This window comes from Kitasatospora viridis, from assembly GCF_007829815.1.
GTDB classification, from domain to species: domain Bacteria; phylum Actinomycetota; class Actinomycetes; order Streptomycetales; family Streptomycetaceae; genus Kitasatospora; species Kitasatospora viridis.
Genome location: NZ_VIWT01000001.1, coordinates 3303942 through 3416422, shown reverse-complemented (window position 1 = coordinate 3416422; position 112481 = coordinate 3303942). Strand labels below are relative to the sequence as shown.

The following is a 112481-nucleotide window of genomic DNA, read 5'->3' as shown; positions in this document are numbered from 1 at the left end:
CCTCTCCTTCACCCGCCGCTACCGGCCCGGCCGCCGCCGCGCCCTGCTCGGCGGCGACTTCTACGACGCGGTGCGCACCGAGGACGGCACCGTGCACGTGGTGATCGGCGACGTCTGCGGCCACGGCCCGGACGAGGCCGCGCTCGGTGTGGCGCTGCGGATAGCGTGGCGCACCCTGGTCTTCGCCGGCCTGACCGGGCAGACCCTGCTCACCACGCTGCAGCACGTGCTGGAGCACGAGCGCCGCAACGAGGAGATCTTCGCGACCCTCTGCATGCTGGTGATCTCGCCGAGCGGGCCGTCCGAGCACCAGCCGCGCCACCAGGCGGTCACCGGCACCCAGGCCGTCACCCGGCGGCCCGCGCCAGGGGTGGGCCAGCAACCGCTGCCCTCCGAGGGCCCGGCCACCGAGTACGCCCAGGTCTACCTGGCCGGCCACCCGGCGCCGCTGCTGCTCTCCGGCTCCGAGTCGCCGACGGTGCTGCCCAGCGACCAGGCCGGCCCGGCCCTCGGCCTGCTGGCCTGCGACGACACCGAGGCCGCCTGGCCGCCCTACCACCTCGAACTGCCGGCCGGCTGGAGCCTGATGCTCTACACCGACGGCTTGATCGAGGGCCGGGTCGGCGCGGGCTCGCGCAGGCTCGGCCAGGACGGGCTGCTCGCCCTGATCGGCGACCACCAGCGGCACGGGCTGACCCGGGGCCGGCTGGTGGACGGCGCACTGGCCGAGGTCGAGGAGCTGAACGGCGGTGCGCTCACCGACGACGTCGCGGTGCTGCTGCTGGAGCGCAACCAGCCGCACCACCTGATGGGCTGACCCACCGCCGGAACGCGGTCCGTCGGCTGACCCGGGGTCAGCCGACGGCGCCTCAGGTGTCCAGGCTCACCAGCGGTTGCCGCCGCCCCGCCGGCCGAGCGAGCGGAGCGCCTGGGTCAGCCGGTCGGTCGGGCCGCGCCAGCCGGTCAGCGCCCGGATCGCCGGGCGGACGTCCACCATGTAGACGATCGCGGCCACGAGCCCGGCCAAGGTGATGAAGCTGCCGGTGATGCTGCCGCCGAGGAGCAGGTCGAGGCCCAGCGCCAGGCCGAGCAGGACCAGCCAGAAGCCCTTGGTCTTCTTCTCCGCCGCCGGGTAGGCGTCCGCCTGCCGGGTGGCCGCATCGAGGAAGGCGAAGGCCTTGAAGAGGATGACCCCGGCTGACAGCCACCAGAACGGGTTCAGCAGGTCGTACGCCAGGATGTACACCGGGTCTCCTCACTCGAACCGCGCCGCTGTCGCCCCAGTTGACTTCCCACAGCGGCCCCTTCCAACCCTGCCGGGCACACGGCCCGCGACCGGCCCCACCGGCCGCCGCGTGACCGCGTCACCAGGCTCAACGTCCGCGACTACTCCTGCGTGCCCGGCTGCTCTGCACCCGGGTTCCGCCGAGAGCGCGGGGCGCGCTTGGCGGTCGGCCGCTCCGGCTCCGGCTCGACCACCTCGGCCTCGGCGAGCTCCGGCTCGACCGGTTCCGCCGCGGCGTCCGACCGCTTCCCGGCGCCCTCGGTGTCCAAGGTGACCACCTCGGCCCGCTCCACGGTCACCGACTCGCCGGTCGCGCCGCCCGGACGGCTCACCGCCGTCCGGCCGCGCTCGGCCAGCTCGTCGTAGACCTCCTTGGCCCGGACGGCCAGCCCGGCAGCCCGGCCCGCCTGCTGGAGCGCGAAGCCCTGCGCCTTCTCCTGCAGCGACTTCAGGTCGGTCGGCAGGGTGCCGACCGAGTCGGCCACCTTGGCCTGCGCCCCGACCAGCCGCTCCTGCGCCTCGTGCAGCCTGGCCACCGCCGCCGCCTGGGCGGCCTTGCGGTCCGCCGCCAGCGCCTCGACCCGGCCCGGCACCTCGCGCAGCTTCTCGTAGGCGAGGTCGCCCACGCCCGCCAGGGCGTAGAGCGGGGTCGGGTCGCTCAGCGTCTTGCGGATCTCGTTCCGGATCTCCTCGGTGCTGGGCATGGCGCCCTCCTCTCGGTGTTGGTGTCGGCCTCGCGGTGCGCGGCCGGGCTCAGCCCGCCGCCCGGTTCTCGGTCACGAAGGCCTCGTACACGGCGAGCAGCGCGTGCTTCTGCTGCTCACTGATCGCCGGGTCGGCGAAGATCGCGGCCCGCAGGTCGGCCCCCTCGGCCGGGCGCTCCTCCAGGATCCCGGCCTGGACGTAGAGCGTCTCGGCCGAGATCCGCAGGGCCTTGGCGATCTGCTGCAGGATCTCCGCGCTCGGCTTGCGCAGTCCCCGCTCGATCTGGCTGAGGTACGGGTTGGAGACGCCCGCGGCCTCGGCCAGCTGGCGCAGCGAGTACTGCGCGGCCCGCCGCTGCTCGCGGATGTAGTCACCCAGCGAGCTGACGTTCAGTGAAGCCATGCCCTCATGCTAACTCCGGCGCTTGCAAAAGCAAGCACGCGCAGGCCGTACCCGCCCGACCGGTGGGCTGATCCCCCGTCAGGGGCGTCGACCGGGGGCGTCCTCGGGCGCGGGGCCGGGGTGGTTGTGCCGCTGGTAGTGGCGGGCGGCGCGGGCGCGGTTGCCGCAGGAGGCCTTGCAGAACTCCTGGCGGCCGTGCTCCTTGAGGAAGTAGCGCACGCAGCGCGGGGCGGTGCAGGCGCGCAGGCGGGGCAGGTCGGGGCCGGCCAGGAAGTCGATCGCCGCCCGGGCGAGCACCGCCACCAGGGCGGTGGCCGTCGCCGCCGGTCCGCCGGCGGGGGCCGCCGCGACCAGTCCGGCGACCGGGGCCCCGTCGGTCGGCCAGTCGAGCCGGGGCACCACGGGTTCGGCGGCCGCGGCCGCGTTCAACCGGGCCACCGCCTGCCCCGCCGGGATCAGCCGGTGCGCGTCCGCCGGGCTGGGCGGGGCCGGGCTCACCGCCCGGGCCAGCAGCGCCCGCAGCGCGGCCCGCACCGCGAGCACCCGGTCCAGGGTCGCCCGGTCGGCGGGCGCGACCTGCGGATCCAGCGGGCCCGGCGGGTCGAGCGCGAACCCCGCCCGGGCCAGCGGCTCGGCCGCGGCGACGAGCCAGTCGGCCAGTCCGGTCGGGTCCGCCAGGTCGTCCGCGACGCCGCCGTTGCCGTCGTGGCGCACCGTGCTCGACAGCAGCAGTGCGAGCGGGCCGGCGTCCACCGGGCTCTTGATCAGTGCCATGCCCGTACTCTACCGTCCTGCCTAACGGAAACTCGAACTTTTACCGTTAGGACAGTCCATGGTTCTGCTTGCCCAGATCAGCGACCTCCACCTGGACGGCACCGCCCGGTCCACCGAGCGCGCCGCCCGGGTGATGGACTACCTGCGCGCCCTGCCGACCCCGGTGGACGCGCTGCTGGTCACCGGGGACATCGCCGACCACGGCGCGCCGGACGAGTACCGCGAGGCGGCGGAGCTGCTGGCCGCGCCGTTCCCCGTGCTCAGCTGCCCGGGCAACCACGACGCGCGCTCGCCGCTGCGCACCGGGCTGCTCGGCGAGCCCGCCGGCGACGGGCCGGTCAACCGGCTGCACCTGGTCGGCGGCGCGGCGGTGCTGATGTGCGACTCCAGCGTCCCCGGCGAGGACGTGGGCCTGCTGGACGACGAGACCCTCGACTGGATCGCCTCGACCCTGGACGGCCTGGCGCCCGGCACCCCCGCGCTGCTCGCCTTCCACCACCCGCCGGTGCGGCTGCACCACCCGCTGCCCGACAGCTACCCCCTCCAGCGGGCGGACCGGCTGGCCGAGCTGCTGGCCCCCCGTCCCCAGGTGGTCGCCCTGCTCGCCGGCCACGCGCACACCGCCGCCGCCAGCACCTTCGCCGGCCGCCCGGTGATCGTCGGCCCCGCCGTCACCTGGACCCTGCGGCTGCCCTGGGAGAGCGACCAGCCCGCCGACCGCGAGCAGCCGCCCGCCCTCGCCTTCCACGTGCTGGACGAGCAGCACCGGCTGACCACCCACTACCGCGTGGTGCTCCCCGCATGACCCGGTCCCAGGCGGTGCTCGGCTACCTGGTGGCCGTCTTCCCCCTGGTGGCCACCCCCGGCGCCAGCTTCACCCTGCTGGTCCAGCGGGTCGGCACGGCCGGGCGGCGGCAGGCGCTCCCGGTGGTGCTGGGCACCGTCTGCGGCCTCTACGTGCACGCGTCCCTGGCGGTGCTGGGCCTGTCCGCGCTGGTGATGCGCTCCAGCACCGCCTTCGCCACCGTGCGCCTGGCCGGCGCGGCCTACCTGGTGGGCCTGGGCGGCTGGTCCTGGTTCCGCGCGGGGCACCCGGGCACCCGGCGGGCGCCCCGGGCCGGGCGGCGGTCCGGCTACCTGCAGGCGCTGCTCGGGAACGTGCTCAACCCGAAGGCCGCCTCGATCTTCCTGACCCTGCTGCCGCAGTTCCTCGATCCGCACCGGGCCCTGCTCCCCCAGGTGCTGCTGCTGGCCACCGCCCAGGCCGTGCTGGTCAGCGCCTGGCTGCTGGCCTGGACGGCCGTGCTGGCCCGGGCCGCCGGCTTCGCCGCCGGGCGGGCGAAGGCGGTGCTCACCCGGGTGGGCGCGGCCGTGCTGATCGCGCTCGGCCTGCGCACCGCGCTCAGCTGACCGCCGGCCACCCGAAGCTGACGGCGGACCAGCCGACGTTGACGGTGAATCAGCCGGTTCCGACGGCGGATCAGCCGACCCGCACCGGCATCAGCACCGAGAAATGCCCCGCCTCCCCCGAGGCCGAGCGGATCGCCAGCGGCCCCAAGCTGCCGGCGGGCTCCAGCGCCAGCTGTCCGGCCGGGCCGGCGTCCAGCGCCTGGAGCAGGTACTCCCGGTTCACCGCGATCCGCAGCTCCTGCTCGGCCTGCTCCCCCGGCTCGCCCGGCTCGCCGTCCACCACGCGCACGGCGCCGCCCGCGCCGACCTCCAGCACGGTGAGCGCCACCTCGCCGGGCCCGGCCTCCGGGTGCTCGGGGGTGTACGGCCGCACCGGTCCGTCCAGCACCGCGCGGCGCAGGTCGGCGGCCGCCACCTCCACCCGGTGGCTGCGCTCCAGCCGGACCAGCCGGCGGTAGTCGGGGAAGTCCAGGTCGAGGCGCTCCCCCGCGACGGTGCGGCCGCCGGCCCGGGCGGCCAGTTCGCCGCCCTCGGCGGTGAGCTCCAGCTCGCCGCCGCCGTCCGCGGCGAGCGCGCCGATCAGGTCGGCCAGGCCGGCCGGCACCAGCACGCTGAACCCGGTCCCGTCGGCGGGGTGCGCGGCCGCCTCGCCGACGGCCAGCCGGTAGCGGTCGGTGGCGACCAGCCGCAGCACCCCGCCGTCCAGGTCGAAGAGGATCCCACCGAGCATCGGGCGCTCGGGGTCGGTCCCGACCGCGAAGCGGACGGCGGCGAGTGCGGCGGCCAGCTCGGCGCGGTCCACGGTGAGCCGGGCGGTTTCGGTGGCGTTCATCGGTTGCTCCCTCTGGTCGATCAGTGCTCTGACGACGGAGAGTTCGCGACGCGCGTCGGCCAGGCCGTCCGCCAGCCGCCGCAGGTGGGTGTCGAGCACCCGGTGGGCGGCCGGATCGCCGGGCGGGGCCGCGAGCACCAGCTTGAGCTGGGCCAGCGGCAGCCCCAGCCGGCGCAGCCGGCAGAGCAGCCGGGCGTCGGCGAGCTGGTCCGGCGCGTACCAGCGGTAGCCGGTGAGCGGGTCCACCCGGGCGGGTCCGAAGACGCCCGCCCCGTCGTAGAACCGCAGCGCGCTGATGCTCAGCCCGCTCTCCCTGGCCAGCTGGCCGATGCTGCGCATCACGTCCGGCGTGGCGTCCGGCGTCGCTTCCCGCGTCGCGTTCTCCATGCCGGGAACACTGGTGCCTCGACCTGGTCGAGGGTCAAGCACGGCGGTGGTCGCCGGTCAGCGCCCGGTAGAGCGGCGCGAGCAGGAGCGGAAGGTCGCGCCCGCCGACTTCCAGGTCCGGTGCGGCCAGCTCCAGGTACGGGAAGGGTTCCGCTTCCGGCGAGGCCGGGGCCGGGGCCTCACCGAGCGTCAACTCCTCGCCCCAGAAGGCGTTCGGATCCTGCGTCATGCGGTCAGCGCCTCCTGGGAGAGGGTCAGCAGCTCGTGCAGCTCGTCGAGGGAGAGCTCGGTCAGCCGGCGCTCGCCGCCCGCCACCACGGCCTCGGCCAGCTCGCGCTTGGCGTCCATCAGCTCGGCGATCCGCTCCTCCACGGTGCCCGCGCAGACGAACCGGCGGACCTGCACGGTGCGGTGCTGCCCGATCCGGTGCGCCCGGTCGGTGGCCTGGTCCTCGGTCGCCGGGTTCCACCAGCGGTCCAGGTGCACCACCTGGCTCGCCGCGGTCAGGTTGAGCCCGGTGCCGCCCGCCTTGAGCGAGAGCAGGAAGACGCCGGGGCCGTCCGCCTGCTGGAACCGGTCCACCAGCTCGGTGCGGCGGCGGGCGCCGAGCCGGCCGTGCAGGTACAGCACCTCGGTGTCCAGCCGCTCGGCCAGGTGCGGCCGCAGCAGCGCACCGAACTCGGCGTACTGGGTGAAGACCAGGGTGCGCTCGCCGGCCGCCAGGGTGTTCTCCAGCAGCTCCTCCAGCCGGGCCACCTTGCCCGAGCGGCCGGCCACCGCCGAACCGTCGTGCAGGAGCTGGGCCGGGTGGTTGCAGACCTGCTTCAGCCGCCCGATCGCACCGAGCACCGCGCCCTTGCGCTCGACCCCCTTGAGCCCGCTGCGCAGCCGGTGCAGCAGGTCGGCGACCACCGCCTGGTAGAGCCCGGCCTGCTCGGTGGTCAGCAGGCACCGGACGGTGCTCTCCTGCTTGGCCGGCAGCTCGGCCAGCACGCCAGGATCGCCCTTGCGCCGGCGCAGCACGAACGGGGCGGTGCGGCGCCGCAGTTCGGCCAGCCGCTCGGCGCTGCGGTGCTGCTCGACCGGCACGGCGTAGCGCTCCCGGAAGGCGGCGGCCGAGCCGAGCAGCCCGGGGTTGGCGAAGTCGAGCACCGCGTGCAGCTCGCTCAGCCGGTTCTCCACGGGCGTGCCGGTGAGCGCGATCCGGTGCCCGGCGCGCAGCGAGCGCAGCGCCCTGGCCTGCCCGGTGGAGCCGTTCTTCACGGTCTGCGCCTCGTCCGCGACGATCCGGCGCCAGCCGATCCGGCGCAGCTGCGGGGCGTCCCGGGTGAGCACGCCGTAGCTGGTGAGCACCAGGTCGGCGCCGGCCACCGCGTCGGCCAGCGCCTCGCCGGCGGGCCGGCCGGGGCCGTGCTGCACGTGCACCCGCAGCATCGGGGCGAACCGGGCGGCCTCCCGCCGCCAGTTGGCGAGCAGCGACATCGGGCAGACCAGCAGCACCGGGCCGGGCCGCCCCTCGGCGTGTTCCTGGGCGAGCAGGGCCAGCGTCTGCACTGTCTTGCCCAGGCCCATGTCGTCGGCGAGCACGGCGCCCAGGCCGAGCCGGCCGAGCGCGTGCAGCCAGGCGACGCCGCGCTCCTGGTACGGGCGCAGGGTGGTGCCGAAGCCGGCGGGCAGCCGCACGGCGGGCTCGTCCGGGCAGGCGGCCGGGTCGAGCAGCGCGCCGAGCACCTCGGTGGCCCGGACCGCACCCACCGGCAGGCCGGCCACCAGGGCGCCCGGGTCCAGGACGGTGCGCAGCAGCCGGGTCACCGGCTGCTCGCCGCCGCCCTCGCGGTCCAGGAAGGCGAGGGCGGCGGCGATCCGCGCGGGATCGGCCTCGATCCACTGGCCGCGGATCCGGACCAGGCCGCGCTTGGCCGCCGCGAGGTCGGCCAGTTCCTCGGCGGTGAGCGGGTCGCCGTCGAGCGCGAGCCGCCAGCGGAAGGCGACCAGCGCGTCGTGGTCCAGCCGCTCCTCGCGGGCCACGGCGCTGGGGGTGGCGGGGCGGATGCCGAGCGCGAGGTCGAGCCGGGGCCGGCGCTGCCACCAGGTGGGCAGCAGCACCCCGAACCCGGCCCGGAGCAGCGCGGGGGCGGCCTCGCGCAGGAAGGCGAGGGCGCCGTCGCGGTCGAGCCGCAGCCCGCCGGGGCGGGCGCCGGCCAGCGCGGGGGCCAGTTCGGGGCGGCAGCGGGCGGCGCGGTGCAGTTCGGCGAGGTACTCGGCGCGCGGGTCGGCCACCACCCGTTCGAACGCGGCCGACGCGGGGCCGCCGGTGAACCAGAGGTCGGCGGCGGGGACCCGGAGCGAGGGTTCGGCGACGGCCTCGACCAGGAAGTCGATCCGCCAGGCCTCGTCGGGCACCTGCGCGTCGGGGTCGAGGGGGTCCGTGCCGAGCGGTTCGACCAGCCGGAAGCAGAGCCGGACGGCGGTGCCGGGTGCGGCGGAGCCGTGCCAGGCGGCGAGCCGGTCCGCGAGCCGGTCGAGCGCGGCGGCCGGTTCGGGCAGGCCTGCCAGCGGCAGTCGGCCGTCGGGGGCGAGCAGCGCGGCGAACCACCGGTCGGTCAGCTGCGCGTCCGGCCGGTCCGACGGCGCGTCACGGAGCGCGCCGGGCAGCCGCGGCGGTCGTTCGGCCAGGGCCGCGCGCACCTCGCAGTCGGTCAGGGCGGCCAGCGCGGCGGTGAGCAGGGCGGTCGGCTCGTGCGGTCCGCGCACGGCGGGCGGGCAGTTGTCCGCGAGGGCGCGCACCTCGTGCCGGTCGACGGGGGCGAGGGCGGGCTGCCAGCGGGCCCGGGCACCGTCGGCCGTCCGGTCCAGGGCGGGCAGCACCCGTCCCCGGCCGGCCAGCCGGAAGGCGAGGTCGTGCACGGCGGTCAGCCAGCGCAGCGAGGCCCCGTACGCGACGTCGACCCGGCCGACTTCCGGCATCTCGGAGCTGGCCAGGGCCCAACGCGGGTCGGCGAGCTCGCCGAGCAGCTGCGCCGCCTCCGCCGCCTCGAACCGCAGGGTCGGCACCCGCCACTCGCGCAGCGCGCCGGCGGCGCCGCGCCCCAGCCCCAGGCCGGGCAGTTCGGGCGAGGGCACCGGCACCGCGCCGGCCGAGGGCAGCGCCAGCGTGGTCCAGCGCTCCGCCGCCCGCCCCGCCAGCCACTCCAGCCCGGGCCCGATCCCGCCCAGCAGGCGGCCCAGCAGCTCGGCCGAGCAAGCGAACGGGTGACCGGGCCCGCCGTTGGAGGGCTGTCCGACGGCCCGGCCGTCCTCGGCCCAGAGCGCGAGGCTGCCGTCCTCGGGCCGCCAGCGGGCGTGCACGGCGAACATCTGCGGGCTGCCACCTCCGGCGAGTCGGGTCCTGTCCGGCGAGCGTATCGCCGGGGTACGCCATTCGAGGGATGTGGTTGAAACTTGAACCAACACGCCCTACAGTGGAGCCATCGAGGAAGTTGAACCCTCAACCAAATCACACAGGAGTTCGCCATGGGCATCTTCAACCGCAAGGCCGCCGGGACCACCGAGACCGTCGAGGCCGCCATCACCGCGCCGGCCACCCCCGACCTCGCCCACCTGTCCGGCGAGTACGCCATCGACACCACGCACAGCCGGATCGGCTTCAGCGTCCGCCACGCGATGGTCACCAACGTCCGCGGCGAGTTCGCCGAGTACCAGGGCAAGCTGCACCTCGACGGCGCGAACCCGGCCGCCTCCACCGCCGAGCTGAGCATCAAGGTCGCCAGCATCGACACCGGCAACGAGCAGCGCGACGGCCACCTGCGCACCGGCGACTTCTTCGAGGTGGAGACCCACCCGGAGATCACCTTCCGCAGCACCTCCGCCGAGCAGCTGGACGGCGAGACCTACCGGATGGCCGGCGACCTGACCATCAAGGGCACCACCCGCCCGGTCGTGCTGGACCTCGACTTCACCGGCAGCGCCACCGACCCGTACGGCATCCAGCGCCTCGGCTTCGAGGGCCGCACCACGGTGGACCGCACCGCCTTCGGCCTGACCTACAACGCCGCCCTGGAGACCGGCGGCGTGCTGATCGGCGAGAAGGTCAAGCTCACCTTCGACATCTCCGCCGTCCGCGCCTGACCAGCCGCTTCCCGCTCCTTCCCGTGGTCCCCGGGCCTGCCCGTACGGCAGGATGGCCGGGGACCAGGGAACGGGGAGGACCTGCGGTGGAACTGCGCCAACTGCGCTACTTCGTCACGGTGGCCGAGGAGTTGCACTTCGGCCGGGCCGCCGATCGGCTGATGATCGGTCAGCCGGCGGTCAGTCAGCAGATCCGCCGCCTGGAGCGCGAGCTGAAGGTCGAGCTCTTCGACCGCAACCCCCGCACCGTCCGCCTCACCCCCGCCGGCCAGTCCTTCCTGCCGGCCGCCCGCGCCGTTCTCACCGCCGAGGACGCCGCCCGCGCGGTCGCCGCCGACCTCGCCGCCGGCCGGCTCGGCGTGCTGCGCCTGGGCACCATCACGGGCCTGGGCGAACGGCTGGACCGGATCCTGGACGCCTTCGAGCACCACGCCCCCGGCCTGCGGGTCGAGCTGGTCTCGCTGCCGGTGCGCGAACGGCTGGCCCGACTGGCCGACGGCCGGCTCGACGCGGCCTTCGTCCGCGGCGCCCCGCTCCCCGGGAACGCGCCCGAGCAGTCCCCCGAACTCACCCACCTGCCGCTCTGGCAGGACGCCCTGGTGGCCGCCGTGCCGGCCCGCCACCCGCTGGCCGCGAGCCCGGCCGTGCACCTCACCGACCTGGCAGAGCTGCCGCTGCGCCTGGTCGAGCGCCGCCACCACCCGGCCCTGGTCGACCTGGTGGTCGACTCCTGCCACGCCGCCGGCTTCCAGCCGATCCCCGGCCCGGCCTCCCAGACCCTGCAGGACACCCTGGCCGCGATCGGCTCCGGCACCCCGATGTGGACCGTGGTCTACGCGGGCAACGCACGGATCATGCGGGTTCCCCGGGTCGCCTTCGTGCCGTTCCACGATCCCGGCCTGGCGCTGCCCACCTCGCTGGCGGTGCGCCGGGGCCCGCGCTCCCCGGGGCTGGAGCTGCTGCTCTCCGCCTGCGACGCCGGGCCGGCCGCCCCCGCCCCCACCCCCACCTCCGGCGATCAGGATTCGTGATCGCTGCCAGCGCGAACCGGGTCTGGGTCGCGACCCGTCCGCTGCGATGGACTGTTCCCCGTCGGCAGGAGGCCCCGGAGTCACCGGGGCCGGCCGCGAGGACCGAGGAGCACCCGATGCCTTCCGTGACCATCCAGCAGGGCCCGCGCAGCGTCGAGCAGAAGCGCGAGCTGATCGCCCGGATCACCGACGCGTTCGTCGACACCCTGCAGGTGCCGGCCGAGTCCGTCCAGGTGTGGATCCAGGAGGTCCCCACCGACAGCTGGGGCGCGGGCGGCAAGCTGCGCGCCGACGCGTAGCGGGTGCGCTCAGGCCGCCAGCAGGCGCAGGTCCCCGGGGGCCGGCCAGCTGCCCGGCGGGACGGTCAACCAGCCTTCGCGGTCGCGCAGTCCGAGGGCCGTGTCGATCAGCAGCCGGACCCCGGGCGGGACCGGTCCGGCCCGGTGCACCAGGCTCACCAGGGTCAGCGGCACCGGGTCGACCAGCGGCCGGGTGACCGCGCCGGGCAGCTCCGGGCCGCCCGTGGTGGTGAGCATCGGGTGCCCGTGCCGGGCCAGGTAGTGCGCGGTCTCGGCCGGCCCGACCGGTGCGGTCAGCGCCGGGGCCGCGGTCAACCCGTGCGCTCCGAGCAGGAGTTCGCCGAAGGCCGTCCACTCGGTGGTGGCCGGGTTGCCGGCGCAGACGTCCACCGGGTGCCCGGCCAGCTCGGCCAGCCGGATCGCCGGACGCCCGGCCAGCGGGTGCGAGTCGGGCAGCAGCAGGGCCACCGGCTCCAGCCGGAGCGGGAGTTGGACCAGTCCGGCGCGCAGTTCGGCCGGCAGGCCGCTGAACCAGCCGAACGAGACGTCCAACCGCCCGGCCAGCAACTCCCGTGCCCCGGCGGCCAGTCCACCGTGGTAGCGGGCCAGCAGCGGGGGCGCGTCCGGGGCTGCGGCGGCCCGGGCGGCGGCCAGGATCCGGTCCGCCGTCAGGTCGTCCCCGGTGACCGCGCTGTTCAGGTCCACCAGCACCGGGTCGGCCGGCGGGGCGAGGATCTCCTGTTGCAGCGCCAGCAGTCGGCGCGCCTGCGGGAGCAGCCGCTCGCCGGCGGCGGTGAGCGTGACGCTGCGGGTGGTGCGGGCGAACAGCTCCCGGCCGAGCAGCCGCTCCAGGGTGCGCACGTCCCGACTGAGCGCCTGCTGGGCCACGTGCAGCCGGGCGGCCGCCTGCCCGAAGTGCAGGGTCTCGGCGGTGGCGACGAATCCGCGCAGCAGCCGGGGGTGCAGGTCGGGGGCGGGCATGCGCGGGAGCGTACAAGGGGCCGGGCGGGATTGACAACGTGGATGCGTCAATGCCCCCGAACAGGTGTTGGACCGGGGGCCGGAACGACCGGAAGGGTGGAGGCATCCCCACCCCCTCCCCGTCTGGAGCACCGTGTCCTCCGTCTACCGCCGCGTCCTCGCCCCGCCCGGTGCGCTCGCCTTCACCCTGTCCGGCCTGCTCGGACGGCTCGGCTACGCGATGCAGGGCGTCAGCGTGCTGACCGCGGTGGTGGCCCGCCGCCACTCCTACGCGCTGGCGGGCACCGTCTCGGCCGCCGGGCTGCTCGGGGTCGCGGTCTGCCTGCCGCTGCTAGGGCGGCTGGTCGACCGGCACGGGCAGTACCGGGTCACCCTGCTCTCGGCGCTCGGCTCGACGCTGCCCCAGCTGACGCTGGTCCTGCTGCTGCACCGTCAGGCGCCGTGCTGGGCACTGGCCCTCGCCGCCTTCGCCGCCGCGAGCTCACCCAACCTGGGCGGCATGGCCCGGGCCCGCTGGAGCCGGCTGCACGCGGCCGACCCGGCCGCGCTGCACGGCGCCAACGCGCTGGAGCAGGCGCTCGACGAGCTCTGCTTCATGGGCGGGCCGGTGCTCGGCATGCTGCTCTGCGCCGCCTGGCCGGAGGCCGGACTGCTCACGGTCTGCGCGCTCACCACCGTCGGCGGGCTCTGCTTCGCCCTGCAGCGGGGCACCGAACCGCCGGTGACCGCGCCGGCGGCGGGCCGGCGCCCGGTCGGCAGGGGCGTGCTGCCGCTGCTGGCGGTCTTCTTCGGCACCGGGATCCTGTTCGGCTCGCTGGAGATCAGCACGCTGGCCTGGGCCGGCGCGCAGGGGCACCGCTCGGCAGCAGGAGTGCTGCTCGGCCTCCAGGCGGCCGGCTCCTGCCTGGCCGGGTTGCTCTACGGCCTGCGGGCGACCGGCGGCCCGACGGCGCGCCGGCTGCTGCTCGGGCTCGCCGCGATGACCGCGCTACTGCTGCTCCCGCTGACGGCGGCTCAGCTCGGCGCGGGGCTCGGCGGCTTCGCGCTCGCCATGCTGCTGGCGGGCACCGGCACCGCGCCCACCATGGTCAGCGGCATGACGCTGCTCCAGCGCCTGCTCCCGGCCTCCGCCCTGAACGCGGGGCTGGCCGCGGCCGTCTCGGCGATCGTCACCGGCAGCTCGGCCGGCTCGGCCCTCGGCGGCCTGCTGATCCAGCACACCGCCCCCGCCACCGGCTTCGCCCTGCCCGCGGCCGCCGCCGCGCTGGCCCTGCTGCTCGCCCGCGCCGCCAGCGCCCGCCTCTCCCCCGCGTAGGACACCGCTCAGGGCTGCGCCCAGGTGTACTCGTACTCCGGCTGTTCGCCGCCGCCCGGGAACTCCGCGGTGCCGCTGCGGGTGCGGCGGCCGCCGGCGCGCTCGTAGAAGGCGACGGCCCGGCGGTTGGCCTGGAGCACCTCCAGATAGAGCGGCTCGCCCGGGTGCTGCTCGGCGGTCCAGCGGCGGGCGGCGGCGAGCAGCGCGCCGCCGGTGCCCGCGCCGGTGAGGCCGGGGCGCACGTGCAGGTTGTCCAGCAGCACCCGGCCGTCCGGCTGCGGGACCAGGTAGCCGAACCCGACCAGCTCCGCGTCCCCGTCCCCTTCCCCGTCCGCGTCTGCGTCCCCGTCCTCGGCGAGCAGCAGCTCCGGCTCGGCCCCGGCCGGGTACTCGACGGCCAGCCGCAGTTCCCAGAGCTCCCGCCGCTCCCCGGCCAGCCCGTCGCCCAGCGCGGCGGCGGGCACGATCCCCGCGTAGGCGGTGCGCCAGCTCGCCGCGTGCAGGTCGGCCACGGCCGCCGCGTCGGCCACCGTGCCCCGTCGAATCGTGATCATCCGACGATCCTGGCACGAAGCACGTCCGCTCACCAGGGCCCGGGAGGTAGGGTCGGCCACCGTGGACAAGCCGAAGGACAAGGACGCCGGCGCCCCCGAGCTCCCCGGCGGGCGGGCCCTGCCCAAGACCGACAAGAGCGAGCAGACCCGCACGCTGATCCTGGAGACGGCCATGCGCCTGTTCCAGGAGCGGGGGTACGAGAAGACCACGATGCGGGCGATCGCGACCGAGGCGGGGATCTCGGTCGGCAACGCCTACTACTACTTCGCCGGCAAGGAGTTCCTGATCCAGGGCTTCTACGACCGGATGACGCACGATCACGCCGCCGACGCCCGGGCCCGGATGGCGCACACCCGGGACTTCGCGGAGCGGCTGCGGATCGCCGTGCTCTCCTGGATCGACACCGCCGCGCCCTACCACGAGTTCTCGGCCCAGTTCTTCCGCACCGCGGCCGACCCGGAGAGCTCGCTCAGCCCGTTCTCCAACGAGTCGCACCCGGCCCGGGCCACCGCCGTGGGGCTGATGCGCGACGTGCTGGCCGGCTCCGAGCTGGCGCCCAAGCTGGACGCCGAGCTGGTCGAGCTGCTGCCGGACGTGCTCTGGCTCTACCTGATGATCGTGGTGCTGTACTGGGTCTTCGACCGCACCCCGGACACCGGGCGGACCCGCGAGTTCGTCCGCCGGTCCACCCCGATGACCGCCCGGGTGATCAACCTCTCCCGGTACAAGGTGTTCCGCCCGATCGTCCGGGACGCCAAGGGCCTGATCCAGGACTTCATCCTGCCGACCATCGGCAAGGCGGCCCCGAAGTCCTGACCAAGCCTCGACGGAGTTCCTGGCCCGGCCTCAGCGAAGTCCTGACCCGGCGTCAGAACACGTCCGGGTTCCAGGCCCGCAGCGGGGTGGCGAGCAGGCGGTCCAGGGCGAAGGCCGCGCCGGGGCGCAGCTCGGCCAGCAGGCCCGCGGCGGCCAGCCGGGAGGCCGTCTCGGCGCCCAGGTAGAGGCTGCCCAGGGCCTGCGCGTCCAGCGCCAGCTCGGGCTCCGCGGTGCTCGGCTCGGCGCTCCCGGTGCCGTCGGCGCCCGCCCGCAGCAGCCAGCGGCCGGCCGCGTACCCCTGCCGGTCGGTCACCTCGACCACCAGCTCGCCGGGGCCGGCGTAGCCGCGGGCGGCGAAGGCGGCCGGCACGTCGAGCACCCGCAGCCACATGAAGTCGCCGTCCTCGTGGACCGAGGCCGCCCGCGGGTCGGTGAGCAGCAGCGGCAGCACGGTGTCCGGCCCGAGGTTCTCCGCCACCAGGGTGTGCACCCAGTCCATCGAGCAGGCGTAGCGCCACAGCGCCGTCTCGGTGGCCAGGTCCAGCGCCAGGAAGTCCTTGACCCGCAGCACGCCGTCCGCCAGCGGGCCGTCCCACTTGTCCTCGACCTGGTAGACCAGCAGCCCGGTGACGGTGCCGCCGGCGTCCCGGTGGACCAGCGCGAACGGCTCCTGCCAGGTCAGCCCGGGCACCTCGATCCGCCCGGTGCGGCTGCGCCAGTACACCTCGTCGCGGGTGATCGCACCGGGCCGCAGGCGCCGCCAGCGCTCGTGCAGCTCGGGCCCGAGCTCGGCCAGCTCGGTCATGCTGATCAGCTCCACGCTGCCGTCGCCGACCGGCAGGTCGGCCCGCAGCCCCCCGGTCCGGTCGAGCTTGACCGTCCAGCCCAGGCTCCGGGTGGCGGGCCCGAAGCCGAACCGCCCGTAGATGCCGTACTCGGCGGCGATCAGGATCGCCACCGCCTCCCCGCGCTCGCGGGCGCCGGCCAGCTCACGGTCCATCATCCGGCTGAGCAGTCCGCGCCGCCGGTGGGTCTGGCTGACCGTCACACCGGTGATCGCCGAGGCCGGCAGCAGCGCGCCGCCGGGCAGGGTCAGCTCGTAGGGCATGCTGCGCAGGGTGCCGACGATCCGCTCGCCCTCGAAGGCGGCCAGCGCGCGGCCGGGGACGTGCCGCAGCCGGCGCAGCTCCTCGGCGTCCGGCAGGCCGGCGCGCAGGAAGCCGCGGCTCACCGCCCGGCCCCAGATCGCGATTTCGTCGTCCGTGATGGGCCGGACCCGGAGGTCGTCCGCAGGGTGGCTGCTCATCGGCCCACGGTAAGCCGCGGCTGATCACCGGGCGACCGAATAATCCGTCACCGCCGCTGGCTGGCGTGTCGGCATGACGACTGTCGAGGACCTGGCCCTCCCGCCCGCACTGGCCGCCGCGCTGGCGGTCCCGCTCCCCCGAGGCGACGACGACTGGGTGGACTTCGAGCCGTTCGCCGAGTTCGACCCGGCCGAGGAGACCCTCGGCCGGCTGCGGCTGTGGACCGGCAACCCCGGGCTGGACGGCGACCTGTTCCGGCTGTTCGGCCAGGACGGGACGGGCGGCCAGGTCGCCTTCTGGCTGGTCCGCCCCGGCCTGCCGGTCGCCGAGCAGCCGGTGGTGTTCCTGGGTTCGGAGGGCGAGACCGCGGTGCCGGCCCGCGACCTGGCCGACTTCCTCTGGCTGCTGGCCGCGGGCTACGGCCCGGTGGAGGCGGTCGGCCACGCCGGCCCGGACTGGACGCCCCGGCCCGCCCCGGAACTGGTCGCCGTCGCCGAGCGGTACGCGCCCGGGCGCCGGCGGCCGGCCGCCGAGCTGCTGGCGCTGGCCGCCGGGGAGTTCCCCGACTTCGACGACGTGGTCATGGAGCTGTGCGGCTGAGGCGCCGTCAGGGCCGGGCGTAGAAGTCCGGGGTGCCCAGCACCCAGAGGCTGGCCTGCTTGATCACGTCGCCGGTGCGCGGGGCCTCGATGATCTGGTCGTCGCCGAGGTAGATGGCCACGTGGTGGATGTCGGCCGCCTTGCCGGTGTGCGACCAGAAGACCAGGTCGCCGGGGCGCAGCTGCTGGTAGTCGACCGGGGTGGACTCGGCGTACTGGTCGGCGGCGAAGTGGGTGAGCGTCTTGCCGCCCTGCCGCCAGGCCTGCATGGTCAGGCCGGAGCAGTCGTAGCCGTCCGGGCCCTCGCCGCCCCAGACGTAGGGCAGCCCCAGGTGCGCGCGGGCGAAGTCGATCGCGGCCCGGGCCCCGTCCTCCTGCGGCGGGGCGGCCGGCGGGTCGGCAGCGGCAGCGGCGGCGGCGGCGGCCTTCGCCGCGGCGGCTTCGGCGGCCGCCTTGGCCGCGGCCTCGGCCTGCTGGGCGGCGATCTGCTCCAGCGCCTGCTGGCGGCGGCGCTCCAGCTCGACGGTGGTGTCGCGGGCGGCGGCGAGTTCGCCGAGCAGCCGCTCGCGGCGCGCGGACAGGTCGGCGACCAGCACGGTGCGGGCGGTCAGCAGGCTCTGCGCCTGCGACCGGGCCCGGGCCACCGCGCCGGCCGCCCGCTCGGCGTCGTCGGCGCTGGTCCGGGCGGCCAGTTGGGCGTCGTCGGCGGCCTTGGCGGTCGCGGTGGCCGCGTCCAGGATCTGCCGGGTGCTGCGGCCGGCCGCGCCGACCGCCTCGGCCTGCTCGCCGGCGGCGCGCGGGCCGCGGGCGCCGAGCAGGTCGTTGAAGGCGGAGAGTTCGGGGCTGGTGCCGCTGCGGTAGGTGGCTGCGGCGAGTGCGGCGGCCTGCTCGGCGGCGTCGGCGCGGGCGGCGGCGGCCCGGGCCGCGCCGGTGGCGGCCGTGTCGGCGTTCGCCCGGGCCCGGGCCAGCCGGGCCTGGGCACCGTCGTAGGCCTCGACCGCCTCCTCGGCGCGCTGCCCGGCCTGGTCCAGTTCGGTCCGGGCGCCGGCCAGCTGGGCCTCGATCGCGGCGGCCGCGGCGGCCCGCCGGTCGGTCTCGGACTCGGCCCGGTCGATCTCGCCGGTGCTGGGGTAGGCCTGGCCGTCGGGCGCCGGCGGGTCGCCGGCGACGGCGGCCGGGGCGACGCCGTGGGCGACACCGGGCCGGGCTGCGGCGGGCGGCAGTGGCGGCCCGACCAGTACGGCGAGGGCCAGCAGCAGCCCGAACGGCCAGCGGCGCGGCCGGGCCTGACGTCGGATCATCCGTTCACCCGTCAATGAAATATCCCATCACGTGACTATCCAGTCACTCCCGGTAATATTCTCAAAGCCGACGGGCGGTCAGGGCCAGGGTCGTACGGCCATGTGAGTGAGATCGTGGGCGAACCACCCTCGTACGGGTGATCAGGAGCTGCGCCGACGGCGGGCCCGGTACGAGCGCGCCCGCCCCGCGTGCACCGTGCGCCGCCGCTGCACGGCCGCGCGCTCGGCCTGCTCGGCGGGCGGGGCCGGGCGGCCGTGCCGGTTCGGATCCAGGTGCGCGCTGGCCCGGGCCGCCATCGCCTCGGCCATCCGGTGGGTCACCGCGTGGTGCGCCGGCACCTTGTCCGGGGCACCCGCGATCAGGTCGAACAGCCAGGTGCGGGCCCGGTCCACCCGGGCGTGCAGCAGCCGCTCCCGGCGCACCGCCCGGGCCCGCCGGCGCGGCCGCCCGGCGTACCGCCAGCGGGCCCACGGGCTGGACGGCCGGGCCAGCCGGATCGCCCCGATCCAGGACAGGCCCGGCACCATGATCCCCAGCAGCCCCGTCCACACCTTGCCCTTGAACAGCGCCACCACCGACATCAGCGCGTTCACCGAGATCACCGCGACCAGGCCCCACCGCCCGCCGCCCGAACCCGGCACCGCCAGCGGCGCGTACCCGGTGAGCAGCAGCGCGGTGAACAGGATGCCGAGGATCACCGCGTCCACCGACTTGCGCCCCTGCTCGCTCCAGTACACGTCCTCCAGGTGCAGGATCAGCGCGAACTCGTCCAGCACCAGGCCGCAGCCGATCCCGAACAGCAGCCCGAACCAGTCGAGCCACGGCCGCCCGCCGTTGGTCGCGAAGACCCCGATCCCGGACACCAGCAGGCAGCCCACCCCGAAGACCATGTGGTGGATGTGCAGGCCACCGGGCGTCACGTTGCCCGGCCACCAGCGCACCCGGGCCCGGATCATCCGGACGCTGAACCGGATGAACAGGAAGGAGCTGATGAAGCCGACCAGCAGCAGGAAGAGCGGCTGCTTGTGCGCCGCCACGATGTGCGTGCGGTAACCCTCCACCAGGCCGGCCAGCTGCATCAGTGGTACTTCCTCGCACGTGCGGTCAACAGCGTCCTGCCCCACTCAACGGACGGTCAGAAGCCGCGGGTGCGTTTCGCCGCGCGGCGGGGTCCGCGCAGGGTCAGGTACGGCACCAGGCTGGACCCGCCGAGCGCCTCGCCGGGCACCTTCATGAAGAGCCGCGCCACCTCGCCGCCGAGGTTCACCCCGATGGCCAGCGCCATCGCGATCGCGGCCGCCCGGCTGATCGAGACCAGCCCGGCCGAGGAGTGGCCCTGGGCGAACCCGAGCATGCCGAGGTAGAGCGCCGAACCGGGCATCAGCGGGCCGAGCGCGGCGGTCACGTAGGGCAGCGAGGAGGCGTACCGGTAACGGGCCATCAGCTGGCCGAACAGGCCGACCACCCCGGCCGCGATCCCGGTGGCGACGATCGGCGAGACCGAGGCGGTGTAGTGCAGCACCCCGTAGACCGACCAGCCGATCCCGCTGTTCAGGGTGACCAGCGCCAGGGTGCGCCGCTGGCTCTGCAGCAGCATCGCGAAGGTCAGGGTCAGCAGCATCGCGGCTACCAGCTGCACCGGCGGGTCGCTGCGGCCGATCAGGCTCTCGTCCGGCCGCAGCTGGGCGTCGAAGCTGACCCCGGCGTAGAGGATCAGCATCACCCCGATCACGATGCCCGCGACCAGGTAGACCACCTCCAGCAGCCGGGCCGCGGCGGTGATGTAGAAGCCGGTCAGGCCGTCCTGCACGGCCGCCACCAGGGCCCGCCCGGGCAGCAGCGCGAACAGCCCGCCGGTGATCACCACCGAGCCGCGCAGGCCCAGGTGGTTGAGCGAGAGCAGGATGCCGGAAAGCGCGGCCGGCATCGCGGCCAGCACGAACTGGTAGAACTCCGGCAGCCCCCGGCTGGCCACCGCGGAGGCCAGCCGGTCGCCGATGATCGCCGCGACGAAGGCGTTCAGGAAGACCAGCCAGGCCTTGGCGTCCACCTGCCCGCCGACCAGGAAGGTGGCGGCGCCGGCCAGCAGGCCGGCGGTCAGCGAGAGCAGCCAGCGCGGGTAGGGGTGCCGGTTGCGGCGGATCACCGCGAGCCGGCGGTAGGCGTCGTTGACCGAGAGGTGCTCGGCGGTGATGTCGGCGACCAGCCGGTAGACGGCGGCGAGCCGGGTGTAGTCGGAGGTGCGGCGGCGCACCACCCGGGCCGAGGTGACCGGGGCCTCGACCAGCGAGGGCTGGTAGGAGATGGAGATCAGCGTGAAGGTCACCTGCGGCTCGCAGCGGTCCAGCTCGTAGGCGTGGGTGACGCCGAGCATCGCCGCCTCGACGTCCTCCGCACTCTCCCCGCTGGCCAGCAGCAGTTCGCCGATCCGCAGCGACAGGTCGAGCACCCGGGGCACGTTGCGGGCGCTGGCCTCCGGCTTGGCCTCGTGCGGCACCCGCTCGGGCACCGGGCGCTCGGACATCGGGGTGCGCAGCAGGGTGCGCATCTGGTCGGGCCAGGGCGCGGCGCCGGGGGTGCCGCGGCGCAGCAGCGGGACGGCGCCGCTCGGCGGGTTGTAGCCGACGGCCCGCCAGACCTCCGGCGAGAGGGTGTCCTCGGAGCCGCCGCCGAAGGCCTCGAAGGCCTCGAACTCCGCGGTGTCGGCCAGCGAGGCGCCGGGCTCCTCCGCCGGCTCGGGCTCTGACTCGGACTCCGGCTCCGGCTCGGGCTCGGCGGGGGCGTGCTGAGCGGGCGTCAGCAGGCCCTCGGTCTCCTGCGGCAGCGGGGCCAGCGGGATCAGCTGCACCTGGTCGGCGGGCGGTGCGGAGTTGGCCAGCAGCCCCTCGGTGGGCGGGGCGTCGGCCGGCCGCACCCGCCGCCCGTCGCCGTCCGCCCGCTCGCTCCCACCCCGTCGGCCACGCTTGGGCACTGCCGCTGCTCCTCACTGCTGGTGATCTTCGGCTCCACCTTGCCGCACGCCAGGTCGTGACGCATATGGACAAGTCGGCCGCCACCGGCTACCGAGCGCACCCGGATGGACCAAGTGCCGCGTCAGGCAACCTTCGCCCCGTCGCGACGCCCAGCACGCACTCTCGCCGCACCGGCCGAAAGCCCAAGTACGTCCAGTACGAGGACTTCCGGCCGGCACGCCGAGAGCACGCACCGGACGCCGCTCCTTGACGGGCGAAGGTTGCCTGACGCGGCACTAGCAGACGATACGACCAGCAGCCCGCGGAAGCGATGGCGCATCACCAGGTCAGAGCCCGTAGCGCTCGACCACCTCCTGGTGCCGCGCGGTGTCGGCGCCGGCCGCCCCGGCCAGCGCGACCCAGCTGAGCGGGTGCTCCCAACCGGCCGTCAGCTCGGCGAGCAGCGCGTCCGCCTCGGCCGCGGAGGCGGTCGGCGGCACCCCAACCGCCGCGTAGACCCCGGCCAGCCCGGGCCGGCCGGTGGCCGGGTCGGTGACCAGGTACTGCTCCCCGCTGTACGCCCAGACGCCGAACTCGCGCTCGCGCAGCGCGGACCGCAGCTCCTCCCAGGCCGGCTGCCCCGGCCAGGCGCCGTCCACGAACCAGGTGGTGTAGCCGGCCGGGTCGAGCAGGGTGAGCAGCTCGAAGGTCGGCCGCCAGCGCTCCCGCTCCGCGGCCGGGGCGTCCTCCCCGGGCTCCGGCTCCAGCGGCGCCGGCGAGAAGACCACCAGGTCGCGGTGGTTGAGCTGGATGTCCTCGCCGAGCACCGGCAGGATCCGGGCGGTCGCCGGCCCGGTGCGCAGCGCCGGCAGGTCGCTGTGCGCACCGTTGCCGCGCCGGGCCCGCACGGTGACGTACTGCCACTGCTCGTCGACCGGGCCGTCCGGCTCGTCGAACTCGATGCCCAACCGGGCGCCGACCTCGCGCACCACGGCCCAGTCCCGGTTCGCGGTGGCCGCGGTGATCAGGTGCCAGAGGTCGGACGGCTGGACGGTGCGGTGCTGCTGCTCCGGCGGGGTGCCCTCGGCGGGCAGCGCGTGGGCCAGCAGCTGCTGCCAGTGCCGCTGGGCCCGGTCGTGCTCGCCCAGCTCGGTGGCCGCGGCGGCGGCCAGCCGGCGCGGGTTGATCCGCTCCGGGGCCAGCGCGAGCAGCGCCTCGACCTGCTCCAGCGCCTCCGGCCAGCGGCCCTGCGCCACCGCCCAGCGGGCCCGCAGCCAGTGCGCGGTCTCCGGGGCGGACGGCGCGATCCGGTCGGTCAGCCGGCGCAGCCCCTCGCCGTCCCGGGCCTCGACCAGCACCGAGCCGAGCATGCCGACCAGGTCCTGGTGGCCCGGGTCCTGGTCGAGCCGCTGCCAGAGCAGTTCGGCCGAGCGCTGCTCGTGGCCCAGCGTGGCGAGCAGCCCGGCCCGGGAGAGCAGCAGGTCGGTGGCGGCGGCCGGGGCGAGCTCGGCGGCCCGGGCCCAGGCCGCGCAGAGCAGCTCCAGGTCCTGCTCGGGGTCGCCCGGCTCCGTCCGCGCGGCCAGCAGCTCCAGCAGCTCGCCCGGTCCGGTCGGCAGGTCGGCGACCGGCAGCGCGAGCGCGGCGGTCCGCAGCCCGGCGAGCTGCTCGCCGACCCGGTCGGTGCGGCGCAGCAGCGCCAGCTTGCGCTCGCCGGTCGCCACCAGGGCCAGCGCCACCTCGCGGGCGCCGCGCCGCACGGCCAGCCGACCGGCCGTCAGGGCCAGGTCCAGGCAGGGGCGGTGCGAGCCGGCGGTGTCCAGGTAGGAGACCCAGCGGGCCAGCCGGACGCCGAGCGCGGCGTCGTTCTCGAACCGGTCGGCGGCGGCCAGCAGCTCGACGGCGTCGGCCCACCGGTGCCGGACGTCGGCGAAGGCGTCGGCCTGCTCGGCCGGCGGCAGCTGCTCCAGCGCCTCGTCGAACCGGCCCAGGGTGGCCAGCAGCCGGGCCCGGATCACCCCGAGCTTGCGCCGGTCGTCCTCGTCCAGGGCGTGGCCGGCCCCGGTGAAGGCGGCCTCGGCGGCGGCCAGCGAGTCCAGCGCCTGCTGCGGCCGGCCGAGCCGGTGCAGGGCCGAGGCCCGGGCGTGGCCGAAGGCCAGCGAGACGCTCTGACCAGCCGCCAGGATCCGGGCCTGGGAGCGGTCCAGGTGGGCCAGCGCGGCCTCGGCCCGGTCGTCGTCCTCCAGGGTGTCGGCGTACTCCCGGGAGAGGCAGTCGAAGCAGGCCCGGGCCGGCTCGACCCGCTCCAGCGCCTCCTCCAGCACCGCGAGCCGCTCCGGCACGTAGCCGGGGCCGTCGATGTTGGCGTGGCAGATGGTGAAGTCCTGCACGGCGCAGACCGACTGCGGGCAGTCCGCGGTCTCCTCGCGGTGCGCGAACTCCAGCAGCGAGACCGCCTCGGTCATCGCCTGCTCGCCCTGGTGACGCTTGTTCAGCAGGTTCTGCAGCCGCCAGTGCCGCAGGAAGACCTCCACCCAGGGCAGGCCGAGCGCCCGGGCGGCGGCCAGCGCCTCCGGGAACATCGCGTCCAGCTGCTCGTTGCGGCCGTCCACGGCGTGGCCGGCGATCTCCACCAGGGCGGTGGCCAGCCGGTGCTGGCCGTCCTCCACCAGCCGGCCGTGGGTGTCGTAGACCCAGTCCCAGATGTCGTTGCCGCTCATCGTTCCTCGTTCTCGCCGCGCGTCCCGTCCGGCCCGTTGGATTCACCGAGCCCGAGCAGTCTGTCGAGGTCCACCGACAGGCCGTCGGCCGGGTCGACCGGCACGGCCGGCGCGGTCAGCGCCGCCACGGCGGTGCCGATGCCGGCCAGCGCGGCGCCCAGGTCGCCGGCGGCCGGGCCGTCGGAGGCCGCCGCGGCCATGATCACCTTGACCGAGCGGAGCAGCCCCGCGGCGGTGGCGGCGCCGGTGTGGCCCTCCCGGTAGGCGCGCAGCAGGTCGTGCACGGCCGGCGAGTCGGTGTTCAGGTAGAGCCGGGCCTTCACCGTGCCGTCGGTGCGGGCGGTGAAGGCGCGGGCCAGCCGGAGCGCGGCGGACGGGATCCGGGCGTCCGCCTGGTCGTCCTCGATCCGGGCCTTCAACTCGGCCTCCCGGTCCGGCACCAGGACCAGCGGCAGGCCGACCGGTTCGAACCGGGCCGGCACCAGCCGCTCGCCCGGCTCGGCCAGCGCGGCCGCCAGCCAGCCGGCCTGGTCGGCCGGCAGCGGCTGCTCCGGCTCGCGGAACAGCTCCTTGTTGCCGCTCTCGCTGCCCAGTTCGACGATCCGGCAGTCCCGCAGCTGGGCGTAGCGGCGCAGGAACGGCAGCACCGCGTACCGGTCACCGCGGGCGATCGGCACCCGCATCGCCCGGTAGAGCATCTCCTCGAAGCCGCCGCCGGAGCCGAGCGCCACGTGCACCGCGCCGGAGCCGGCCGCGCGCAGCGCACCCGCCGTCAGGTCGCCCTGCGAGGTGGGGACCGGCACGTCGTCGGCGAGCAGGGTGAAGAGCCGGTCGTCGCACAGGGCCGCGCCGAGCAGCTCCTGGCCGTGCCGGGCCAGGATCCGGCGCCAGGCGGCCGGGTGCAGCCGGGCGGTCTCGTAGAGGCCGTTCACCACGGCCTCGGTCAGGGCCTGCCGCAGCGCCCGGTAGTGCTCGTCGCGCTGCAGGTCCTCGCGGCTGGCGGTGGGGGTGAGCAGGTTGGACTCGATCACCCCGCCGATGAACCCGGCCCAGCTGGGCAGCAGGTCGCGGGCGTCCTCGGCGAGCAGCATGCCGCGCAGGTAGACCGCCAGGTCGCGGTTGTCGGTGCTGCCGTAGCTGCCGCCGTCCTGCACCCAGAGCAGGCCGACCGCGTCGGTGGAGCCGTCCGCCGCCGGCTCCAGCGGAAAGGCCGTCAGCGGTTCGAACCGGCGCCCGAAGGCGGCGGCGAAGGCCATCCGGGCGGCGTGCGGGTCGCCGGCGGGCCGGTCGCGCCAGGGCACCGGGACGCCGTTGACCGGCTGCTCGTCCGCGCCCACGTGGACCGGGACCGGCAGCAGCACGCAGTACCGGCCGAGCACCTCGCGCAGCGCCTGCTCGTCGGCCAGCTGCCGGTGCTCCGGCTTGAGCAGCAGCTCGACCAGGGTGCCCGGCCGCGGGCGGGCCGGCGCCGGGTCGACGGTGTACTGCTGGCCGCCCCGGCTGCGGTAGCGGTGGCCGAGCCCCGGCTCGCGGTGCGAGGTGGTGGTGACGGTGACCTCCTCGGCCACCGAGAAGGCGGAGAGGAAGCCGAGGCCGAAGGCGCCGATCAGCTCCTGACTGCCCGTCACCTCGCGCAGCATCCTGGTGTAGCCGGTGCCGACGGTGGCCAGGTAGGCGTGGATCTCGGGTTCGGTCAGGCCGGCACCGGTGTCCTCGATGGCGATGCTGCCCCGGGCCGGGTCGGCGGTGACCCGGATCAGCTCCGGGCGCCCGGTGCTGCCGTCCGGGTCCTCCAGCCGGCGCCGGGTGTGCGAGTCGTGCGCGTTCTGGACCAGTTCGCGCAGGGCCACCAGCGGGGTGGAGTAGAGGTGGGTGGCGAGGACGCTCACGAGGCCGCCCAGGTCGACCTCGGTGGTGCGCAGGTTCTCCTGACCTTCAGACATGAGGCCCCAGTCTGCCAGTCTGACAAACGCCCGACCACCGCTTATGGCCCCGCGTGGCGCGTCGCGGGGCGGCACCGGACGACCTGCGGCAAACCTGACATGACGGATTTCCCTGGAATATGACCCCATTGAGGGAATCGGACCGGATTCCCTGGCCAGCGCCCTCGGCCGGGGGTGAAGCTGAGTGCGCGACGTCAGACCAGCGGCGCGACCGGGGCGGCCACCCCGAGAGCGCCAACTCGCAGCATTACCAGTACTCCTAGGGAGACCATCGTGTCCCGTACCCGTGCCCTCACCGCCGTCACCGCGCTCGGCGCCTTCCTCCTCCTCGGCATCGGCACCGCCTCGGCCGACAACGGCGCCAGCGCCGGAAACGGCTCCAACAGCAGCGTGGTGAGCAACTGGGGCTCCGGCAACATCGTCGGCAGCGTCGAGGGCAACGCCAACGGCTCGCAGCAGGTGGCCACCGGCTCCGGCGGCAGCAACCAGAACAACTCCGCCCTGGTGGCGGGCAACTCGGGCAACGTGGGTTCGCTGCAGGGCAACCTGGACTTCCTGCACGCGGTGCACTACGCGCCGCCGCAGGGCTGAGTCAGCGCACTCCCCGGGGCGGGTCCGGCACTGCCGGGCCCGCCCCGGGCCCGTTCCCCGGTTCCGCCGGCCCCAGCACGGTGGCGGCCAGCAGCTCCAGTCCGGGTGCCGGGCGGTCGCGCCAAGCGGGCTGCCGGACACCGTCGTTGACCACCGCGAACATCGCGTGCACCCGGATCCGGGCCTCCGCCTTGTCGTACTCCGGGCGACGCCGGCGCAGCAGGTCCACCCAGAGCCGCAGGAAGTCCCGGCGGAAGTCCACCGCCCGGCTGCGGTCCGGCTCGGCCAGCCGCTCGGTCTCGCTGACCATCGCGCCCAGGTAGTGGTGGTGCCGGCGGGCGAAGTCCAGGTAGGCGGCCAGGCCGCGCTCCAGGGAGGCGTCCGGTCCGGACAGGGTGCCGGCCACCTCGTGCCACAGCCGCTCCCGGCAGCGCACCAGGGCGGCGGCCAGCAGGTCGACCTTGGCCGGGAAGTGCTTGTAGAGGCTGGGCCCGGCGATCCCGACCGCCGCGCCGATCCGGTCGGTGCTCACGTTGTCGAAGCCGTGCTCGTCGAACAGCCGCACCGCCGCCGCCAGCAGCTCCTCCCGCCGGCCGACCGGCTCGCCCGCCCCGCCGCCCCGCCGCAGCGGCGCCGGCCCGCCGACCGAAGGCCAGCCGACCGGCGGACCGTCGACCGGAGCCCGCAGGAGGCCTTCCAGCAGCGCGGTCAGCAGCTGCTCGAACCTGCGGCGGGGCGGCGCGAAGGTGTGGTACGAGAGGCTGCCGGCCGCCGAGAGCGCCGCGGCGACCAGCAACTCGGCCTGGCTCCTGCTCAGTTCCGGGCGGGCGGCGGTCAGCTGGCGGCTCGCGGCGCGCACGGTGGCGCGCAACTGGCGGCGCAGCTCGGCGCGCTGGGCCGGGGGCAGCAGCCGGGCGTCGCGCTGCCAGAGCGTGCCGAGCGCCCGGTGCTCCAGCGCGACCCCGGCCAGTGCCACCGCGAGCCCGCGCGGACCGGCGTCCGCGCGGGCGCCCGCCGCGGCGACCGCCCCGTCGAGTGCGGCCAGCCCGCCGCGCACGGCCTGCCGCAGCAGTTCCGGCTTGCCCCGGTAGTGCCGGTAGAGGGCGGGCGCGGTGATGCCCACCGCGGCGGCCACCTCGGCCATCGCCACCTGGTGGTAGCCGCGCCGGTGGAACTGCTCGGCCGCGGCCAGCAGGATCTGGCCCCGGCGCCCGCGCGGCCGGCGCGCCGCCGCCACCTCGCCGGCCATCGCCGTACCTCCTCGCCCGGAGCGGTCCCTTCGCTGGCTAGCAATGATTCACATAATGCCCGCGCAGGTCTACTGCCGCCGCACCCGCCGACGTCCGGATCCGGAGCTCGGCAACCCGGCGCCGACTCTGGACAGCAAAAGCTACCGGGGATTAACTTGAGCGCGATCACGTCTTCCGTGCGAAGGGAGCGCCGTCGTGCGCCGCACTGTGTACAACGAGGACCACGAGGCGTTCCGGGCCACGATCCGGGACTTCATCGCCAACGAGGTCGTCCCGGTCTACGAGGAGTGGGAGGCCGACGGCCACCCGCCGCGCGACTTCTACAACAAGCTCGGCGAGCTGGGCGTCTTCGGCATCGAGGTGCCGGAGGAGTTCGGCGGCGCCGGCGAGACCGGCTTCAAGTACCAGGCCGTGATCATGGAGGAGACCGCCCGGGCCGGCGTCAGCTTCGGCTCCTCGGGCGTGCACACCGGCCTGGTGCTGCCCTACCTGCTGGAGTACGCCAACGAGGAGCAGAAGCAGCGCTGGCTGCCCGGCTTCGTCTCCGGCGAGCTGATGACCGCGATCGCCATGACCGAGCCGGGCACCGGCTCCGACCTGGCCGGCATCACCACCACCGCCAAGCTCTCCGAGGACGGCACGCACTACGTGCTGAACGGCGCCAAGACCTTCATCACCGGCGGCGTGCTCGCCGACCTGGTGCTGGTGGTGGCCCGGACCAGCCCGTACGACGCGAACAACCGCCGGGCCGGCCTGTCCATCCTCTGCGTGGACACCAAGTCCGCGGGCTACACCGTGGGCCGCAAGCTGCAGAAGATCGGCCTGCGCACCTCGGACACCGCCGAACTCTCCTTCGTGGACGTCAAGGTGCCGGTCGCCGACCTGCTCGGCGAGGAGGGCAAGGCGTTCAGCTACCTGACCCACAACCTGGTGCAGGAGCGCCTGGCGATCGCGGTCAGCGCCTACGCGGTGGCCGCCGCCGCGGTCAACTTCGCGGTGAAGTACGTCAAGGAGCGCAAGGTCTTCGGCCAGCCGGTGGCCGAGTTCCAGAACACCAAGTTCGTGCTGGCCGACTGCAAGGCCCAGGTCACCGCGATGCAGGCCTTCGTGGACCAGGCCCTGGAGCTCTACCAGAGCGGCGAGCTGACGGTGCCGGACGCCGCCGAGGCGAAGCTCTTCACCACCGAGGCGGCCTCCGTCGTGGTGGACAAGTGCCTCCAGCTGCACGGCGGTTACGGCTACATCCTGGAGTACCCGATCGCCCGCCTGTACGCCGACAACCGGGTCTTCCGGATCTACGGCGGAACCAGCGAGGTCATGAAGACCATCATCGCCAAGTCGATCGGCCTGTAAGGCGGTTCGGGGCGGGGGCGCGAGCCCCCGCCCGCTTCGGTTCCCGGGTGTCCCTCCCAGACGAGGATGTGCCATGGACGCTGAATCCGGTTCGCTCGCCGCCGTCACCCGGATCCGGGCCGCGCTCAGCGCACCCGGCACCCCGTTCACCGCGGCCGACGCCCCGCACGGTCCCCGCTACACCGCCGGACCCGCCGTGCTGCGGGACTTCCTGGAGCTCACCGCGGGGCACGGCGACCGCCCGTTCCTGGCACTCGACGGCCGGTGGCTGAGCTACCGCGAGCTGCACGCGGCCGCCGCCGCGCTGGCCCACCGCCTCCTCGGCCACTACGGGCTGCGGCCGGGCGACCGGGTGGCGATCGCGATGCGCAACCTGCCGCAGTGGCAGATCGCCTTCTGGGCAACCCAGTTGGCCGGACTGGTCGCGGTCCCGCTGAACGGCTGGTGGCAGCCGGCCGAGCTGGCCGAGGCGCTGGACGACTGCGCGCCCGCCCTCGTGGTCGCGGACGCCGAGCGGGCCGAGCGGGTCGCGCCCTGGCTGGCCGCCCGCCCCGATCGCCCCTGGCTGCTGACGGTCGGCGCCGACCGCCCGGCCGGACCGGGCGAGCGCCGCGAGCGGTTCGAGGACCTGCCCGAGCCCGCGCCGGACCAGCGGGCCCCCGAGGTGGCGATCGCCCCGCAGGACGACGCCACCATCCTGTACACCTCCGGCACCACCGGGCGGCCCAAGGGCGTGGTCGCCACCCAGGCCGCCTGGTGCGCGGCCACCGTCGCGCCGCGCTTCTTCTCCGCCACGGCCGCGCTCTGCGCCGGGCGCGACCCGTTCACGCTGCCGCCCCAGGTGACCCTGCTGACCTTCCCGTTCTTCCACGTGGCCGCCTTCACCACGCTCTTCCCGCTGATGGCCAACGGCGGCACGGCGGTGCTGATGCACAAGTGGGACCCGCAGCGAGCCCTGGAGCTGATCGCCGAACACGGCGTCACCGTGTTCAGCGGGGTGCCCGCCACCGCGCTCGGGCTGCTGGACGCGGCCGACCAGCGGGGCCTGGAACTGCCCAGCCTGAACGTGCTGAACACCGGCGGCGCGGCCGCTCCCCCCGAGCTGGCCCGGCGGGTCGCGCGCCGGTTCGCCGGCCGGGTCGAGGCCCGCAACGGCTACGGCCTGACCGAGACCTGCGGCGGGGTGATCGCCAACGTCGGCCCGCGCTACCTGGAGCACCCGGAGAGCATCGGCCTGCCCTCCCCCGCGCTGGCGGTGCGGATCGCCGGGCCGGACGGCGGGGCGCTGCCCGAGGGCGCGGTCGGCGAGCTGTGGCTGCGCGGCCAGGCGGTCTTCCGCGGCTACTGGAACCAACCGGAGGCGACCGCCGCCGCGTTCAGCGGCGACTGGTTCCGCACCGGCGACCTGGCCCGGGTGCAGGACGGCGAGGTCTACGTGGTGGACCGGCTCAAGGACCTGGTGATCCGCGGCGGCGAGAACGTCTACTGCGTCGAGGTGGAGGGCGTGCTGCACGAGCACCCGGCGGTGGCCGAGGCCGCCGTGCTGGGCGTGCCGCACCCGGTGCTGGGCGAGGAGGTGGCCGCCGTGGTCCGGCTGCGCCCGGGCGCCGCGGCCACGGCGGAGGAGCTGCGCACGCACGTGGCCGGGCGGCTGGCCGCCTTCAAGGTGCCGGCCCGGCTACTGCTGACGGAGCGCGAGCTGCCGCGCAACACGGTGGGCAAGCTGCTCAAGGGGGAGCTGCGGGCGGGCTTCGGGGGGAGTTAGACCGTCAGTTGGCGGGGGCGGCGTTGCGCCAGGCGTCCAGGCCGGCCTGCGAGGCGGCCCGGGCCTGGGCCAGCGCGCGGGCCGCCCGCTCGGTGGGCGCGGTCTCCAGCTGCTGGAGCCAGCCCCGGCCGGCCGTGGCCAGCGCCACGCCGATCAGCACGGTGCCGAGCATCCCGGCCACCGCTCCCGCGCCGCCGAGCACCAGGCCCGCACTGATCATCTTCCGGTTGGGCTGGAAGCCCGCGAACACCCGCTGATTGATCGTCATGTGACCAACCATCGGACGCGCGGTGCGGGGCCGCACCCCGAGCGGGTCCGACCGTGGTCGACCCTCCGCTGGCGTCAATCCGTTCGTGGTATAGACCACACTGTCCGACAATCGGTGCACCGTAGCCCGTCACCGCCTCTTTGACCACCGTTTCCCGGGCGGTGTATACGATCCGGCTCCCGGTTAGGCATACTGGCGATATCGGGCGGCCCGTCCGACTCTGCAAACGGCGAGAAAACCGAAGGGACCGGTGGTCAGGGATGTTCCGCAACGGTCTGGAGCCCTGGCACCTCCTGGTGGTGCTGGCTGTCCTCATCCTGCTGTTCGGCTCGAAGAAGCTGCCGGAGATGGCGCGCGGGCTCGGCAAGTCCATGCGCATCCTCAAGGCCGAGACCAAGGCCATGCGCGAGGACGGCGGGTCGGACGAGGGCACCGCCAACTCGACCCCCGCCGACCAGCCCCGGGCCGCCGTCGCCCCGGCCAACATGACCAAGGCCGAGGACGCGACCAAGACCAACACCACCGCCTGAGGCACCGCGCTCCGCAGCCCCTGATCCGCCGTCGTCCGACGACCGGTCAGGGGCTTCGCCACGCCCGGGCGCGTGGTCGGCCGGGGTGACCTTCCGCACAGCGGCCGCCGGGCCGGCGAACCCGGCCCGGGCATTCGGCCGAGCGATCGAGTGGCTGCCCGATTTGTGGTGGTATCTCCTGGGCTGATGGCCAGCCAACCGCCCAGCAGCTCACCCCCGCCCGACCGGCCCGTCGGGCCCGAGGCCGTCGAGCTCGCCGAACTGCGCGGCCGGGTCGCCGCCCTGGAGCGCCACGAGCAGCCGCCCCGGCGCCGCCTGCTCGCGCTGCTCTCCGCCGTGCTGATCACCCTGGCCGCCGTGCTGACCCCGGTGTCGGTGGTCGCCGTCTGGGCCAGGTCGCAGCTGACCGACACCGACCGCTACCTGGCCACCGTCGCCCCGCTGGCCCGCGACCCGGCCGTCCAGTCCGCCGTCACCAACGCGGTCACCGACCAGCTGGTGCAGTACCTGCCGGTCGACTCGCTGCTCAACCAGCTGCCCGTCGCCGACCACCCGCTGATCGGCCCGCTGCTGAACGCGCTGGGCGGCACGCTGACCGACGGGATCGCCGGCTTCGTGCGCGGCCAGGTGGCCGGCGTGGTCTCCAGCGACGCCTTCGCCGGGCTGTGGCTCCAGGCCAACCGGGCCGCGCACGACACCCTGGACAAGGCGCTGACCGGGGAGGGCGGCGGCGCGGTGCGGGTCACCGGGAACACCGTGACGCTCGACCTGGCCCCGCTGGTCGACCAGGTGAAGGCCCAGCTGGTGAGCAACGGGCTGGGCCTGGCGGCGAAGATCCCGACCGTGCACACCCAGTACGTGCTGATCACCTCCGACCAGATCGGCAAGGTGCGCACGCTGCTCCGGCTGCTCCAACTGGCCGGCTTCTGGCTGCCGGTGGTGACCGTGCTGCTGGCCGCCGGCGGGGTGCTGGCGGCCGGCCGGCGGCGCCGGGCGCTGGTGACCACCGCGCTGGCGATGGCCGCCGGCGCGGGCGCGCTCGGGATCGGGCTGGACCTGTTCCGGCCGATCTACCTGGACCGGCTGCCGGCCGGCGTGGACCAGGCGGCGGCGGGCGCGGTCTACGACGCGCTGGCGCGCTACCTGCACGCCGGGGTGCGACTGCTGCTGGTGCTCGGGGCGCTGGTCGCGCTGGGCGCCTGGCTGAGCGGGTACGGGCGCCGGGCCCGCTCGGTGCGGGCGCTGTGGCGGGCCGGGATCGCGGCGGTGCGCCGGACCGCCGAGCGGCTGGGGCTGCGGCTCGGGCCGGTCGGGCGGTTCGTCCACCGGGCGAAGGCGTGGCTCTGCTGGGGGGCGGTGCTGGGCGCCGTGGTGGTGCTGCTGACCTGGAGCTATCCGACCGGGGTGGTGCTGATCTGGCTGGCAGTGGCGCTGGTCGCGGTGCTCGCGGTGGTGGAGTTCCTGGACGAACCGGGTGGGCGCGGCGCCCACCCGCGACGCGGCGGCGGCGCCTCCCCCCTCAGCCCGCCGCGGTGATCGACACGTACAGGTGGTCGTCCAGCACCTTCGCCAGGCTGACCCCGCCGCGCCCCAGCGCGGCCGGCAGCTCGGCCTCCGGCACCCCGGACTCGGCCAGCACCGCGCGGGCCCAGGCGCGGCCGCAGCGCAGGTGGCGGGCGAAGGCGGCGGCGTCCCGGTCGCCGTGCAGGTGCTTGGCGATCGCCGCGTCCCAGGGCATCACGGCGGCCGGGCGCAGCGCGTAGAGGGCCTTGGCGGCGGCGGTCGGGCCGAGGGTGCGGGTGGGGCCGGCCGGCAGCGCCTGGAGCGCGCCGTAGGCCCGGGCCAGCGCGTCGATCTGCTGGTCGGTCAGCTGGGAGAGCGGCTGGTCCGGGAGCGCCGCGCCGTGCCCGGCCCACCAGTCGGCCAGCCCGTCCGCCAGCAGGTCCGGCTCGCCCGGGCGCGGGTAACGGATGCGGCAGCCCCAGGAGTTGAGCCAGCGGTGCAGCCCGGTGCGGTGCTCGGCCAGGCCGAGGTCGGCGGCCGGCGCCGTCTCGGCCACCCAGCGCTGCCACCCCTCGTCCACCGGGTAGCCCGCGAAGACCGTTGCCGCCGCCCGCAGTTCGGCCAGGCTCGGGCCGGCCGGCAGGGCGCCGACCGTGGCGGCCAGCTTCTTCGGCACCGCCATCCGCCAGGCGTCCTCGATGATCTCGGCGAGTTCCTGGTCCGACACCGCCGCCAGGCGCAGCCGCAGCCAGTTGTAGCGCTCGTCGGACGGCACCGGCGGCAGGAACTTCTCCGGCTCGGCCGCCAGCAGCGCGGCCCGCTCCTCGCGCGGGAAGGCGAAGCCGAGCAGCGTCTCGTCCGGTGACAGCGCCAGGTAGACGATCCGGCCGACCCGGAACTTCACCCGGTCCCGCACCAGGTGCTCCTCGGTGCGCGGCAGTCGCAGCGCCACCGACCTGACCTGCTCGACGGTGCCCATGCCGTCCCCTCCCGCTCGGCCGTACCGCGCACAGACTGGCACTGCCGCGACGGGTGGTGCAACTGGCGCGCCGTCAGTTGCCGTTGTCCCCGCCGTCGCCGCCGTTGTCCCCGCCGCCGGCGCCGCCGCCCGGTGCGTCGGTGCCGCCGCCGGCCGTGCTCAACTGGCCGATGACCGTGCCGAGCTGGCGCTGCCAGGCACCCGTGGTCGGCCCGTCCACCGTGTGCTTCTTGGCCAGGTCGCGGACCTGGCGCTGGGCCGCCTTCAGCGCCTGCACCGCCTGGTCGGGCCGCTGGGCGGCGAGGGCGGCCTCGGCCGCGTCCAGGGTCTTCACCAGCGGGGCCTGACGGTCCTTCGGCATCGTCGTGCCCTGCACGTCGGCGCGCAGCGCGGCGACCTCGGCCGCCGGGGTCCCCGGGGTCGGGCGCGCCGAGTTCGCCGCGGACGGCGCCGTCGTGGCTCCGCCGGGCGTGCCCGCGCCGGTCGGCGCCGTGGTGGCCGCCCCGGCCGGTGCCGCGGCGGGCGGGTTCGAGGAGGCCTTCGAGGAGCCGGAGTCGGCCAGCACCAGCACGCCGACCACCGCCGCCACCGCGATGCCCGCACCGCCCAGCAGCAGCGCCATGGTGCGCCTGGAGCGGGCCGGCGCCGGGCGGTCCGCCGACTCCTCCGGCAGCGCGGCCAGCAGCGAGGTCGGCGCCGGCCCTCCCCCGAAGCCGCCCGCACCGCCACCGAAGCCGTTCGCTCTGCCACCGAACCCGTCCGGTGCGCCGCCGAAGCCGTCCGGCACAGCGGTCGGCGGCAGCACCGCGGTCCGGTCGCCGTCCGAAGCGGACATCGCCAGCAGCTCCGAGGTGCGGTTCACCGCCCCGCTCACCGGCACCGCCGCGAGCAGCTCGGCCCGCGCGGCGGCGGCCGAGGCCGGCCGGTCGGCCGGGCGCTTGGCCAGCAGCCGGGCCACCACGTGGTCCAGCGCGGGCGGCACCTCCGGCCGGAGCAGGCTGACCGGCGGCGCCTCCTCGGTGACCTGCTTGAAGGCGATCGCCACCGGCGTGTCCGCGGTGAACGGCGGCTCCCCGGTGAGCATCTCGGTGAGCACGCAGCCCAGCGCATAGAGGTCGGCCCGCCCGTCCACCTCGGCCGCGGTGGCCTGCTCCGGCGAGAGGTAGGCGGCGGTGCCGAGCACCGTGGCGGTCTGGGTGAGCTGCTGCCCGCCGGCCGCGTTGGCCCGGGCGATGCCGAAGTCCACCACCTTCACGCCGCCGTCGTCGGTGATCATCACGTTGCCGGGCTTGATGTCGCGGTGCACCAGGCCGGCCGCGTGCGCCACCTCCAACGCCTCGCAGACCGCCGCCGCGATGCCGACCGCGCGCTCGATCGGCATCGGCCCGGCCTCGGCCACCAGCGAGCTCAGCGCCCGGCCCCGGACCAGCTCCATCACGATGTACGGGGAGCCCTGGTCCATCCCGGAGTCGAAGACCATGGCGATCCGCGGGTGCACCAGCATCGCCGCGTGCTGCGCCTCCCGGCTGAACCGCTCGGCGAACCGCGGGTCCTCGGCGAGGCCGCCGTTGAGGATCTTGACCGCAACGGGGCGGCCGAGCACCCGGTCGACGCCGTGGTAGACGGTCGCCATGCCGCCGGCCCCGATGGTGCCGACCAGTTCATAACGGCCGTTCAGCGCTCGTCCGATCACTGGCCCCGCTCCTCACTCCCTCGCCGCCCCCGAGCCCCGGACCGCCGCGACGGACCGGCCCGTCGACCGTGGGATCGAGCGGGGCACCAGCGAGAGTAGCGGCGCAGTCCTGGGGGACCCAGTCCGCCCTGTGGAACGGTCACAGGGCTGGTACGAAGCGCTGCTAGCGTGCCAGACCCGTCCGTCAGTGATCCAGCACACCGGAGGCACCCGAATGACCCGCGCGGAACCGGTCCTGCAGGCCGAGTCGGTCGACGTGGTGCGGGGCGGCAGGCACCTGCTGCGGGACGTCTCGCTGACCATCGCGCCGGGCGAGCACTGGGCGGTGCTCGGCGCCAACGGCGCCGGCAAGAGCACCCTGCTGGCGATGCTCGGCGCCGTCTCGCACCCCACCCGCGGCGTGGTGCGGGTGCTGGGCCGCCGGCTGGGCCGGGTGGACCTGCGGGAACTGCGCGCCCACCTCGGCCACGTGAACCCCCGTCACCCCCTGAGCTCGCCGCTGACGGTCCGCGAGGTGGTGCTCACCGGCCTGACCAACAGCATCGAGCCCGACCCCTTCCGCAGGCCGACCGCGGAGCAGCGCGAGCACGCCGAGGCGCTGATCGCCACCCTCGGCATGACCCGGCGCGCCGACGCCGCCTGGACCACCCTCTCCCAGGGCGAGCGCGGCCGGACCCTGATCGCCCGCGCGCTGATGCCGCAGCCCCGCCTGCTGCTGCTCGACGAGCCCGCCACCGGGCTCGACCTGACCGCCCGTGAGCAACTGCTCTCCAGCCTGGACGAACTGCGCCGGCTGCACCCCGAACTGGCCAGCGTGCTGGTCACCCACCACCTGGAGGAGCTGCCCGCCTCCACCTCGCACGCGCTGCTGCTGCGCGAGGGCGAGTGCGTCGGCCGGGGACCGGTGGACGGGGTGCTGACCACCGAGCTGATCAGCGCCTGCTTCGACCACCCGGTGCGGATCACCCGGGAGGACGGCCGCTGGGCGGCCCGGGCCGCGCGGCCGGCGCGCTGACCGCGGACACGGGTGTGCCCGAGCGGGACGCCGCGGACATCGGCGCCCCGCTCGGGCCGGGGCGACACCTCGTCGGGTGGGACAGCCGACGAGGTGTCAGAGGGTGTTGGTCACTGGGGAGTGATCAGTGGGCGACGATCACAGAGTGATGGTCTGGCCCGGGTAGATCACGTCCGGGTTGCCGCCGATGACGGAGGTGTTCTTCGCGTACAGGCTGGCCCAGTCGGTGCCGTGCGCGGCGGCGATGCTGCTCAGGGTGTCGCCGGCCTGCACGGTGTAGCTGCCGCCGCCCTGGTTCGCACCGTGGCGGTGGTGCTGCGAGCCGCCCTGCGCCGGGGCGGACTGCTGCTGCGCCGGGGCCTGGGCCGGGGCGGACTGCTGGACCGGGGCCGACTGCTGCTGGACCGGGGCCTGGGTCTGGGTCTGGGTCTGCGCGGCGGAGGAGGTGCTCGCGGAGGAAGCGGAGGACGCCGAGGAGGTGTCCACCGAAGCCGGCGCGCCGCCCGCGGTCAGCCCGGCCTGCACGGAGCAGACCGGCCAGGCACCCGGGCCCTGGTCGGCCAGGACCTTCTCGGCGACCGAGATCTGCTGCGCCTCGGTGGCCTGGTCGGCGCTGGCCGCGTACGCGGTGCCGCCGTAGGCCGCCCAGGTGGACGGGGTGAACTGCAGACCGCCGTAGAAGCCGTTGCCGGTGTTGATCGACCAGTTGCCGGTGCTCTCGCACTGGGCGACCTTCTCCCAGGTGGAGACGGAGGCGGCGGAGGCCGAGTTGGCGGCGACCACACCGATCAGCGGCACGGCGGCGACGGCGCCGAGCAGCACCGCGGTGCGGGCGCGGCGACGGCCGGTGGTCTGGTCGGTGCTGGTGGTCGCGGGCTTGTTGCGGAGGTTCATGGATCGCCTTTCGAGGGGCCCGGGAGAGGCAGCAGGCGGCAAGGGTCGGCCAAGGACCGACACCGTTGCGCAGGTGCCTCGCGGGGGAGGGAAGCGCTCGGCGCACCGTGCGGTGCGCTGCGCGGGTTCCGGCCCACCCACCAGGCGGACAGGGCCGCTGGGGTGGATCCCGGGTGGAGCTCGGTTGCTCCGACACGAACGAAGCTACGAACCCACCGGCCCCGGATCAACCACTTTCGGATCGCCCCAGCTCAGCGCCCGGTTTCCGCGGGTACGGGGCGGCTCGGCGAGCTTATCTACGCGCGTAGCACGGACATTCCGCCCACCCGGTTCGGCACTCCGTGACCCCCGGGTCACCCACCGCCGATGTGAAGCCGGGCACAGGTGGACGCTGCGCAGCCGACCCGACACGGCCCGGCGCCGACCTTTATCCGGCTCTCATCCCCGCCGTGACCGCGCCCACAGCCCCCGGCCGGCCTGGTGACCCGGGCCACAACTCCCGCTCCGCGGCGGGAGTTGCACCCCCATCCCCCTCGTCAGAGCTGGTAGTCGAACCAGATCCGGTGCGTCCCATCCTGCTCCACGGCCAGCCCGCCGCCGCCCGCGATCCCCGACAGCCCGCCCGTGCCGCTGGACGGCACGATGGTGAAGAACTCCGCGAGCCGGTCGCTCCCCGTGGTGCTCGCCGAGTGCACGAAGTTGAAGGCGCCCGCCCGCCCGTTCAACTCCCCTTCGAAGGACTCCATCGCCAGGTACGTCCCGGCTCCGGTCTCCTGGTCGTACGCGGCCGTGAACAGCGTCGCCGACCGTCCCGCGACCTCCCCCTCGAACCGCTTCTCCATCCGGGCCACCCCCACCGGCAGGTTGGTGGCCACCGCCGGCTCGGGCCCCACTCCGGCGGGCGTGAAGGACAGGACGGTGAAGGTGCCGTTGGCTCTCATGCGGCTCACGGTAGCGACGACCGGTGTCAATTCGTGGTCGACCTCGCCCCCGGCGCGTTAACCGATGGGGACCGGACCGCCGGGCCGGAACCGCTCGACGCCGACGATGTGCCGCACCTTGGTCGGCCGCACGATCACCGCGACCCGGCGCTCCCCCGGCATCAGCCACTCGTAGCGCTCGACGCCCAGGTACTTGTGGGCCAGCCGGTCCATCCGCTCCCGCGCCTCCTCGCCCTCGACGAACCGGGCCACCACGCCGCTGATCTGCACCCGGTCGAAGGGGTCGGCGGCGTCGGCGTGCGAGAGGTAGACGCGCGGGTCGCGCCGCAGGTTCTCCTCCTTCACCCGCCCCGCCGAGGTGTTGAACAGCAGCTCCCCCTCGCCCTCCAGGTCCACCCACATGGGGCTGACCTGCGGAGCCCCGTCGGCGAACACGGTGCCGACGTACCAGATGTTCGGGGCTCGCAGCCGGGCGCGGACGACTTCGTCGAAGGTCGCGGTCATGTCGGGACAGTACCAAGCGAGTTGGTGCCGCGGTGGGGGAATCCGGGAATGAATGAAGTAAATGATCTTCATAAGAGAAGGTAATGTATAGGTAAAGATCCTGGAAGGAACGAGGGGAAGGACCGTGCCGCTGCCTGCCGCGCCGCACCTGCCGCTGGCCGCCTGGTGCGTACTGCTGGTGGTGACGACCGCCGTCTACCTGGTCAGCAACCTGCCGTTGATGGCCACCACGTGGCAGCGAATCCGCATCTGCGTCGCCGGGGCACTGATGTGGCTGTCCGACCCGGCCTTCGCGTACAAGTACCGGTCGAGCATGGCCGAGATGCTGCCGGCCACGGTGATCTTCACGCTCGGGTTCACCCTCGCCCTGCTCGCCTGCCGCCGGTCCATGCGCCTGGCCGCCCACTACGAGGCGAAGACCGGCCGGAGGCCCGACAAGGACACCATCCCCCGGGGCCCCCTCTACTGGGCCACCGCCATCATCGTGCTGGGCGCGCTGCTCGGCGTCTGGTTCATGCCGGAGCTCACGCCCCGCCACCACCACTGAGCGGTCGTCCGGCGAGCTGATCGGTGGGGACCTTCAGCTCGCACCGGACCGTCCTTCTCCCCGCCCGCCGCTCCTGGAAAAGCCTCAGGGCCGCCGGACCCTGTGGTCCGACGGCCCTGTCCGGCCTGCTCATCCGATCAGGCCGCCTTGTTGAAGGTGGCCTTGGCCCAGAGGAACGAGACCAGGCCGATCCCGACGCACCAGGCGAGGGCGATCACCCCGTTGTTGCCGATCGGGGTGCCCAGCAGCAGGCCGCGGACGGTCTGCATGACCGGGGTGAAGGGCTGGTACTCGGCGAACCAGCGGAGCACGGTGGGCATCGAGGAGGTGGGGACGAAGCCGCTGCCGAGGAAGGGGAGCAGGATCAGCGGCATCGGCGCGTTGCTGGCGGCCTCGGGGGTCGGGGACTTCAGGCCGAGGGCGACGGCCAGCCAGGTGATCGCGACGGCGAGCAGGGTGAGCAGTCCGGCGGCGCCCAGCCAGTCGAGGAGGGAGGCGTGCGGGCGGAAGCCGATCGCCAGGGCGATGCCGATCACCACGGCCATGCCGAGCACCTGCTGGACGACGCTGCCGACCACGTGCCCGGTGAGCACCGAGGCCCGGGATATCCGCATGGTGCGGAAGCGGGCGATGATGCCCTCGGTCATGTCGGTGGCGACCATCACGGCGGTGCCGGTCGCGGCCATCGCGGCCGACATCAGCAGGATGCCGGGCAGCACGTAGTTGACGTAGGTGCCGCGCCCGCCGCCGAGGCCGGCGCCGAGCGTGCCGCCGAAGACGTAGACGAAGAGCAGCAGCATGATGACGGGCGTGATGACCAGCTGCACGGTCATCGACGGGTAGCGCAGGATGCGCTTCAACTGACGCCGGATCATGGTGTTCGAGTCGCGCACGGCGAGGGCGAGGGTGCTCATCAGTTGCTCTCCGTCTTCTGCGTCTGCTGGGTCTTCTGGGTCTTCTGCTGGCCGGTGAGGGTGAGGAACACGTCGTCGAGGTCGGGGGTGTGGACGCTCATGTGCTGCACGTCGATGGAGCGCGAGTCGAGCAGGTTGAGCAGTTCGCGGACCGCGCGCACCCCGCCGTCGCCGGGCACCTGGAGGGTGAGCGCCTCCGGGTCGGCGGTGCCGGTGCCGATCAGCTCGCGGGCGGCGTCGAGCGACTGCGGCTCGGCGAAGGTGAGTTGGACGTGGCCGCCGGGGATGCGCCGCTTGAGCTCCTCGGCGGTGCCCTCGGCGATCAGCCGACCGCCGTCCAACACCGCTATCCGGTCGGCGAGTTGGTCGGCCTCCTCCAGGTACTGGGTGGTGAGGAAGATGGTGACCCCGCCCGCGACCAGCTCCCGCACGATCTCCCACATGCCCCGGCGGCTGCGCGGGTCGAGGCCGGTGGTGGGCTCGTCCAGGAAGATCAGCCGGGGGTCGCCGACCAGCGTCATGGCCAGGTCGAGCCGGCGCTGCATGCCGCCGGAGTAGGTGCTGGCCGGCTTGCCCGCCGCCTCCACCAGGTCGAAGCGTTCGAGCAGTTCGGCGGCCTTGCGCTTGCCGTCCCGGCGGGAGAGGTGCTTCAGGTCGCCCATCAGCAGCAGGTTCTCCTCGCCGGTGAGGAGCTTGTCCACGGCCGAGTACTGGCCGGTGACGCCGATCGCCCCGCGCACGTCGTCCGGCCGGCGGGCCAGGTCGTGGCCGGCCACCCGAGCGGTGCCGCCGTCGGGCCGGATCAGGGTGGAGAGGATCTGCACGGTGGTGGTCTTGCCGGCGCCGTTCGGACCGAGCAGGGAGAAGATCGTGCCTTCCGCGACGGCGAGGTCCAGGCCGTCGAGCACGACCTTGTCGCCGTAGGACTTGCGGAGCCCGTCCACCGCGATGGCCAGGTTCGTCATGGTTGCTGCTCCTCAGGAGTGGGCTGACTGCGGATCAGAGGCTGCGAATCAGGGGCTGCGAATCGGAGGCTGGGGATCAGAGGCTGCGGGCGGTGATGTCGCCGCAGGAGGTGGTGGCGCTGATGCGGAGCGCGGTGCTGCCGTCGTTCTTCAGCGAGTTGGCGACCGCGCCGAAGGTGGTGCGGGCGTCCAAGGCGGCGGAGACGCCGGTCGCGACCCCGACGGTGATGTCGCCCTTCTGGGTGCGGGCCACCAGCGAGCCAGCGGCGGCCTCGGCGACCCGGATGTCGCCGCACGAGGTGCTGATCTCGGCGGCGCCGCCCAGTCGTCCGACCTCGACGTCGCCGCCGACCGCGGTCAGCCGCAGGCCGGCCGCCTCCTCGACGCTGGTCTCCCGGTAGGCACCCTCGAAGACCACCTCGCCGAGGCGGCCGACGGTGCGCAGCTCGACCGCGGCGCACTTGCCCTCGATCCGCGAGCCGGCCGGCAGGTGCACGGTGACCTCGACCGAACCGCCGCCCAGCAGCGGGTTCTTGGGGGTGGCGGTGCGGATCCGCAGCAGACCGTCGGTGCAGTCCACCTGGGTCTGCTCGGCGGTCTTCACGTCGCGGCCCTTGCCGGCCTCGGCCGGGCGGACCTCGACGACGGTGTCGGTGCGCTCGGTGGCGATCAGCTGCACGCGGCCGGCGGCGATCTCGATGACGGCGGTGACCGGGGCGGGGGTGGCGAAGGTGCTCATCAGGGGCTCCTGTTCGTTGCGGCGGGCCCTTGTCGGCCCGCCGTTTCTGATGAGTGAAACGCTACGTTGCTTTCCATCTTTTGACAACGAGCTTGTTGCGCTGAATCCCTATCAGTGCAGGTAGATGACGGAATTTCATTGCAGTAGACCTGAAAGTAATGCAACGCTCGCGACGACCTTCATTGCAATGGACTGGAAGTGAACGCTATCCGCCGCACCGTCCGTGGCGGCGGGCGCGGCCGTCGGCGAGATGCTCACCGCCCTGGCCCGGGGCATGCGGAGAACCGGCCGGGTCGAGTAGGCGGTCGACAGGGCGACCCGCGCCTACGAGCCGGCCGGGGACGGAGGATCGGGCGCTCAGCGCCCAGCGGTGCTCGACGAAACGCGGACGGGCGCGCAGGCTCCAAGCCCGCGCGCCCGTCCGATCAGCTCAGCTCAGCTCACGTCAGCCGGCCTCAACTCGCCTCAGCCGAAGAGGCGGGCGAACTCCTGGTGGAACTCGGGGAAGGTCTTGCTCACGCAGTTCGGGTCGTCCAGCGTGATGCCCGGCGAGCGCAGGCCGAGGACCGAGAACGACATGGCGATCCGGTGGTCGCGGTGGCAGGCGATCTCGGCGGGGTGGAGCGGGCCGGGGGTGATGGTGATCCAGTCCGGGCCGTCGGTGACCGTCGCGCCGAGGGCGCGCAGGTTGGTCGCCATCGCGGCGATCCGGTCCGACTCCTTGAGCCGGGCGTGGCCGATGCCGGTGATGGTGATCGGCGCGTCGGCGAGCGGGGCGATCGCGGCCAGCGTCATGAAGGTGTCCGAGATGTCCCCCATGTCGACCTCGAACCCACCGCGCAGCTCACCGGTGCCGGTCACGGTGGTGGCGTCGGGGCCGATCTCCACCTCGGCACCGGTCAGCCGCAGCACCTCGGCGAACCGCAGGTCGCCCTGCAGGCTGTCCCGGCCCAGCCCGGGCACGGTCACCGAGCGCCCGGCCACGGCGGCGCCGGCGAAGACGTAGGAGGCGGTCGAGGCGTCCGGCTCGATCCGCAGGTCGCGGGCCCGGTAGCCGCCGGCGGCCACCTGAATCCGGCCGTCGGGGCCGACCGCAGGCTCGCCGCCGAAGTGACGCATCATCGCCAGCGTCATGTCGACGTACGGCTTGGAGACCAGGCCGGGCGCACGGACCGTCAGCGGACGGTGCATCAGCGGGGCGGAGAGCAGGATCCCGGTCAGGTACTGGCTGCTGGTGCCGGACTCCAGCACCAGCTCGCCGCCGCGCAGCCCCGTGCTGCGCACCCGCAGCGGCAGGCCGCCGCCCTCGCCCGGCAGCACCTGGGCGCCGAGCGCCTCCACCGCCCCGACCAGCGGGCCGAGCGGACGGACCCGCAGCTGCTCGGAGCCGTCGAAGTTGAACTCACCCGAACCGGCCGCGGCGAAGACCGGCAGGAACCGGCCGGCCGTCCCGGCATCGGCGCACCACACGCTCGCCCGCCCGCGCGGCCCCCCGCCGAGCCCATCGACCAGCCAGTCGCCGTCCGCCGTCTCGGTGATCACCACACCCAACTCGCGCAGCCCGTCCCGGAACGCCAGGGTGTCGTCACTGACCAGCGGCGCCCCGAGCAGCGTCTCGCCCTGCGCCGCGGCAGCCAGCAGCAGCGCCCGGTTGGTGATGCTCTTCGATCCGGGTATCCGGGCACGGGCAACGGTGGCGCTCGAACTCATGACAGGCTCCTTGCCGGCGCGCTGCGCCGCGTGCGGTGTCCGGGATCCCACCACGCTAGCCGCTGCGCCGCCCGCGCCGGATGAATATTCGGATCTTGGACAGCCCGTGCGACAGGCAGTCAGCGCACCCTCCCACCAACGAGCGACGGCGCCCACCCCGTTGACAGGGGTGGGCGCCGTCGTGACCCGTCGGCCGTGGCGGGCCTCAGTGGGCGAGGGCGGACTGCACCAGCTTGATGACGACCAGGATCATCGCGATGAACAGGTACCCGCGCAGGGCCCCCATGCCGATCTTGCGACCCGTCGACATCACCGGCATCGTCAGCGTCTCCAGCGGCGGCATCCGCCAAGTGTCCCGGCCGGTACGGTCGATCGGGTCCTCCTTGGTCGCGGTGCGCTTGCGGGTGAAGGCGAAGCCCGCCGCCAGCACACCCACCACACCGCAGCCGGCCATGATGTCCAGGATCGCGCCCGAGGAGATGTCCGGGAACAGCACCGACGCGGTCAAGATGATCGACAGCGTCACCAGCACACCCACCACCGCGGACGTGAACGCGTTCGTCTTCGGCCCGTTCGTCCACGGCCCCAGCACCTGACGGTCGTTGCACAGCAACAGCAGGAACACCGACGCCGACGGCAGCAACACCCCCGCCAACACCTGCACCCCCTGCGTCAACAGACCCAGCGTGTGGTCCGAGGCCACCAGCACGATCCCCGCCGCCGCGCACACCAGACCCGCGTACACCGCGTAGAACCCCTTCGCCCCACCGATCCCCCGGTGCAGCGAGTGCTTGATCCCGAACACGTCACCGATCGCATAAGCCGTCGACAGCGACACCGCGAACGCACCGATGATCGAGGCGTCCAGCAGCGCGATCGCGAACAGCACACCCACCAGCTTGCCCGCGTGCGCCTCCAACCCCCTGGCCACCCCGGCCGCGTCCGAGAACTGCCCGAACCCGTCCGTGCCCGCGAACGCCGCCGCCGTGAACCCCATCATCGCCGCCGCACCCACGACCACGATCACGATGCCGATCCACAGATCGACCTTCTCGTACTTCATGAACCGCGGCGTGATCCGCTTGTCGATCACGTAGCTCTGCTGGAAGAACAGCTGCCACGGCGCCACCGTCGTACCCACGATCGAGATGATCAGCAGCATCACCGTCGCCAACTGCCCCGTACCGCCCGGCATGTTCGGCACCACGAAGTCGTGGCCCATCTGCGAGGTCCTCGGGTGCACCATGAAGTAGATCGGGACCAGCAGCAGCGACCCCGCGCACAGCGCCACCGCGATCCGCTCGAACCGCCGGAACGAACCCGTGAACGCCGACGCGATGATGATCGCCGCCGCCAGCACCACCGACGCCACCTTCGGCAGCCCCAGGTACCCCGCCGCCAGCGTCACCCCGATGAACTCCGTCACCAGCGTCAACGCGTTCAACAGGAACAGGTCGATCACACTGAACGCGCCCCAGAACCTCCCGAACCGCTCCAGGATCAGCCGGGCGTGCCCCACCCCGGTCACCGCACCCAGGCGCAGCACCATCTCCTGGTTCACGTACAGCACCGGAACCAGCAGCAGCAGCGTCCACAGCAGGCTCGTGCCGTAGTTCTGCCCCGCCTGACCGTACGTCGAGAACGCACCCGCATCGTTGTCCCCGACCATCACGATCAGGCCCGGCCCCACAATGGCCAGCAACGTCTTCAACTTCGCCGACAACCCCTTGCGCGGAGCGTCGTCGTCCAAACGAATGGTGCCCAGAGCACCCTTGATGTCACCGATGTGCGCGTCGTCCAGGACGGCGGCGTGCGGCGTCGGGTTCGTGGTGGTGATGGTGTCGGTCATGGTGAACCTCCCTCAGCCCCCTCTGCGTCAGGGGGAGTTCGGGGGCACGCAGCAGCAATCCGCCCTGCGAGGGCCGTCCGGGCAGCACGAACTGACGTCGTGTCGGACGAAGGCGCAGAGAAGGTGGTTACCGCGTGCCGTAGGAGTACGAGGACAGGCGGGGGTAGGGGCAACTGTGGCCCGGACTACTGCAATCCATGTCTCTCGCCTCCTCCCGGCCGGTGCGCGCGATGGCGCATGACAGCACGGCAAGGAGCGGACCAACCCGCCACGGGCAGGCAGGTACACCCCAACTCGTCAGAGCTTTGGCACTCCACGGCGTGATCCAGCGCAACGGCCGGAAGCCACTTGGGATCAACCCTTAGGTCGGGAAGATCTGTCCTGATCCGGAGCGTCTCTCGACGGTTGGGATCAGTGGCCTGTGTCCGTGAAGACGCCTCACCGAACGAGGTGCCTTCGATTCTCCGGTTCGCGGCGAACGCGCCGTAAACCTCGTCAAGCGTAGCGTCCCCCGTCACCCCTCCTTGACGTATTTACCAAACCTTGACCTGTGACACGGAACGCATCGCGGGTGGGGGAGCCCGGACGGCGGCCGATGAGCTTCCTGCTCGGGCCCGCCGGTGGAATGCTGGCCGCCATGATCCTCCTCGACGGCCGCCCGGTGGCTGCCGACCAGCTGGCCGTGCTCGCCCTCACCCCGTACGGCCACTTCACCACCATGCACACCGAGGACGGTCGCACCGTCCGCGGACTCGTCCACCACCTCGAACGGCTGCGCCGCGACTGCGCCGAACTCTTCGACGCCGAGCTGGACCTCGAACTGGTGCGCCGTCAGCTGCGCACGGCGCTCGCGCAGGCGCCCGCGCCGACCATCGTGCGGATCACCGTCTTCGACCCCGGCTTCGACCTGGGCCACCCGGCCGCCGCCACCGACCCGCACCTGCTGATCAGCACCCGGCCCGCCGGCGGCACCGAGCCGCCGCCCCTGCGGGTGCGCTCGACGCCGTACCGCCGCGAGGACTCCCGGATCAAGCACGTCGGCCTCTACGGCGCGCTGCGACTGCGCCGCGCCGCCCAGCGCGAGGGCTGGGACGACGCCCTCTTCGCCACCCCCGACGGCCTGGTCTGCGAGGGCGCCACCTGGAACATCGGCTTTGTCCGCGGCGAGCAACTCGTCAAGCCCTGCGCCGACGTACTGGACGGCGTGACCATGCGGCTGCTCTGCGAACTGCACCCCGACCACGAGACCGTGCCCGTCCCCCTGGACCGGCTGACCGAACGCTTCGACGCGGCGTTCGCCACCAACACAGCGATCGGCGTACGGCCGATCACGGCCATCGACGGACACGCCTTCCCGGCCGCCCACCCGGTGCTGGACCGGCTCCGGGAGGCGTACTGGGCCACTGCGGGGGAAGCGATCTGACGCATCACCAGTTGCGCCCTCCCGCTCTCGCCTGCGCCAACCGTTCGCGACACCAACTGCTTTCGGTGGATGGTGGCTCTCTCGCAAGGCGTTCGGGTACGAGCTCGGGCTCCCGTTGTAGGTTTGGGACTGTCATCAGCGCGGCCCGCCGGGCTTCCCACCAGGGACATGCCCCCACCCGCACGAGTCACTTCGTGCTGCCTGGGAGCATTCCTTGCTGTTCCGCGACTCCGCGTCCGCGGTCGCCGCCGAGAACCTGGCCGGATCACTGTTCATTCGCCTCATCGATCAGTTCGTCCACAAGCACGGCCACAAGCCCAGCCCGTCCGAGGTGCGTTCCTGGGAGCGGAGCATTCCGGCCCTGACCAACGCTCTCCTGGACGCCGGGCTGGGCATGGTGGAGGTGCTCCTTGAGTACTCGCTTCCGCTCAACAGCAAGCGAGCCGATGTGATACTCGCCGGCGTCCACCCGAGCACGGGCGAACCGTCGTACGTGGTGGTCGAGCTCAAGCAGTGGAGCAACGCAGTCCCCGAGGACGGCGAGCCCCTGCTCTGCCGGGTCGACGCGTACACCCAGCCGGTACTGAATCCCATCGAACAGGTCCGCGGCTACTGCGACTACCTCATCTCCTTCAACGGCGCACTCGCCGCCCATCCCGAGCGACTCTCCGGAGTGGCCTTCCTCCACAACGCGACGGAGTTCGGCGTCCAAGGCCTCTACGAGGTGGAGCAGGACGAGCGCGGTCGGCTCTTCACCGCCGCCCGCCGGGGGGAGTTCATCCAGTACCTCCGCTCGAAGCTGAAGCCGGTCCCTGGTGCCGAGGCGGCGGACCAGTTGCTCGCGGGCAAGGTGGCACCGTCCAAGCAGCTGATGGCGGTCGCCGCCGAAGAGGTGCGCGAGCGCGAGCAGTTCGTCCTGCTGGACGAGCAGCGGGTCGCCTACGAGCTGGTGCTGCGCGCGGTCCGTCAGGCGCAGCAGTCCGACCACAAGGAGGTCGTCGTCATCACTGGCGGCCCGGGTACCGGGAAGAGCGTCATCGCGCTGTCCCTCCTCGGTGATCTGTACCGACGTGGCGTCACGGCTCTCCACGCGACCGGATCCAGCTCGTTCACGACCACCATGCGTCGGGTCGCCGGGGCACGGAAGCGGCAGGTGCAGGAGCTTTTCAAGTACTTCAACAGCTTCATGACCGCCGAGCGCAACGGTCTGGACGTACTGATCTGTGACGAGGCACACCGGATCCGGGAGACATCGGCGAACCGCTACACCCGGGCCGCCCAGCGCACCGGGAAACCGCAGATCGAGGAACTGATCGACGCCGCCCGGGTACCGGTGTTCCTGCTGGACGAGCACCAGGTCGTCCGGCCGGGCGAGATGGGCGGTCACGTCCGCTGGAGTGGTGTAACGCTGGCCACTCGGTGATCCAGTTTCAGGCTATGCGGTGAGTGCGGTCGTGCTGGCTTCTTCGGTGCTTTCTCCCTCGATCGGGTGGAGGTGGCAGCGGCCGAGGATTTCGGAGCCGATGTAGCGTCGCTGTTCGGCCCATTCGTCGCTCTGCTCGGCCAGGACCGCGCCGATCAGGCGGACGATCGAGCCGCGGTCGGGGAAGATCCCGACGACGTCGGTGCGGCGCCGGATTTCCTTGTTCAGCCGCTCCTGCGGATTGTTCGACCAGATCGACTTCCAGACCGTTCGCGGGAACGCGGCGAAGGCCAGCAGGTCCTCGCGAGCATGCTCCAAGTGCTCTGCGGCCTTGGGGAATCGCTCGTCCAAGGCCGCGATCACGGTGGCCATCTGCTGGCGCACGGCCTTCGCGTCGGGCTGTTCGAAGACAGTCCGCAGCAGGGTCGCCACCCACGGCTGGGCGGACTTCGGGACCTGCGAGAGCAGGTTTCGCGCGTAGTGCGTGCGGCATCTCTGCCACGCCGCCCCGGGCAGGGTCGCGCCGATCGCGTCCACCAGCCCTGCATGCGCGTCGCTCACGACGAGCTGGACCCCGCCCAGGCCGCGGGCGACCAACGACCTCAGGAAGGCCAGCCAGCCGGCGCCGTCCTCGCTCGTGGCCACGTCCAGGCCCAGCACCTCGCGCTGGCCCTCGTTGTTGACACCGACCGCGACCAGGCAGTGGACGTTGACCACGCGGCCGCCCTCGCGAACCTTCTGGGTGAGCGCGTCGACCCACACGAACGTGTAGGGCCCCTGGTCGAGGGGTCGGTTGCGGAACTCGGCGACCCGCTCGTCCAAGTGCTTCGCCATCTCGGACACTTGTGACTTCGACAGCTGGGTGACGCCCATGGACTCGGCGAGCTTCTCAACCCGGCGAGTGCTCACGCCGAGCAGGTAGCACGTGGCGACCACGGAGATCAGGGCCTGCTCGGCCCGGCGCCGACGCTCCAGCAGCCAGCTCGGGAAGTACGAGCCCGACCGCACCCGCGGGATCGCCAGGTCGACGGTCCCGACACGGGTGTCCCAGTCCCGGTTGCGGTACCCGTTGCGGGAGTTGACACGCTCCTCGCTCGGGCGGCCGTATTCGCCGCCGCAGGCCCGGTCCACGTCCGCGGACATCATCGCCTCCGCGAAGGTCTTCACCATCGCCCGCAACAAGTCCGGACTCGCCGAGGCCAGGTTCTCCTCCAGCAGGGCAGCAAAGGGCACACTGTCAGGTGCGGTCATCGTGCAGATCTCCTTCAAGAGCTTGGTCGTTCTCGAAGGATCAGCCGGTGGCCGTTTCACGTTCTCAGGCGACACCCACTACCGGGACGAAACCCCCGGAACGGGTGGAACCCGTACACCACTTCCCTGGACGCAACCAGATGGGCACGGTGGCCCAGATCCGGGCCGCGGCTGCCGTGAAGGGTCTGAACTGCCAAGTGGTCGAGCTGGACAGCCAGTTCCGCTGCGGTGGTAGCGATGCCTACCTGCGCTGGGTGGTGCGCCTACTGGGCTTGGAGTCCGGCGGCCCCCTCCACTGGGAGCCCGACGGCAAGGTCGTCCTGGAGGTGGCCGACACTCCCCGGGAACTGGAGGCGTTCCTCGACGCCCGGCGCGCGGAGGGCTACGGCGCCCGCATGTCGGCCGGCTACTGCTGGAAGTGGACGACGAAGGTGGCCCCGGGCGACCCGCTCCCACTCGACGTGCACATCGAGGACTGGGCCCGGCCCTGGAACGTGTACGGCGACCGCTCGATCGCCGGTGCCCCGCCGGCCGCGCTATGGGCCACCGACCCGGCCGGCTTCGGCCAGGTCGGCTGCGTGTACACCGCCCAAGGCTTCGAGTACGACTGGAGCGGCGTCATCCTCGGACCGGACCTCGTCTGGCGAACCGACCGCTGGATCACCGACCGGACGGCGTCCAAGGACCCTGTCTTCCGCAAGTCCACTACCGACGCCGACATCGATCGTCTGATCCGCAACACCTACAAGGTCCTTCTGACCCGAGGAATGATCGGCACAATCGTGTACTCGACGGATCCGGAGACGCGCGCCAAACTGCAGGAGCTGGTAGCCGCGCAAGCGCGGCCCGGACTGGAAACGGTGTTCCAGGCGCCTGCCCGAACTGTGGGCTGACAGTGAGAGGCGAGCGTCCGGCGGTGATCGACTTGTCGGTGAGGCGCCTGCTCTGCGAGCAGACCGCCTGTCCGCGACGACCAGCGCTCGCCGCCGCCGACGCGTGACGTGAACGACGAAGGCCCTGGTCAGATAGCTGACCAGGGCCTTCGATGTCTGAGCCGCCTATGGGATTCGAACCCATGACCTACGCATTACGAGTGCGTTGCTCTGGCCAACTGAGCTAAGGCGGCACCGCTGCCCGTGAGGATGATCCGCTTGGGGCGGACTCCGAGAAGCAACGCGGGTCAGTCTACACAGGTCTGCGCGGTGATCCGTAACGTGGCGCTCGGGTGAGGGGGGTGGGGCGGGTGTTGGTGGTGGGAGGGGTGGGGCGGGATGGAGGTATCAGGGGAGGTCAGGGTGGGGGTGCGGGACCAGAAGGGGCCATAGGTGGGTAAGGGCGCTGATATACAGGTGGCATGGGTATGCCGATCGAGCGCCGACTGGGCCACCACATCAAGCGGGCCGAGCAGGAGGTGATCGCGGCGAAGCACGCGGCGCTGCGGCCGTTCAAGCTGAGCACCCCGCAGTACACGGTGCTGTTGGCGCTGCAGGAGGAGCCCGGGTTGTCGGGGGCGGTGCTGGCGCGGCGGTGTCTGGTGACGCCGCAGACGATGTCGTCGGTGCTGAGCACCCTGGAGGGGCGCGGGCTGGTGGAGCGCAAGCCGCACCCGATCCACAGCCACATCCTGGAGGCCCGGCTGACCCGGTCGGGCCGGGCGCTGCTGGCCAAGGCGGACGTCGAGGTGACCACGGTGGAGGAGGCGCTCCGCGCCGAGCTGTCCGAGGAGGAGCAGCGGCTGTTGGTGGGGCTGCTCGCGCGCTGCACGGGGGCGCTGGCCGGTTTCCGGGACCCGAAGGCGGCCGGCCGGTAGCGGGAGGAACCCCGGCCCCGGCCCCGCACGGCCGGGTTGATCACCCGTCAGTCGCGCCGGACGGCGGCAGGGGGTTGGTCGCGGTGGGTGGGACCAACCCCCCGGGTGCGGCGGCCAACGCGGCTACCGCTCGGTGATCCGGCTGCCGCGCAGCAGCCAGGACGGCCCCTGGGCGTAGCCCTGCACGGTCTCGAAGAAGCGCTGGAAGTTCCCACCCTCGCAGTGCGCGATGAAGGCGGCCTCGTCCTCGTAGGCCTCGTTCAGGTAGAAGCGGTTGGGCCGCTCGTCGTCCTCGACCAGCTCGAACCGGATGGTGCCCGGCTCGTCGGCGGTGGACCGGCGGCCGTCCTCCAGTACGGCGGCGATGAAGTCCTCCCGCCGGTCGGCCTGGACCTCGAAAGCCACAGCGACCTGGTACATCGTTTCCCTCCCACGTTCGTCACCCGCCCACCGCGGTGATGGGCGAAGTCAACCGTAGCACTGCTCATCTGACGGACCGCCAGATCGCAAGCCCGATACGGCTGCGGAGAGTTGGAAGATGTCTTAGATCCACCGGACCGGCCCTGATCAGGCCTGCGGGGCCGCCCATTCGTCGGCCAGCACGGCCCACACCTCCATGTCCCGCCGCACCCCGCCGTGCGGGAAGGAGGAGCGCTGGACGCCCTCCAGGGTCATCCCGACCCGCTGCGCCACGGCCCGGCTGCGCGCGTTGTCGGTGCCGCAGTACCACTCGGCGCGCGACAGCCCGCGCTCCACCAGCGCGTACTCCAGCAGCACCCGCACCCCGCCGGTGACCAGGCCGCGCCCCTGTGCGGCCGGCTCCAGCCAGCAGCCCAGTTCGCAGTTGCCGAGACTGGTGTCGAAGCCCACGAACATCACTCCGCCCACCAGGGTGCCGTCCAGCCAGATGCCGAACAGCCGCCCGGTGTCGGCCGCCTGCTTGTCGGCGTAGGCCTGGAGTTGTGCGCGGGCCGAGTCGAGGTCGGCGGCTCCGGCGGCCCAGGGCACGAACCGGTCCACGTTCTCCCGGGCGCGGCCGATGTGCGCCAGGTACTCGACAGCGTGGTGCGGCTCCAGCGGGCGCAGTTCGGATCCGGGGGCGGTGAGCGGTACGGCGAACACGGCGGGCACTCCTCAGCGGGAACGAGTCAGCGGGAACGGTCCGAGGGAACAGTCGGAACGGGAGAGGTACATAACAAACGTTTGGTAGGTACCATAACCGCCATGCCCCCAGCCCGTGGAGACCATTCCGCCCGCCGCCGCGACGTCTCGGCCGCCGTCTGGCGGGTGCTGGCCGAGCGCGGCTTCGGCGCGCTCACCCTGCGCGCCGTGGCCGCCGAGATGGGCGCCTCGACCGGCCTGCTCACCCACTACTTCCCGAACAAGCAGGCCCTGCTGCGCACCGCGCTGGAGGTGCTGGACGAGGTGTCCGCGGGCCGCCCGCGCCGCACACCACCGGCCGAGGGCCTGGCCACCGTGCGGACCATGCTGCTCGACGTGCTGCCGCTGGACGCCGACGCCACCGCCCGCAACCGGATCTGGGTCGGCTCCTGGGACGTCGCGCTGGCCGACCCCGAGCTGGCCGCCGAGCACGCCGAGCGCTACCGCGCCTCCCGGGCCCGGCTCGCCGAACACGTCGCGACCGCCCAGCGGCGCGGCGAGCTGCCCGCCGACCGGCCGGCCGCCGACCTCGCGGCGGCGGCCCAGTCGTTCGCGCTCGGCCTGGTGGTGCAGGCGCTCTTCGCGCCCGAGGAGTTCCCGCCGGAGCGTCAGGTCCGGTTGCTGGACGACTGGCTGATCGCCCTCGCGGTCGACCGGGCACCCACTGACGGGTAGCAGCCCGCCGGCAGCCTCACTTCGCGCAACGCAGCCCCGCCGCCGGCAGCTGGTCCTCGACCAGGTAGTGGTTGACCGCCGAGTCCACGCAGTCGTTGTGCCGGCCGTACGCGGTGTGGCCGTCCCCGTCGTAGGTCACCAGGTGCCCCGACTCCAACTGCCCGGCCAGCGCCTGCGCCCAGGCGTACGGGGTGGCCGGGTCCCGGGTGGTGCCCACCACCACGATCGGCGCGGCCCCGGCGGCGCGAACGGTGTGCGGCACGCCGGTCGCACGGATCGGCCAGTAGGCGCAGGACAGCGCCATCCAGGCCATGTCGGTGCCGAAGTGCGGCGAGGCCTGGCGGAACTGCGGCAGCGCCGCGGTCACCTGGTCCGGCGTGCTGAAGGCCGGCGGCAGGTCCAGGCAGTTGACCGCCATGTTGGCGAACATCAGGTTCGGGTAGCTGCCGTCCGCCGAGCGTTCGTAGTACGAATCGGAGAGCCGCAGCAGCGGGCCGCCGTCGCCGTTCTGCGCCGCCGCGAGCGCGGTGCGCAGCTGCGGCCAGAGGAACTCCGCGTACATCGCCTCCAGCACCCCGGTGACCGCCTGGGACTCCGTCAGCTGACGGGTCCCCAGGCCGGGCAGCGGCTGCCGGCCGACCGAGCCGATCAGCGCGTCCAGGTGCTGGCCGGCCTGCTGCTCGGTGCTGCCCAGCGGGCAGTCCGAGCGGGTCTGGCAATCCTTCACGAAGGCGGCCCAGGCGGTCTCGAAGCCGGCCGCCTGGGTGCGGTTGCCGGTCACCGCGTCCATCGACGGGTCCATCGCACCGTCCAGCACCATCCGGCCGACCCGGGACGGGAAGAGGCCGGCGTAGGTCGCGCCGAGCAGGGTGCCGTAGGACTTGCCGACGTAGTTCAGCCGCTGGTCGCCCAGCAGCGCCCGCAGCACGTCCATGTCACGGGCCGCCTCCACCGTGCTGACGTGGCCCAGCACCGGACCCGAGCGGGCCTGGCAGCCGGCCGCGAACTCCCGGTCGGCGGCCACCAGGCGGTCGATCCCGCCCTGGTCGCGCGGGGTGGTGGCCACCGCCGTGTAGGCGTCCATCCGGTCGCCGCTCAGGCAGTTCACCGGGGAACTGCGGCCGACCCCGCGCGGGTCGACGCCCACCAGGTCGTAGGCGGCCCGGACCACCGGCTGGTAGCCGCCGGCCACCGCCTCCACGTACTCCACCGCCGACCCGCCGGGACCGCCCGGGTTGAGCAGCAGCGAACCGAGCCGCTGCTGCCCGCCCGCACCGTCCGCCGGGCGGCGCACCGCACCCAGCGTCAGGTCGCCCGATGCCGGGTGGTCGTAGTCCAGCGGCACCTTGAAGCCGGCGCACTGGAAGCCGTTGTCGCAGGGCTGCCAGGAGAGCGGCTGCCGGTAGTAGCCGGCCAGCGCGGCCGGCACCTCGGTGGGCAGCGGCTGCAGCGGCACCGGGGCGGGCGCGGCGGCCGCACGGCCGTCCGAGGAGGGCAGGCCGTGCCCCGCCGGGGACCCGGCCGGCCGGGCGCCGGAACAGCCGGCCAGCAGCAGACCGGCGGTGGCGAGCGCGGTGACCGTCCTCAACAGCGCGGCGGGCTGCGGCATGCGTGGCATCTCCCTCGGGGTGGTCGGCGTCGAGCGTAGTGGCACCCGGCAGGTCAACCGGCCGGGTGGGCGAGCGTGTCGTCCAGGTACTGGGCGGCCAGCCGGACCAGGCGCAGCCGCTCCCGGTCGGGGCTGAAGTCCTGCACCACGTCGGAGATCCGCGGCACCGCACGGGGCGCCTGGCCGGGGCCGGCGTGCAAGGCGTCGGCCAGACGGTGGGCGGCGGCCAGCCCGTCCGCGTCCGCCTTCGCGGCGGCCAGCAGCAGGCGCGGCGCGGGGCCCGACGGGGCGTCAGCGGCGGCCTGGACCAGCGGCGCGGGGTCGTAGCGGCCGGAGACACCGGCGGCCGCACCGTACAGGTCGGCCCGGGCCAGCCCGGCCACCACCGCGCACGGGGCGGCGTCCGCCACGCCCAGCGCGGCCCAGCCGGCCGGGCCCGGCACCGCGGTGCGGAACGCGGCGGCCACGGCCGAGCGCACCCGGTCGTCGTCGGCCAGCGACTGCGGGGCGGCGGCCGCCAGCTCGCACGGGTGCTCGGTGCCGGTCGGCGCGGCGGGCGCGACCACGACGAACGGGCGGGCGCGGCCCAGCTTGATCGCGGAGGCCAGGCCGTCGAAGACGTCCGGCAGGTCGGCGTCGGCGGTGTGACCGGGGGTGGCCGCCTGCAGCACCAGCACCGGGTAGCGGACCGACGGGTCGTCGGCGTAGTGCGGCGGGAGCCAGACCCGCACGGTGCGGGGGCGGCCGTCGGCGCCGGGCACCGAGCCCTGCAACAGCTCGCCCTCGGCGGGGTGGCCGATGCTGTCGAAGTGCGGGGCCGCCACCGACTGCGGTGACGGCGAGCCCGACGGCGGCACGGGGCGCACCTCGTGCACCGGCTCCCCCACCACCGCCTCGACGGCCGCCCGACCGGCCGTGCCGCTCAGCTGACGTCCGGCCAGCTGACGTCCGGCCAGCAGCGCGGCCACCGCCAGCGCGGTCGCGGTCAGGCCGCAGAGCAGGGCACCCCCCAGCCGGAGCAGCACCGGACGCAGGTCGGACACCAGCTCGTAGACCAGCGCCGCCTGCTCACCGCGCCAACGGCCGAACGCACCCCGGGCCAGCCAGCAGCCCGCCACCAGCACCACGGCGGCCAGCGACAGCAGCAGCGGACGCGACATCGGGCACCACCTCGCGAGGGTTCGCTACCGCGCCGCCCCGGCGCGCTCGCTCCACAGCGTGCGGGACCGCGGCCCCGAACCGGCGCAGCGGACAGCCCCGTCCCCGGTGTTCACTCGAACGAGCGATGCCCGCGACCCGGCCGGCGACGGCGGCCGGCCAACCGTCGGTCAACCCACCCGACCCACCGGACACACCGTCAGCCGACCCGCGCCCAAGCCCACCGGACACGCCGTAAGCCCACCCGCACCCGCAGCCCCGCCCCCACAAGACGCACCGTCAGCCCGCGCGCAGCGCCACCGTCATCGCCTCCACCGCGAGCAGCGGATCGACGTTGCGGTCCAGCGCCTTCCGGCACGCCAGCACCGCCTCGATCCGGCGCAGCGTGGACTCCGGCAGACCGGCCGCCGCGACCCGCTCCAGGGCCGGCCACACGTCCTGGTTGGCCAGGGCGCCGGTGGAGCCCAGCTGGATCGCCAGCACGTCGCGGTAGAAGCCGAGCAGGTCCAGCAGCGCGGTGCCCAGCGTCTCCCGACGGGTCCGGGTGGCCCGGCTCTTCTGCCGCTTCTCCAGCTCCTTCACCGCCCCGGCCATGCCGCGCGGCGCCTTGCTCCCCTCGGCCGCGCCGTACGCCGCCTTCAGGTCGTCGGTCTCCTTGGCGTCCCGGGTCTCGGCCAGCGCCTCCGCGTCCGCCTTCGCCGTGTCCACCAGCCGCTGCGCAGCCGCCAGACAGCCGCCGATGTCCGCCACCTCCAGCGGGATCCGCAGGACCTCGGCCCGCCGGGTGCGGGCCTGCTCGTCCACCGCCAGCCGCCGGGCCCGGTCCACGTCCCCCTGCCCGGCCCGGGCCGCCAGCTCGGCCAGCTGCGGCGCCACCCCGTCCCGGCGCACCAGCAGGTCGGCCACCGCCTCCGGCGCGGGCGTGCGCAGCACCAGGTGCCGGCAGCGCGAGCGGATGGTCGGCAGGGTGTCCTGCACCGAGGGCGCGCAGAGTAGCCACACGGTCCGCGGCGAGGGTTCCTCCACCCCCTTGAGCAGCGCGTTCGCCGCCGCCTCGGTGAGCCGGTGGGCGGCGTCGATCAGGATCACCGACCAGCGGCCGCCGGTCGGGTAGGAGGAGGCCCGCAGCACCAGGTCGCGCATGTCGCCGACACCGATCGACAGCCCGTCGCTGCGGACGAACTTCACATCCGCGTGGCTCTCCGCCATCACGGTGTGGCAGCCGTCGCAGAAGCCGCAGCCGGGCACCCCGCCGTGCTCAAGATCAGGACTGGTGCACTGCAGCGCGGCGGCGAACGCCCGGGCGGCGGTGCTCTGGCCCGCGCCCGGCGGGCCGGTGAAGAGCCAGGCGTGCGTCATCAGCGAGGCGTTCGCCCCGGGCTCGGCCGTGCCGGAGCGCCCGGCCAGCACCGCCGCCCGGGCCGCCGAGGCCGCCGCGGTCAGCTGCTCGACCACCCGATCCTGACCCACCAGGTCGTCCCAGACGGTCACCGCTGCTCCCACGCTCCGCGCCCTGCGGCGCCGCCCGGCCTGCCGGACGCCACTGCCTACCGCCAGCGAGCATACGGGCCGGCCCCGACACCCGGGGCCGGCCCGCACGCCCCACCGCTACGGCTCAGCCACTACCCGCGCTGCTCGCGCTACCTGCGCTACTTGCGCTTCTTGCGCCCGCGACCGCCCTGGTCGTCCCCGTCCGGCTCCTCGGCGTCCCAGCGCGCCCACTCCTCGCGGGAGCCGAGCAGCGAGTCGGTCAGGCTCGGCAGGTCGTCCATCGGCGTCTCCTCGGCCCAGGACGGCCGGCGCGGCCGCTCGGCCCCCGGCTCCTCGGCCGGCTCGGGACGCCACAGCCCCGGCGGCACCCGCTCCTCCACCGGACGCACCGGCGGCAGCTTGGCCGGGGCGGCCGGGCCGACGGCGGGCAGCACCGCGGTGCGCTCCTCGGCCGACTCGGGCCGCGCCTTGCGGGGCTTGGCCGCGGGCAGCGCCACCGTCGGGTCGTCCGCCGTGACCACCGGCAGCACCGCCGTGGCGTCCTCCGGCTCACGGCCCCCACCGGCGGCCGGCTTCGCGACCCCGGGCTTCCCGGAATCCTTCGCCGCCGCCTGCCCCAACGCCTTCTCAGACGCCTTCCCCGCCACCTTCTCAGGCGCCTTCTCCGCGGCCAGCCGGTCGGCCGCGGCCACCGCCGCCTGCCGGTCCCGCTCGGAGATCTCCTCGGTGATCGCCTCCGCGTCGTTGGCCGCCCGGGCCGCCGCCGCGGCGGCCTCCGCCAGCCGGGCCGCCTCGGCCCGCTGCAGCGCCTCCTCGGCGCGCCGGCGCTGCTCCTCGCGCTGCACGTCGCGCTGGCGCTGCAGCTCGGCCTCCCGGGCCGCCTCCGCCTCCCGGCGGCTGCGCTCGGCGGCCTCCGCGGCCAGCCTGGCCTCCTCGGCCTCGCGCTTCTTGGCAGCCTCCGCCGCCAGCCGGGCGGCCTCCGCCTCGGCCGCGAGCCGGGCCTGCTCGGCGCGCTTGCGCTCCTCCTCCGCCTGCTCCCGGGCGGCCTCCTCGCGGGCCAGCCGCTCCTTCTCGGCCTGCTCGGCGCGCAGCTGCTCCAGCAGCTCCTGCCGCTTGCGCTCGGCCTCCTCGGCCTCGGCCTTCTTCCGGGCCTCCTCGGCGGCGCGCCGCTCGGCCTCCTCGCGGGCCAGCCGCTCCTGCTCCCGGCGGGCCTCCTTCTCCTGCTCGGAGAGCGGCAGCTCACGGTCCAGCCGGTGCCGGATCGCGGTGGTGACCAGGGCCGGCGACTTGCTGGCGTCCACCACCAGGTAGCGCGCGGGGTCGGCGGCGGCCAGCGCCAGGAAGCCGGCCCGGACCCGGGCGTGGAACTCCACGGGCTCGTTCTCCAGCCGGTCCAGCGCCTCGGTGAACCGCTCCCGGGCCTGCGCCGGGTCGACGTCCAGCACCACGGTCAGGTCCGGCACCAGCCCGCCGGTGGCCCAGCGGGAGATCCGGGCCACCTCGGTGGCGGCCAGGTCGCGGCCGGCGCCCTGGTAGGCGATCGAGGAGTCCATGTAGCGGTCGGTGATCACCACGGCGCCGCGGGCCAGCGCCGGCCGGATCACGTTCTCCACGTGCTCGGCCCGGTCGGCGGCGTAGATCAGCGCCTCGGCCCGGTGCGACAGGCCGGTGTTGCCGACGTCCAGCACCAGGCCGCGCAGCCGCTGCCCGACGGGGCTGCCGCCGGGCTCCCGGGTCAGCACCACCTCGTGGCCCTTGCTGCGGATCCACTCGGCCAGCGCCTGCGCCTGGGTCGACTTGCCGGCGCCGTCGCCACCCTCCAGGGCGATGAAGAAGCCGCTGCCGCTGGCCCGGTGCTCGGGCACCTCGCGGCCCCGGCCGAGCGCCTCCAGCAGCTCCCGGCCGAACGGCACGGTGCCGCGCTGGTCGTCGGTGCGCAGCAGCACCAGGCCGGCCAGCGCCAGGGTCAGCACCCCGGCGGTGGCCACGGCGATCGCGGCGCCGCCGTGGTCGAAGGTGAAGTCGCCGGGCGCCCGGGTGCCGTAGTCCACCTCGCCGTAGACGGCTGCGAGCAGCGGCATGCCGACCAGCGCGGCGCCGACCACCAGCCGCAGCACGGCGTAGAGGTGCTCGGTCACCTTGGGCAGCCGGGCCTCCTCGACCTCCTGGGCGAGCAGCGCCCGGCCCACCCCGACCACCAGGCCGGCGGCCACCGCGGCCACCGCGGTGAGCAGCAGGATCAGCACGAAGTCGAAGACCAGGCCGGCCAGGATCAGCGCGGCGCCCATGGTCAGCAGGCCGACGGCGAGCAGCCGGCGGCGGGAGAGCGCGGGCAGCGTGACCCGGGTCAGCCGCAGGCCGAGCCAGGGCAGCCCGGTGGCCGCCAGCACCACCAGGCCGTAGCCGATCGGGCCGGCGCCGTGCTCGGCGGCGGTGAAGAAGCCCAGCGCGGCGGTCCCGGCCATCGCGGCGTAGGCGGCGGCGACCGAGAACGTGAAGTAGGGGGCGGAGCCGGTGCGGCCCTTGCCGAGCGCCGGCCCGGGGGTGGCGTCGGTGGGCGCCCGCAGGCCCTGCAGCGGCGAGGCCGGCGCGGCGCCGCCGATGGCGGTCGGCAGGTCCTGCTGGAGGAGCAGCGCGGCGGAGGCGGCGAACAGCAGCGCCGAGCCGACCCCGGCCGAGGTCAGCTGGTGGGCCCGCAGCCAGTCCGAGCCGAGCGCGGCGAACAGGTTGTTGACCAGGGTGAAGGTGATCAGGCCGACCGCGGCCAGCGGCAGGGTGGCCCACCCGGTGCGCATGTCGACGGTGCGCACGGTGGCCAGGTTGACGGCCGACGGGCGCTGCTCGGACGGCGCGTCGTAAGCGTTGGCGGCCGGCAGCAGGCTGGGCACGGTGGCCCCCTTGGCGGCCGACCAGACCCGCTCGGCCGCACCGGTCACGAAGACCGTGCCGAGCAGCGCGTAGGTGGGCGCCGCCTGGTGGGTCCAGACCGACCACCAGGGCGCGATGCCGACCAGCGCCGCGCGCAGGCCGTCCGCGCCGATCAGCGTCCAGCGCCGGTCCAGCGGGCCGGCCAGCAGCCGGTGCAGCGGCCCGAGCAGGGCCACGCCGACCAGGCCTGCGGCCAGCAGCCGGACCGCGAAGACCAGGGTGAGCGCGAAGGCGACCCCCCGGTACCCGCCGCCGAACTGGTCGGCCGTGCCGGACGCGACGACGGTCAGCGCGAGCAGCACCAGGAAGGCCAGGCGGTCGGCGGTGCCGCCGACCAGCTGGGTGGTCCACAACCGTCGGTACGCGGGCAGCCGAAGCAACGCGCGTGCCCGCTCTCCGGGGGTGCCGGCCGGCACCACTTCGGGGAGGGCGGGCACAGTGGGGGTGGGCTGCTCCTCGCTCGTCATACGGTCAGCGTATCGAAAGGGCCCGGGTGTCAAGGGGCGCACGGGCCCGCGGACCGCCGCTATGACCGGGTTGTGACGTGGGGCGGGCGCTCCCGCCCCACGTCACAGCCGCTCGGCCGGGCCGGTCAGGCCTCCCCGCCCGGGGACTGCGGACCGGTCTCGGCGGCCGCCGTCTTCTTGACGGCGGTGGTCTTCTTCGCCGCGGTCGCCTTCTTGGCGGTGGTCGCCTTCTTCGCCGTCGTGGTCTTCTTCGCGGCGGTCTTCTTGGCGGCCGTGGCCTTGGTGGCGGTGGTCTTGGCGGCAGCCGTCTTCTTGGTCGCCGCCTTCTTCGCCGGGGCCTTCTTGGCGGTCTTCTTCACCGGCCCGCGGGCGCGCTTCTCGGCCAGCAGTTCGTAGCCGCGCTCGGGGGTGATGGTGGCCACGTCGTCGTCCTTGCGGAGCGTCGCGTTGGTCTCGCCGTCGGTCACGTACGGGCCGAACCGGCCGTCCTTGACCACCACCGGGCGCTCGCTCACCGGGTCGGTGCCCAGCTCGCGCAGCGGCGGGGCGGCGGCGGCCCGGCCGCGCTGCTTGGGCTGGGCGTAGATCGCCAGCGCCTCGTCGAGGGTGACCGTGAAGAGCTGCTCCTCGGTGGTGAGCGAGCGCGAGTCGGTCCCCTTCTTCAGGTACGGCCCGTAGCGGCCGTTCTGCGCGGTGATCTCCACGCCCTCGGCGTCGGTGCCGACCACCCGGGGCAGCGAGAGCAGCCGCAGCGCCTCGTCCAGGGTGACGGTGTCCGGCGACATCGTCTTGAAGAGCGAGGCGGTGCGCGGCTTCACCGCGTTCTTGCCGGTCTTCGGGGTGCCCTCGGGCAGCACCTCGGTGACGTACGGCCCGTACCGCCCGTCCTTGGCGACCAGCATGTTGCCGCTCTCCGGGTCGTGGCCCAGCTCGAAGTCGCCGCTCGGCTTGGCCAGCAGCTCCTCGGCCAGCTCGACGGTGAGCTCGTCCGGCGGCAGCTCGTCGGGGATGTCGGCGCGCTGGCCGGGCTGGTCCGGCTCGGTCGAGGCCTTCTCGACGTACGGCCCGTACCGGCCGACCCGCAGGGTGATCTCGTCGTTCAGCCGGAACGAGCTGATCTCCCGGGCGTCGATCGCGCCCAGGTCGGTGACCAGTTCCTTCAGGCCGCCCAGGTGGTCGCCGTCGCCGTTGCCGGCCTCGGCGGCGCCGCCGGCGCCGTCGCCCTCACCGAAGTAGAAGCGCTTCAGCCACGGCACCGACTCGGCCTGCCCGGCCGCGATCCGGTCGAGGTCGTCCTCCATCCGCGCGGTGAAGTCGTAGTCGACCAGCCGCCCGAAGTGCTTCTCCAGCAGGTTCACCACCGCGAAGGACAGGAAGGACGGCACCAGGGCCGTGCCCTTCTTGAAGACGTAGCGGCGGTTGATGATGGTGTCGATGATCGACGCGTAGGTGGACGGCCGGCCGATCTCCCGGTCCTCCAGCTCCTTGACCAGCGAGGCCTCGGTGTAGCGGGCCGGCGGCTTGGTGGAGTGGCCCTCGGGGGTCAGCTGGTCGGCGGCCAGCGGGTCGCCCTCGGTCACCTGCGGCAGCCGGCGCTCGCGGTCGTCCAGCTCGGCGTTCGGGTCGTCGGCGCCCTCCACGTAGGCCTTGAGGAAGCCGTGGAAGGTGATGATCTTGCCGGAGGCGGAGAACTCGACGTCCCGCCGGTCGGCCGAGGTGCCGCCGACCTTGACGGTGACCGACTGGCCGACCGCGTCCTTCATCTGGGAGGCGACGGTGCGCATCCAGATCAGCTCGTACAGCTTGAAGTCGTCGCCGCTCAGGGCGGTCTCGGCCGGGGTGCGGAAGCGGTCGCCGGAGGGGCGGATCGCCTCGTGCGCCTCCTGGGCGTTCTTGACCTTGCTGGCGTAGACGCGGGGGGCGTCCGGCAGGTAGTCGGCGCCGTAGAGCTGGGTCACCTGGGCCCGGGCCGCGCCGACGGCGGTCTCGGAGAGCGTGGTGGAGTCGGTTCGCATGTAGGTGATGAAGCCGTTCTCGTACAGCTTCTGGGCCACCTGCATGGTCCGCTTCGCACCGAAGCCCAGCTTGCGGCTGGCCTCCTGCTGCAGCGTGGTGGTGCGGAACGGGGCGTAGGGCGAGCGGCGGTACGGCTTGGACTCGACGCTGCGCACGCTGAACGCGGTCTGCTCCAGGGCGGCGGCCAGCGCGCGGGCGGCGGCCTCGTCCAGGTGCATGGTGTTGGCGGTCTTCAGCCGGCCGTCGGAGCCGAAGTCGCGGCCGCTGGCGATCCGCTTGCCGTCCACGCTGGACAGCCGGGCGCCGAAGGTCTCCGGGTTCGCCGCGTCGGCGGGGGTGCGGCCGGTGCCGAAGACGCCGACCAGGTCCCAGTAGGAGGCCGAGGTGAAGGCGATCCGCTCGCGCTCCCGCTCGACCACCAGGCGGGTGGCCACCGACTGCACCCGGCCGGCCGACAGGCTCGGCATGACCTTCTTCCAGAGCACCGGGGAGACCTCGTAGCCGTAGAGGCGGTCGAGGATCCGGCGGGTCTCCTGGGCATCGACCAGGCGCTTGTTCAGCTCGCGCGGGTTGGCCACGGCCTCCTGGATGGCGGCCTTGGTGATCTCGTGGAAGACCATCCGCTTGACCGGCACCTTGGGCTTGAGCACCTCCTGCAGGTGCCAGGCGATGGCCTCGCCCTCACGGTCCTCATCGGTGGCCAGGAAGAGCTCGTCGGACTCCGCGAGCAGCTGCTTGAGCTTGGTGACCTGGGCCTTCTTCTCCGGGCTCACCACATAGATGGGCGTGAAGTCGTGGTCCACGTCCACGCCGAGCCGGCGGAACTCGCCGGTGTACTTGTCCGGCACCTCGGCCGCCGTCTTCGGCAGGTCGCGGATGTGCCCGACGCTCGCCTCGACGATGTAGCCGGGGCCTAGGTAGCCCTTGATCGTCTTCGCCTTGGCGGGCGACTCGACAATGACGAGTCGCTTCCCGCCCTGCGCGGTCTCGCTGCTCGGGGACACCTTCGCTCTTCTCTCCCGGTCGCTTCCTGTGTGCTGGCCGACGGCTGGCCGACGCCCGGCACACCACCGCCCGGGGACACCGCAATGCGACGACCCCACCAGCGGAGTGTGACCGTACCCTGGTCACCCTTGTCAAACGGACGGATCCCGCTTTTTCACCGGCAAGGCCGACCGACGCCACTCGAACGGTAACCCGATGATGGACTTCCGCGCCGCGCGGTTATGGCAGAGGGGGTGTCCGGAAGCCACCGAACCGGTCGGAACCGGCCGAAAGCCCACCGGTCGGGATCGGGAACCGGCCACCCCCGAGGATCCGACGACGGGTCAGACGACGGCTCGGAGGATGGGTCGGACGACGGGTCAGAAGAGCCGCACCAGCAGACCGAGGCCGACCGCGAGGGCACTCGCGCCGAGCAGCGGCCAGAACGCGTCCTGCGGCAGCGAGTCCCTCCGGTCCCGGTCGGCGAGCACCACCAGGGACGGGTCGCGGGGGTCGTAGCGGACCCGGACCGAGCTGCCGGGGGCCAGCGCCGCCGGACGGCTCAGCGGGGTGCTGCCGCGCGGGCGGGCCAGCAGCACGCCGGCCTCGTGCCGCCCACCGGGGGCGCCGACGGCCGGCAGCGTGGCGTAGGAGAGCAGCGGGGCCGGGTCGGCCGCCTGGCTGCGCACGGTGTCGGGGACCACCAGGGCGGTCACCGGCACGCCGCGCCGCCGCAGCCGGTGGCGAAGGCGCAGCTCGGCCGCGCACCAGAACAACAGTGCGCCTCCGAAGAGCACCAGTACGCCCCCCGCGACCGCCGCCGTCGGCCCGTCCACCCGTCTCCCCGCTTCCCCCGGCCCTGTTGCCCGCAGCGTGGCAACGCCGGGACAACCGGCCGCCGACTCCGGGCGGACACCGGGCAAAGGAAAGGTCACGACTGGGTGAACCGATGTCATAACCCGGCAACAGGCGAAACCCGCGAAGACGGCCGCCGCGTACTACGGGTGACCGGCCGTCAGCGCCGGCCGGACCGACCAACGCCTCACCACGGGGGAACCACCATGCGCACCCACCGCCTCGTCGCCGCCGCCGCCCTGGCCGCCTCGGCCGTCCTCGCCCTCACCGCCTGCGGGCCGGACGAGACGCCCGCCGCGGCCCCGAAGCCGTCGGGTGCCGCGAGCAGCCCGGCGGCCGGCCCCTCCTCCCCCGCCGCCGGGGCGCCGACGGGCGCGGGGACGTCCGCTCCCTCGGCGAAGCCCACCGGGGTGAAGCCCAGCGCCTCCAAGCCCGCCCCGAGCGGCACCCCGGCCTGCGCCGCCAACGCCGCCAAGGTCGGCCGGGTGATCGAGGTCACCTCCGTGCAGGCCACCGGCCTGCAGGCCAAGGAGGCCAAGTTCGTCTGCGGCCCGGACGTGCCGGACGACGGCTACTTCCAGGGCTACGGCAACGCCGCCCCGTTCACCTTCGCGCCCGACGTCAAGACCGTGCTGCTGCACGGGATCACGCCGAGCACCGTCCCGCTGAGCACCTTCACCAAGCACGCCCAGGGCTGCGTCGCGCAGCAGGACGACCCGAACTACGAGTGCTTCGGCAACCACTACGTGATCACCGTCACGGGCAACAACGAGATCACCTCCATCACCTCGCTCTACCACCCGTGACCGCCGCCCGGGCCGCCGCTCCGACAGGGGGCGGCGGCCCACGCCGCTGACGCCGAGTCACTGTGACCGAGCGTCAGACCGGCACGACGAAGCCCTGCTCGACCAGCAGGCGCAGCGACTGCGGCACCCGGTCGCGCAGCTGCACCCGGTCCTCGCCGAGCAGCTGGGCGATCGCGTCCACGATGTCGCCGGCCGCCAGCGCACCGTCACAGACCCCGGCGAAACCGGCCCCCACGGTGTCCACCTTGGTCGCCCGCCGCATCCCCCGGCCCTGGCGCAGCACCACGTGCTCCGGGTCCTCGGCGCCCGGCGCGCCGACCTGCTCCTGCACCACCTCGGGGGCCAGCAGGTAGCGGGCGGCGAGCAGCGCCGCGTCGTCGTTCGACCGCAGGAAGTCCTGGCGGTCGAACCACTGCTCGATGTGCGGGCCGAGCGGCTGCTCCACCGGGTGCGGCCACTCCTCGATCCGCACCGCCGGGCGCTCGCTGCCGGAGTTGCGCAGGGTGATCCAGCCGAAGCCGATGCCCTCCACGCCGCCGGCCTCGAAGGCGTCCAGCCACTCGCCGTAGCGGGCCTCGTAGGCCTCCCGGCCGGCCAGGTGGTCGCCGCCGTCGCGCAGCCACAGTTCGGCGTACTGCGCCACGTCCTGCACCTCGCGCTGCACCACCCAGGCGTCCAGGCCGGTGCCGGCCACCCAGCCGGCCAACCGGTCGTGCCAGTCCTCGCCCTTGACGTGCTGCCAGTTCGCCAGCAGCTGGCAGTAGCCGCCGGGGGCCAGCCGCTCGGCGGCACCGCGCACCAGGCTGCGGCAGAGCTCGTCACCGGCCATCCCGCCGTCCCGGTAGACGAACCGGCTGCCGGGCGAGATGACGAACGGCGGGTTGGAGACGATCAGGTCGAAGCGCTGCTCGCCGACCGGCTCGAAGAGGCTGCCCTCGGCGGTCTCGACCCGGTCGAAGCCGGAGAGCGCCAGGGTCAGCCGGGCGAAGGCCAGCGCCCGGGGGTTCAGGTCGGTCGCGGTCACCCGCTGGGCGTGCCGGGCCGCGTGCAGCGCCTGGACGCCGGATCCGGTGCCCAGGTCCAGCGCACTGCGGACGGGGCGGCGCACCGCCAGGTTGGCCAGCGTGGTGGAGGCACCGCCGACGCCCAGCACCAGCTCGCGCCGGGGCACGCCGGCCGCGCTGCCGCCGGCGCCGATGCCGCCCGCGCCGCCGACCGCGCAGCCCAGGTCGGAGACCACCCAGGCGTCGGCGCTCTCCAGGCCGGCCACCTCGTTGGCGTACGGGCGCACGTCCACGGTGGCCCGCACCTGGTCGCCGTCGGCCACCAGCCAGCCGTCGGCCAGGCACTCGTCGACCGGCAGCGCCGCCGCGGCGGCCGCGCGCGGGGCGGGCTGCTGGAGCAGGAAGAGCCGGATCAGCGTCTCCAGCGGGGTGCCGCCCCGGGTCGCCCGGAGCGCGGGGACCGCCTCGCTGCGGGCCAGCGCCGCGTAGGCGGTCGGGCCGAGCAGGTCGAGGCAGCCGTCGGCGGTGTAGGAGGCGGTCAGCAGCGCCTCCCGCAGTCGGGCGAGGCGGGCGGGTTCGGGGACGGGAAGCGTGGTCACCCGCCCATTCTCCCGCCTACCGCGGCCCGTTCCGTGCACCGGCAGCGGCCGGTCACCGACCGACGGGCCGTCACCGACCGACGGCCCGTCACTGGCCGACGCGCCGTCAGTGCCCGACCGGCGTCACTGGCCGGAGGCGGTACCGCTCGGGCTGCCGGAGGGGGCCGCACCGCCAGAAGCGGCCGGACTGCCGGCCGGACTGCCGGACGGACTGCCGGACGCCGCCGGGGCGGCCGACCCGCTCGCGGCGGGCGACCCGCCGGCCGCCGGCGAAGCCGCCGGAGAACCGCCGGCCGCCGGGGAGCCACCGGCGGCGGGCGAACCACCGTCCGATGGCGCGGCGTTCGGCACCGGGCTGCCCGAGGCCGCGCTGCGGCAGCCGGGCTGCTTGGCGAACGCCTTGCCCAGGTCGCCGGTCTGCACCGTGGTCATCGCGGTGTTGGAGAGCTTGGCCAGCTGCTGCGCCTGGTCGCCGATGCTCTTCAGGCCGTCGGCGAACTTCGCCTGGTCGTCGGTGGGCAGCGCGGTGAGCTTCTGCTGCACGTCCTTGAAGCCCTGGGAGGCCTGGTGCAGCTCGTTCACCGCGTCCTTCTGCACCCCGGCGCCGTTGTCGATCTTGGGGGCGCCGGCCTTGTCCATCACGTCGGCGATCTGCTGGTTGGTGGTGACCAGGGTGCCGAGGTCACCGGCCAGCCGCTTCTGCAGGTCGGCGGGCGCCTCGTCCGGCTTCACCTGGGCGCTGTCGGTGAGCGCGGCCCGGGACTGCGAGATCGGGTCGTGCAGCCCGTCGCAGACCTGCTTGGCCCAGCCGTCCAGCGCGGCTCCGTTGTCGCTGCCGCCGCTGCAGGCCGCCGCGCCGGTGGCGAGCAGCGCCCCGAGCAGCGGCAGTGCGAGCATCCGGCCCGCGCCGCCCGTCCGGGAGGAGCGCCGCGCTCCGTTCCGCCCGCCGTCCACCAGCACTCGCCCGTCCACTGGAGAGCCCTCCGTCAGTCGCCATCGGTCAGTCGCATCAGTCCCGGGTGAACCTACCCGACACCTCCCGACCGACGAGCCCGGCCACCGGAACGGTTCCCGCCGCTCACCGGTGGACGGGCGCGCGGATCAGGCCCGCTCGACCCGGATCGGGTCGCCGGGGCGCACGGTGCGCAGTTGCCCGGGGTCGCCGTCGAGGGCGCCCAGCAGGTTGCAGGGGCTGGCCAGGCGGCACTCGTCGCCCCGGGAGACCGGGGTCGGGCCGTAGGGCAGTGCCAGGCTGTCGCCGTCGGTCCAGAAGGCCACCGTGCCGGGTTCGACCACCTGCTCGGCGTCCGGCTCGCGCGGCACGCTCACCGGGGTGCCGAAGTAGACCTCCTCGCCCCAGGTGCTGGCCGTGGAGCTGATCGGCAGTGCCGCCCAGAGCGCTTCGCTGGTGGGCGTGGACCGCAGGGTCGCGGTGACGTGGCCGGCCGGCCAGAGGATGCGGATCCGCATGGCTGTTCCTTCGCTGAGTCAGGTCGCGCCTGGCTCAGCGAAGCCGGTGGTTCAACAATCTGTCAATCCTGTCTCACGCGGGCGCGCCCGAGCGCGCCGCACCACGCGGCGTCAGGAGATGTCACGAAGCGGGCCGACGGCCTCCGCACCCGGGGGCGGGCGACTCCGCAGCGGCCTGACCGGCCCTCAGACGGAACTGATCGGCCAGCTCATCCGGATCAGGCCGCCGTCCTCGTCACGGCCGACCTCCAGGTCCTCCACCAGGCCGGTGATCACGGCCAGGCCCAGCGCGTCCTCCGCGGGGTCGCCGTCCTCGGCCGCACCGCCCTCGGACGAGGCCGAGTCGCCGGCCGGACCGGCACCGTCACCGACCTCGATGACGAAACGCTTCTCCTGGTCGATCAGCGCCACGCGCACCGCGCCGCCCAGGCCGCCCTGCTGGTGCAGCCCGACGGCACGCGAGCAGGCCTCGCCGACCGCCAGCCTGACCTCGTCCAGCACCGACTCGTCCACACCGGCGCGTCTGGCCACCGCCGCCGCCACCAGCCGTGCCGTCCGCACGTGTTCGGGCAGGGCACTGAATCGCAGTTCGACGGTTGCCATCTCTCCCTCTCGGGTCTCCCGCGCCCGGCAGCGCCGGACATCGGGCCAACCGGCCCGGCCGGGGCCCCGGTCAACGCCTCCGGGGGCCCGCCCGACCACCACCGGACGCTCCTGGGCAGTGATCGGGCCCGGGACGTCCGCTACTGCGGACGCCCGGGCCCTACCAGGTCAGTCAGTCGCTTCGACGGCCTCTTCGACCGAGCCGTGGATCGGGAACACCTTGGTCAGACCGGTGATCCGGAAGATCTTCAGGATGCGCTCCTGGGTGCAGACCAGACGCAGCGAACCCTCGTGCGCCCGCACCCGCTTCAGACCACCCACCAGCACGCCCAGACCGGTCGAGTCCAGGAAGTCCACGCCCTCCATGTCGACGACCAGGTGGTAGCTGCCGTCGTTGACGAGCTCGACCAGCTGCTCGCGAAGCTTAGGGGCGGTGTACACATCGATCTCGCCGCCAACCTCGACGACCGTGCGGTCGCCGACAGTACGGGTCGACAGGGACAGGTCCACGGAACCTCCAGCACCTTGCCTTGCTAGGTCACATTGCGTTCTCTACGGCGAGTCGGACATCGCCGGCGACCGAAGCCACCGAACCCGCCCTGACGGTCTCCACCGTCGGTCTCCACCGCGCGAACGGTCTCCACCGCATGGTCGAGCGACCGGCTCAGGTGCCGCCGGTCCGGCCAACTGGCCGCCACCGCATCATTCAACCACCTGGCAGCATGCCCGCACGATGGCTTGCGACGATTCTCCGTCACTCCAGTGACACACTGGGTCTCCATGCCGCCCAGCCACCGCCCGCCGGAAGCCCTGCTCGACACCCTGGCCGCCGCCCGCGGCCGTGCCGACCGGCTCACCCATACGGAGCACCTCCCCGCGCGCGAAGGGCGCCACGCCCCTTGGCCACCGTCGGTGCGCCCCGAGATCCGCGCCGCCGCCCTGGAGCTGGGCATCCGGCAGCCGTGGACCCACCAGGTCGAGGCGATGAACTGCGCCAAACCCGGCCGAGCTGTGGTGATCGCCACAGGCACCGCCTCGGGCAAGTCGCTCGGCTACCTGGCCCCGGTGCTCAGCGAGTTGCTGGCCGGCACCGAGGCTCCGAACGGGCGCGGCGCCACCGCGCTCTACCTGGCCCCGACCAAGGCGCTCGCCGCCGACCAGCGCCGCCGGGCGGCCGAGCTCGCCCCGCAGCGGGTGCGCGCCGCGCTCTACGACGGGGACACTCCGCCCCAGGAGCGCGAGTGGGTCCGCCAGTACGCCTCGTACGTGCTCACCAATCCGGACATGCTGCACCGCGGCATCCTGCCGGCGCACGCCCGCTGGTCCTCCTTCCTCAAGACGCTGCGCTACGTGGTGGTGGACGAGTGCCACAGCTACCGGGGCGTGTTCGGCTCCCACGTCGCCCAGGTGCTGCGCCGGCTGCGCCGGGTCTGCCGCCGCTACGGGGCCGACCCGGCCTTCCTGCTGGCCTCCGCGACCACGGCCGACCCGGCCGCCACCGCCGAGCGGCTCACCGGCCTGCCCTCGGTCGCGGTCACCGACGACGCCTCCCCGCGCGGTCCGCTGGTCTTCGCGCTCTGGGAGCCGCCGCTCACCGAGCACGTCGGCGAGCAGGGCGCCCCGGTCCGGCGGACCGCCACCGCCGAGACCGCCTACCTGCTGACCGACCTGGTGTCCGCCGGGACCCGGACGGTCGCCTTCGTCCGCTCCCGCCGGGCCGCCGAACTGGTCGCGCTGCAGGCCCAGGACAACCTGGAGCCGCAGTTGGCCGACCGGGTCGCCGCCTACCGGGGCGGTTACCTCCCGGAGGAACGGCGTGCGCTGGAACGCGACCTGCACTCGGGGCGGCTGCTCGGTCTGGCCTCGACCTCGGCCCTCGAACTGGGCGTCGACGTCTCCGGCTTGGACGCGGTCCTGCTGGCCGGCTACCCGGGCACCCGGGCCTCGCTGTGGCAGCAGGCCGGGCGGGCCGGGCGCGAGGCGCAGGGCGCGCTCGCCGTACTGATCGCCCGGGACGACCCGCTGGACACCTACCTGGTGCACCACCCGGAGGCACTCTTCGAGCGGCCGGTCGAGGCCACCGTGCTCGACCCGGACAACCCGCACGTGCTGGCCCCGCACCTGTGCGCCGCGGCGGCCGAACTCCCGCTGACGGCCGAGGACCTCGACCTCTTCGGCCCGAACACCGCCCAGTTGCTCCCGGTGCTCGAACGGCGCGGGCTGCTCCGCCGCCGCTCCGACGGGTCCTGGTACTGGACCCGTCGCGAGCGCGCGGTCGACTCGGTCGACCTGCGCGGCAGCGGCGGCAACCCGGTGCAGATCGTCGAGGAATCCACCGGACGGCTGCTGGGCACGGTGGACGCGGCCGCCTCGCACACCACCGTGCACACCGGCGCCGTCCACCTGCACCAGGGCCGCACCTACCTGGTGCGCGAGCTCGACCTGGAGAACTCGGTCGCACTGGTGTCGGCCGCCAACCCCTCCTACACCACCTCGGCCCGCGACATCACCTCCATCTCCGTCATGTCGACCGAGCGGACCGTCAACTGGGGCGAGGGCACGCTCAACTTCGGCTCGGTCGAGGTGGTGAACCAGGTCGTCGGGTACCTGCGCAAGCGCATCGCCACCGGCGAGGTGCTCGGCGAGAGCAAGCTGGACCTCCCGCCCCGGACACTGCGCACCCGGGCGGTCTGGTGGACCGTCACCGAGGACCAGCTGCTCGACGCACTGGTCCCGTTCGACCAGTTGCCGGGTGCCGCGCACGCCGCCGAGCACGCCTCGATCGGCCTGCTGCCGCTCTTCGCCACCTGCGACCGCTGGGACATCGGCGGTGTCTCGGTGCCGCTGCACCCGGACACCCAGCTGCCCACGGTCTTCGTCTACGACGGTCACCCGGGCGGGGCCGGGTTCGCCGAGCACGGTTTCCACCACGCGGTCCGCTGGCTGACGGCGACCCGGGACGCGATCCGGGCCTGCGAGTGCGAGCGGGGCTGCCCGTCCTGCGTCCAGTCGCCCAAGTGCGGCAACGGGAACGACCCGCTGGACAAGGCCGGCGCGGTCCGCCTGCTCACCACCCTGCTCGCCGGTGCCCCCGAACCGACCGGTCAGGACACCACCGCCGACCGGGCCGAGAACGGCCGACCGGGTAAGGACGCCACCGGCGAGAGCAGACCGGTGGCCGGTCCGGCCGACGGGTAGGCCGGGGGCCGCGGCGGACGCCGTGCGCTCCCTGACGGCCGCCGCAGCCGCATCGGCAGCGGCGGCGGCCACGTCGGGCAGGTCGAGCCCCTCCCCGTCGCCGAGCGCCCAGACCGGTCCGGCCCGCGCCCGGCCGACGGCCGGCCCGATCGGCAGCCGCACGCCCCGCACCGGCACCCGGACCTCCACCACGACGCTGTCCGAGCCGTAGTCCGGGGCGCAGGAGACGAGCGTCGCCCGGTGCTCGGCCGCCAGCGCCGCCGCCCTGGCGCAACCGCCGTCCTGGTCCAGCAGCATCCGGCCGGCGGCGGCCAGTGCGGCGGAGTCGGCGGCCGACTCGGCGCGGTGGCGGGCGGCGAGCACCGCACCGAGCGAGAGGGCGGCCCCGAAGGCCGCGAAGCCCAGCAGGGTCAGCCCGACCAGCCAGACCGTCGCCGAGCCCCGGTCGGGGCCGGCCGAGCGACGGTCCGCGCCGGCCGTGCCGTTTCCGGTCATCCTGGTCACTCCCTTCCGAGTGCCGCTTCGTTGGCGGCCACCGCGACCGCCGACACCTTCATGGACATCCCCGAGGCCAGCCCGCCGAGGCCCGGGCACTGCGCCTCCACCAGCACCCGCACCGTGTCGCCGGACTCGACCACGTCCACCGCCGCCCCGGCCGGGGCCACCGCGAGGGCCCGGCCGACCGGGTCGTGCTCACCCCTCGCCGCCGCCCGGGCCGCCAGCCCGGCGGCGTCGATGCAGCGCAACTGAGCCGCCGCCACCAGCACGCCCCAGACCAGCAGCACCATCAGCACCACCACGGCCGGCAGGGCCACGGCCGTCTCCGCGGTCACGTAGCCGGCATCGGGCCCGGGTCCGGCTCGCGACCGTCCGCCCCTCGACCGGGCGCGTCGAGCGCACATCCGATTCACCGTCAGACCGAGTGCAGGGCCCGGTCCAGCAACTCGGTCAGGGCTCCGGTGACCGAGCCACTGGTGATCACCTTGTAGAGCACGGCCGCGAACGCACAGGCGGCCACGGTGCCGATCGCGTACTCGGCGGTGGACATCCCCGCGTCCGGCGCCATCCCGGCGCGGCGCCGGCGCCTGCGCACCGCTTCCAGGATCCGGCGGCACAGCCCGCCGGCCCGCAGGCGGTGCCACCGCCCGGACGGCAGCTTGAAGGGCCGCACCACCACGCCGTAGCGCGGCAGCAGGAAGGCCGGCACCGGGTCGGCGTAGGGGGGTTCGAGGATCGCGCGCTGCTCGCAGAGGGCGAGGGCGACGCGCCTGACGAGCAGGTCGCAGCTGCCGGACGACGGTCCGCGCGAGGGCCGGTGGGTCAGCATCGGGAAGTAGCTGACCACCGGGGCGGCCGTGTCCACGGTGCGGGTCATGAGGGTGCTCCGTTCGTTGTCGGGCGGTCCCGCCCGGGGACCACCTGTCGAGTGGGGTTGACTGGCTTGAGGTTTCGAATGACAAGCGACCCAGTGAGCCGACGGTCGATCAGATGCGTCCGGCGAAGCCGGTGACCAGGCCCAGCACCACCGGGGCGATGCCGATGAGCACGAAGGCGGGGAGGAAGCAGAGCCCGAGCGGAGCGGTCGCCAGCACCCCCGCCCGGCGCACCCGGGCATGTGCCGCCCGGGCCGCCGAGGCCCGCTGCGAGACGGCGAGTTCGCGCAGCGGCACGGCCGGCGGGGCGCCACTGACCGTCGTCCGGATCAGGCACCGGGCCAGCGGGGCCAGTACCGCGCTGTCCGCCCCGAACCGGTCCCAGCAGGCCGCCGGCGGCGCCCCGAGGGAGAGTTCCGCCGCAGTGGCGGAGAGCCGGCGTTCCATCGGCCCGCCGACGGTCCGCGCGACGGCCTCCGCGGCCCGGGTCGGGGACGCGGTCGAGCCCAGGCACGCGGCCAACAGTTCGGCAGCGAGCGGGAGCTGAGCCGTCAACAGCTCCTCCTCGCGGAGTGCCCGTTGGGCGGTCGGCGAACGGACCACCGGCAGCCACCGCCACAGCGCGGCACCCACCAGCACTCCGATCGCCAGGCCGGCCGCGCCGGGGAGCAGCCAGGCCACGACGACCCCGCCGAGCAACGCGATCCGCGCGGGCCCACTCGGCGCCCGAGCCGACCACCTCCGCCGCCATCTGCTCTGCCCCTGCTCAGCGTTGGGCGGGAGCCCGGGCCCGATCAGCCGAGCCGTCCGCCGGTGCAGCACACGGCGCTCCAGCCACCGGCGCACCGGCACCACCACGGCCGCGACCAGCAGCACGCCCAGGCCCACCGCGTCGGCCACCACGAGCCCCAGCGGCAGCGCGGCGGGTGCCACCGAGTACGGGCCGAGGAAGCCGCTCATGACGGCGTCCCGAGAGCGGCGCCCCGCTTCGGCGCCCAGCCCCGCGCGGCACGGAGTCGGCGCGGCGGCCGGCTCCGAGCCCGCACCATGGTCTGATCGGCCGTCAGCTGCCGACCCTGCGACCGCCCGTCGGCCACCCGGGCGGCACTGCCGGCCCGGATGCCCAGGTCGGCCATCGCCTGCCGGATGATCCGACCGGTCCAGATCAGTCCGGCCGTCTCCAGCAGGGCCCCGCCGACCAGGCAGACCGCTCCGACCGACGTGTGCAGCAGGATCCGCACCGGCGAGGCCCCCAACGCGGAGCCGAGCACCAGCCCGAAGGCCGGGAGCGCGGCGAGCAGCACCGCGGTGGTCCGCGGTCCGGTCAGCTCGCCCCGGATCTCCTCCCGCAGCGCCCGGTCCGCCCGCAGCGCCTCCGCCACTTGATCCAGCGCGAGCGCGAGCCCGGTGCCGCTATCGGTGGTCACCTGCCAGCAGGCCGCGATCGCGTTGGCCCCTTCACCGCCGGGCCGGGTCGCCAACCAGCGCAGCGCCGCGGGCACATCGGCCCCGTACCGGGCCGCGGTCAACCGGGCGGCCGCCTCCGATCCGAGCCGTCGGGGCAGCTCGCCGCCGGCCCCGAGGACCGCCTCCAGCGCCTGCTCCGGCGTCGCGCCGCTGCGCAGCTCCCCCGCCAGCGCCGCGCAGAGCTCGACCACCGCGGCCGACCGGTCCTGCTCCAGCCGCCCGGCCCGCCGGCTGCGCCGCCAGCGGCGCACCGGCACCACCAGCACCACCCCGAACGGCACCGGCACCGGCGAGTGCAACAGCCAACCCGCGAGCAGCCCGCCGGGCACCAGCACCAGTTCGGGCACCAGCCACCCCGGCCGACTCCGCGGCCACGGCCACCACCCCACGAACGGCCCGCCCACCGGCCCACCGCCCACCCCCGCGAGCACGGCCGACCTGCGCCGCCGGCGCAGCGCCCTGCGGTTGAGCCGGAACCAGGCCCCCAGCGCGGCACCGCAGAGCAGGATCGGCACGAGCAACGGGAGCAGGCGCCCGGTCATCAGACGCCCCAGGACGTCGGCACGCCCCGCGCGTTGCACAGCCTCAGCAGTCGGTCCCAGCCCGGCCCGCAGGCGACCGAGTTGTCCGGGCCGAAGATCACGGCGGGCGCGGTGACCGTGAGCCCGGTGGAGCCCCGGTCCAGGGTGTGCACCTCGGCCACCCTGCGCCGGCCGGTCCTCGGGTCGCGGGCCAGGTGGATGACCAGGTCCAGCGCCGACTGGAGCTGGCTGTGCAGGGCGAACCGGCCCAGGCCGGCCATCGAGCCGAGCGCCTCCAGCCGGGCCGGCACGTCGCCCGCCGCGTTGGCGTGCACCGTGCCGCAACCGCCCTCGTGGCCGGTGTTGAGCGCGGCCAGCAGGTCGAGCACCTCGGTGCCGCGGACCTCGCCGACGACCAGGCGGTCGGGCCGCATCCGCAGCGCCTGCCGGACCAGGTCGCGCAGGGTCAGCTCGCCCAGCCCCTCCTGGTTCGGCGGGCGGCCCTGCAGCCGCACGACGTGCGGGTGATCGGGCCGCAGCTCGGCCGAGTCCTCGGCGATGACGATCCGTTCGCTGCGCCCGACCAGACCCAGCATCGCGGCCAGCAGCGTGGTCTTCCCCGAGCCGGTGCCGCCCGAGACGAGGTAGGAGAGCCGGGCCCGGACGATCCCGCGCAGCAGGTCGGCCCCGGTCTGCGGAACGGCCCTGGCCTCCACCAGTTCGGTCAGGGTGAAGGGCTTGGGCCTGGAGATCCGCAGCGAGATGTGGGTGCAACCGGCCGCGATCGGCGGCAGCACCGCGTGCAGCCGGGTGCCGTCGGGCAGTCGGCCGTCCACCCAGGGCCGGGCGTCGTCCAGCCGACGGCCGGCCACCGTGGCGAGCCGGTGCGCGAGGTGCCGCACGGCCTCGGCGTCCGGGAAGCTGACGGAGCGCTCCCGGCTGAGACCGGCACCGCGGTCGACCCAGACCTCGTCCGGTCCGTTGACCAGGACGTCGGTCACCTCCGGCGAGCGGAGCAGGTCCTCCAGCGGACCGGCGCCGACGAGCTCGGAACGGACGGCGCGGACCGCGTCCAGCACCGAGTCGCCGTCCAGCGAAGGACGGGCGGCGCGCACGGCGGCGGCCACCTCCGGGGCGGTCGGCGGGGCGCCCGACTCGGCCAGGCGCAGCCGGACCGCATCCAGCAGGGCGGCGGAGGGTCCCGGCGAGCCGTTCGGAATGGCCGCCACGGGGCGGCGGCGCAACGTGCTCGGGGTGGGCCGGGCGGCGGTGCGGTCGGGCCGGGTGCCCCAGGCGCGGTGCGGGTGGAGCGGCTGGCGCGGGGGCGTCGTGCGGGAGGCGTTCACTGGTTGGTCCCTTCGTCGTCGGTGGGCAGGACTTCGGCGAGGTAGGCGGTGCAGAAGCGGGCCAGCGGGCCGTAGCCGCGCTCGCCGGGCGGACGGCCGCGCTCCGCCTCGGCCGCCAGCCCCAGGTCGTCGGGGAGTTCACCGGCCAGCCGCAGACCGAGGCCGTGGGCGATCTCGGTGCTGCGCAGGCCGATCGGCCGGGGCAGCCGGACCACTGCCCGAAGGTCGGCCAGGCGCATCCCGACGGCCGCTGCGACCCGTCCGGCGGCGGCGGTGGCGCGCAGTTCGGCGGGCACCACGAGCAGACCGGTGTCGGTCTGCTCAAGGGCCTGGGCGGCGGCCGGCTCAAGCAGCCGGGGCAGGTCGAGCACGACCAGGCCGCCGCGTCTGCGGGCCGCCGCGAGCACCCCGCGCATCGCCTCCGGGGCGATCGCTGTGGTGTCTCCGCGGTCCCAGGAGAGCAGGTCGAGGCCGTGCGGGTGCGGCAGCGAGCGGGCGAGTTCGGCCCCGCTGACCCGACCCCGCACGGCGACCAAGTCCGGCCAGCGCAGCCCCTCGGCGCTCTCCGCCCCGAGCAGCACGTCCAGGCCGCCGCCGAGCGGGTCGCCGTCGATCAGCATGGTGCGGTGGCCTGCTCTGGCCGCCGTCACCGCCAAGGCGCAGGCGAGCGTCGAGGCGCCGGCCCCGCCGCGGCCGCCGAGCACGGCGACGGTCAGCGCGGGGGTGGCCACGCCCTCCACCGCGTCGGCGATCCGGTCCAGCAGCCAGGCCTCGGCGTCGGGCAGGAAGACCACTTGCTCGGCACCGAGTTGGACACCGCGGATCCAGATGTCGCAGTCGTCGAGGTCGAGTCCGAGGAGCAGCACACCGGGCCGTCGGGCAAGGCCCGCGCACCGGTCGGCCTGGTCGTCGCCGACCAGCACCAGCGGCGCGCGCTCCCAGAGCCAGCCCGGGGGCGGCACGCCGGCGAAGAGTTGGGGTTCGGTGCCGATCGCGGCACAGAGCCTGAGCAGGTGCTCGGTGAGCGCCTCGTCCTCGGTGAACACCAGCGGCACGAGGCCGCCCGGCTCCCCGGGGCGCGGTCCGTGCGGGTCGATGATGGGCGTCGACATGGCTGCCTCCCAGGAGTGGCAGAGGGATTGACGGTCCGTCGGCGACGTTCGACGCCGCCGGTCTGCTGCCACCGTGCCGCTTGTCGCGGATTCCGTCAGCAAGCCGTCGAATCCTGTGGATAACCCTGGGGATGTGGATATCCGAACTCACTCGGATGGCCCTGCTTCACTCTTCGGAGTGGCCGTCGACTCGGAATTGACGAGCCATCTCGACGATCCCCGAGCGCCGCCAACTCGACTACTCAGAGTGACAAAAAGCGGGACTCGGCCGACCGGCCGATCCCGCTGGGAACGCTGCCCCCAGGACTCCCGAGCACCACCCGGGAACCACCCGTAGGCCCGAAAAATGGCCCCGGACATGCGACGACCCCCGCCGGGGGGGGAGAGCGGGGGTCGTCTATCCACGGCCCGACTCGGGGGGGAGGAGCCGGACCGGGTTAGCACGGTCGCGAACGATCCGTGACTTCCATGGTGTACCCGAGCGGCCAGAAACACAAACCCGGAGGCCCTTGAGTCCACCGAATGGCGGTCTCCTCAGAGGCGCCATCTATCCTCGGTTCCTGTGGACACCACCGAGAACGCCGACATCGCCAACGGTGCCGAGAACTCCGGATCGGACACCGCACCGAATGGCGCCGCGGGCAGCGGCCCGATCGTCCAACCCGCACCCCGTCCCACCGTGCGGGACACGATGCCCGACCGGGCCGTGAGCACCCGGCCGGCCCGGACGGCTGCCTTCTTCGACCTCGACAAGACGATCATCGCCAAGTCGAGCGCCCTCGCCTTCAGCCGGCCCTTCTACCAGGGCGGCCTGATCAACCGTCGGACGGTGCTGAAGAGCGCCTACGCGCAGTTCGTCTTCCTGGTCGGCGGGGCCGACCACGACCAGATGGAGAAGATGCGCGAGTACCTCTCGGCGATGACGCGCGGGTGGAACGTCCAGCAGGTGCGGGAGATCGTCGCCGAGACCCTGCACGGTCTGATCAATCCGCTGATCTACGAGGAGGCCGCCGCGCTGATCGCCCAGCACCACGCGGCCGGCCGCGACGTGGTCATCGTCAGCAGCTCGGGCTCCGAGGTGGTGGAGCCGATCGGGGCACTGCTCGGCGCCGACCACGTGATCGCCACCCGGATGCGGATCTCGGACGGCTGCTACACCGGGGAGATCGAGTACTACGCCTACGCGGAGAACAAGGCCGCCGCGATCCGCGAGCTGGCCGCGCGCGAGGGGTACCAGCTCGCCGACAGCTACGCGTACAGCGACTCGATCACCGACCTGCCGCTCCTGGAAGCCGTCGGCCGTCCCTCGGCGGTGAACCCGGACCGCGGGCTCCGCAAGGAGGCGACGGCCCGCGACTGGCCGATCCTGGTCTTCGACCGGCCCATCGAACTGCACCGCCGGCTCCCCGAGTTCAAGGCGCCGAGCCGGACGGTGCTGGCCGCCGTGGCGATCGGCACGGCCTGCCTCACCGCCGGCCTCGTCTGGCATCTGGCGAAGCGTCGGCGACCGGTCGTCTGACCCGGCCGCCGGCCGCGCCCGCCCAGCACGCGCACACCTCTAACAAAACGGACAAAAGGTAAAGACTTCGCTATTCGAGTTCCGTTTGGCCTGGATCCGAGATACAAAGGACTCACGGCCCGCGAGACCCGGAAGGACCCGAAGAGGTCATACCGACACCGCAGTTCAGGCCACACGGACCGCGTACAACTTTCGAGCACCCACGTGCAGCCGACCCGCGATACGGGCCGCCGCACCAGGCGAACGGGCAGGATCCCCGCCTGATGGGCAACTCCGGTGCACGCATGGTCACCCGAAAAGCTGTACCAGCGGCGACATCAGCAGTCAGGATGTCGCCGCAACCCTTTGTCCGGGCAGTTCCCTTCCCGTCGCGGAGCCCGGACCCCGCACCGAGCTGACCGCGGGAGCCCACCGGACCTGGCTGACACTCCGCCAGGTCCCGTGGAAGCCGACGGAGTTGGCCAGCAGTCCGGCTGCCGAAGTCGGGAGAACCGGGTCAGACCATGCCGCGCTGCATCGCCTCGCACACCGCAGTGCTCTCCCGGACGCCGAGCCCGAGCGCCCGGCCGCAGTGCGAGAGCCAAGTGGTCATGCCCTCCGCGGTGCCGGCGGCGTAGCCGGCCAGCGCCTCCCGGTAGGCCGCGGTGCCGAGCTCGACCAGGCCGACCTCGGCCGGGCAGATGGACTTCGGGTCCAGGCCCTCGGCGATCAGCACGATCCGCTGCGCCGCCCGCGCGACCAGCCCGTTGTGCGAGCCGAAGGGCCGCAGGGTGAGCAGCTCGCCGTGCACCACGGCGGCCGTGACCAGTGCCGGTGCGCCGCCGGGCGCGCCGGCGGTGCGTGCGACGAGCAACTGCGCGAGCTGGTCCAGCCGGGCCGCCACCTCCGCGGGCGCCGGGGCCGGCGGCAAGTCGGCCGGCGCGGCGCCCTCGGCCACCACGGCACCGCCGGTCTCCACCGCCGACAGCTGCAGCGGGAAGAGCTCCTCGGGCCGCTCGCCCTCCTGTCGCGGCCGGCCGGCCGCGGGGTCGCCGTCGCCTACGGCGAGCAGGTGGAGCCGGGCCAGTACCTGGAGCGGTGAGGTCCGCCAGACGCTCAGCAGCTGGCCCGCCTCGGCCGAGATGCGCAGTGCGGCGCCGACGGTCCGGTCCTGGTCACTGGCGCTGAAGTCGCTGCGCCGACGGACCTCCTCCAACGGCCAGTCGGCACCGGCGAGCGCCGCCGAAGCGCGCGCCCCGCGCAGTGCGGCCTCCGAGGTCACCTCGGGCGCGCGGCGGCGCATCACCCGGTGCCCGTAGAGCCGGTCAACGGCCTTGCGGACTTCGGCGACGGTCTCCGACACCCCGGGCAGCTCGGCAAGCGGGGTCAGCGGGTCAGTTCCAGTGCTCACCTACCCGAGGGTAACGACCCCTGGGGCGGACGGGACAGCAACCCCGGCATCACCCGTTCGAGGCAATCCTCGATTCCCCCGCACAAAGGCAGCCAAACCCGGACTACGATGAGCTCCTATCGAAGACGATAACGATTACCAACAAGGTGCCTCGTCGTGCCCGGGGTGATCGCCAGAGCAGAGCCGGGAGTCCAGATGAAGATCGCCTTCGTCGGCAAGGGCGGCAGCGGCAAGACCACGCTGTCCGCACTGTTCATCCGCCATCTGGCCGCGGCCGGCCGACCGGTGATCGCCGTGGACGCCGACATCAACCAACACCTCGGCCCCGCCCTGGGCCTGACGGACGGCCAAGCCGCTGCACTGCCCGCGCTCGGCGCCCACCTGCCGCAGATCAAGGACTACCTGCGCGGCAGCAACCCGCGGATCGCCTCCGAAGAGGTGATGATCAAGACCACCCCGCCCGGCACCGGCTCCCGGTTGCTGCGGATCGTCGAGGAGAACCCGGTCTACGCCACCTGCGCCCGGCCGGTGGCGCTGGACGAAGGGTCGGTCCGACTGCTGGTCACCGGCGCGTTCACCGAGGAGGACCTCGGCGTGGCCTGCTACCACTCCAAGGTCGGCGCGGTGGAGCTGCTGCTCAACCACCTGGTCGACGGCGCCGACGAGTACCTGGTGACCGACATGACCGCCGGCTCCGACTCCTTCGCCTCCGGCCTCTTCACCCGCTTCGACCTCACCTTCCTGGTCGCCGAGCCGACCCGGAAGGGCGTCTCGGTCTACCGCCAGTACAAGGAGTACGCACGGGACTTCGGCGTCGCGCTGCGGGTCATCGGCAACAAGGTGCAGAGCGCGGACGACCTCGCGTTCCTGCGGCGCGAGGTGGGGGACGACCTGCTGACCGCCTTCGGGCAGTCCGACTGGGTGCGCCGGCTGGAACAAGGCGCCGAGCCGGGCCTGGCCGAGCTGGAGCCGGCGAACCGGGCCGTGCTGGAGCAGCTGCGCGCCACGGTGGACGACGCCTTCGCCGGCCGCGACCCCCGGCGCTACGCCGACCAGGCGGTCCACTTCCATCTGCGCAACGCCGAGAGCTGGGGCAACGCCAGGACCGGGATCGACCTGGCGGACCAGGTGGACCCGGAGTTCACGCTTCCCGTCCCGGGCGGCCGGGTCGCCCGGGGTCAAGCCACCGTCGGCGTCTGAGACCGCCCCGGACGACGGCACGAGCCCACCCGAAGGGCCGATGCCCGCACCCACAGCGGTGCGGGCACCGGCCCTTCGGCATACCCAACGGCAGCCTGACGGTGCGCCAGGCGCGCTTCGGCTCTCGCAGCAGGGCGCCCGTTCGGACCCGCGCGCCACCCACCCGAGTGAATGTCGCGGCCAGGACTCCCGCTCTGGATCACGCTATGCGAACCTTCCATTACTGATCGTTTACCAAACCTTGGTGCTCCGGGCCGTGACCCTTCGCACCGTGACCAGGCCCTCGCACCGTGCCCGGCGCTCGGCGTCGAACCTCGTCGGCCTCAGCGCCCCCGGTCCGCCCCGGACCAACCTCCCCTTCGTCCCCCGAACAGACGGGAAGAGCAGTGACCACCCACATCTCCCCCCAGCACCCCGCCCAGCAGGACGGCGTCGGCCCCGACGGCAGCACGGTAGACAGCCACGCGCCGCCGGGCCCGCCGGCCGGGCCCGCCAGACGTTCCGCGTACCGCCTCGGGCGGCCCGGCGTCCAGGACCTGACGGCCTCTCTGGTCGTCTTCCTGATCGCCGTGCCGATCTCCCTCGGCATCGCCCTGGCCGTGGGGGCTCCGCTCACCGCGGGCCTGGTCGCGGCGGCCGCCGGCGGCATCGTGGCCGGGCTGCTCGGCGGAGCGCCGCTGCAGGTGACCGGCCCCTCCGCCGCGCTCACCGTGGTCGTCGCCGGACTCGTGCCGCGCTACGGCTGGCAGGCGACCTGTGCCATCACGGTCGCCGCCGGTCTGCTGCAGTTGCTGCTTGGCACGCTGCGGGTGGCCCGTTCCGCGCTCGCCCTGTCCCCGGCCGTGGTGCACGGGATGCTGGCCGGCGTCGGCCTCACCATCGCACTCGCCCAGCTCCACGTGGTACTGGGTGGCTCGCCGCAGGGCTCGGCGACGGCCAACCTCGCGGCGCTCCCCGGCCAGCTGGCGGCCCCTCAGCCCGGCGCCCTGGCGGTCGGTCTGCTCGCCCTGACGCTGCTCTGCTGCTGGCCGAGGCTCCATCAGTTGCCCGGGCGCGCCGGGCGGGTCGGAGCCCGGCTCGGGCGGGTGCCGGCCGCACTCGTCGCGGTGGCGGCCGGGACGGCGCTCGCGGTGATCGGCGACCTGCGGCTGGCCCGGGTGGACCTGCCCCGGTGGAGCGAGCACAGCCTGGCGGTGCTGCCCCACGGCCCGGTGGCCGGCCTCCTCGCCGCGGTGCTCACCGTCGCCGCGGTGGCCAGTGTGGAGTCGCTGCTCTGCGCGGTCGCGGTCGGCCGGCTCACCGGAACCACCGGCGACCTCGACCGGGAGCTGCGCGGGCAGGGCCTGGCGAACCTGGCCTCCGGTCTGCTGGGCGGCCTGCCGGTGGCCGGCGGGGTGGTCCGCAGCTCGGCCAACATCCAGGTCGGCGCCCGGAGCCGCTGGTCCACCGCGCTGCACGGCGTCTGGCTGTTGCTGGCCGCCGTGGCCCTGACCGGCGGGATGCGCCGGATCCCACTGGCCGCGCTGGCGGCGCTGGTGCTGGTGGTGGGCATCCAGATGGTGAGCCTCGCGCACATCCGCAAGGTGCACCGCCACCGGGAGTTCACCGTCTACGCCGCCACCGTGCTGGGCGTGGTCGTGCTCGGCGTCCCGATCGGGGTGGCGGCCGGTGCGCTGACCGCCGCGGTCCTCGCCTGCTACCGCCTCACCCACGCCCGGGTGGAGGTCGCGGCCCTCGCGGACGGCTCCTACGAGGTGCGCACGCACGGCCCGCTAACCTTCTTCGCGGTCCCCCGGCTGAGCCGGGCACTCGCCTCGGTGCCGTCCCACGCCACGGTGACGGTCCGGCACGACGGCGCCTTCATCGACCACGCCTCCTACGAGGCGCTGCACGCCTGGCGGGACGACCACCTGGCGCACGGCGGGCAGGCCGTCCTGCTGACCGACCCGGCCGGCCACGAGGCGATCGACCCCGACGGCACCCTGCGCGGCGACAACTCCACGAGTCGGCACGGCTTCCAGCCGTGGACCCCCTGGGTGGGCCGCCACAGCATCGACCGCGCGGCGGACGACCCGCACGGCCGACTGCTCGAAGGGGTGCGCGGCTTCCAGACGCACACCGCGGACCTGGTCCGCCCCGAGCTGGCCCGGCTGGCCCGGGAGGGCCAGACCCCCTCCGAACTGTTCCTGACCTGCTCCGACTCCCGGCTGGTCACCAGCATGATCACCAGCAGCGGACCGGGCGACCTGTTCACCGTGCGGAACGTCGGCAACCTGGTCCCGGCCCCGCACGAACCCGGCGCCGCCGACGACTCGGTGGCCGCGGCCGTGCAGTACGCGGTCGAGGTGCTGGAGGTGCGCAGCATCACGATCTGCGGGCACTCGGGCTGCGGAGCGATGAACGCCCTGCTCAACGGGGTGCACGAGCAGCCCGGCCGGCCGACCTCGCTGGCCCGCTGGCTGCGCAACGGCCGCGGATCGCTGGCCCGGCTGGCCCGGGTGCCGGCCGAGTTCGCGGACCGCCCGGTGGTCGACCAGGTGGAGCAGCTCTGCATCACCAACGTGGTGCAGCAGTTGGACCAGTTGTTGGCCAACCCGACCGTCGAGCGCCGGGTGGCGGCGGGCGAGCTGCGGCTGGTCGGGATGTACTTCGACTTCGCGACCGCGCAGACCTACGTGCTCGACCGCGAGACCGGCCGGTTCGACGCGGTGGTCGTGGGGGCGACCCCGGAGGTCGCCAGCGCCGCCTGAAGCCGGTCGGGCCCCGGGCGGGCCGGGGCCCGACCACCCGGTGCGGGCTCTCACGAGCCCGCACCGGTCCCCCAGGAGTTCCGCTCCCGCGGAGTGGGAGCCGCTAGTCCCGTCCTTCGCACATAACGAGTTCGGATGATGTGGTGATGCGACCGGTACCCCGGTGGGGTGCCGGTCGTTGAACCCGGCGTGCCGATATCTCGCTCACGTCGCTCACGGGTCCACCGTCCACGCTTCGCCGTGGAGTTGACGCCCGTGGTGGAGAGGCGTCTGGGCGCTCTGCCCGCCTCCGCCGAGTTTCTGCGCCGGCTGGACGTGGCCGGGATCGTCGATGAGCTGTGCCCGATCCGCGAGGTCGCGCACCTCACGCACGGCCAGGTGATCGAGGTGCTGGTCGCCAACCGGCTGTCCGCCCCGGCACCGCTGGTCCGCGTGGGCGACTGGGCCCGGGAGTGGGCGGTGGAGGAGGTCTTCGGCATCTCGCCGGACCTGCTGGGCGACGACCGGCTCGCCCGCGCCCTGGACGCGATCGCGCCGCATCTGGAGGAGCTGGTCGGCACCGTCGGCACCCAGGCCATCGCCGAGTTCGGCATCGACGTGTCCCGGATCCACTGGGACATGACCTCGATGTCCCTCTTCGGCGCCTACGAGGCCCAGGACGAGGCGTTCCCGCAGGTCAAGTATGGCCACCCCAAGGACCGCAGGGTCGACCTGAAGCAGATCCAGGCTGGCCTCGCGGTCAGCGGCGACGGCGGGATCCCGCTCTTCCACCGCGTCTACGACGGCGGCGCGGGAGAGGTCGCCCAGGTCGTCGGCGCGATGAACGCCCTGCGCATGATGGCCGGCCGCAGGGACTTCCTGCTCGTCGCGGACTCCAAGCTGGTGTCCCACCCCAACGTCACCGCCCTGCTGGACGCGAAGGTCGCCTTCATCGCCCCCGCCCCGGCCGCCAAGGTCCCCGACGAGGTCTACGCCGCCTTGAGCCTCGAAGACACGCAGGTGGTGGACCACGTCCCGCAACGCGACGCCGGCAAGAACGCCCGGGCCCGGGAGACGTATCGCGTGCTGGAGGACACCCACGCCCTGCCCGGGCGACGCAAGAGCGACCCGGTGCACATCCTGCGCAGGATCCTGGTCCACTCCAGCGGCAACGCCCGCGGCCGGCAGAGCGCCCGCGCCAAACGCCTGGCCCGCGCGGCCGAGGACCTCGACAAGCTCCAACGAGGCGCGGGCGGACGCTTCTACGGCACAGCCGAGACGATCGCCGCCCGCATCGGCGTGATCGCCAAGAACCACCGGGTCGACGACTGCCTGCGGACCACCGTCACCACCGACGAGACAGGCCGCCCCGGCCTGGAGTGGCACTTCGACCAACAGGTACTCGACGCCCAGGAGGCCGTCGACGGCTGGTACGCGCTGCTGACCAATCTCACCCCCGAGCAGGCCACCGCCGAACAGGTCCTGTTGCGCTACAAGGGCCAGGCCGTGGTCGAACGCCGCTACCACGACTTCAAGGGCCCCCTCGCGGTCGCCCCCGTCTTCCTGCAGCACAACCGGCGCATCGCCGCCCTGATCACCGTGATCTGCCTGGCCCTGCCGGTCTTCTGCCTGATCGAACGTCAGGTCCGCCAGGCCCTGGGCCCAGAGCAGACCATGCGCGGCCTCTACCCCGACAACCGGGCCGTCCGCCCCACCGGCCGCATGATCTTCTACCACCTCGCCAGCCTCATGATCCGGCCCGGCACCGCGACCAGCCCACCCGTCGTCCTCATCAACCGAGGAGTCCAAGCACACCTGCTCGAACTCCTCGGCATCGACGAAACCCGACCCCGCTGGCTGGAAACCTAAACCCCCATGTGCGAAGTCCGGAGCTAGTTCAGCAATCGGGCGAGGTCGGCCGGGGTCACGTAGCCGGGCCAGCGGCCGTCCGTGAAGAGCTGGATCCCCGCGTCGTGGTAGCACTGGTCGACCAGTTGGGAGCAGATCATGTGGCGGGTGTCGGCCACGTAGCGCTTGAGCAGGCCGCTGCCGGGCAGCCGGAAGCGGTGGGCGGCCAGCGCGAAGTAGTCGAGGAAGCTGTACGGGACTCCGATGCGGCGGCGGGCCGCGTCGACGATCGCCGCACGCTGGTCGTCCGTCAGCTGGAAGTGCCCGGTGGACCAGCGCATCGGCCGGCCCTGGTAGTCGGCGAGTGGTGACTGTTTGGCCCCGCCCGGCTCGGCCTCGATCAGCGCGTCCTCGGTGATCAGGACGAAGGCGTGCTCGTAGTCCGCGAAGCCGTCGCCGTTGAGCCACTGCCCGAGCCGGATGAGCCGGCCCGTGGTGCCGCTCATCCGCACGACGGCGAAGTCGCCGAGCTTCGGAGCCGCTGAGTCGTCGTCAGCGGCGTCGGCGATCTGACTCTCACTGGTAACCGCAGTAGCGGCCGCAGTGGCGCCGGCGGAGTCGGGCCCCGCCGACTGCGCCGGCAGCACCGGCGCCGCCGCGGCCGGCGCACCGGGCGCGGCGGAGTGGGAAGAGGTGGGTTCAGGGTTTTCCGAAGGATCTGACATCGGTTCAACTCCCCGTCGGCGCCGCGCCCAGCAGAAGCGCCCCGCGCGACCGGCCGGCGCCGGTCCCGATCGGGCGGGTATTCGCAGTGGAGTACTCTGGTTACGGTCCGTCAAGCCCTTACGGTCAGAAGGCACCCGGTCGGCCCAACCCGGGCCACCGCACCAGCCGACCGGCCGCGGGCCACCGGCGCACCGACCGGCGCGCGTCCCCGAGCGCTCCGGGGCACCGGTGGGACACGCCCGAGCGGTTCGTACCGCGCACGACAGGTACTGGACGCGAACCGATCGGCCCGGTGGGCGAATCCACCGAGGCAGCGGCGTTCAGAGGGTCACTAATCGATCAAAGGTCTACACCAATTTCCCGGGGGCCCTTGTCAATCGACCTGTTCGCCTGGTGAGCTGTGCGCTGGGACACACGGGACAATCCCTAGGCGGGGACGAATCCCGCAGCACTGGAGCTTCTCTCCGCGGGGGGAAAGCGCCATGAACAGACTCGATGAGGAGTTCGCGTTGAGCAACGAGAGCCTGGCCAATCTGCTCAAGGAGGAGCGTCGCTTCGCTCCGCCCGCAGAGCTCGCGGCTGCCGCCAACGTCACCGAGGCCGCGTACGCCCAGGCGTCCGAGGACCGCCTCGGCTTCTGGGCCGAGCAGGCCCGGCGCCTCACCTGGGCCGTCGAGCCGACCGAGACGCTGGACTGGTCGAAGCCGCCCTTCGCGAAGTGGTTCGCCGACGGCCAGCTCAACGTCGCGTACAACTGCGTCGACCGGCACGTCGAGGCGGGCAACGGCGACCGGGTCGCCATCCACTTCGAGGGCGAGCCCGGTGACGGCCGCTCGATCACCTACGCGCAGCTGAAGGACGAGGTCTCCAAGGCCGCCAACGCCCTGCTGGAGCTCGGCGTCCGCAAGGGCGACCGGGTCGCGGTCTACCTGCCGATGATCCCCGAGGCCGTCGTCGCGATGCTGGCCTGCGCCCGGATCGGCGCCGCGCACTCGGTGGTCTTCGGCGGCTTCTCCGCCGACGCCGTCGCCTCCCGGATCCAGGACGCCGACGCCAAGCTGGTGATCACCGCCGACGGTGGCTACCGCCGCGGCAAGCCCTCCGCGCTCAAGCCCGCCATCGACGAGGCGCTCGCCAAGTGCCCCGACGTGGAGCACGTCCTGGTGGTCCGTCGCACCGGTCAGGAGGTCTCGTTCACCGAGGGCCGCGACGTCTGGTGGCACGAGATCACCGAGCGCCAGTCGGCCGAGCACACCGCCGAGCCGCACGACGCCGAGCACCCGCTCTTCATCCTCTACACCTCCGGCACCACCGGTAAGCCGAAGGGCATCCTGCACACCTCGGGCGGCTACCTGACCCAGGCGAGCTACACCCACCACGCCGTCTTCGACCTCAAGCCGGAGACCGACGTCTACTGGTGCACCGCCGACATCGGTTGGGTGACCGGCCATTCGTACATCGTCTACGGCCCGCTCTCCAACGGCGCCACCCAGGTGATCTACGAGGGCACCCCGGACACCCCGCACCAGGGCCGGTTCTGGGAGATCGTCCAGAAGTACAAGGTCACCATCCTGTACACCGCCCCCACCGCGATCCGCACCTTCATGAAGTGGGGCGACGACATCCCCGCGCAGTTCGACCTCTCCTCGCTGCGGGTGCTGGGCAGCGTCGGCGAGCCGATCAACCCGGAGGCGTGGATCTGGTACCGGGAGCACATCGGCGCCAGCCGGACCCCGATCGTGGACACCTGGTGGCAGACCGAGACCGGCGCGATGATGATCTCCCCGCTGCCGGGCGTCACCGAGACCAAGCCGGGCTCGGCCCAGCGCGCGCTGCCGGGCATCGGCGCCACCGTGGTGGACGACAACGGCGCCGAGGTGCCGAACGGCTCCGGCGGCTACCTGGTGCTGACCGAGCCGTGGCCGTCGATGCTGCGCACCATCTGGGGCGACGACCAGCGCTACCTCGACACCTACTGGTCCCGCTTCGGCCACGGCCACGACGAGAAGGACCCGAACTGGCGCTACTTCGCCGGTGACGGTGCCAAGAAGGACGAGGACGGCGACATCTGGCTGCTCGGCCGGGTGGACGACGTGATGCTGGTCTCCGGCCACAACATCTCGACCACCGAGGTGGAGTCGGCGCTGGTCGGCCACCCCGCGGTGGCCGAGTCGGCGGTGGTCGGCGCGACCGACGCCACCACCGGCCAGGCGATCGTCGCCTTCGTGATCCTGCGCGGCACCGCGACCGACAGCGAGGAGCTGATCGCCGAGCTGCGCAACCACGTCGGCAAGACGCTCGGCCCGATCGCCAAGCCGAAGCAGATCAAGGTGGTCAGCGAGCTGCCGAAGACCCGCTCCGGCAAGATCATGCGCCGGCTGCTCCGCGACATCGCCGAGGGCCGCGAGGTGGGCGACACCACCACGCTGGCCGACTCCTCGGTGATGAACCTGATCCAGTCCCAGCTGCCGGGCGGCACCTCGGAGAGCTGAGCACCACCACGCACTGACGCCTGCTCAACGACCGTTCGGTTGTTGAGCAGGCGTCAGTGCGTTTCCCGAGCGCGCCCTGAGCGGGGTCAGCCGCCGCTGCCCAGGGCGCGCAGGGTCTCATACGCGGTCTGCAGGAAGCCCCGGCGTCGGCCGGGCGGCGCGCTGACCAGGGCGACCAGGCCGGTGCCGGAGCGCGGGTTGAAGCCCGCGAAGGCGAGGAAGCCCCTGGTGCTGCCCTCGTGGAAGACCAGCTCCTGCGCGGGCGGCTCGTCGGCCGACAGGGCGCGCTGCTTCCAGCCGAGGCAGAACCGGGTGCCGGCCAGCTTCCACGGCACCCGCGGTCGGCGGACCTCGCGCAGCGCGGTGCGCAGCGCCTGGTCGGTGCCGGAGAGCAGTCCGGCCGTCCCGCCCAACGGCACGGCGCCGTCGACCGCCACCATGGCCTGCAGGTAGCGGAGCATGTCGTCCGCACTGGAGCGCAGCGCGGACGCGCCCGGCAGGGCCGGCATCCGGAAGGACGGCACCCGGCGTCCGCGCCGGTAGCCGTTGCCCGGGTCCCCGGCCGCCCCGCAGGAGGTGTCCAGCAGGCCGAGCGGCTCGCAGACCCGACGCGCCAGCAGGTCCTCGTACCGGGTCCCGGCGGCGTTGGCCAGGGCCAGGCCGAGCAGTCCGGCGCCGAGGCTGGAGTACCGCACCTGGGTGCCGGGCGTGCCGCGCACCGGTGTGCGGGCCAGCGAGCAGAGCAGGTGCGCCGCGTTGAAGGTGGCGCACGGCCGGGTGAACCACTGCGGCATCACCTCGGGCATCCCGGCCGGCAGCCGGGGCAGCCCGGAGGTGTGGGTGGCCAGGTGGAACAGGGTGATCGGGCGCTCCTTCGGGTAGCCGGGCACCGCCTCCGCGGGCAGGTAGGCGCCGACCGGATCGTCGTACCGCACCTCGCCGCGCGCCACCATGTCGGCCAGCAGCAGCGCGGTGAACGTCTTGGTGATGGAGCCGAGTTCGAACCGGGTGTCGGCCCGCACCGGGCGCTTGGTCGCGGAATCGGTGAACCCCCGGCAGGCGACCGTGCGCTCGTCCCCCTCGATCACCGCGACGGCGACACCGCTGTCCGGCGGCAGCCCCTGGAACAGCGGGCGGAGCCGGCGGTCCGGGGTGAGCGAGTCGGGCCGGCGGAGCGGTCCGACCGCCCTGGGGCCGACGGAACCAGCGGAACCGGTCGGACTGGTGGGCCCGGCGGGACCGGCCGGTGCGGCCTTCGGGCCACCGGGCCGCTGCGTGGCGCGCCGCGCGGGCTGCGCCGCCGGCTGGCCGAGGCGGACGACGGAGGGCCTGCGCCGGGGCACCGGCTGGACGGCGAGCGGACCGGCGCCGGAGGGCACGGTCGGCGGCACCAGCGGGCGGGGTGGGATCAGCGGTCGGGGCGGGATCAGCGACTTCGGCTGAGGGTCGTGCGGCAGCAGCGACGGCGCGAACAGGGCGGCCGGTAACCGGGGCGGCGCGGTGGGCGCGCCTTCGCCTCCGGTGACCGGGTGGGGCTCGGCGGACCGTCCGGGGGGCACCGGGGCGGCAGAGCCGACCGAATCGGCCGGTTCCTCAAGGGACATGGGGTTGCCTCCGAGTGGGGCGGGAACGGGCGGCCACAGCGGGCCGCGTTGAGATGACGATAAGTTCGCCCACCCTCCATCGCATGCGAGCGCCGTACGCCCGCAGCGCCCGAGGCCGGTCCGGCGCCAGAAGTCCACCCAGCGGCGCTACTTGGCGTAGCAACAGGTCCGCCACCAGGTGACGGTGGGCGACAAAAGGCCGCCACGGCGAGCAACGATCAGCAGCGGAAGTCGGGCCGGACCAGGTCGACGCAGACCGAGATCGGGCAGCCAACACCATTGGAGAGAAGCGAAGTTACCCGGTGTCAACACCTCTCGCCGCAGCCCGATGTCCCGTCAACTCGCGTGACCCACACCTCACATGGCACTCCTTGCGGACAGTCACCGATCACCGACCGCGCCCCCTGCCGGCGCGCTCCACCCGGACGGCCGAACACCCCATCAACCCATTTCCGCTCAGCGCTCCCCACCCCCGCTCCTCCAACGGTCGGCGGACGTGAAAGGATACAAATCGGATATTCGACTCATTAGCCTCATTGCTACCGCTCGCCCCGTACCCCAGACCTGGCAGGAGGTCATCCACGTGGACCCGGACACCACCCCCCGCCGCCAGTTCCTCGGCCGGCTCTCCCTCCCCGAGCACCGCTACCTGACCGAGGCACTGCGCACCGAGACGGTCGGTGGTGTGCTGCTGCTCCTCGCCGCCGTGGCGGCGCTCATCTGGGCCAACAGCTGGCCCGGCAGCTACCAGCAGGCACTGCACCACACCATCGGCCCGTCCACCCCGCTCCACCTGGACCTCCCGCTGGAGGCCTGGGCCAAGGACGGCCTGCTGACGATCTTCTTCTTCGTCGCCGGCATCGAGCTCAAGCGCGAGTTCGTGGCCGGCGAGCTGCGCACCCCCAGCGCCGCGCTGCTCCCGGTGGTGGCCGCGGTCTGCGGGGTGGTGCTGCCCGCGGTGCTCTTCGCCCTGGTCAACAGCGGCACCGGCGGCCACCGGGCCGGCTGGGCGATCCCGACCGCCACCGACATCGCCTTCGCCCTCGGGGTGCTCGCCGTGGTGAGCAGTCACCTGCCCTCCGCGCTGCGGGCCTTCCTGCTCACCCTGGCCGTGGTGGACGACCTGATCGCGATCCTGATCATCGCGGTCTTCTACAGCTCCGGGATCACCTACTGGGCGCTGATCGCCTCGGTCGCCGGCCTGGTGCTCTTCTGGTACCTGCACCGGCACGGGGTGCACGGCTGGTACCTGTTCGTCCCGCTCGCCGTGGTGATCTGGGCGCTGATGCACGAGAGCGGGATCCACCCGACGGTCGCGGGCGTCGCGATGGGCCTGACGCTGCGCTGCCACCGGGAGGGCGACGAGGAGCACTCCCCCGGCGAGCACATCGAGCACCTGGTGCGGCCGCTGTCGGCCGGCTTCGCCGTACCGGTCTTCGCGCTGTTCGCCGCGGGCGTGACGGTCTCCGGGCCGGCGGTCCGCGACGTCTTCACCCAGGCGATGCCGCTCGGCATCGTGCTCGGCCTGCTGGTCGGCAAGACGGTGGGCATCTTCGGGGGCACCTGGCTGACCGCCAGGTGGACCCGGGCGGAGCTGAACCCGCAGCTGCGCTGGGCCGACCTGTTCGCCGTCTCGGTGCTCGCGGGGATCGGCTTCACCGTCTCACTGCTGATCAGCGACCTGGCCTTCCCCGGCGATCCGGTGCTCGCCGACCGGGCGAAGGCGGCCGTGCTGGTCGGCTCCCTGCTCTGCGCGGCCGCCGCGACCCTGCTGCTCAAGGTCCGCAACCGGCACTACCGCCGGCTCTGCGAGGAGGAGGACCGGGACAGCGACGGCGACGGGATCCCCGACGTCTACCAGCAGGACCCGACCACGGGCTGACCGGCCTGACGGGTACGAGCGGGTGACACACCGTCCGACCGGAGTGGGCCGAAGTGGTGCTTGACTGGTCGGTAAGGGCATGATTCTGAGCTGTCCGGAATCTCAGCAGAGGAGAAGACCAGATGTCCGCAGGCACCGCAGGCCCGTCCGGCAGCTCGCGTGCGCCCTACGAGGGCGAGCGCTCCGTCGGTCAACTGTTCGCCGCGGCCACCGCTGATCTCTCGTCACTGGTGCACGACGAGATCGCCCTCGCCAAGGCCGAGATCCGAGCCGACGTCATGAGCGGCGCGAAGGGCGCCAGCTCGGGCATCGTCGCCGGTGTGGTGCTGCTGGCCTCCATCCCGATGTTCAGCTTCGCCGCCGCCTACGGTCTGAACGCGGCCTCGCACATCGGCCTGGGCTGGTCCTTCTTCGTCGTGGCCTGGGCCTTCGTGCTGATCGCCGTGGTGCTCGTGGTGCTGATGCTCCGGTTCTTCAAGAAGGTCGAGAAGCCCAAGCGCACCATCGAGGGCGCCCAGGCGACCGCCGAGGTGCTGCGGAACGCCAAGCCGCGTCCGGCCACCGCGCGCGAGCTGGCCGTCCTGGAGGACCGGGCCACCCAGGAGCGCTGAACCGCCCGCCCGCCGACTGTCCGACAACCGGGAGGACGTTCCCGGCCGGGATGTGAAACGCTCTCGCTATGCCACTGGACCAGAAGCCCTCCGCGCCCGTCACCGCAGGTCCGCACGCCGCTGCCGACCTGCCCGGGCCGGTGGTCGAGCAGACGGACCCGGTGGCCGGCCGCGGCGCGTTCAACGTGCGCACCCCCGGGCCGTGGACCCACCGCGACCTGGCGGCCAACGGCGCCCGGTTCCACGTCGCCGAGCAGGGCGAAGGCCCGATGGTGCTGCTGGTGCACGGCTGGCCGCAGTACTGGTGGGCCTGGCGGCACCAGATGGCCGCGCTGGCCGCGGCCGGCTACCGCGCCGTCGCGCTCGACCTGCGCGGGACGGGCGGCAGCGACCGCACCCCGCGCGGCTACGACCCGACCAACCTGGCCCTGGACATCACCGGGGTGATCCGCTCGCTCGGCGAGCACAGCGCCCACCTGGTGGGCCACGACACCGGCGGCTCGCTGGCGTTCGTGGCGGCCGTGATGCGGCCCTCGGTGATCCGCAGCCTGACCGTGGTCTCCGCCGCCCACCCGCGCCACCTGCGCCGGGCGCTGCTGCGCGACCGCCGTCAGATGGCCGCCTACGACCACGTGCTGGGCTTCCAGCGCCCGTGGATACCGGAGCGCCGACTGGTCGCCGAGGACGGCGAGCTGGTCGGCCGCTACCTGGCCGAGTGGACCGGCCCCAACCTGCTGGACGCCGCAGCGGTGGCCAACTACCGGCAGGCGATCCAGATCCCGAGCACCGCGCACTGCTCGATCGAGCCGTACCGCTGGCTGCTCCGCTCGATGGCCCGGCCGGACGGCATCCAGTTCGCCCGCCGGATGAAGAAGCCGGTGACCGCGCCCACCCTGCACGTCCAGGGGGCGGCCGACCCGGTGCTGCTGGCCCGCACCGCGCTGGGCGCCGGCGAGTTCGTCTCGGCGCCGTACCGCTGGCGGCTGCTGCCGGGGGTGGGGCACTTCCCGCACGAGGAGGTCCCCGAGGAGTTCACCGCCGAGCTGCTCGCCTGGATCTCCGAGCACAAGTGACGGCCGCTCAGTTGCCCGTGGCATAGGACGGTTCGCCCGGACGAGGGTGGTTACCCCCGGCGACCCGGGGGCATTCATCGGGTATGACCTGGATGCCCGATCGCGCCGCCGCCGAACGCCGGCGCGCCAAGCACGGCGGCGCCGCGCAGAACGCCGCAGCACCGCTCAGCGGCCTCGACCGGTTCCCCGGCGAGTGGCCGGACGGGCCGGCGGACCGGCCCAGCTCCCCGCACCCGCTGGGGATCCCGCGGATCCTCGGGCGCCGGGCCCGCTGGGTGGGCGCCCGGCTGCGCCGCGAGCCCTGAGGGCCCGCGGCGGCTGACGGCCGGTCAGTTCAGGACCGTCGGCTCCAGCGCGGTGAACCAGAGCGCGGCGAAGGTGGCCACCGTCATGATCGGGACCAGCACCTTGGTCTCCATGTCGTTGCCGCTGCGCTTGATCAGCACGATCTCGTAGCGCTCCTTGTGCGGCCACAGCAGCGGCGCGCCCATCTTGGTCAGGCAGTCGCCCATCAGGTGGGTGAGGGTGCCCAGCGCCACCGCGTAGGGCAGCCAGACCGGGGCGGAGGGCATCCACTTGTCCATCACCACGGTGCCCACCACGGCCAGCCCGATGACGGTCAGCCAGGTGTGGTGCCGGTCCCCCGGCACGTGCAGCCGCAGCGCCTTGATGGCCAGCGCCAGCAGGAAGAACGTCAGGCCGAGGGTGAACCAGCGCCCCAGGTAGTGCACGCCCGCCCAGGTGCCGCCGCCCATCAGCGCGACGAAGAGCAGCGAGTGGGTGGCGTGCCGGTGCCCGCCGGAGATCTTGGCGACGAACCGGCAGAGCAGCTTGGAGAACGGGCCGAGGAAGTTGGCGATGGTGCCGTCGTGGTGGTCCAGGTCGGGCAGCAGCGCGGCGCCCGCCGCCAGCACCGTGCCGAGCAGGACGTCGGCCGGCCGCAAGTGGGTGTGCAGCAGCAGCGGGGGCAGGAACGGCACCGTGGCCGCGTAAACCATCGCCCCGCTGACCGCGTGCGAGTGACCCATCATGGCCGAGTGCTCCTTCGTCCTGGTTGCGTGCGCGCCACCCGGACCTGCCCCTGATGGGCCGAACGGGTGAGCCCGGCAGACGCTACCAGGATGAACTGACGGATCGCCGGATCCCGCGCGCCGAGCGCGGCCCGACGGCGCGTCAGGGAGTCGGCCCCGGTCCGACGGGGCGTCAGGAGGAGGGTTAGCCCGGGCCGCGCGTCAGAGCGCGCAGCCCTCGGTGTCCACCTGGGTGGAGGCGGTGGCGCCCGCGACGGCGTCCGGCTTCACCTCGGCCGCGGTGAGCACGTAGCCGGTGTCCGCGCTGTCCAGCGACTTGGCGAAGACCACCCCGTAGACCTCGCCCTCGGGCGTGAGCAGCGGGCCGCCGCTGTTGCCCTGGCGGACCAGCGAGCGGATCGAGTAGACGTCCCGGACGACCTGGCCGCGGTGGTAGATGTCGGGGCCGTTGGCCTGGATCCGGCCGCGGATCCGGGCCGGCTGGACGTTGAACGAGCCGTTCTCCGGGAAGCCGGCCACGATCGCGCTGTCGTTGCTGTGCGCCTCCCCCGCGAAGGCCAGCGGAGGCGCGTTCAGCTTCGGCACCTCCAGCACCGCGATGTCGCGCTGCCAGTCGTAGCTGACCACGGTGGCGTCGTAGAGCTGGCCGGTGCCGCCGATCTGCACCGTCGGCTCGTCCACCCCGCCGACCACGTGCGCGTTGGTCATCACCCGGTGCGGGGCGAACACGAAGCCGCTGCCCTCCAGCGTCTTGCCGCAGGAGCCGGCCGTGCCGACCACCTTGACCAGGCTCTGCGCGGCCTTCTGCAGCGCCGGGCTGGCGACCAGCGCCGGGTCGGGCGGCTGCACGTCGGTGATCGGCTCGTGCTCGAACGGGTTGAAGACCTGGGGGAAGCCGTTCTGCGAGAGCACCTTGCTGAAGTCGGAGAACCAGTTGGGCGCGTCGGCCGGCAGCGCGTCCTGCACCCCGCCGAGCACCAGTGAGGTGCGCACCTGCTTGGAGACCGTCGGCATCGAGGTGCCGGCCAGCGCCGAGCCGATCAGCCAGGCCACCAGCAGCATCGACAGCACGTTGACCACCGAGCCGCCCAGCGAGTCCAGCGCCTTGGCCTGGCTGCCGCCGATCCGCCCGCGCAGCTTCCAGCCGAGTTGGGTGGTGGCAGCCTGGCCGATCGCGGCGAAGACGATCACCACCACCACGGCCACCACCGAGGCGGTGGTGCCGGGGCTGAGGTGACTGAGCAGCAGCGGCAGCAGTTGCACCGCGATCAGTCCGCCGCCCAGGAAGCCGAGCACGGAGAGGATGCCCACCACGAAGCCCTGCCGGTACCCGGACACGGCGAAGCCGATCGCGGCGGCGAGCAGCAGCAGATCCAGCACGTTCACTGTGCCACCCTCCCATGGACCGGCCGTCGCTCGGCAGCTGGCCCGGTTGCCCGTTCCGTCCGCATTCCCGCCGGCCGTCTACCCGCCGACCGGCAGTTCGATCACCCGCGTGGTGTCCCAGCTCCGCTCCAGGCCGCTGTGGTGCAGCAACCGGTCGATCACCCCGGCGGTGAAACCCCAGACCAGCCGCCCGTCGACGCGGAACGCGGGCCCGGCGAAACCGGACGGGTGGCGGAACCGGCCGCGGTTCGCCGGGTCGGCCAACTCCGCCAGCGGCACCCGGAAGACCGCGCCGGTCTCGCCCGGATCGACCGGCGCGACCGGCGACTCCTCGCGCCACCAGCCGAGCACCGGGGTGACCACGAAGTCGCTGACCGGGATGTAGAGCGCGGGCAGGGTGGCGAAGACCTGCACCCCGGCCGGGTCCAGACCGGTCTCCTCGGCCGCCTCGCGCAGCGCGGCGGCCACCGGGCCGCTGCCCAGCGGGTCGCCGTCCTGCGGATCGAGCGAGCCGCCGGGGAAGGAGACCTGGCCCGGGTGCGAGCGCAGCTCGTCGGAGCGCTGGGTCAGCAGCAGGTCGGGACCGTCCGGCCCCTCGCCGAAGAGCAGCAGCACGGCCGAGCGCCGACCGCCCTCGTCCGGCGGCAGGAACCGGCTCAGCTGCTCCGGCCGCACCGTCTCGGCCGCCCGCCGCACCGGCAGCAGCCAGTCCGGCAGCCCGTCCCGCACGATCGCCGCCGACACACCGACGCTCTCCACTCAGCCCTCCACGGTCGCGGTCGTCGCCGTACCGCTCAACGCGCCGGGCGCCGCCGGTGTGCCCGGGTAGTCGGCGGGCGGGCGCAGGCGCTGGCCCGGCTGACCGCCGAGCTCGTACTTCAGCAGCTTCGCGGCCTTCTCCGGATCGGTCTCGCCCTCGCCGTAGGAGGGGCAGAGCGGGGCGATCGGGCAGGCGCCGCAGGCGGGCTTGCGGGCGTGGCAGATCCGTCGGCCGTGGAAGACCACCCGGTGCGAGAGCATGGTCCACTCGGACTTCGGGAAGATCTCGGCCACCGCCGCCTCGACCGCCACCGGGTCCTCCTCGGCGGTCCAGCCGAACCGGCGGGCCAGCCGGCCGAAGTGGGTGTCCACGGTGATCCCGGGGACGCCGAAGACGTTGCCCAGCACCACGTTGGCGGTCTTGCGGCCGACCCCGGGCAGCGTGACCATCTGCTCCAGGGTGCGGGGCACCTCGCCGCCGAACTCGTCCCGCAGCGCGATCGACAGGCCGATCAGCGACTTCGCCTTGTTCCGGAAGAAGCCGGTCGGCCGGATGATCTCCTCCAGCTCGGCCGGGTTCGCCGCGGCCAGGTCGGCCGGCTCGGGGTACCTGGCGAACAGTGCCGGGGTGGTCTGGTTGACCCTCAGGTCGGTGGTCTGCGCCGACAGCACGGTGGCCACCAGCAGTTGGAACGGGTTCTCGAAGTCCAGCTCCGGGTGCGCGTACGGGTACAGCTCCGCCAGGGCCCGGTTGATCTTCCGGGCCCGCCGCACCATCGCCAGGTGGGACTCCGCCTTGCGCGGCTTCGCCGCCCCCGTCCCCGCGGCCGTCTTCCGGGCCTTGCTCTCTGCCATGCAGGAAGGCTACGCCGCGGACCCGACCGCCCGTGGGCGGTTGATCCACTCCGGCCCGGGTGCGGCCCCGACGGCGTGCGGGTCGGGTCGGGGCCCCGGGGCGGGCCCGGCCGGCGGGATCAGCCGAGCGGGTCCGGGCCGGTGCTGCCCTCGCGGTAGTGGTCGGCGAGGTAGCCCTCCAGGTCCGGGCGCTCGGGGGCGAGCAGGTGGCGGACCCAGGTGTCCCGCTCGTGCCGCAGCGGGGCGAGCTCCCAGACGTGGCCGACCAGCGGGCGGGTGAGCCGGACGAAGTGGGTGGGGCTCAGGTCCGGGCAGCCGAGCGCGGGCTGGCCGGCCGCCGCGCCGGCGAAGCTGAGCGCGCTCCCCCGGGTCCAGCAGTAGGCGCTGACGTAGGCGTCGCTGCCCTCGCCCTGGTGGACCACGACGAAGCCGGCCTTGAGGGAGGTGTCCGGCGCGGGCAGCAGGTCGGGCAGTACGGAGTAGGCCGCCTTCTCCACCGCCGGATCGAGACCGGCGGGATCGGAGCCGATGTGGTAGCGCTTCAGCCGGTAGCCGCCCACCTGGACCGGCCCGGGTGCCCACAGGAGTTTCTCGGTGAATGCCATGGACGGACGGTAGTTCCGGCTGCCGCCCCGCTCAAGAGTGCCGTCCGGCCCTCGGACACGCGGCTACCGATGCGTACGGATGGCCGCGTACCGCCCTCCACTGCGCACCCCCTCCTCATATGATCGGAGCGACATGCGCCATGCTTGGTGACGTATAGCACTGTTTCAGCACGTGACCGCCCGCCTCCACACGGCGGTCGGCCGAGAAGGAGGAAGCACGTGGACGATGTTCTGCGGCGCGCCGCGCTCTTCGCGGCGCTCGACGACGAACAGGCCGGCGAGCTGCGCGCTTCCATGACCGAGGTGACCCTCGCGCGGGGCGAGTCGCTCTTCCACGAGGGCGACCCGGGTGACCGGCTGTACGTGGTCGCCGAGGGGAAGGTGAAGCTGCACCGCGCCTCGCCCGACGGCCGGGAGAACATGCTGGCCGTGCTCGGCCCCAGCGAGATGATCGGTGAGCTGTCGCTCTTCGACCCGGGCCCGCGCACCGCCACCGCCAGCGCGCTCACCGAGGTCAAGCTGCTCGGCCTGGGCCACGGCGACCTGCAGCCCTGGCTGCACGCCCGCCCCGAGGTGTCGATCGCCCTGCTGCGCGCGATCGCCCGCCGGCTGCGCCGCACCAACGACGTGATGAGCGACCTGGTCTTCTCCGACGTGCCGGGCCGGGTGGCCAAGGCGCTGCTGGACCTGTCCCGCCGGTTCGGCGTGCAGTCCGAGGAGGGCATCCACGTCGCCCACGACCTGACCCAGGAGGAGCTGGCCCAGCTGGTCGGCGCCTCCCGCGAGACGGTCAACAAGGCGCTGGCCGACTTCGCCGGCCGCGGCTGGCTGAAGCTGGAGGCCCGCGCCGTGGTGCTGCTGGACGTCGAGCGGCTGTCCCGCCGGTCCCGCTGACCCTGCGTCGGACCCCGCCAGAGGACCACGTGCTCAGGCCCGCCGGAGGGCCTAGATGAGCCCGTGGTCCTCCAGGTACCGCAGCTGGGCCCGGACCGAGAGTTCGGCGGCCGGCCAGAGCGCGCGGTCGACGTCCGCGTAGACCCGGGCCACCACCTCCTCGGCGGTCCGGCAGCCGGCCTCCACGGCCGTCTCCACCTGGGCCAGCCGGGCCGCCCGGTGGGCCAGGTAGTACTCGACGCTGCCCAGCGCGTCCGCCAGCACCGGCCCGTGGCCGGGCAGCACGGTGCGCACCCCGTGCTCGCCGGCCAGGGTGCGCAGCCTGCGCAGTGAGTCCAGGTAGTCGCCGAGCACCCCGTCCGGGTGGGCGACCATGGTGGTGCCCCGGCCGAGCACGGTGTCGCCGGTGAGGATCGCGCCGTCGGCCGGCAGGTGGAAGGTGAGCGAGTCGGAGGTGTGCCCGGGGGTGGCGACCACCCGCAGTTCCAGACCGCCGACCTCGATCACCTGACCGCCCGTCAGGCCCTCCTCGCCGAGCCGGTGGGCCGGGTCGAGGGCGCGCACCTGGGTGCCGGTCAGTTCGGCGAACCGGGCGGCGCCGGCCGCGTGGTCGGCGTGCCCGTGGGTGAGCAGGGTGAGCGCGATCCGGCGGCCCTGCCGCTCGGCCGCGTCGATCACGGCCCGCAGGTGGCCCTCGTCCTGCGGTCCGGGGTCGACCACCACCACCTGGTCCGAGCCCGGCTCGCAGAGCAGCCAGGTGTTGGTGCCGTCCAGCGTCATCGGGGACGGGTTGGGCGCCAGCACGCAGAGCGCGCGGGCGGTGGCGGCCCCGCCGACGGTGTCGGCGGGGTTCCCGGGCAGGCCGCTGCTCACCGGCCGCCCTCGATGGTGCGGACCAGTGGACGGGAGTCGTGGGGGCGGACCAGGCAGCGCGGGGCCGTCTCGGCGACCGGGTCCGCGCTGTCGCAGCCCAACGGGCGGCCGAGCGGGCGGGGGTCGAGGCGGCGGGCGGGGAGGTCGCGCACGCGAGCCACGTCGTTGTGGTTCATCGTTCTGCCCTTCCTTCGTCTGGTCAGTCGGTCAGGAGTCTTCTTCGGGGAAGTGTCCGTCGATGGTCAGCTCGTCATACCCAGACCACCGGATGGTCATACGATCCCCCATCAGCTCGGCCTCTCCCAGCACGGGGGTCAGGGTCCGTGTCCCGGCGGCCGTGAGCGCCTCGGCCGCGCTGCGCACCGGCAGCAGCTCGCGCAGCACCGACACGGTCGGCGGCAGCATGCCGTAGCGGCCCTCCGCGTGGCCGCGGACCGCCTCGGCCGGGGTCAGCCAGGCCACCCGGTCGGCCTCCCCCACCTCCCGTGCGGCCCGCTGCCCGGCCGGCAGCGCGGCGACGAAGAACCAGGTGTCGAAGCGGCCGTCCTCGAAGGCGGGGGTGATCCAGCGGGCCCAGCCGGCCAGCAGGTCGCTGCGCAGCACCAGCCGGTGCTCGTGCAGGAAATCGGCGAAGGAGAGCTCGTGCGCCTCCAGCGCGGCCCGCTCGGCCGTCCAGTCCCGCTCCGGTGCGATGGTCGCGGCGTCCGGGCCGGCCAGCAGCACGCCGGCCTCCTCGAAGGTCTCCCGGACCGCGGCGCAGACCACCGCCCGGGCCGTCGCCGGGTCGACGCCGAGCCGGTCGGCCCACTCCTCGGGGCTCGGCCCGGCCCAGTCGGGCTGCTCGGCCGAGGACACCGCCTCGGCGTCCCGCGGGTCGACCTTGCCGCCCGGGTAGGCGTACATCCCCGCGGCGAACGCCATCGAGCTGCGCCGGCGCAGCAGGTAGGCCTGCGGGCCGTCGGCGCCGTCGCGCAGCAGCACCACGGTGGCCGAGGGCTTGGGCGGCGCGGGGGTCAGCCGTCCGGCGGCCAGGGCCCGGATCCGGGCCGGCCAACCGGGCGGCATCTGGGGCGCGGGCCGGGTGCGGCCGGCGGATTCAGCAGCCATGCCCGGATGCTACGCATCCGGGCACGGTGGTGAGAAGAGGGTTGTGGATCAGGCCTTGACCCGGACCTGGATCTCCACCTCGACGGGAGCGTCCAGCGGCAGCACCGCCACGCCGACCGCGCTGCGGGCGTGCACGCCGGCCTCGCCCAGCACCTGGCCGAGCAGCTCGCTGGCGCCGTTCACCACGGACGGCTGGCCGGTGAAGTCGGGGGCGGAGGCGACGAAGCCGACCACCTTGACCACCTGGTCGATCAGGTCCAGGTCGCCGATCACCGACTTCACGGCGGCCAGCGCGTTGAGCGCGCAGATCTGCGCCAGCGCCTTGGCCTCCTCGGCGGTCACCTCGGCGCCGACCTTGCCGGTCTGCTTCAGCACGCCGCCGACCACCGGCAGCTGGCCGCTGGTCAGCACCTGGTCGCCGTTGCGCACGGCCGGGACGTAGGCGGCGACCGGCTTGGCGACCTCCGGCAGGGTCAGGCCCAGCTCGGCCAGCCGGCTCTCCACCGCGCCCATCAGCTCTTCTCCCGCTTCAGGTAGGCCACCAGCTGCTCGGAGTTCGGCCCGGGTACCACCTGGACGAGCTCCCAGCCGTCCTCGCCCCAGGTGTCGAGGATCTGCTTGGTCGCGTGCACCAGCAGCGGCACCGTCACGTATTCCCACTTGGTCATGGAGCTGACTCTAGACGGTCGGACAGGCGCCGGCGGCGATGTGAGGTAGGACACAAAGCGGTGTACCGACCGGCTCCGTGGCCGGATGCTCCCGGCATCCGGTGCGGCCGCTGGTTACGCTCGCGAGGAGGGATCCCGAGCGGACGGAGAGGCAGCGTGGACTGGGAGGGCGTACGGCTGCATGTGGTGAGCGGCAAGGGCGGCACCGGCAAGACCACGCTGGCCGCCGCACTCGCGCTGGCGCTGGCCGCCGAGGGGCGCCGGACGCTGCTGATCGAGGTGGAGGGGCGGCAGGGCATCGCCGAGCTGTTCGGCATCGCCGCACTGCCCTACGAGGAGCGCCGGGTGGCCGGGGTCACCAGCAGCCAGCTCGGGCTGCCGGGGCCGAAGACCGCCGGCGACCTCTACGCGCTGGCCATCGACACCGAGCAGGCGCTGCTGGAGTACCTGGACATGTTCTACAAGCTCGGCCGGGCCGGGAAGGCGCTGCAGAAGGTCGGCTTCGTGGACTTCGCGACCACCGTCGCGCCCGGGGTCCGGGACGTGCTGCTCACCGGGAAGGCCTGCGAGGCGGCCCGCCGCAAGGGGCCGGACGGGCGGCGGGTGTACGACGCGGTGGTGATGGACGCGCCGCCGACCGGACGGCTCACCAGGTTCCTGAACGTCAACTCCGAGGTCGCCGGACTGGCCCGGTTCGGTCCGATACACAGTCAGGCGCAGGCCGTGATGGGCGTGTTGAAGTCGCCCGAGACGGCGGTGCACCTGGTCACCCTGCTGGAGGAGATGCCGGTGCAGGAGACGGTGGACGGCTTCGCCGAGCTGCGCGAGGCCGGGCTGCCGGTCGGCGGGGTGCTGGTGAACATGGTCCGGCCGCCGGTGCTGGACGCGGCGGCCGTCGACGCGGCGCACGGCGACCACCGCGAGGAGGTGGCCCAGGCGCTGGTCGAGGCCGGTCTGGGCGGGCGCTCGCGGTCCGCCGCGACCCGGCGCTCGGCGGTCGAGCCGCTGCTCGACCCGCTGCTGGACCAGGCCCGCGAGCACGCCGAACGGGTCGCCCTGGAACAGCAGCAGCGGGCCGAACTGGCCGCGCTGGACCTGCCCGGCTACGAGCTCCCGCTGCTCAGCGGGGGCGTCGACCTCGGCGGCCTCTACGAGCTGGCCGGTGAACTCAAGCGACAGGGAGCGGCATGAGCGGCGCGCCGACCGGACTCGACCTGGACCGCCTGATCGACGACCCGCGGACCCGGATCGTGGTCTGCTGCGGTTCCGGCGGAGTCGGCAAGACCACCACCGCCGCGGCGATCGGCCTGCGGGCGGCGGAGCGCGGCCGGCGAACCGTGGTGCTGACCATCGACCCGGCCAAGCGGCTGGCCCAGTCGATGGGCCTGACCGAGCTGGACAACACGCCCCGCCCGGTGAAGGGCGCCCGCATCGGCGAGGGTCCCGGCGAGCTGCACGCCATGATGCTCGACATGAAGCGGACCTTCGACGAGGTCGTGCTGGCGCACGCCGACCCGGAGCGGGCCCGGGCGATCCTGGAGAACCCCTTCTACCAGTCGCTCTCGGCCGGGTTCGCCGGCACCCAGGAGTACATGGCGATGGAGAAGCTGGGCCAGCTGCGGGCCGCCGGCGAGTGGGACCTGATCGTGGTGGACACCCCGCCCTCCCGCTCGGCGCTGGACTTCCTGGACGCCCCCGGGCGGCTCGGCTCGTTCCTGGACGGGAAGATCATCCGGATCCTGATGGCCCCGGCCAAGGTCGGCGGGCGCAGCGCGATGAAGTTCCTCAACGTCGGGATGGGGCTGCTCACCGGCACCCTGGGCAAGATCTTCGGCGCCCAGCTGCTGACCGACCTGCAGACCTTCGTGGCCGCGATGGACTCGATGTTCGGCGGCTTCCGGGAGCGCGCGGAGGGCACCTACCAGCTGCTCAAGGCGGACGGCACGGCCTTCCTGGTGGTCGCCGCGCCGGAGCGGGACGCGCTGCGCGAGGCCGCCTACTTCGTGGACCGGCTGGCCGCGGACCGGATGCCGCTGGCCGGGCTGGTGCTCAACCGGGTGCACGGCACGGGCGCGGCGCAGCTGACCGCGGAGCGGGCGCGGGCCGCGGCACAGGCGCTGGAGGAGAACGGCGCGGACCACGAGCCGCGGCAGGCCCGGGCCGAGGCCCTGGCGGCCGGACTGCTCCGGCTGCACGCCGAGCGGGTCGAGGTGATGGACCGTGAGCGGCGGACCAGGGACCGGTTCGTGTCGGTCTACCCGGACGTGCCGATCATCGAGGTGCCGGCGCTGGCCGGTGACGTGCACGACCTGGACGGGCTGCGGCTGATCGGCCGTCAGCTGGCGCGGGACGCCGACTGATCCGGCCGGTGGGGAGCCGACGGCTCCGCGCCGGTCGCGGCGGGCGGCCCCGCGGGGTCGCCCGGCTCGCCTCGGCGCGGGCTCAGCCGGCCTGGGCGTAGTCCGAGAGGATCACGCCGGTGGCGAGGGACTCCTCGTACTCCGTCCGGGCGGTCTCCAGCAGCCGGCGCCAGGAGATCACCGTCGGGCGGCGGCGCAGCAGCGCGCGGCGTTCCCGCTCGGTCATCCCGCCCCAGACGCCGAACTCCACCCGGTTGTCCAGCGCGTCCGCCAGGCACTCGGTGCGCACCGGACACCCGCTGCACACCGCCTTGGCCCGGTTCTGCGCCGCCCCCTGGACGAACAGTTCGTCCGGATCACTCGTGCGGCAGGCAGCCTGCGCGCTCCAGTCATCAACCCAGCCCATGCCCCGCCGTCCTCTCCCGATTCAATCGAGGCTCCCCCACGGCGGCAACGGCATATTCACCGTTGCCAGTTGAGGACGTTACGGAAGATTGGCGGAGCGCAACAGCCCCTTGGGGTCCAATCTCGAATGACCCGATCGGACTATGGGTGCCGGTCAGGTCACTCGTTGGAGTGATCGCAGGTCGCAGGCCTTGCGGCTGCTCGGGGCATTTCTTTCATCACTCAGCGCGACCACCGCCCGCCAACCGGGGGCATATGACGCCGACAAGGCAACACGGCAATCGCCTCATACACCGTCAAACCGGGCAACCCTCAACACTCACAGGAGTGTTTGCCGCACACGGAGCGGAGCTGACGCAGACTCACCCCAGAGTAGGCGAACAGCTGCCCCTGTGTGCGGGATTCCGCAACGTAGAGTCTGCTGGCATGGCACCACAGCGCTCCCCCGCCGACCGGCGCCCGCGCCCCCGGCGCACCCCGGCCGCGCAGCTGGCCGGGCACGGACTCACCGTCCTGGGACTCAGCGTGCTCTCCGGCGTCCTGGTCGCCGGCCTGGCCCTGCCCCTGGTGGGCGCGCTCGGCCTCGGCGCCAGGAACGGCGTCCAGGGCTTCGACAGCCTCCCGGCCGACTTCACCGCCCCGACGCTCTCCCAGGCGTCCTTCGTCTACGACGCCAAGGGCAACCAGATCGCCAAGATCTACGCCCGCGACCGGACGATACTGACCCGGGACCAGATGTCGCCGCTCACCCGGCAGGCACAGGTGGACATCGAGGACGCCCGGTTCTACCAGCACGGCGCGATCGACCCGAAGGGCGTGCTGCGCGCGCTGGCCAAGAACGCCTCCTCCGGCGCCGACGCCCAGGGCGCCTCCACCCTCACCCAGCAGTACGTCAAGAACGTCTTCGTCGAGCAGGCCGGCGACGACCAGGCGGCCTTCCTGCAGGCGACCAAGAAGACCGTCGGCCGCAAGATCCAGGAACTGAAGTACGCGATCAAGCTGGAGGAGGAGCTGCCCAAGGAGCAGATCCTCACCAACTACCTGAACATCACCTTCTTCGGCCGGCAGGCCTACGGCGTGGAGGCCGCCGCCCAGCGGTACTTCGGCAAGAGCGACAAGGACCTCGCACTTCCCGAGGCCGCGATGCTGGCCGGCCTGGTGCAGAACCCCAGCGCCTACGACCCGGTGGAGCACCCGAAGGCCGCGCAGGCCCGCCGGGACACCGTGATCGACAAGATGCTGGAGTACCACCACATCACCGCCGACCAGGCCGAACAGGCCAAGGCCGCCCCGCTCGCGCTGCAGTACCACGACCCGCAGAACGGCTGCATCACCGCGCAGGCCGGGATGGGCTTCTTCTGCGACTACGTGCGCAAGGTGGTGCTCACCGACCCCGCGTTCGGGGCCTCCGCCGAGCAGCGCAACCGGCTCTGGACCCAGGGCGGGCTGAAGATCTCCACCACCATCGACCCGGACAAGCAGGCCGCGGCCTACAAGGCGGTCACCGACAAGGTCTACCCGACCGACCCGGTCTCGGCCGCGATGACCATGGTCAAGCCCGGCACCGGCGAGATCCTGGCGATGGCCCAGACCCGGCCGTACGGCCTGGACGCGGCCAAGCACCAGACCGTGGTCAACCTCAACGCGGACGCGGCGATGGGCGGCGGCAACGGCTTCCAGCCCGGCTCGACCTTCAAGGCGATCGTCGCCGCCGCCGCGCTGGACGCGGGCAAGGACCTGGGCCAGAGCTACGACGCGCCGGCCAAGATGGCCTACCCCGACATGACCACCTGCGCGGGCGCCTACAAGAACGTCAAGCAGGAGCAGGTCGCCAACGACAACCCGGACGAGCACGGCCCGTTCCTGATGACCGAGGCGATGGCCCGGTCGGTCAACACCTACTTCGTGCAACTGGAGCAGGACATCGGCCTGTGCGCGGTCAAGCAGATGGCCGCCAAGCTCGGCATCCGGACCAAGGCCAGCGGCGACCCGCTGGAGGAGGTACCGGCCATGGCGCTGGGCGGCGAGGAGATGAGCCCGCTCGACATGGCGGGCGTCTACGCCACCTTCGCCGCCCGCGGCGTGCACTGCGACCCGATGGCGATCACCTCGGTGGTGTCGATCGACGGCAAGCAGCTGCCGGTGCCCGGCGCCAACTGCAACCAGGTGCTCCAGCAGGCCACCGCCGACCAGCTGAACACCCTGCTCAAGGGCGTCACCGAGAAGGGCGGCACCGGCGCCGAACTGAGCCTGGACGACGGCCGCCCGATCGCGGGCAAGACCGGCACCACCGACGAGCGGCGGGCCGCCTGGTTCGACGGCTACACCCCCGACCTGGTCGGCGTGGTCTGGCTCGGCGGGCCCGAGGGCGGCGTGAAGATGACCGGCAACATCGTCATCGGCGGCCGCAGCTTCGCCGGCGACGGCGGGGTCTACGGTTCGACCGGGCCCGGGCCGGTCTGGCGGCAGGCGATGAGCCAGGCGCTGGCCGGCACCGCGCAGAGCACCTTCACCCTGGTGCCGCTGCCGAACCAGCCGTCGGGCTCGCCCAGCCCCGACCCGAACAGCCCCGGGGCGGCGCCGAACACCCAACCGTCGCCGAACCCCCCGCCGGGCGGCGGCAAGCCGGGCCGCGGCGGGCGCCGCTGACCCGGGAGACGGGAAGAGTCCGGAGACGGGAAGAGTCCGGGGACGGGAAGAAAAGAAGGAGTGCCCGGTGCCGATCGGCACCGGGCGCTCCTCACGTCAGGTCAGCTGAGCACCCGTCACTTGGCGGCCAGCGCCGCCTTCACGGCGGCGGCCACCCGGCCGCCCTCGGCGACGCCCTCGACCTTGGGGCGGACCAGCTTCATCACGGCGCCCATGCCCTGCGGTCCGGTGGCCCCGCTCTCGGCGACCGCGGCGGCCACCACGGCGGCCAGCTCCTCGTCGCCGAGCTGCTGCGGCAGGTAGCCGGCGAGCACCTGCCCCTCGGCGCGCTCGCGCTCGGCCTGGGCCGGCCGGTCGGCACCGGCGAACGCCTCCGCGGCGTCCCGCCGCTTCTTCGCCTCGGCCCGCACCACCTGCTGAACCTCTTCGTCGGTGAGCTCCCGCTTCTCGTCACCCGCGACCTCGGCCGCCGACACGGCGGACAGGGTCAGTCGCAGGGTGGACGAGCGGAGTTCGTCCCGGGCCTTGATCGCGGCCGTCAGGTCATCCCGCAGCCGCTCCTTGAGCGTCGTCATGGGCCAATCCTCACATCCCCGCGACCGATCCGCCCATGATTAACGCCCGGGGCGGGCGAGTTCCACCGCGGACCGCACCGCGCGAGCCTGTTGCTCGATCTGACGGACCGCCGGGACCCAGACCCCGCCGAGCCGGCGCTGGTACTCGGCGCACCAATGCGCCAGCAGGCCGTCGAGCCGGTCGGCCAGGTCACCGCCCGGCCGGCCGGCGCCGGTCGGGCGCTCCAGCAGCGCGCGGCGCAGCAGGGCGACCACCCGCAGCGGCAGGCAGTGCGACCAGGCCTCCACGCCGGCCAGCCGGGCCCCGGTCATCGGCGGCATCGCCGGCGCCCCCGGCTGCGGCACCCGGGGGTCCCAGTCGTCCGCGATCGGCGCCAGCACCCGCAGCGTCTCCCGGGCGGTACGCAGCCCGGGCCCCGGCTCCGGGCCGAGCCTGGCGGTGGTGGCCGCGTACAGCCGCTCGACCAGCCGGCCCCGCCCGCGCAGCCGGTCGGCGGCGGCGATCAGCCCGGGGGCCGGGTCGGCGAGGGGCCCGGCGTCGGCCGCCCGCTCGCCGGCCCAGAGCGGGACCTCGATGATCACCGTGCTGCCGCCGTACCGGTGCGGGGCGTGCCAGGTGGTGGTGCCGACCGCCCAGGAGGCCGCCGCCGAGCGCTCCACCTCGGCGACCGGCGGCATCAGGTAGGCGCCCGGGCCGGGGCTGGGCCAGTAGAGGGTGTCGTACGGGCCGAGGTCCAGCGGGATCCCCAGCTCGGCCGCCGACTTGCCGAACGCTTCGGCCAGGCCCGGCAGTTCGGCGGTGGACTGGACGAAGGCGCCGCCCAGCTCGATGGTGTGCAGCGAGCACTGGACGAACGGCCGCAGCTCGTCGATGAGTTCGAGCAGCGCCCGGCTCTCCGGCAGCACCGCGCCGACCGAGGGCGCCCACTCGGGCTGCTCGTCCGGGGCCTGGCGGTGGAAGGCGCGGAAGTGGTCCAGCAGCACGCCGGGTTCGCGGGGGCCGACCTCGGCCAGCAGGGCGGCGTCCGGGTCGAGGCAGAGCAGGAAGTGCCAGGTCAGGTCGGGATCGCGGAGCGGGGCGGCGGGCGCCGGGCCGACCACGCCGAGGTCGGCCAGCGCCCGGTGGGCCAGCTCGATCACGGTGGCCCCGCCGGCCGCCTCGTTGGCGTGCGCCCCCGCCACCACCAGGGCGTGCCGCGGGCCGTGGCCGACCGAGAGCAGGTGCAGCGGGCGGCCGGCCCGCGAACGGCCGACGGTGCGCAGCCGGCAGGCCCGCGGGTGACGGCGCACCAGCTCGGCGGCGGAGTCGAGCACCTGGCGGCTGGTCGGGTGCCGGTCCGCCAGCAGCACGGTGCGGCCGGACGCGGTCGACGCGTCGACGGATATCAGCGGGGCCTCCCCGCAGGCGCCACCCAGCACGGACCCCTCCCCCGCGGCGGATCGTCCACTGACGGACCGCCAGTACTCCGGTCTTCCAGTACTCCGGTCTTCCAGTACTCCGGTCTTCCAGTACTCCGGTGCTCCACTACTCCACGGATCGAACGGCTGCGTCAAGGGGCCGGGGATCAGGCGGAGTTGATCACGCAGGCGCCGGCCTAGAAGAAGTGCACGCAGTGCGGCTCGCGCTCCGCGCCCAGCAGCGCGTCCGCCCGCAGCGCCGCGCCCGGCACCAGCTCCCGGATCCGGCCGGCCCGGACCAGGTCGCTCGCCCGGGTGCCGCCCAGGTAGAGCGAGCCCAGGTCGGCGACGTCCAGCGCCAGCTCGGTCGGCTCCCCGGTCGGCTCGCAGACGCCCACGCCGTCCGCCACCACGAGCAGGTAGCGCCCGCGCTCGCCGAGGAACGGGTCGTCCACCTCGACGACCAGCCGCCCGTCGGCCGGGTAGCCGCGGGCCGCCAAGGCCCGGGGCACGTCCAGCAGCCGGACCCAGAGGTAGTCCTGCTCGGCCTCGGTGCGCGCCGCCCGGTAGTCGGCCAGCCGCCAGCGCAGCGGGCTGCGCGGCGGCAGGTCGGCGAAGACCACGGTGCTCACCAGGTCGTGGTCCAGGCAGTAGCGGGCCAGCGCGGCCTGGGCCTCGTCGGTCGCCGCGACCAGCTCCTCGACCGTGAGCGTCCGCAGCGACCGCTGCTGGTCGGTGACCGCGATGGTGTAGCAGGCGTAGCCCTGGAGCCGGCCGGCCGCGTCCCGGTGGAAGGCGATGTGGCGCGGCGCGCGCGAGACCGGGGGCCGGCCAGCACCCTTGGCCCACCAGTGCGCCGGGCGGGAGAGCGCGCCCGGCTGCACCAGCCTGACCCGGTCGTACACCTCGGCGAGCTCCTCCTCGCAGTCCGCGCGGTGCCGCAGCTCGATGCTGCCGCCCGCCTCCACCGGGACCGCGAAGGCGCCCCGGCCCAGGTCCACCGCGACCCGCTGCCGGTAGCTGGCCGGCCCGTAGCCGAACCGCCGGTAGATCACCGCCTCGGTGGCCAGCAGCACCGCCAGGAACTCCCCCGCCCCGCGCAGCTGCTCCAGCTGGTGCCGCATCAGGGCGCTCAGCACCCCCTGCCGCCGGTGCGATGGCAGCACGCCCACCCCGGTGATCCCGGCCGCGGGCGCCGTCGCCCCGCCGGGCAGGGTCAGCTCGAAGCTGTAGGCGCCCGCGGTGCCGATCGGCCGGCCCGCCGCGTCCTCGGCGAGCAGGTGGCGGTCCATCTCGTAGGCGGCCCACCAGGGCGACTCGCCGGGCGACTGCCAGACCGACCC

Annotated in this window: 98 protein-coding genes, 1 tRNA gene, 3 pseudogenes and 1 riboswitch (2 of these 103 cut by a window edge); of the genes and pseudogenes, 36 read left to right on the top strand and 66 right to left on the bottom strand. The window is 73.8% G+C overall.

Features of this window, described 5'->3' with window-relative positions; genetic code table 11:
• Positions 1-817, top strand: the end of a protein-coding gene (locus FHX73_RS15220) for a PP2C family protein-serine/threonine phosphatase (RefSeq protein ID WP_211786203.1). 860 nt of this gene lie to the left of the window's left edge; the window shows 817 of its 1677 coding nt (coding positions 861-1677); its start codon lies beyond the left edge, outside the window; it ends in the stop codon at positions 815-817.
• A gap of 66 nt (positions 818-883) precedes the next feature.
• On the opposite strand, the gene FHX73_RS15215 is transcribed toward FHX73_RS15220, so the two are convergent.
• The 4 genes from FHX73_RS15215 to FHX73_RS15200 form a co-directional block, all read right to left on the bottom strand.
• Entirely contained in the window at positions 884-1240 is a 357-nt protein-coding gene (locus FHX73_RS15215) for a DUF2516 family protein (RefSeq protein ID WP_145908298.1), read from the bottom strand.
• A 146-nt stretch (positions 1241-1386) separates the two neighbouring features.
• Positions 1387-1989, bottom strand: coding sequence for a hypothetical protein (locus FHX73_RS15210; protein WP_145905518.1), 603 nt, complete (start codon positions 1987-1989; stop codon positions 1387-1389).
• A gap of 49 nt (positions 1990-2038) precedes the next feature.
• Entirely contained in the window at positions 2039-2392 is a 354-nt protein-coding gene (locus FHX73_RS15205; RefSeq protein WP_145905517.1) for a helix-turn-helix domain-containing protein, read from the bottom strand.
• A gap of 78 nt (positions 2393-2470) precedes the next feature.
• Entirely contained in the window at positions 2471-3166 is a 696-nt protein-coding gene (locus tag FHX73_RS15200) for an ABATE domain-containing protein (RefSeq protein WP_211786202.1), read from the bottom strand.
• A 58-nt stretch (positions 3167-3224) separates the two neighbouring features.
• Between FHX73_RS15200 and FHX73_RS15195 the strand changes: the two genes are divergently transcribed.
• Both FHX73_RS15195 and FHX73_RS15190 read left to right on the top strand, forming a co-directional pair.
• A complete protein-coding gene (locus tag FHX73_RS15195) occupies positions 3225-3971 on the top strand; it encodes a metallophosphoesterase (protein ID WP_145905516.1) in 747 nt (248 codons plus the stop codon).
• Entirely contained in the window at positions 3968-4576 is a 609-nt protein-coding gene (locus tag FHX73_RS15190) for a LysE family translocator (protein ID WP_145905515.1), read from the top strand. The genes FHX73_RS15195 and FHX73_RS15190 overlap by 4 nt, the downstream gene beginning before the upstream one ends.
• 70 nt (positions 4577-4646) lie before the next feature.
• On the opposite strand, the gene FHX73_RS15185 is transcribed toward FHX73_RS15190, so the two are convergent.
• Genes FHX73_RS15185 through FHX73_RS15175 form a run of 3 tightly spaced genes read right to left on the bottom strand, consistent with a single transcriptional unit; the run spans position 4647 to position 9152 of the window.
• A complete protein-coding gene (locus FHX73_RS15185) occupies positions 4647-5795 on the bottom strand; it encodes a DNA polymerase III subunit beta family protein (RefSeq protein WP_246213543.1) in 1149 nt (382 codons plus the stop codon).
• 34 nt (positions 5796-5829) lie between these two features.
• On the bottom strand, positions 5830-6024 hold the full coding sequence (locus tag FHX73_RS15180) for a hypothetical protein (RefSeq protein WP_145905514.1): 195 nt from the start codon (positions 6022-6024) through the stop codon (positions 5830-5832).
• Entirely contained in the window at positions 6021-9152 is a 3132-nt protein-coding gene (locus tag FHX73_RS15175; protein ID WP_145905513.1) for a DEAD/DEAH box helicase, read from the bottom strand. The genes FHX73_RS15180 and FHX73_RS15175 overlap by 4 nt, the downstream gene beginning before the upstream one ends.
• Positions 9153-9308: 156 nt before the next feature.
• Between FHX73_RS15175 and FHX73_RS15170 the strand changes: the two genes are divergently transcribed.
• The 3 genes from FHX73_RS15170 (at position 9309) to dmpI (ending at position 11253) form a co-directional block, all read left to right on the top strand.
• Positions 9309-9923: a YceI family protein gene (locus tag FHX73_RS15170; RefSeq protein WP_145905512.1), complete on the top strand. Its 615-nt coding sequence runs from the start codon at positions 9309-9311 to the stop codon at positions 9921-9923.
• Positions 9924-10009: 86 nt separating this feature from the next.
• A complete protein-coding gene (locus FHX73_RS15165; protein WP_145905511.1) occupies positions 10010-10954 on the top strand; it encodes a LysR family transcriptional regulator in 945 nt (314 codons plus the stop codon).
• Complete coding sequence (dmpI, locus tag FHX73_RS47195; protein WP_281292681.1) at positions 10951-11253, top strand: 4-oxalocrotonate tautomerase DmpI; 303 nt, start codon at positions 10951-10953, stop codon at positions 11251-11253. Before FHX73_RS15165 ends, dmpI begins: the two co-directional genes overlap by 4 nt.
• A gap of 9 nt (positions 11254-11262) precedes the next feature.
• On the opposite strand, the gene FHX73_RS15155 is transcribed toward dmpI, so the two are convergent.
• Positions 11263-12234: a LysR family transcriptional regulator gene (locus FHX73_RS15155; protein ID WP_145905509.1), complete on the bottom strand. Its 972-nt coding sequence runs from the start codon at positions 12232-12234 to the stop codon at positions 11263-11265.
• A 133-nt stretch (positions 12235-12367) separates the two neighbouring features.
• Between FHX73_RS15155 and FHX73_RS15150 the strand changes: the two genes are divergently transcribed.
• Positions 12368-13549, top strand: coding sequence for an MFS transporter (locus FHX73_RS15150; protein ID WP_170304924.1), 1182 nt, complete (start codon positions 12368-12370; stop codon positions 13547-13549).
• 8 nt (positions 13550-13557) lie between these two features.
• Here the strand turns inward: FHX73_RS15150 and FHX73_RS15145 are convergent, their stop codons facing one another.
• Entirely contained in the window at positions 13558-14103 is a 546-nt protein-coding gene (locus tag FHX73_RS15145; RefSeq protein WP_145905508.1) for a GNAT family N-acetyltransferase, read from the bottom strand.
• 61 nt (positions 14104-14164) lie between these two features.
• On the opposite strand from FHX73_RS15145, the gene FHX73_RS15140 reads away from it, so the two are divergent.
• On the top strand, positions 14165-14920 hold the full coding sequence (locus FHX73_RS15140) for a TetR/AcrR family transcriptional regulator (RefSeq protein WP_145905507.1): 756 nt from the start codon (positions 14165-14167) through the stop codon (positions 14918-14920).
• A 52-nt stretch (positions 14921-14972) separates the two neighbouring features.
• Here FHX73_RS15140 and FHX73_RS15135 read toward each other — a convergent pair whose 3' ends face one another.
• Positions 14973-16226, bottom strand: a complete 1254-nt coding sequence (locus tag FHX73_RS15135) for a GNAT family N-acetyltransferase (RefSeq protein WP_145905506.1) — start codon at positions 16224-16226, stop codon at positions 14973-14975.
• Positions 16227-16299: 73 nt separating this feature from the next.
• On the opposite strand from FHX73_RS15135, the gene FHX73_RS15130 reads away from it, so the two are divergent.
• Positions 16300-16827: an SMI1/KNR4 family protein gene (locus FHX73_RS15130; protein ID WP_145905505.1), complete on the top strand. Its 528-nt coding sequence runs from the start codon at positions 16300-16302 to the stop codon at positions 16825-16827.
• Between the two features lie 7 nt (positions 16828-16834).
• On the opposite strand, the gene FHX73_RS47190 is transcribed toward FHX73_RS15130, so the two are convergent.
• The 5 genes from FHX73_RS47190 to FHX73_RS15105 all read right to left on the bottom strand — a co-directional run bounded on the left by FHX73_RS47190 (position 16835) and on the right by FHX73_RS15105 (position 25739).
• On the bottom strand, positions 16835-18127 hold the full coding sequence (locus FHX73_RS47190; RefSeq protein ID WP_145905504.1) for a C40 family peptidase: 1293 nt from the start codon (positions 18125-18127) through the stop codon (positions 16835-16837).
• A 141-nt stretch (positions 18128-18268) separates the two neighbouring features.
• On the bottom strand, positions 18269-19207 hold the full coding sequence (locus FHX73_RS47185; protein WP_145905503.1) for a hypothetical protein: 939 nt from the start codon (positions 19205-19207) through the stop codon (positions 18269-18271).
• Positions 19208-19263: 56 nt separating this feature from the next.
• The gene (locus tag FHX73_RS15115; protein WP_425461441.1) at positions 19264-21009 is read right to left on the bottom strand and encodes a threonine/serine exporter family protein; all 1746 of its coding nucleotides are present in this window, start codon (positions 21007-21009) and stop codon (positions 19264-19266) included.
• Between the two features lie 417 nt (positions 21010-21426).
• On the bottom strand, positions 21427-23796 hold the full coding sequence (locus FHX73_RS15110) for a tetratricopeptide repeat protein (protein WP_145905502.1): 2370 nt from the start codon (positions 23794-23796) through the stop codon (positions 21427-21429).
• Positions 23793-25739: an ATP-binding protein gene (locus tag FHX73_RS15105; protein ID WP_145905501.1), complete on the bottom strand. Its 1947-nt coding sequence runs from the start codon at positions 25737-25739 to the stop codon at positions 23793-23795. Before FHX73_RS15105 ends, FHX73_RS15110 begins: the two co-directional genes overlap by 4 nt.
• A gap of 273 nt (positions 25740-26012) precedes the next feature.
• Here FHX73_RS15105 and FHX73_RS15100 point away from each other — a divergent pair, with 273 nt between their 5' ends.
• The gene (locus tag FHX73_RS15100; protein ID WP_145905500.1) at positions 26013-26330 is read left to right on the top strand and encodes a hypothetical protein; all 318 of its coding nucleotides are present in this window, start codon (positions 26013-26015) and stop codon (positions 26328-26330) included.
• 1 nt (position 26331) lies between these two features.
• Here the strand turns inward: FHX73_RS15100 and FHX73_RS47180 are convergent, their stop codons facing one another.
• Positions 26332-27579, bottom strand: coding sequence for a TetR/AcrR family transcriptional regulator (locus FHX73_RS47180; protein WP_145905499.1), 1248 nt, complete (start codon positions 27577-27579; stop codon positions 26332-26334).
• Between the two features lie 196 nt (positions 27580-27775).
• Here FHX73_RS47180 and FHX73_RS15090 point away from each other — a divergent pair, with 196 nt between their 5' ends.
• Both FHX73_RS15090 and FHX73_RS15085 read left to right on the top strand, forming a co-directional pair.
• Positions 27776-28933: an acyl-CoA dehydrogenase family protein gene (locus FHX73_RS15090; protein WP_145905498.1), complete on the top strand. Its 1158-nt coding sequence runs from the start codon at positions 27776-27778 to the stop codon at positions 28931-28933.
• A 73-nt stretch (positions 28934-29006) separates the two neighbouring features.
• Positions 29007-30698, top strand: a complete 1692-nt coding sequence (locus FHX73_RS15085; RefSeq protein WP_145905497.1) for a class I adenylate-forming enzyme family protein — start codon at positions 29007-29009, stop codon at positions 30696-30698.
• A gap of 4 nt (positions 30699-30702) precedes the next feature.
• On the opposite strand, the gene FHX73_RS15080 is transcribed toward FHX73_RS15085, so the two are convergent.
• Positions 30703-30966, bottom strand: a complete 264-nt coding sequence (locus FHX73_RS15080) for a hypothetical protein (protein WP_145905496.1) — start codon at positions 30964-30966, stop codon at positions 30703-30705.
• A 260-nt stretch (positions 30967-31226) separates the two neighbouring features.
• On the opposite strand from FHX73_RS15080, the gene tatA reads away from it, so the two are divergent.
• Entirely contained in the window at positions 31227-31496 is a 270-nt protein-coding gene (gene tatA, locus FHX73_RS15075) for a Sec-independent protein translocase subunit TatA (protein ID WP_145905495.1), read from the top strand.
• Positions 31497-31682: 186 nt separating this feature from the next.
• Positions 31683-33032, top strand: coding sequence for a hypothetical protein (locus tag FHX73_RS15070; protein WP_211786201.1), 1350 nt, complete (start codon positions 31683-31685; stop codon positions 33030-33032).
• On the opposite strand, the gene FHX73_RS15065 is transcribed toward FHX73_RS15070, so the two are convergent.
• Positions 33016-33978, bottom strand: a complete 963-nt coding sequence (locus FHX73_RS15065; RefSeq protein WP_145905494.1) for an MmcQ/YjbR family DNA-binding protein — start codon at positions 33976-33978, stop codon at positions 33016-33018. The genes FHX73_RS15070 and FHX73_RS15065 overlap by 17 nt on opposite strands.
• A 73-nt stretch (positions 33979-34051) precedes the next feature.
• Positions 34052-35671 carry a protein kinase domain-containing protein gene (locus FHX73_RS15060; protein WP_145905493.1) on the bottom strand — a complete coding sequence of 540 codons (1620 nt, stop codon included), beginning with the start codon at positions 35669-35671 and terminating at the stop codon, positions 34052-34054.
• 214 nt (positions 35672-35885) lie between these two features.
• Here FHX73_RS15060 and FHX73_RS15055 point away from each other — a divergent pair, with 214 nt between their 5' ends.
• Positions 35886-36686 (top strand): ABC transporter ATP-binding protein, encoded by an 801-nt coding sequence (locus FHX73_RS15055; protein WP_145905492.1) that lies wholly within the window; start codon positions 35886-35888, stop codon positions 36684-36686.
• A 138-nt stretch (positions 36687-36824) separates the two neighbouring features.
• On the opposite strand, the gene FHX73_RS15050 is transcribed toward FHX73_RS15055, so the two are convergent.
• The 3 genes from FHX73_RS15050 to FHX73_RS15040 all read right to left on the bottom strand — a co-directional run bounded on the left by FHX73_RS15050 (position 36825) and on the right by FHX73_RS15040 (position 39025).
• Entirely contained in the window at positions 36825-37580 is a 756-nt protein-coding gene (locus FHX73_RS15050) for a LysM peptidoglycan-binding domain-containing protein (RefSeq protein ID WP_145905491.1), read from the bottom strand.
• 536 nt (positions 37581-38116) lie between these two features.
• Positions 38117-38521: a DUF3224 domain-containing protein gene (locus FHX73_RS15045; RefSeq protein ID WP_145905490.1), complete on the bottom strand. Its 405-nt coding sequence runs from the start codon at positions 38519-38521 to the stop codon at positions 38117-38119.
• Between the two features lie 57 nt (positions 38522-38578).
• Positions 38579-39025: a PPOX class F420-dependent oxidoreductase gene (locus tag FHX73_RS15040; RefSeq protein WP_145905489.1), complete on the bottom strand. Its 447-nt coding sequence runs from the start codon at positions 39023-39025 to the stop codon at positions 38579-38581.
• 124 nt (positions 39026-39149) lie between these two features.
• On the opposite strand from FHX73_RS15040, the gene FHX73_RS15035 reads away from it, so the two are divergent.
• On the top strand, positions 39150-39572 hold the full coding sequence (locus FHX73_RS15035) for a hypothetical protein (protein ID WP_145905488.1): 423 nt from the start codon (positions 39150-39152) through the stop codon (positions 39570-39572).
• 137 nt (positions 39573-39709) lie between these two features.
• Here FHX73_RS15035 and FHX73_RS15030 read toward each other — a convergent pair whose 3' ends face one another.
• The 5 genes from FHX73_RS15030 to FHX73_RS15010 all read right to left on the bottom strand — a co-directional run bounded on the left by FHX73_RS15030 (position 39710) and on the right by FHX73_RS15010 (position 45749).
• The gene (locus FHX73_RS15030) at positions 39710-40486 is read right to left on the bottom strand and encodes an ABC transporter permease (RefSeq protein ID WP_145905487.1); all 777 of its coding nucleotides are present in this window, start codon (positions 40484-40486) and stop codon (positions 39710-39712) included.
• The gene (locus FHX73_RS15025) at positions 40486-41451 is read right to left on the bottom strand and encodes an ATP-binding cassette domain-containing protein (RefSeq protein WP_145905486.1); all 966 of its coding nucleotides are present in this window, start codon (positions 41449-41451) and stop codon (positions 40486-40488) included. Before FHX73_RS15025 ends, FHX73_RS15030 begins: the two co-directional genes overlap by 1 nt.
• 76 nt (positions 41452-41527) lie before the next feature.
• On the bottom strand, positions 41528-42190 hold the full coding sequence (locus FHX73_RS15020) for a DUF4097 family beta strand repeat-containing protein (RefSeq protein WP_145905485.1): 663 nt from the start codon (positions 42188-42190) through the stop codon (positions 41528-41530).
• Between the two features lie 465 nt (positions 42191-42655).
• Positions 42656-43900: a 3-phosphoshikimate 1-carboxyvinyltransferase gene (aroA, locus tag FHX73_RS15015; protein WP_145905484.1), complete on the bottom strand. Its 1245-nt coding sequence runs from the start codon at positions 43898-43900 to the stop codon at positions 42656-42658.
• Positions 43901-44105: 205 nt separating this feature from the next.
• Positions 44106-45749, bottom strand: coding sequence for an NRAMP family divalent metal transporter (locus tag FHX73_RS15010; RefSeq protein ID WP_145905483.1), 1644 nt, complete (start codon positions 45747-45749; stop codon positions 44106-44108).
• A 281-nt stretch (positions 45750-46030) separates the two neighbouring features.
• A riboswitch (M-box (ykoK) riboswitch) is annotated at positions 46031-46206 on the bottom strand.
• Between the two features lie 180 nt (positions 46207-46386).
• Here FHX73_RS15010 and FHX73_RS15005 point away from each other — a divergent pair.
• A complete protein-coding gene (locus tag FHX73_RS15005; protein WP_145905482.1) occupies positions 46387-47172 on the top strand; it encodes an aminotransferase class IV family protein in 786 nt (261 codons plus the stop codon).
• Between the two features lie 214 nt (positions 47173-47386).
• A pseudogene (locus tag FHX73_RS15000) lies at positions 47387-48553 on the top strand (DNA/RNA helicase domain-containing protein); the annotation flags it as partial.
• A 54-nt stretch (positions 48554-48607) separates the two neighbouring features.
• Here the strand turns inward: FHX73_RS15000 and FHX73_RS14995 are convergent.
• Complete coding sequence (locus tag FHX73_RS14995) at positions 48608-49846, bottom strand: IS256 family transposase (RefSeq protein WP_145905480.1); 1239 nt, start codon at positions 49844-49846, stop codon at positions 48608-48610.
• Positions 49847-49983: 137 nt separating this feature from the next.
• Between FHX73_RS14995 and FHX73_RS14990 the strand changes: the two are divergent.
• Positions 49984-50739: pseudogene (locus FHX73_RS14990) on the top strand (DNA/RNA helicase domain-containing protein); the annotation flags it as partial.
• 159 nt (positions 50740-50898) lie between these two features.
• Here the strand turns inward: FHX73_RS14990 and FHX73_RS14985 are convergent.
• Positions 50899-50972: transfer RNA gene (locus tag FHX73_RS14985), tRNA-Thr, on the bottom strand.
• A gap of 228 nt (positions 50973-51200) precedes the next feature.
• Between FHX73_RS14985 and FHX73_RS14980 the strand changes: the two genes are divergently transcribed.
• Positions 51201-51656 carry a MarR family winged helix-turn-helix transcriptional regulator gene (locus tag FHX73_RS14980; RefSeq protein ID WP_211786199.1) on the top strand — a complete coding sequence of 152 codons (456 nt, stop codon included), beginning with the start codon at positions 51201-51203 and terminating at the stop codon, positions 51654-51656.
• A gap of 123 nt (positions 51657-51779) precedes the next feature.
• Here the strand turns inward: FHX73_RS14980 and FHX73_RS14975 are convergent, their stop codons facing one another.
• Entirely contained in the window at positions 51780-52076 is a 297-nt protein-coding gene (locus FHX73_RS14975) for a putative quinol monooxygenase (RefSeq protein ID WP_145905479.1), read from the bottom strand.
• Positions 52077-52223: 147 nt separating this feature from the next.
• The gene (locus FHX73_RS14970) at positions 52224-52778 is read right to left on the bottom strand and encodes a GNAT family N-acetyltransferase (RefSeq protein ID WP_145905478.1); all 555 of its coding nucleotides are present in this window, start codon (positions 52776-52778) and stop codon (positions 52224-52226) included.
• A 102-nt stretch (positions 52779-52880) separates the two neighbouring features.
• On the opposite strand from FHX73_RS14970, the gene FHX73_RS14965 reads away from it, so the two are divergent.
• On the top strand, positions 52881-53492 hold the full coding sequence (locus tag FHX73_RS14965; protein WP_145905477.1) for a TetR/AcrR family transcriptional regulator: 612 nt from the start codon (positions 52881-52883) through the stop codon (positions 53490-53492).
• A 16-nt stretch (positions 53493-53508) separates the two neighbouring features.
• On the opposite strand, the gene FHX73_RS14960 is transcribed toward FHX73_RS14965, so the two are convergent.
• The 6 genes from FHX73_RS14960 to FHX73_RS14935 form a co-directional block, all read right to left on the bottom strand.
• Complete coding sequence (locus FHX73_RS14960) at positions 53509-55101, bottom strand: alpha/beta hydrolase (protein ID WP_246213540.1); 1593 nt, start codon at positions 55099-55101, stop codon at positions 53509-53511.
• A 53-nt stretch (positions 55102-55154) separates the two neighbouring features.
• Complete coding sequence (locus tag FHX73_RS14955) at positions 55155-56261, bottom strand: alpha/beta hydrolase (protein WP_145905475.1); 1107 nt, start codon at positions 56259-56261, stop codon at positions 55155-55157.
• Between the two features lie 277 nt (positions 56262-56538).
• Entirely contained in the window at positions 56539-57750 is a 1212-nt protein-coding gene (locus FHX73_RS14950) for a DNA polymerase III subunit delta' (RefSeq protein WP_145905474.1), read from the bottom strand.
• Between the two features lie 158 nt (positions 57751-57908).
• A complete protein-coding gene (gene tmk, locus FHX73_RS14945) occupies positions 57909-61145 on the bottom strand; it encodes a dTMP kinase (RefSeq protein WP_145905473.1) in 3237 nt (1078 codons plus the stop codon).
• Between the two features lie 125 nt (positions 61146-61270).
• Positions 61271-64165 carry a type I DNA topoisomerase gene (gene topA, locus FHX73_RS14940; RefSeq protein ID WP_145905472.1) on the bottom strand — a complete coding sequence of 965 codons (2895 nt, stop codon included), beginning with the start codon at positions 64163-64165 and terminating at the stop codon, positions 61271-61273.
• Between the two features lie 360 nt (positions 64166-64525).
• Entirely contained in the window at positions 64526-64981 is a 456-nt protein-coding gene (locus FHX73_RS14935) for a DUF3592 domain-containing protein (protein WP_145905471.1), read from the bottom strand.
• Between the two features lie 225 nt (positions 64982-65206).
• Here FHX73_RS14935 and FHX73_RS14930 point away from each other — a divergent pair, with 225 nt between their 5' ends.
• The gene (locus tag FHX73_RS14930; protein ID WP_145905470.1) at positions 65207-65806 is read left to right on the top strand and encodes a hypothetical protein; all 600 of its coding nucleotides are present in this window, start codon (positions 65207-65209) and stop codon (positions 65804-65806) included.
• Positions 65807-65879: 73 nt separating this feature from the next.
• Here the strand turns inward: FHX73_RS14930 and FHX73_RS14925 are convergent, their stop codons facing one another.
• The 5 genes from FHX73_RS14925 to bldG form a co-directional block, all read right to left on the bottom strand.
• Positions 65880-67409 carry a DUF7059 domain-containing protein gene (locus FHX73_RS14925; protein ID WP_145905469.1) on the bottom strand — a complete coding sequence of 510 codons (1530 nt, stop codon included), beginning with the start codon at positions 67407-67409 and terminating at the stop codon, positions 65880-65882.
• A gap of 123 nt (positions 67410-67532) precedes the next feature.
• Positions 67533-68381, bottom strand: coding sequence for a hypothetical protein (locus FHX73_RS14920; RefSeq protein WP_145905468.1), 849 nt, complete (start codon positions 68379-68381; stop codon positions 67533-67535).
• A 129-nt stretch (positions 68382-68510) separates the two neighbouring features.
• Positions 68511-68879: a cyclophilin-like fold protein gene (locus FHX73_RS14915; RefSeq protein ID WP_145905467.1), complete on the bottom strand. Its 369-nt coding sequence runs from the start codon at positions 68877-68879 to the stop codon at positions 68511-68513.
• A gap of 186 nt (positions 68880-69065) precedes the next feature.
• Complete coding sequence (locus FHX73_RS14910) at positions 69066-69482, bottom strand: ATP-binding protein (RefSeq protein WP_145905466.1); 417 nt, start codon at positions 69480-69482, stop codon at positions 69066-69068.
• A gap of 168 nt (positions 69483-69650) precedes the next feature.
• Positions 69651-69992 (bottom strand): anti-sigma factor antagonist BldG, encoded by a 342-nt coding sequence (bldG, locus tag FHX73_RS14905; RefSeq protein ID WP_145905465.1) that lies wholly within the window; start codon positions 69990-69992, stop codon positions 69651-69653.
• 270 nt (positions 69993-70262) lie between these two features.
• Between bldG and FHX73_RS14900 the strand changes: the two genes are divergently transcribed.
• A complete protein-coding gene (locus tag FHX73_RS14900; protein WP_145905464.1) occupies positions 70263-72680 on the top strand; it encodes a DEAD/DEAH box helicase in 2418 nt (805 codons plus the stop codon).
• Positions 72681-72854: 174 nt separating this feature from the next.
• On the opposite strand, the pseudogene FHX73_RS46220 reads toward FHX73_RS14900, so the two are convergent.
• The 7 genes and pseudogenes from FHX73_RS46220 to ssd form a co-directional block, all read right to left on the bottom strand.
• Positions 72855-73175: pseudogene (locus tag FHX73_RS46220) on the bottom strand (Rv3654c family TadE-like protein); the annotation flags it as partial.
• Between the two features lie 5 nt (positions 73176-73180).
• A complete protein-coding gene (locus tag FHX73_RS14890) occupies positions 73181-73513 on the bottom strand; it encodes a TadE family type IV pilus minor pilin (protein WP_246213539.1) in 333 nt (110 codons plus the stop codon).
• A gap of 80 nt (positions 73514-73593) precedes the next feature.
• Entirely contained in the window at positions 73594-74055 is a 462-nt protein-coding gene (locus FHX73_RS47510) for a DUF4244 domain-containing protein (protein WP_342795299.1), read from the bottom strand.
• Positions 74056-74164: 109 nt separating this feature from the next.
• Positions 74165-75013, bottom strand: coding sequence for a type II secretion system F family protein (locus FHX73_RS14880; protein WP_145905462.1), 849 nt, complete (start codon positions 75011-75013; stop codon positions 74165-74167).
• Positions 75010-76062 (bottom strand): type II secretion system F family protein, encoded by a 1053-nt coding sequence (locus FHX73_RS14875; protein WP_145905461.1) that lies wholly within the window; start codon positions 76060-76062, stop codon positions 75010-75012. Before FHX73_RS14875 ends, FHX73_RS14880 begins: the two co-directional genes overlap by 4 nt.
• Positions 76062-77285: a TadA family conjugal transfer-associated ATPase gene (locus FHX73_RS14870; RefSeq protein WP_145908291.1), complete on the bottom strand. Its 1224-nt coding sequence runs from the start codon at positions 77283-77285 to the stop codon at positions 76062-76064. The genes FHX73_RS14875 and FHX73_RS14870 overlap by 1 nt, the downstream gene beginning before the upstream one ends.
• A gap of 98 nt (positions 77286-77383) precedes the next feature.
• Positions 77384-78499 (bottom strand): septum site-determining protein Ssd, encoded by a 1116-nt coding sequence (gene ssd, locus FHX73_RS14865; RefSeq protein ID WP_145905460.1) that lies wholly within the window; start codon positions 78497-78499, stop codon positions 77384-77386.
• Positions 78500-79190: 691 nt separating this feature from the next.
• Here ssd and FHX73_RS14860 point away from each other — a divergent pair.
• Positions 79191-80018 carry an HAD family hydrolase gene (locus FHX73_RS14860; RefSeq protein WP_145908290.1) on the top strand — a complete coding sequence of 276 codons (828 nt, stop codon included), beginning with the start codon at positions 79191-79193 and terminating at the stop codon, positions 80016-80018.
• A 496-nt stretch (positions 80019-80514) separates the two neighbouring features.
• Here FHX73_RS14860 and FHX73_RS14855 read toward each other — a convergent pair whose 3' ends face one another.
• The gene (locus FHX73_RS14855) at positions 80515-81408 is read right to left on the bottom strand and encodes a Fic family protein (RefSeq protein WP_145905459.1); all 894 of its coding nucleotides are present in this window, start codon (positions 81406-81408) and stop codon (positions 80515-80517) included.
• 195 nt (positions 81409-81603) lie between these two features.
• On the opposite strand from FHX73_RS14855, the gene FHX73_RS14850 reads away from it, so the two are divergent.
• The 3 genes from FHX73_RS14850 to FHX73_RS14840 all read left to right on the top strand — a co-directional run bounded on the left by FHX73_RS14850 (position 81604) and on the right by FHX73_RS14840 (position 87206).
• Positions 81604-82608: an ATP-binding protein gene (locus FHX73_RS14850; protein WP_145905458.1), complete on the top strand. Its 1005-nt coding sequence runs from the start codon at positions 81604-81606 to the stop codon at positions 82606-82608.
• A gap of 386 nt (positions 82609-82994) precedes the next feature.
• Entirely contained in the window at positions 82995-85358 is a 2364-nt protein-coding gene (locus tag FHX73_RS14845; protein WP_246213538.1) for a SulP family inorganic anion transporter, read from the top strand.
• A 255-nt stretch (positions 85359-85613) separates the two neighbouring features.
• Entirely contained in the window at positions 85614-87206 is a 1593-nt protein-coding gene (locus tag FHX73_RS14840) for an IS1634 family transposase (protein ID WP_246213537.1), read from the top strand.
• Positions 87207-87229: 23 nt separating this feature from the next.
• On the opposite strand, the gene FHX73_RS14835 is transcribed toward FHX73_RS14840, so the two are convergent.
• On the bottom strand, positions 87230-87691 hold the full coding sequence (locus FHX73_RS14835) for a C40 family peptidase (RefSeq protein ID WP_145905456.1): 462 nt from the start codon (positions 87689-87691) through the stop codon (positions 87230-87232).
• A gap of 729 nt (positions 87692-88420) precedes the next feature.
• Between FHX73_RS14835 and acs the strand changes: the two genes are divergently transcribed.
• Positions 88421-90403, top strand: coding sequence for an acetate--CoA ligase (gene acs, locus FHX73_RS14830; protein WP_145908288.1), 1983 nt, complete (start codon positions 88421-88423; stop codon positions 90401-90403).
• A gap of 86 nt (positions 90404-90489) precedes the next feature.
• Here the strand turns inward: acs and FHX73_RS14825 are convergent, their stop codons facing one another.
• Complete coding sequence (locus FHX73_RS14825; protein WP_145905455.1) at positions 90490-92007, bottom strand: serine hydrolase domain-containing protein; 1518 nt, start codon at positions 92005-92007, stop codon at positions 90490-90492.
• Positions 92008-92590: 583 nt separating this feature from the next.
• On the opposite strand from FHX73_RS14825, the gene nhaA reads away from it, so the two are divergent.
• The 4 genes from nhaA (at position 92591) to FHX73_RS14805 (ending at position 95878) form a co-directional block, all read left to right on the top strand.
• Complete coding sequence (gene nhaA / locus FHX73_RS14820; protein WP_246213536.1) at positions 92591-93889, top strand: Na+/H+ antiporter NhaA; 1299 nt, start codon at positions 92591-92593, stop codon at positions 93887-93889.
• A 122-nt stretch (positions 93890-94011) separates the two neighbouring features.
• Complete coding sequence (locus FHX73_RS14815) at positions 94012-94500, top strand: phage holin family protein (protein ID WP_145905453.1); 489 nt, start codon at positions 94012-94014, stop codon at positions 94498-94500.
• A 68-nt stretch (positions 94501-94568) separates the two neighbouring features.
• Positions 94569-95573: an alpha/beta fold hydrolase gene (locus FHX73_RS14810; RefSeq protein ID WP_145905452.1), complete on the top strand. Its 1005-nt coding sequence runs from the start codon at positions 94569-94571 to the stop codon at positions 95571-95573.
• A gap of 92 nt (positions 95574-95665) precedes the next feature.
• On the top strand, positions 95666-95878 hold the full coding sequence (locus tag FHX73_RS14805; RefSeq protein WP_145905451.1) for a hypothetical protein: 213 nt from the start codon (positions 95666-95668) through the stop codon (positions 95876-95878).
• Positions 95879-95902: 24 nt separating this feature from the next.
• Here FHX73_RS14805 and FHX73_RS14800 read toward each other — a convergent pair whose 3' ends face one another.
• From FHX73_RS14800 to FHX73_RS14780, 5 genes are all read right to left on the bottom strand, one after another.
• Positions 95903-96604 carry a metal-dependent hydrolase gene (locus tag FHX73_RS14800; protein WP_170304923.1) on the bottom strand — a complete coding sequence of 234 codons (702 nt, stop codon included), beginning with the start codon at positions 96602-96604 and terminating at the stop codon, positions 95903-95905.
• A 201-nt stretch (positions 96605-96805) separates the two neighbouring features.
• On the bottom strand, positions 96806-97990 hold the full coding sequence (locus tag FHX73_RS14795; protein ID WP_145905450.1) for a MarP family serine protease: 1185 nt from the start codon (positions 97988-97990) through the stop codon (positions 96806-96808).
• Positions 97991-98068: 78 nt separating this feature from the next.
• On the bottom strand, positions 98069-98749 hold the full coding sequence (locus FHX73_RS14790) for an NUDIX hydrolase (protein ID WP_145905449.1): 681 nt from the start codon (positions 98747-98749) through the stop codon (positions 98069-98071).
• Positions 98750-99604, bottom strand: coding sequence for an endonuclease III (gene nth / locus FHX73_RS14785; RefSeq protein ID WP_145905448.1), 855 nt, complete (start codon positions 99602-99604; stop codon positions 98750-98752). It abuts the gene before it with no gap.
• 119 nt (positions 99605-99723) lie between these two features.
• Complete coding sequence (locus FHX73_RS14780; RefSeq protein ID WP_145905447.1) at positions 99724-100209, bottom strand: hypothetical protein; 486 nt, start codon at positions 100207-100209, stop codon at positions 99724-99726.
• A gap of 219 nt (positions 100210-100428) precedes the next feature.
• On the opposite strand from FHX73_RS14780, the gene FHX73_RS14775 reads away from it, so the two are divergent.
• Positions 100429-101103 (top strand): Crp/Fnr family transcriptional regulator, encoded by a 675-nt coding sequence (locus FHX73_RS14775; RefSeq protein WP_030288117.1) that lies wholly within the window; start codon positions 100429-100431, stop codon positions 101101-101103.
• 51 nt (positions 101104-101154) lie between these two features.
• Here FHX73_RS14775 and FHX73_RS14770 read toward each other — a convergent pair whose 3' ends face one another.
• Genes FHX73_RS14770 through sp36 form a run of 5 tightly spaced genes read right to left on the bottom strand, consistent with a single transcriptional unit; the run spans position 101155 to position 103751 of the window.
• Positions 101155-101976: an MBL fold metallo-hydrolase gene (locus tag FHX73_RS14770; RefSeq protein WP_145905446.1), complete on the bottom strand. Its 822-nt coding sequence runs from the start codon at positions 101974-101976 to the stop codon at positions 101155-101157.
• Complete coding sequence (locus tag FHX73_RS14765) at positions 101973-102152, bottom strand: hypothetical protein (protein WP_145905445.1); 180 nt, start codon at positions 102150-102152, stop codon at positions 101973-101975. The genes FHX73_RS14770 and FHX73_RS14765 overlap by 4 nt, the downstream gene beginning before the upstream one ends.
• Before the next feature lie 31 nt (positions 102153-102183).
• Entirely contained in the window at positions 102184-103083 is a 900-nt protein-coding gene (locus FHX73_RS14760) for an NUDIX hydrolase (RefSeq protein WP_246213535.1), read from the bottom strand.
• A 48-nt stretch (positions 103084-103131) separates the two neighbouring features.
• Positions 103132-103596, bottom strand: a complete 465-nt coding sequence (locus tag FHX73_RS14755; protein WP_145905444.1) for a RidA family protein — start codon at positions 103594-103596, stop codon at positions 103132-103134.
• Positions 103596-103751, bottom strand: a complete 156-nt coding sequence (gene sp36 / locus FHX73_RS14750) for a Sp36 family protein (RefSeq protein WP_145905443.1) — start codon at positions 103749-103751, stop codon at positions 103596-103598. Before sp36 ends, FHX73_RS14755 begins: the two co-directional genes overlap by 1 nt.
• 156 nt (positions 103752-103907) lie before the next feature.
• On the opposite strand from sp36, the gene bagA reads away from it, so the two are divergent.
• Positions 103908-104942 carry an ATPase BagA gene (bagA, locus tag FHX73_RS14745; protein ID WP_145905442.1) on the top strand — a complete coding sequence of 345 codons (1035 nt, stop codon included), beginning with the start codon at positions 103908-103910 and terminating at the stop codon, positions 104940-104942.
• Positions 104939-106111 carry an ATPase BagB gene (gene bagB, locus FHX73_RS14740; RefSeq protein WP_145905441.1) on the top strand — a complete coding sequence of 391 codons (1173 nt, stop codon included), beginning with the start codon at positions 104939-104941 and terminating at the stop codon, positions 106109-106111. Before bagA ends, bagB begins: the two co-directional genes overlap by 4 nt.
• A gap of 82 nt (positions 106112-106193) precedes the next feature.
• On the opposite strand, the gene FHX73_RS14735 is transcribed toward bagB, so the two are convergent.
• Complete coding sequence (locus tag FHX73_RS14735; protein WP_145905440.1) at positions 106194-106517, bottom strand: WhiB family transcriptional regulator; 324 nt, start codon at positions 106515-106517, stop codon at positions 106194-106196.
• Between the two features lie 425 nt (positions 106518-106942).
• Between FHX73_RS14735 and FHX73_RS14730 the strand changes: the two genes are divergently transcribed.
• Positions 106943-109165, top strand: a complete 2223-nt coding sequence (locus tag FHX73_RS14730; protein WP_145905439.1) for a transglycosylase domain-containing protein — start codon at positions 106943-106945, stop codon at positions 109163-109165.
• Between the two features lie 116 nt (positions 109166-109281).
• On the opposite strand, the gene FHX73_RS14725 is transcribed toward FHX73_RS14730, so the two are convergent.
• The 3 genes from FHX73_RS14725 to FHX73_RS14710 all read right to left on the bottom strand — a co-directional run.
• Positions 109282-109740: a GatB/YqeY domain-containing protein gene (locus tag FHX73_RS14725; RefSeq protein WP_145905438.1), complete on the bottom strand. Its 459-nt coding sequence runs from the start codon at positions 109738-109740 to the stop codon at positions 109282-109284.
• A gap of 39 nt (positions 109741-109779) precedes the next feature.
• A complete protein-coding gene (locus FHX73_RS44660) occupies positions 109780-111159 on the bottom strand; it encodes a M14 family zinc carboxypeptidase (RefSeq protein WP_170304922.1) in 1380 nt (459 codons plus the stop codon).
• A 176-nt stretch (positions 111160-111335) separates the two neighbouring features.
• Positions 111336-112481 carry the 3' portion of a GNAT family N-acetyltransferase gene (locus FHX73_RS14710; protein WP_145905436.1) on the bottom strand. It continues 66 nt past the right edge of the window, so the window shows 1146 of its 1212 coding nt (coding positions 67-1212); the start codon falls outside the window, past its right edge; its stop codon occupies positions 111336-111338.

Excerpts from the sequence above, each read along its gene's own strand:
- FHX73_RS15210 (WP_145905518.1), bottom strand. The coding sequence starts at position 1,989 with ATGCCCAGCACCGAGGAGATCCGGAACGAGATCCGCAAGACGCTGAGC.
- FHX73_RS15205 (WP_145905517.1), bottom strand. The coding sequence starts at position 2,392 with ATGGCTTCACTGAACGTCAGCTCGCTGGGTGACTACATCCGCGAGCAG.
- FHX73_RS15200 (WP_211786202.1), bottom strand. The coding sequence starts at position 3,166 with ATGGCACTGATCAAGAGCCCGGTGGACGCCGGCCCGCTCGCACTGCTG.
- FHX73_RS15195 (WP_145905516.1), top strand. The coding sequence starts at position 3,225 with ATGGTTCTGCTTGCCCAGATCAGCGACCTCCACCTGGACGGCACCGCC.
- FHX73_RS15190 (WP_145905515.1), top strand. The coding sequence starts at position 3,968 with ATGACCCGGTCCCAGGCGGTGCTCGGCTACCTGGTGGCCGTCTTCCCC.
- FHX73_RS15185 (WP_246213543.1), bottom strand. The coding sequence starts at position 5,795 with ATGGAGAACGCGACGCGGGAAGCGACGCCGGACGCCACGCCGGACGTG.
- FHX73_RS15180 (WP_145905514.1), bottom strand. The coding sequence starts at position 6,024 with ATGACGCAGGATCCGAACGCCTTCTGGGGCGAGGAGTTGACGCTCGGT.
- FHX73_RS15175 (WP_145905513.1), bottom strand. The coding sequence starts at position 9,152 with ATGTTCGCCGTGCACGCCCGCTGGCGGCCCGAGGACGGCAGCCTCGCG.
- FHX73_RS15170 (WP_145905512.1), top strand. The coding sequence starts at position 9,309 with ATGGGCATCTTCAACCGCAAGGCCGCCGGGACCACCGAGACCGTCGAG.
- FHX73_RS15155 (WP_145905509.1), bottom strand. The coding sequence starts at position 12,234 with ATGCCCGCCCCCGACCTGCACCCCCGGCTGCTGCGCGGATTCGTCGCC.
- FHX73_RS15145 (WP_145905508.1), bottom strand. The coding sequence starts at position 14,103 with ATGATCACGATTCGACGGGGCACGGTGGCCGACGCGGCGGCCGTGGCC.
- FHX73_RS15135 (WP_145905506.1), bottom strand. The coding sequence starts at position 16,226 with ATGAGCAGCCACCCTGCGGACGACCTCCGGGTCCGGCCCATCACGGAC.
- FHX73_RS15130 (WP_145905505.1), top strand. The coding sequence starts at position 16,300 with ATGACGACTGTCGAGGACCTGGCCCTCCCGCCCGCACTGGCCGCCGCG.
- FHX73_RS47190 (WP_145905504.1), bottom strand. The coding sequence starts at position 18,127 with ATGATCCGACGTCAGGCCCGGCCGCGCCGCTGGCCGTTCGGGCTGCTG.
- FHX73_RS47185 (WP_145905503.1), bottom strand. The coding sequence starts at position 19,207 with ATGCAGCTGGCCGGCCTGGTGGAGGGTTACCGCACGCACATCGTGGCG.
- FHX73_RS15110 (WP_145905502.1), bottom strand. The coding sequence starts at position 23,796 with ATGAGCGGCAACGACATCTGGGACTGGGTCTACGACACCCACGGCCGG.
- FHX73_RS15105 (WP_145905501.1), bottom strand. The coding sequence starts at position 25,739 with ATGTCTGAAGGTCAGGAGAACCTGCGCACCACCGAGGTCGACCTGGGC.
- FHX73_RS47180 (WP_145905499.1), bottom strand. The coding sequence starts at position 27,579 with ATGGCCGGCGAGGTGGCGGCGGCGCGCCGGCCGCGCGGGCGCCGGGGC.
- FHX73_RS15085 (WP_145905497.1), top strand. The coding sequence starts at position 29,007 with ATGGACGCTGAATCCGGTTCGCTCGCCGCCGTCACCCGGATCCGGGCC.
- FHX73_RS15080 (WP_145905496.1), bottom strand. The coding sequence starts at position 30,966 with ATGACGATCAATCAGCGGGTGTTCGCGGGCTTCCAGCCCAACCGGAAG.
- tatA (WP_145905495.1), top strand. The coding sequence starts at position 31,227 with ATGTTCCGCAACGGTCTGGAGCCCTGGCACCTCCTGGTGGTGCTGGCT.
- FHX73_RS15070 (WP_211786201.1), top strand. The coding sequence starts at position 31,683 with ATGGCCAGCCAACCGCCCAGCAGCTCACCCCCGCCCGACCGGCCCGTC.
- FHX73_RS15065 (WP_145905494.1), bottom strand. The coding sequence starts at position 33,978 with ATGGGCACCGTCGAGCAGGTCAGGTCGGTGGCGCTGCGACTGCCGCGC.
- FHX73_RS15055 (WP_145905492.1), top strand. The coding sequence starts at position 35,886 with ATGACCCGCGCGGAACCGGTCCTGCAGGCCGAGTCGGTCGACGTGGTG.
- FHX73_RS15050 (WP_145905491.1), bottom strand. The coding sequence starts at position 37,580 with ATGAACCTCCGCAACAAGCCCGCGACCACCAGCACCGACCAGACCACC.
- FHX73_RS15045 (WP_145905490.1), bottom strand. The coding sequence starts at position 38,521 with ATGAGAGCCAACGGCACCTTCACCGTCCTGTCCTTCACGCCCGCCGGA.
- FHX73_RS15040 (WP_145905489.1), bottom strand. The coding sequence starts at position 39,025 with ATGACCGCGACCTTCGACGAAGTCGTCCGCGCCCGGCTGCGAGCCCCG.
- FHX73_RS15030 (WP_145905487.1), bottom strand. The coding sequence starts at position 40,486 with ATGAGCACCCTCGCCCTCGCCGTGCGCGACTCGAACACCATGATCCGG.
- FHX73_RS15025 (WP_145905486.1), bottom strand. The coding sequence starts at position 41,451 with ATGACGAACCTGGCCATCGCGGTGGACGGGCTCCGCAAGTCCTACGGC.
- FHX73_RS15020 (WP_145905485.1), bottom strand. The coding sequence starts at position 42,190 with ATGAGCACCTTCGCCACCCCCGCCCCGGTCACCGCCGTCATCGAGATC.
- aroA (WP_145905484.1), bottom strand. The coding sequence starts at position 43,900 with ATGAGTTCGAGCGCCACCGTTGCCCGTGCCCGGATACCCGGATCGAAG.
- FHX73_RS15010 (WP_145905483.1), bottom strand. The coding sequence starts at position 45,749 with ATGACCGACACCATCACCACCACGAACCCGACGCCGCACGCCGCCGTC.
- FHX73_RS15005 (WP_145905482.1), top strand. The coding sequence starts at position 46,387 with ATGATCCTCCTCGACGGCCGCCCGGTGGCTGCCGACCAGCTGGCCGTG.
- FHX73_RS14995 (WP_145905480.1), bottom strand. The coding sequence starts at position 49,846 with ATGACCGCACCTGACAGTGTGCCCTTTGCTGCCCTGCTGGAGGAGAAC.
- FHX73_RS14980 (WP_211786199.1), top strand. The coding sequence starts at position 51,201 with ATGGGTATGCCGATCGAGCGCCGACTGGGCCACCACATCAAGCGGGCC.
- FHX73_RS14975 (WP_145905479.1), bottom strand. The coding sequence starts at position 52,076 with ATGTACCAGGTCGCTGTGGCTTTCGAGGTCCAGGCCGACCGGCGGGAG.
- FHX73_RS14965 (WP_145905477.1), top strand. The coding sequence starts at position 52,881 with ATGCCCCCAGCCCGTGGAGACCATTCCGCCCGCCGCCGCGACGTCTCG.
- FHX73_RS14960 (WP_246213540.1), bottom strand. The coding sequence starts at position 55,101 with ATGCCGCAGCCCGCCGCGCTGTTGAGGACGGTCACCGCGCTCGCCACC.
- FHX73_RS14955 (WP_145905475.1), bottom strand. The coding sequence starts at position 56,261 with ATGTCGCGTCCGCTGCTGCTGTCGCTGGCCGCCGTGGTGCTGGTGGCG.
- tmk (WP_145905473.1), bottom strand. The coding sequence starts at position 61,145 with ATGACGAGCGAGGAGCAGCCCACCCCCACTGTGCCCGCCCTCCCCGAA.
- FHX73_RS14930 (WP_145905470.1), top strand. The coding sequence starts at position 65,207 with ATGCGCACCCACCGCCTCGTCGCCGCCGCCGCCCTGGCCGCCTCGGCC.
- FHX73_RS14915 (WP_145905467.1), bottom strand. The coding sequence starts at position 68,879 with ATGCGGATCCGCATCCTCTGGCCGGCCGGCCACGTCACCGCGACCCTG.
- FHX73_RS14910 (WP_145905466.1), bottom strand. The coding sequence starts at position 69,482 with ATGGCAACCGTCGAACTGCGATTCAGTGCCCTGCCCGAACACGTGCGG.
- FHX73_RS14900 (WP_145905464.1), top strand. The coding sequence starts at position 70,263 with ATGCCGCCCAGCCACCGCCCGCCGGAAGCCCTGCTCGACACCCTGGCC.
- FHX73_RS47510 (WP_342795299.1), bottom strand. The coding sequence starts at position 74,055 with ATGACCCGCACCGTGGACACGGCCGCCCCGGTGGTCAGCTACTTCCCG.
- FHX73_RS14880 (WP_145905462.1), bottom strand. The coding sequence starts at position 75,013 with ATGAGCGGCTTCCTCGGCCCGTACTCGGTGGCACCCGCCGCGCTGCCG.
- FHX73_RS14875 (WP_145905461.1), bottom strand. The coding sequence starts at position 76,062 with ATGACCGGGCGCCTGCTCCCGTTGCTCGTGCCGATCCTGCTCTGCGGT.
- ssd (WP_145905460.1), bottom strand. The coding sequence starts at position 78,499 with ATGTCGACGCCCATCATCGACCCGCACGGACCGCGCCCCGGGGAGCCG.
- FHX73_RS14860 (WP_145908290.1), top strand. The coding sequence starts at position 79,191 with ATGCCCGACCGGGCCGTGAGCACCCGGCCGGCCCGGACGGCTGCCTTC.
- FHX73_RS14850 (WP_145905458.1), top strand. The coding sequence starts at position 81,604 with ATGAAGATCGCCTTCGTCGGCAAGGGCGGCAGCGGCAAGACCACGCTG.
- FHX73_RS14835 (WP_145905456.1), bottom strand. The coding sequence starts at position 87,691 with ATGAGCGGCACCACGGGCCGGCTCATCCGGCTCGGGCAGTGGCTCAAC.
- FHX73_RS14825 (WP_145905455.1), bottom strand. The coding sequence starts at position 92,007 with ATGTCCCTTGAGGAACCGGCCGATTCGGTCGGCTCTGCCGCCCCGGTG.
- FHX73_RS14815 (WP_145905453.1), top strand. The coding sequence starts at position 94,012 with ATGTCCGCAGGCACCGCAGGCCCGTCCGGCAGCTCGCGTGCGCCCTAC.
- FHX73_RS14810 (WP_145905452.1), top strand. The coding sequence starts at position 94,569 with ATGCCACTGGACCAGAAGCCCTCCGCGCCCGTCACCGCAGGTCCGCAC.
- FHX73_RS14805 (WP_145905451.1), top strand. The coding sequence starts at position 95,666 with ATGCCCGATCGCGCCGCCGCCGAACGCCGGCGCGCCAAGCACGGCGGC.
- FHX73_RS14800 (WP_170304923.1), bottom strand. The coding sequence starts at position 96,604 with ATGATGGGTCACTCGCACGCGGTCAGCGGGGCGATGGTTTACGCGGCC.
- nth (WP_145905448.1), bottom strand. The coding sequence starts at position 99,604 with ATGGCAGAGAGCAAGGCCCGGAAGACGGCCGCGGGGACGGGGGCGGCG.
- FHX73_RS14780 (WP_145905447.1), bottom strand. The coding sequence starts at position 100,209 with ATGGCATTCACCGAGAAACTCCTGTGGGCACCCGGGCCGGTCCAGGTG.
- FHX73_RS14765 (WP_145905445.1), bottom strand. The coding sequence starts at position 102,152 with ATGAACCACAACGACGTGGCTCGCGTGCGCGACCTCCCCGCCCGCCGC.
- FHX73_RS14760 (WP_246213535.1), bottom strand. The coding sequence starts at position 103,083 with ATGGCTGCTGAATCCGCCGGCCGCACCCGGCCCGCGCCCCAGATGCCG.
- FHX73_RS14755 (WP_145905444.1), bottom strand. The coding sequence starts at position 103,596 with ATGGGCGCGGTGGAGAGCCGGCTGGCCGAGCTGGGCCTGACCCTGCCG.
- sp36 (WP_145905443.1), bottom strand. The coding sequence starts at position 103,751 with ATGACCAAGTGGGAATACGTGACGGTGCCGCTGCTGGTGCACGCGACC.
- bagB (WP_145905441.1), top strand. The coding sequence starts at position 104,939 with ATGAGCGGCGCGCCGACCGGACTCGACCTGGACCGCCTGATCGACGAC.
- FHX73_RS14735 (WP_145905440.1), bottom strand. The coding sequence starts at position 106,517 with ATGGGCTGGGTTGATGACTGGAGCGCGCAGGCTGCCTGCCGCACGAGT.
- FHX73_RS14730 (WP_145905439.1), top strand. The coding sequence starts at position 106,943 with ATGGCACCACAGCGCTCCCCCGCCGACCGGCGCCCGCGCCCCCGGCGC.
- FHX73_RS14725 (WP_145905438.1), bottom strand. The coding sequence starts at position 109,740 with ATGACGACGCTCAAGGAGCGGCTGCGGGATGACCTGACGGCCGCGATC.